This window comes from Amycolatopsis sp. NPDC104863, assembly GCF_055582965.1.
In genome coordinates, this window is the sequence record NZ_JBVJOW010000002.1 from 57,672 (window position 1) to 169,061 (window position 111,390).

Genomic DNA, 111,390 nt, shown 5'->3' on the forward strand with positions numbered 1-111,390 from the left:
GCCGAGCCAGGCGTGCACCGCGAGCAGCCCGATGGCGAGGTAGCCGAGCTGGTGGAACCGCAGCCAGCGGCCTTCGCGGGCGCCGCGGCGCAGCCCGGCGGTGACCGACACGGCGATCACGAGCTCGAGCCCGGCGATGCCGAGCGCGTGCCGCGGGGTGCCGTCGTAGAAGGGCACGAGCAGGTCGGTGACGCCGAACGGGTCGTCCTCCAGGAAGAGGAACGTCAGCCCGTGCAGGGTGCCGGTGGCGAGGGTGAACGCCGAGAGCAGGACGTGCCCGGCGCGCAGGGCGTCGCGGCCGCCGAGGCGGCGGACCCAGCCGGTGGCGGCGAGCACGCCCCAGCACAGCGCGAGGCACATGCAGAGGTAGGTGAGGCGGCCGGACAGCGCGGCGGCCTCGGCGATCCCGGTGTCGTGCGGCGACACCGGGACCAGCGCGGCGGATGGGGACATGGGCGGGCTTACCTCCGGGTGCGCGGCTGGGTCCTGCCGGGGGTTCCGAGCAGGCGGAGCAGGCCGAACGTGGCGATTGCGGCGAAAGCCACGAACACGGCCCCGAGCGCGAGGTCGCCGCCGCCGAGGCTGTTGTCCTCGGTGGCGGAGACGAGCAGGGACGTCGTCTCGGCGAGCCCGGTGCTCTCGAGGAGCGTCAGGTGGCCGAGTGCGGTGTCGACGGCGGTCTGGGCGAACGCGCGGACGTCGTCGTCGCGGGTGCCGGCGCGGACGTCGGAGGCGAGTGCGAAGAGGCTGCCGTACTCGGCGCGGACCCGGTTGACGTAGGCGCGGTCGAAGTCGTCGCCGGAGTCCGCGGCGAGCTCGTCCGCCCACGCGCGCTCCTGTCCGGTCGGCTCGGTGGGCAGCGCGTAGGCGAGCCGGTCGGCGACCGCGCGCAGGGCGACGTCGAGGCGGGCCTGGTCGTCGGCGATGCGGCCCGCGACGGCCTGCACCCGCCGGTTGGTGGCCCGCTCGGCGGCGAGCCTGCTGGCCGGCCCGGCCCAGAGCGTGTGCTGCTTCAGCCGGGTCAGCAGGGTCCGGTCGGACTGCTGCAGCTCGCCGGCGGCGGCCGGGAAGGCCAGGCCGAGCACGAGCGCGGTCGTGGCGGTGAGCAAAGCCACGAATCGGAGCGGCATCCCCGTTGTCCCTTCGCGAAGTAGTCCTCACCGGGAGCTACGGGGAGAAGGTGTGATCCGGTTCTCACCGTCACCTTTTAGTGACTGTGACGTGCATCACAAGACACAATTTGAACCCGCCTTCCATGGTCACCGTAGCCACCGCGCCCAATTGGGCAGGGAAACTAATGCATATGGCCTATTAAGTGTTTTTGCGCTACGCTCCGATGGCCCCACGGTCCGCCAGTCAGGTGAGGTTGCGAGCTTTATGGAAGCACTGGGCAGAGAAAGTCGCGGCCATGTCGGCTACGCCCCGTCCACCACCGCGGTCGACGTCGCCCCCAGCTCTGCGGATGATCTGGTTCCGTTGCTGTACAAGGACTTCCGCGCCACGCTGTTCGCACAGGTGTTGTCCCTGACCAACTATGACCGGCAGTGGACCGAGGATGTGGTGCAGGAGACCATGATCCGCGCGTGGCAGCACTCCGGAACGCTCGAACGCGAGCCCGGAATGCTGCGCGGCTGGCTGCTCACCGTGGCCCGCCGGATCGTCATCGACGGCTGGCGAAACCGCCGGGTCCGCCCGCAGGAGGTCGCTCTGGAGATCCCGGAAAATGCCGAGTCCGCTGATCGCGCGGACAGTTCGTTAGCCGCACTAACGATTACTCAGGCATTGGTGGAACTCGACGAGAAATACCAGTCCGTCATCACCGAGACCTACCTCGCCGGAAACACCGTCCGGCAGGCGGCAACAATTCTGGGAATTCCCGAGGGAACCGTGAAATCGCGGTTGTACACGGCGATGCGGCAATTGCGGAAGGCGCTCGGGGAAGTGACGGTGCGATGAGGGGGCGGCACGCCGACGCCGCGGCTTACGAGCTCGGTGTCCTCGACGATCCGGCGGAGTTCGAAGAACACCTGCGGGACTGCGTCCGGTGCCGGGAGCTGCGCACCGGACTCGCGCCGGTGTCGGCGGCGCTGGCGGAGGCGGTCCGGCTCGGCTACCTGCCGCTCGGCGGCGCCCCGCCGGGCTCCGGCGGCTCCCGGGCCTTCGGTGGCGACCCGGCGCCCGGTGAGTCCCCCGGCGGCGGCTACCCGTCGCCGAGCGACGGCGCCGCCCGGCGGCGGAAGCCCTGCGTCTTCGCCGGCCGCCGCGGCTCTACGGCCGGGGTGCTCCTGCTACTGGTCGCGGTGGCCCTGACGGCCCTCTGCGCGGTCCGGCCGGCCGGCGGGAAGATCCGGTTCGCATCGGCTGCGTGCATCGTCTCCCCTGCTCAGGTCGTGGCCGGCACCGGCGTTGACCTGCGAGATCTCCCGCAGTCGGCCGGTTTCCAGTAGTCTGCCCCAACCCAACATGAAAGTCCTTACGGTGGATACCGAAGTAAATTCCGAGCACCCCGTCAGCGGGGCTTCGGTACCGAAGCGTCCCGCTCCGCGGCTCCCCGGCCGCGAGCCCGAGCTCAGCCGCCTGACCAGCCTGTTCCCGGTCGCACTCGGCGGCACGGCCGCCAGCGCCGTGCTGGTCGGCGAGTTCGGCATGGGCAAGAGCGCCACGCTGCACGCCGCCGCGGCGCTGGCCGCGGACGCCGGCTTCACCGTCGCGACCGCCACCGGGTCCCGGCTGGAGAGCCACCTGCCCGGCGGGCTCGCCCGTCAGCTGGCCGGCGCGCTGGACGAACCCGGCGCACCCCGCCCGGCCTTCACCGAGCAGTGCGGCCCGGCCGGCGAGAGCGAAGCGCTCGAGCACTTCTTCCGCCTCGTCCGCGACGCGACCGACCGGGGCCCGCTGCTGCTCGGCATCGACAACGTGCACCTCGCCGACGCCTGGTCCATGCGGTGCCTGGCCTACATCCGCAACCGCGTCCTCGACCTGCCGGTGTTGATCATACTCACGTCCCTGACCGGCCACCCGCCGCACCGGGACGTCGCGCTGCTGGAGATGGCGGGCTGCACGCCGGCCACCATCACCCTCCACGGCCTCGGCGACGCGGCCGCGGCGGAAGTCCTCGGCCTGGCCCCCGGCGAGCTCGCCACCGCCTGCCGCGAGTCGACCGGCGGCAACCCGTACCTGCTCAACGCGCTGCGCCCGCGGCTGCTGCCCGGCGCGGACCCGCGGGAGCTGGGCTCGTCGCTGATCGGGCAGGTGCTGCACACGCGGATGAAGGAGTTCCCGCACGCGCCGGCCATCCTGCACGCGGCCGCGATCCTCGGTGAGGACGCGGGCTTCGACCTGCTGGCCCAGCTCGCCGGGGTCGACGAGTTCGACGCGGTGCAGGCGATCGACACGATGGTCCGGCTGCACCTGCTGCACAACAGCAGCCGCCCGGCGCTGACCCTGCCGTTCGTGCGCAACTCCGTGCTGCGGGACATGCCGAAGACGACGCGGGCGGTGAACCACGCGCGGGCGGCGAAGCTGCTCTCCGAGGCGGGCGCGCCGACCGAGCGCGTCGCCGCGCACCTGCTGGAAGCGACGTCGATCCGGATCCCGTGGGGCGTGGACGTGCTGCGGATGAGTGCGCGGATCGCGGTGTTCTCGGGCCGGCCGGAGCTGGCCACGCGGCACCTGCGGCGCGCGCTGGAGGAGCGGCTGACGTCCGGGCGCCGGGTCGCCGTGCTGCTGCAGCTGGCCCACGCCGAGTTCCAGCTCGACCCGCCGGCCGCGGCCAAGCGGGTGCGGGAGGCCGTCGACACGATCGGCAACCGCGACACGGCCGCGTTCATCGCCACCGCGATGCTGCTGTCGCTCTGCGGCGGCCAAGACGCCCGGCTCGCGATCAGCGCGGCCGGCCAGATCGCCGCGCGGCTCGACGCGGGCGGGCCGGACGCCGTCTGGCCGCTGCTGTGCATGACCTACCTCGCCGAGGCCGGCAGCCGGCTCGGCCCGCCGCCGGAGTTCCGCGACTTCGAGGAGCAGTGGGCGCCGCTGACCGACGCGGCGGCGCAGCGCAGCCGCTCGGCGTTGCTGGCGCTCGACGCCGTCCGCAGCGGCGAGTCGGCCCAGGACGCCGTCGGGCACTTCGCCGGCGCGCTCACCGGAGACGACGGCGACCTCTTCGAGCAGCACTACTTCTTCACCCTGGCCACGGCGGTGCTCGCGGACGAGCCGGCGCACGTCGACCGGCTGTGCCGGGTCCTCGACGTCGAGCGCGAGCCGTGGGACGTGCACGTGCCGCACGGCGCGTTGCCCACCCTGGCGCGCGGGATCGCGCTGCAGGCCAGCGGCGACCTGCAGCGCGCGAGCGTCCACTTCGAGTCGCTGCTGCGCCGGTTCGACGAGCGCGGCGGGACGACGACCTGCCCGGTCGGCGTGCTGTGCGCGGCGAAGCTCATCGAGTGCTGGGTCGACCTGGGCCGGTTCGAGGCGGCGACGTCGCTGCTGGACCGGATGGACTTCGTCGCCAGCCAGGGCCTGTTCACCCACACCTACCTGCTGTACGCGCGAGGCCGTCTGCGCGTCGCGACCGGCTACACGCGCTTCGGGTTCGAGGACCTGCTCAGCTGCGGCCGCCGGCTCGCCCACCACGGCATGCGGTTCCCGGGGTTCGTGCCGTGGCGCGCGCACGCCGCCCGCGCGGCGCTGGCGCTCGGCCAGGCCGACGACGCGGCCCGGCTGGCCGAAGAGGACATGAACGCGTCGGCCCGCTGGGGCGCGGCGCGCCCGCTGGGCACGGCGCTGACGACGATCGGCCTGGTCCGCGAAGACGACGAAGCCGAGCGGGCGCTGACCAAGGCGATCACGACGCTGCGCTCGTCGCCGGCGCGTCTGCAGCTGGCGACGGCGCTGACCGAGCTCGGCACGCTGCAGTCGCGGCACGGCCAGTCCGAGAAGGCCATCGAGACGCTGCGGCAGGCCGTCGAACTGAGCGAGCACTGCGGAGCGCGTCCGCTCGCGCGGCGGGCGGCCGAGGAGCTGCGCTCGTCCCGGCGGGCGCTCACCCCGGCGAAGGACAACGAGCACGGCCTGACGCGGCAGGAGAACCGCATCGCCGTGATGGCCGCGCAGGGCCTGACCAACCGCGAGATCGCGACGGCGCTGCACCTGACCCGGCGGACGGTGGAGCTGCACCTGTCCGGCGCGTACCGCAAGCTCGGCATCCCCGGCCGCGCGGAGCTCGGTGGCGCGCTGGCGAAGTCTTCTCAGCGCTTGGACGCGCGTTGACCCCTCCCGGGGTCGTTGCTCTACTCGGGGCATGTCGCTCGAAGAGCCGTTGAAATTCGCCTACTGGGTCCCGAACGTGAGCGGTGGCCTGGTCACGTCCGACATCGAACAGCGGACGGACTGGGGCTACGAGTACAACAGAGACCTCGCGGTGCTCGCCGAGAACAACGGCTTCGAGTACGCGCTCTCGCAGGTGCGCTACACCGCCAGCTACGGCGCCGCCTACCAGCACGAGTCGACCGGGTTCAGCCTCGCGCTGCTGCTCGCGACGCAGCGGCTGAAGGTGATCGCGGCCGTCCACCCCGGACTGTGGCACCCGGGTGTGCTGGCCAAGTTCATCGCCAGCGCCGACGTCATCTCCGGCGGGCGCGCCGCGGTGAACGTGGTGAGCGGCTGGTTCAAGGACGAGTTCACCGGCCTCGGCGAGGCGTGGCTGGAGCACGACGAGCGTTATCGCCGGACGGAGGAGTTCATCCGCGTGCTGCGGGAGCTCTGGACGAACGACCACGCCGAGTTCCGCGGTGACTTCTACCGGATCCACGACTTCGACATCAAGCCGAAGCCGGTCGCCGCGCCGCACCCGGAGATCTTCCAGGGCGGCAACTCCACGGCCGCGCGCAAGCTCGCCGGCCGCGTCTCGGACTGGTACTTCAGCAACGGCAAGGACTTCGACGGTTTCAGCGAGCAGGTCTCCGAGGTGCGCGGGTACGCGGCGGAGAACGACCACACCGTCCGATTCGGACTGAACGGCTTCCTCATCGCCCGGGAGACCGAGAGTGAAGCCAAGGACGTGCTGCGCGAGATCGTCGAGAAGGCGAACAAGGACGCGGTAGAAGGCTTCCGCAATGCCGTGAAGCAGGCCGGGAAGTCCACTTCGGACACCAAGGGTATGTGGGCCGACTCGGAGTTCGAGGACCTCGTCCAGTACAACGACGGCTTCCGCACGAAGCTGATCGGCACGCCGGAGCAGATCGCCGACCGGGCGATCGAGTACAAGAAGCGGGGCGCCTCGCTGTTGCTGCTCGGGTTCCTGCACTACCTCGAGGACGTCGAGCACTTCGGCAAGCACGTGCTGCCGGTGATCCGCGAGAAGGAGAAGGATCTGGCGCGGGGCGCTGCTACGCCGGAGCCGCTGGGCGTCTGAGCCCGGGGCCCGCGGGGGCGCCCCCCGTCTTCCACGCTACCCGAGTGCACCGACAGAACCGGGGGCCGATTAGCGTGAGCTGGTGAACTTCTGGGCCGGGGCCGGCAGCCTGGCGCTGCTGGCCGGCGTGCTGGTCTTCGCGATCGTGCGGCCGCGGGGCTGGCCCGAGGCCGTGGCCGCGGTGCCGGCCGCGGGGGTCGCGTTGCTGCTGGGCTGGGTCTCGCCCGCCGCGGCCGGGGCGCGGGCCGTCGAGATCCTCCCGACCTTGGGCTTTTTGGCCGCGATCCTGCTGTTGTCCTTTTTGGCCAGTGTCGACGGCGTGTTCACCTGGCTCGGCAACCGCCTGGCGGAGGCGTGCCACGGCAAGCCGCGCCGGCTGCTGGTGCTGACCTTCGCCGCGGCGGCCGGCGTGACGGCGGTCCTCAGCCTGGACGCCACGGTCGTCCTGCTCACCCCGGTCGTCCTGGCGACGGCGACGAGCCTGCGCCTGCCCGCGCGTCCGCACGTCTACGCGTGCGCGCACCTGGCGAACTCGGCGTCGACGCTGCTGCCGGTGTCCAACCTGACGAACCTGCTGGCCTTCGCGGCGTCGGGACTGACGTTCGCCGGGTTCACGGCGCTGATGGCGCTGCCGTGGCTGGTCACCATCGGCATCGAGCTGCTGGTGTTCCTGCGGTTCTTCTCGCTGGACCTGCGTCCGCGCGAGACGGCGTCCCCTTCGCAGCATCTGGAGACACCGGTGTTCGCGCTGGTCGTCCTCGCGCTGACGCTGGTGGGGTTCGCGCTGGGGCCGCTGGGGCACGTCGAGCCGGTGTGGATCGCGACGCTGGCGGCGGTGATCCTCGGCGTCCGGGCGCTGGCCTCGGGCAAGATCAAGCCGTGGCAGCTGGTGACGGAGGCGGCGCCGCAGCTGTGCCTGTTCGTGCTGGGCCTGGCGGTGGTGGTGGAGGCGGTCTCTGAGCACCTGCTCGGCGGCCTGCTGCGGTCCCTGCTGCCGACGTCGACGGGCCTGGCCGAGCTCCTGCTGGCGGCCGGTGTGGCGGCGTTGCTGGCCAACCTGGTCAACAACCTCCCGGCGACGCTGATCCTGCTGTCGGTTCTGGGCTCTCACCCGGCGCCCGGTGTGCTGCTGGCGGTGCTTCTGGGGGTCAACATCGGGCCGAACGCGAGTTACCTGGGTTCGTTGGCGACGCTGTTGTGGCGCCGGACGCTGCCCGCGCCTCCGTCGGCGAAGACGTTCCACGCGCTCGGGTTCATCACGACGCCCCTGTGCCTGGCCGCGGCGACCGTGGCGTTGTGGCTCGGCTTGGGCGTGCTGACGTGACGGAGTCGCGCACCCTCGAGCAGATCGAAGGCGACGCCTGGGGTGATCCGCCCGCGGACCTGCGTGTGCTGGTGCTCCAGCAGGTCGGTCTCGATGTGCTGGTGCCCGTCGCGCTGACCCACCTCGAGCGGGACCCGCTTGCCGAAGGCGACTTCTACCCCGGCGAGCTCGGCCGGGCGTCCCGGCTGGTCGACGGCCTCGGCACCGCGGCCGAGGCCGTCCGGCGGCAGATCGCCGCCTTCCGGGGCGCGACCGGCCGCTGACTCAGCCGGGCATCCTGATCGTCTGGCCCGGCTTCATCGTCGCCCCGCAGTCGTCCAGCGGTCCGCCGAAGCGGTCCGCCGCCACCTCCGGGATCGTCTTCGCCGCGTACTCCTGCGCCGCCTTCAGCTTTGCCGGGTCCGTCGCCGCGTCGCGGCGTACCCAGTCGCCGTTGCGCAAGCCCTCGATCGGCGACGAATAGATCAGCACGTAGTCGCGGTCCAGGCGGGGGTCCAGCGCGATGCCGTTGCCCGCGGCCCACGGACCCCACGAGTGGATGAACGTCGGCTTCACCGTGTCGAACACGTAGTCGCGCAGGCCCGCCAGGTTGTTGTCGTGGACCAGGTCGGCGATCGGCTTGTTGACCAGGCCCGCCATGTCCACCAGCTCCAGGCGGCTGGTCATCGACGAGCCGCCGAGGTCCGGCAGCAGCAGGGACGCCTTCTGGATGCCCAGGATGTCCGCGTAGGTGTTGAAACCGCGGCCGAAACGGTCCGCCACCAGGCACGCCGTGATGTTCGGGTTCTTCGCGAACTTGTCCGCGGCCTGCGCGAACCCGACGGCCGACGGCACGAACGCGCCCACCAGGACCACGACGATCCCGACCCGCAGCAGCGCACGGCGGTGCTTGAGCAGCTCACCCGCCGACAGCGTGCCCGCGATGACCGCCAGCGCCCAGATCGGGCTGGCGAACCGGTGCTGGTACATCCAGTCGGCGACCATCACGCCGTACGCCACGACGCCGAGCCCCAGCGGCACCAGCAGCGCGATCAGCGAACGCCGCCACGGCGCCTTGACCAGCGCGAACACCACCACCAGCACCAGCAGGACCACACCGGCCCAGCCGGCGTACTCGACCAGCTCGAACGGCCGCTTGACCGCGTCGAAGCCGGGCAGGCCCTGCTGCTTCGCCACCGACGGGTTGGCCAGCAGCCGGCCGAACTCGGCGTGCCGCCAGACGACGTACGCGCCGAACGGCACGGCGAACGCCGCCACCGACAGCAGCGCCAGGCGGAAGCTCTTCCAGAACAGGCCGCCGCGCAGCAGGAACAGCGCCACCAGCGGGTACGCGCCCGCGTAGATCAGGCCTTCCGGGCGGGTCAGCGCGGCGAACGCCACCAGCACCCCGGCCCACAGCGCCACCTTCGGCGTCAGCAGCTTGTCCCGCTTCACCGAGACGAACAGCGTCACGCCCAGCGTCACGACCACAAACGCGAACAGCGAGTTCTCCAGGCCGGACACGACCCAGATGACGAACGACGGGATCGTCGCCAGCGTGAGACCCGCGACCAGCGTGACCAGCCACGCGAAGCGCGTGAAGACCTGCTTCGCGGCGATGTAGCAGGCCGTCAGGATGCCGCCGGTGAACAGCAGGCCCAGCGCCTTCGGGAACAGCACGTAGTCGGGCAGGCCGAACAGCAGGCCGTGATCGAAGAGGCCGACGAGCTTGCCGACGCCGAGCAGCACCATCCACGTCGGGTCGGAGAAGCCCTCGACCGGCGGCGCGCCCGGCTGCAGCACCGGGCCGAGGCCGTCGGCGAAGCTGCGCGCGTAGGAGAAGGTGATGGCGGCGTCGTCGACGATCCAGTGGCCGTAGCGGGTGGCGTGGGCGGCGACCGCCGCGACGCCGGCGAGCACGGCCAGCACCGGCGCCAGGCGCGCGCCCCAGCCGCGCGCGGTCGTGGCGGGCGCGGGGTCCTCGGGGACGTCGCTCTGGGAGGTCTCGCTGAGTGCGCTAGCCGTCATTTCCTCGTCACTGTTCCGCCCGCAGGCCTCTGCCGGTGGGATACGCACGAGCTGGCGCCCCATGAAGCGCGCCCGAGGCCGGGCCCGCCACCGCGGCGTCGCGGTCGAGACACTGTAGCCAATACCCCATCGGGGGTCGGCCACGCGTCGGCATTGAGCGTGATCCACCCCACATTTCGGTCGTCAGGCCAGGTGCGAGGTGTCGTTGACCAGCCGGACCGAAGCGTTGCCGTCCGGGTAGAACTCGACGATCGACAGCGACGCCAGATCGAGGTGCAGCCGGAACAGCAGCTGCGGGCCCGCGTCGAGGCCCATCCGGAGCAGCGTCTTGATCGGCGTCACGTGGCTGACCAGCAGCAACGTCTTCCCGCCGTGCTCGGCGATCAGCTCGTCGCGGGCCTTGCGGACGCGCCGGTGGACGACGTCGAAGCTCTCCCCGTTCGGCGGCGGCACCGAGCTGTCGCCCAGCCACGAGCGGTGCAGCTCGGGGTCGCGGTCGGCCGCTTCGGCGAACGTCAGCCCTTCCCAGTCGCCGAAGTCGGTCTCGATGAGGCCGGGGTGGGTCTCGACGCGGCCGCCGAGCGCGTCGGCGACGGCCTGCGCGGTCTGCTTGGTGCGGGTGAGCGGCGAGGCGACGATCGGGACGGCCTCACCGTCGACGACCAGGCCCTCGGTCGCGGCCAGCCGCTTCGCCGCCGCCGCGGCCTGCGCGCGGCCCAGCTCGGTCAGCGGGACGTCGCCGCGGCCGGAGTAGCGGCGCAGCGCCGACATCTCCGTCTGGCCGTGACGCAGCAGGAGCAGCCGGGTCGGCGTGCCCTTCGCACCGGTCCAGGCCACTGTTGCGCGGTCGGGCTTGCGGGTCGGCAGCTTCGGCGTTGCGGCGGGCTTGCCGGTCGCCGCGTCCATGGCTTCGTTGGCCAGCCGGTCGGCGTGGGAGTTCTCCGCGCGCGGGATCCACTCGTAACGGACGCGCGTGAACCCGGCCGCCAGCTCCTTGGCCCGCTCGGCGAGCGGCTGCATGTCCGGGTGCTTGATCTTCCAGCGCCCGGACATCTGCTCCACCACGAGCTTCGAGTCCATCCGGACGTCCACAGTGGACGCTCCGAGCTCGGCCGCGGCGGCCAGCCCGGCGATCAGGCCGTTGTACTCGGCGACGTTGTTGGTGACGACCCCGAGGCCTTCCTTGCGCTCGGCGAGCACCTCGCCGGACGCGGGATCCTTGATCACCGCGCCGTACCCGGCCGGGCCCGGGTTGCCCCGGGAACCGCCGTCGGCCTCCACGACCACATGCGACGTCACAGACCCGACTCCACGGTCCGGACCAGGATCGCGCCGCAGTTCTCGCACTGGATGACTTCGTCCTCGGGCGCGCCCTTGATCTCGTTGACGGTGTTGCGGTCCAGCTCCAGCTGGCAGGCGCCGCAGCGGCGGGCCCGCAGCAGCGCGGCGCCGATGCCCTTGTGCTCGCGGACGCGCTCGTACAGCTTGAGCAGCGGCTCCGGGAAGCGCGGCAGCAGCTTCACGCGGTCTTCGTCGCGGCGCGCGCGGGTGGTGTCGAGGTCCTTGAACGCCTCGTCGCGGCGGACGATCGCGGCCGCGACCTCGGCTTCGGCCTTGTCGACCTCGGCGCCGGTGCGCTGCGCGTCCAGGCCCAGCGCCTCGCGCTGCTCCATCAGCTCCAGCAGGTCGTCCTCGAGGGCGCCCTGCCGGCGTTCGAGGCTCTGCAGCTCGTGCTCGATGTCGGCCATCTGCTTGGCGACGACCGTGCCGGACGCCAGGAGCTTGCGGTCGCGGTCTTCGCGGGCCCGCACCGACTCGATCTCCTTCTCCTGGCGGGCGATCTCGCGGTCGAGGTCGGAGGCGGCGGTCTCCACCGACACGAGCGCGTCACGGCGGTCGCGCGCCGTCTTCTCCCCGGCGTCGATCTCGGCCAGTTCGGGCAGGGTGCGACGGCGGTGCGCGGTGCGCGAGAGTTCGGCGTCCACCTTGGCGAGCTCGAGCAGCTGACGCTGCACGGCGGGTTCGGCCTTCACGGTGCTCCTCTAAATCGATGTGCGCTCGGCGCGGACGTTCCACGGGTCGGTGCACCGCGTGGAGACGTGAACGTCGACGTTACCCGCAAACGCCCGCGCCACGACCGCCGAGGCTTGCCCGCACCAGGGCCATTCGGACGCCCAGTGCGTCAGCCCGACCAGCGCGGGCACCGGGCCGCGGGCCGCGAGGTGCTCACCGGCGGGGTGATGCCGCAGGTCGGCGGTGACGAAGGCGTCGACACCGGCCGCGGTCGCCTGCTTCAGGTAGGAGTCTCCGGCCCCGCCGGACACGGCGACGGTGCGGATCGGGCGGTCGGCGTCACCCGCCCCGAGCACACCGGGCACGGTCGCGGGCAGCGCGTCGGCGACCCGCTGGACGAACATCGCGAACGGCTCGGCCTCGGGCAGCTCACCGAGCCGGCCGATGCCGGTGACGCCGTCTTCGTTCGGCTCGAGCGGGCCGGTCACGCGCAGGCCGATCGCCGCGGCCAGCGCGTCGGAGACGCCGGGGTCGGCGGAGTCGGCGTTGGTGTGCGCGCAGTGGAGGGCGACACCCTCGCGGATCATCCGGTGGACGAGCGCGCCCTTGGCGGTGTCGGCCGGGACGCCGTGCACCCCGCGCAGCAGCAGCGGGTGGTGCGCGACGATCAGCTGCGCGCCGATCTCGAGGGCTTCGTCGACGGTCTCGGTGACGGGGTCGACGCAGAAGAGCACGCTGGTGACGGGTTCGGCCGGGTCGCCGCAGACGAGGCCGACGGCGTCCCACGACTCGGCGAGCGCGGGCGGGTACGCCTGCTCCAGCGCGGTGATGATTTCGGAAAGGGCGGGCACCCGGGGATCTTCGCATGGGCGCAGCGCCGGACTAAGGGCGCTCCGGCGGCGTCGGACCGCCGCCGCCGCGAGCGCCGGGTGGGTTCGTCAGTTGCAGTTGCCGCAGCAGCCGCAGCCCTGACCGGTGCACTTCGAGCAGCATCCGTGCATGATCGCTTTCCTTCCGGTTCGCGTCCTCGCCCGATCGACGCTAAGTGGCGGGGTCGGGCGCCGGGTACCGCCGAGCGAGCGGGTGACCGGGTGAACCCGGTGGTTACGCTGGGGACGTGACGCACCTCGTCTTCGTCTGCTCCGGCAACATCTGCCGCTCCCCGATGGCCGAGCTGGTGTTCCGCGCCCGGCTCGAGGACGCCGGTCTCGGTGACGCCGTCCGGGTGACGAGCGCCGGCACCGGCCCGTGGCACGCCGGGGAGTCCGCCGACAAGCGCGCCCGCGCGACGCTCAAGGCGCACGGCTACCCGACCTCGCACGTCGCCTCCGAGGTGTCGGACGAGGACCTGGCCGCCGACCTGCTGCTGGCCGCGGACGCCGGGCACGCCGAGTTCCTCCGCGCCCGCGTCGACGACCCGGCGAAGGTGCGGCTGCTGCGTTCGTTCGACCCGTCGGCGCCCGAAGGGGCCGAGGTCCCGGACCCGTACTACGGCGGTGACGACGGCTTCGAAGACGTCCTCGGCATGATCGAACGCTCGGTGCCCGGTTTGCTCGATTGGGTGCGTTCGCGGGGGTAGAAGTCACAGGTCGTGGAGGTCGGCGGGCGGCCCGGACCGGGCACGGCCTACCGTGGTGGGGTGCGGTTGCGGTTCCTGCTCAAGCCCGGGTGGCTGGCGCTGACGGTGGTGGTGTTCACCTTCGCCATCTGCTGCTTCACGCTGCTTTCGCCGTGGCAGTTCAGCCGCAACACCGAGCGCGAGCAGCAGAACTCCGCGCTGGAGGCGTCCTTCACCGCCGCCCCGCTGCCGTTCGCGCAGCTGCTGCCGCCGGGCGCCGTGCCCGGCCCGCACACCGAATGGCACCTCGTCACCATCAGCGGCCAGTACCTGGCGGACAAGGAAGTCGTCGCGCGGCTGCGGACCGTCCAGGGTGAGGGCGCCTTCGAGGTGCTGACGCCGTTGCGAACCACCGACGGCACGGTCGTGCTGGTCGACCGGGGGTACGTCCGGCTCGACAGCAAGTCCGGGGCGCTGCCGTACGCGGCCCCGCCGGCCGGGACCGTGCGGGTCACCGCGCGGGTGCGCGCCGACGAGGTCGACCCGAAGAACCGCGACGCCTTCGCCGACGCCTCCACCGGCGGGCAGCTGCAGAGCTACGTCGTCGACTCGAAGGTCGTCGCGCGGGCGGGCAAGCTCGACATCCGGCCGGGGTACTTCCAGCTCGACACCGGCCAGCCGGGGGTGCTGGGCGCGCTGCCGCTGCCGCAGACCGACTCGGGGCCGTTCTTCTCCTACGCGCTGCAGTGGATCGCGTTCGGCGCGATGGCCCTGCTGGGCTGGCTGTACTTCACCGTCCGCGAGCTGAAGCCGGGCGGCGCGCTGACCGAGTCGGCTTCGACGCCGACGCGTCGCAAGTCCGTCGCGGAGATCCTGGCCGAGGACGAGTACGCGGAAAGTGGCCCTCGATGACACTCGGGTCATGCTGATCCACCCCTGGGACGCGGCCGAAGACGCCGAGTGGCGGGCGTGGCTGGCCGGGCACGACTTCGGCCAGCTGATCGCGGGCGGCACGGGCCGCGACCTGCCGACGGTGACCCCGGCGCACTTCGCGTTCGACGGCGACCGGACGATCGTCACGCACCTGGCCCGCCCGAACCCGATCTGGCCACTGCTGGAGGAGCACCCGCGAGCGCTGCTGACGGTGGTCGACGACTACACGTACATCCGCGCGGACTGGAACACCGAAGCCGGCGCGGACCCGGCGTTCGGCGTGCCGACGTCGTACTACGCGACGGTCCAGCTGGAGGGCGACGTGCGGCTGGTCGATGATCCGGTCGCGAAGGCGGCGTTGCTGGACAAGCAGTTGCGCCATTTCGAGACGGACGGGGCCCGGGCGCCGGTAAGCGCTTCCGACGCGCCGGACCGGCGGCTGCTGCCGGGGATCCGGGGGATCGAGTTCACGATCACGGGGGTCCGGGCGAAGTTCAAGTTCGGTGGGAATCGGACTGCGGAGGATCGGGAGCGGATCGGCGGGAAGCTGGCTGAGCGGGGTGGAAGGTTGGACGAAGAAGCCCTGACCCAGCTGAAACGCCGCAGCTGAGCGAGCGAAACCCGCAGCAACCGGACGACCGAGGACCGCGAGCGGATCCGCGGGAAACTGGCCGAACGGGGTGGACGACTCGACGAAGAAGCCTTGACCCAGCTGAAACGCCGCAGCTGAGCGAGTGCGTCGGGCAGGATGAAGGTCATGACCGACCGCTTCGGCACCCGCCCGGCAGGTGATCCGGTGGTGATCCCCCTACTGGACACGGTCGACGTCACGTTCGGGTGGCAGGTCGCCGAAGACACGCACGTCGAGATCGACCTGGACGCCGCCGCGATCGGCTGTGGCGCCGACGGGCGCGCGCTCGGCGACGGTTACCACGTCTTCTTCAACAACCTCCGGAGTCCTTGCGGCGGTATCCGGCAGGAGCGGGAAGACCCGGCCACGAACGCCGACCTGGTCCGGATCTCGTTCCGCGAACTGGCCGCCGGCGTGCAGAAGATCGTGTTCGTTCTGACGATCTACGACGCCGACACCCGTCGCTTGAGCTTCGAGCAGATCGACGAAACGCACGTCCGGATCTCCGGGCCCGACGGCGCCGAACTGGCCGGTCACCGTCCCGGCGGCCTGTCCGACGGGACCGCCGTGGTCCTCGGCTCGCTACGGCGGCACGAGGGCGGCTGGCTCTTCCAGCCGGAGGCGCGCGAGTTCCCGTCCGGGTTGTTCGGGCTGTCGCGCGAGTACGGGCTCAGGTACTGACGGAACGGCGGCGGAACCCCGTCAGCACCGCCAGCACCACCGCGGTCACCCCGGCCAGCCAGCCGACCACCCGGGACAGCTCCACCGCCCGCGTCACGTGCCCCGCGTCCGGGTTGCGGCCGACGCCCAGCACCGGCAGCTCCGCCACCCCGTGCGGGTACACCGTGCGCCCGCCGACGCGGACCTCCAGCGCTCCCGCGAAGGCCGCCTCCACGCGGCCCGCGTTGGGGCTCGGGTGGGCGATCGTGTCGCGGCGCCACGCCCGCCAGGCGCCGCCCGCCGAGCCGCCGACCACCGGGGCCGCCAAGACCGTCAGGGCCGCCGCCACGCGGGTGGGCACCAGGTGGACCAGCTCGTCGAGCCGGTCGATCGCCCAGTGGCCACGACGGCCGTCGCGGGCCCGGCGCAGGAGGCTCACCGCGCGCGCTCCCAGCAGGCCCGGCACGCCCGCCACCGCGCCCCACACCAGGGGGGCCACCACGGCGTCGGAAGTGTTCTCCGCCAACGTTTCCACCGACGCGCGGGACAGCGCGACCGGCCCGAGGCCGTCGGCGACCCGGGGGTCCAGTTCGGACAGTGTCGAGCGCGCCGGCTCGAAGCGGCACTCCTCGAGGTCGCGGGCGAGCTCCGTGCCCTGCAGCGCCAGGCCCGCCGCGCCGAGCACCGCCCACGTTGTCACCGCCGTCGCCGACGCCTGCACCAGGGGACGGCCGCGGCCCGCTCGTTCCAGCAGGACGCCGCCCAGGACCGCCGCGCCGGCGACCAGCGCGCCCGGGACCGGGCGGTGCGCGACGCGGCGGAACGCCGTCACCGGTGGCCGCCGCCGGGCGTCGCCCAGGGCGCCGTCGGCCGCCACACCCAACACCAGTCCGATCGCGCGCGCCGCGCTCACCCGTGCCCCCCGGCGGAAGTAAGTCCAGTTCCCGACGAGGCTACTCGACCAGCGCGGCGATCTCGTCACGCGCCTGGACGACGATGTCGCGCATCGCCCGCTCCGCCCGGTCGGCGTCCCCGGCCGCCACCGCGGCCGCCACCTCCAGGTGCAGCGCCACGGCTTCGGGCTGCGGCTCCGGCGGCATCAGGCCGTGCCCGGTCCGCCCGGTGAGCACCTCCGCGACGACCTCCGACAGCTGCGCGAACATCGGGTTGCCGGACGCGCCGAGCAGCAGGTCGTGGAAGGCGATGTCGAACTCGAGGAACGTCGTGAGGTCGCGCGCGCGGGCCGTCCGCGCCAGGCGTTCCCCCAGCGCGCCGAGGCGGCCGCGCTCCTCCGGCGTCGCGCGCAGGGCCGCGAACCGCGCCGCGCACGGCTCGACCGCGGAGCGCAGCTCGTTCAGGGTCGCGAGCGCCGCCGGCCGCGACGGCCCGTCGAGCTGCCAGCGGATCAGCCGCGGGTCGTAGTGGTTCCACTCCCCCGGCGCGCGCACGATCACCCCGACCCGGCGTTTGCTGCTGGTCAGCTGCATCGTCTCGAGCACGCGGACGACTTCGCGCGCCACCGTCCGCGAAGCGCCGAAGCGCTCCTGCAGCTCTTCGGAACGCAGGACGGTGCCCGGCGGCAGCGCTCCGGTCGCGATCGCCGCGCCGAGGGCGTCCAATACCTGCTCATGCCTCACCCGACCAAGCTAGCCGTCTGACTCGATTAAGTAGTACTTCATCTTGAATAAGTAGTACTTTTGAGTTTCACTCACCTGGGCACAACGAAGTGGAGGTGCGGGATGACCGTCATCGTGGTGATGGGGGTGTCGGGCTCCGGGAAGACGACGATCGGCACGGCGCTCGCCGGCGCGCTCGACGTCGAATACGCCGAAGCGGACACGTTCCACCCGAAGGCCAACATCGCGAAGATGACCGCCGGCCACCCGCTGACGGACGAGGACCGCGCCCCCTGGCTCGAAGCCATCGCCGGCTGGATCCGCGACCACGAGCGCTCCGGCGGTGTCGTGACGTCGTCGGCGCTCAAGCGCCGGTACCGGGACGTGCTGAGAACCGGCGGTGACGTCTGGTTCGCCCACCTGCACGGCGACAGCGCCCTGCTGGCCGAGCGGATGAAGCACCGCTCGGGTCACTTCATGCCGGTGTCGCTGCTGGACTCCCAGCTCGCCGACCTGGAACCCCTCGAGCCGGACGAGCCCGGCGCGATCTTCGACATCGGCGGCACTCCCGAGGAGATCACCGAAGCCGCCCTGACCGCCTTCCGGGAGCGTTCATGACCACCCTCGCCGCCGCCTGGACCGGCCACGACACCCGGCTCATCGTCGCGACGGTCGTCGCGATCGCCGTCATCGTCGTGCTGATCACGAAGGTGAAGCTGCACCCGTTCCTGTCGCTGGTGCTCGGGTCGCTCGTGCTCGGGCTGACCGCCGGGATGCCGGTCGACAAGCTGCTGAAGAGCTTCTCCAGCGGGGTCGGCAGCACGGTCGCGTCCGTTGGCATCCTGATCGCCCTCGGCGCGATGCTCGGCAAGCTGCTGGCCGACTCCGGTGGCGCCGACCAGATCGTCGACACCGTGCTGGGCAAGGCCCGCGGCGCCGCGCTGCCGTGGGCGATGGCGCTGGTCGCGGCGCTGATCGGGCTGCCGATGTTCTTCGAGATCGGGCTCGTCATGCTGATCCCGGTGGTGCTGCTCGCAGTGAAGCGCACCGGGAAGCCGTTGATACTGCTGGGGATTCCGGCCCTCGCCGGGCTTTCGGTGTTGCACGGCCTGGTCCCGCCGCACCCCGGCCCGCTCGCCGCGGCGGGCGCGCTGAACGCGAACGTCGGGATCACGCTGGCGTTCGGCCTGCTCGTCGGCATCCCGACGCTGGTCATCGCGGGCCCGCTGTTCGGCCGGCTCGCGGCCCGGCTGGTGCCGGACGCCGCGCCGCCGGAGCGGCTGATCCCGGAACGCGCGGACACCGACAAACCGCGTCCCAGCTTCGCGGCGACGTTGACCACCGTGCTGCTGCCGGTGGTGCTCATGCTGGCGAAAGCGCTCTCGGACATCCTGCTGGCCAAGGAAAGCCAGGCCCGGAAGATCCTGGACTTCGTCGGCGACCCGCTGATCGCGCTGCTCGCGGCGGTGCTGGTCGGCATGGTCCTGCTGGGCCGCCCGGCCGGGCTGGGGCGGGACAAGCTGTCCACTGTGGTCGGTGACTCGCTGGGCCCGATCGCGGGGATCATCCTGATCGTCGGCGCGGGCGGCGGCTTCAAGCAGACGCTGGTCGACGCGGGTGTCGGCGACGTGATCACGGGCCTGGCCAAGGACGCGAACCTCTCACCGCTGCTGCTCGGCTGGCTGGTGGCGGTGGCGATCCGCCTGGCCACGGGCTCGGCCACGGTCGCGACGGTCTCGGCGGCGGGCATCGTCGCCCCGCTGGCGGCTTCGATGGACCCGTCGCACAGCGCCCTGCTCGTGCTGGCGATCGGCGCCGGGTCGCTGTTCTTCTCGCATGTCAACGACGCCGGGTTCTGGCTGGTCAAGGAGTATTTCGGGCTGTCGGTGGGCCAGACGCTGAAGAGCTGGTCGGTGATGGAGACGCTGATTTCGGTGGTTGCGATCGCCCTGATCCTGCCGCTGTCGCTGGTCGTTTAGGTCGAGCTTGAGGAAGGCCGTCACCCACGCCGGGTGGCGGCCTTCTTCGTGTCGTCGCCCCGATCACGCGTGTCGACCCCTCAATCACGCGTGTCGACCCCTGCGTCACGCCGCGACGCTTCCGAAGCCCCCGCCCCGGGGCCCCGCTCGTGCGCGAACAGCCGACACGCGTGATCAGGGAGTCGACACGCGTGACTGGAGGGTCGACACGAACCGCGTCCGTTGACATGTGACCTTCTGGTCACCTATTCTCGCTGACGTGCCCGACGACGACCTGGTGTTCAAGGCGCTGGCGGATCCGACCCGCCGGTTCCTGCTCGACCTGCTCTTCGAGCGTGACGGCCGCACGCTCACCGAGCTCGAGACCCAGGTGGACATGACCCGCTTCGGCGTCATGAAGCACCTGAAGCTCCTCGAAGAGGCCGGGCTCGTCGTCGCGCGCAAGGAAGGCCGCGAGAAGCGGCACTTCCTCAACCCCGTGCCCATCCGGCAGATCCACGACCGGTGGATCGACAAGTACACCGAACGCCACGTCACCGCGCTGCTCGACCTCAAGAACGAACTGGAAGGCGAAGAACCATGACGACCACCGTGCAGGTCCACCGGGTCTACATCAAGGCCACCCCGGAACGCATCTGGGAAGCCATCACCAAGCCCGAGTGGACGCAGAAGTACGGCTACACCGGCCTCGCCGACTTCGACCTCAAGGTCGGCGGCAAGCACCGCACCCGCGCGACGCAGGAGTTCATCGACGCGGGCTTCACCGGCGACCTCGTCGACGGCGAGGTCCTCGAGGTCGACCCGCCGCGGAAGCTCGTCATCACCTGGAAGCTGCTCATGGGCCCGGACGGCATGGGCGCCGAGCCGTACACCACGCTCACCTACGACATCGAGGCGACGAAGACCGCCGGCACCAGACTGACCGTCACCCACGACCTCACCGGCGCGCCGCTGACCGCCGACATGGTGGCCGGGGTGCACGAGGACGTCAACGCCGGGCCGGGCGAGAACGCCGGTGGGGGCTGGGCCTGGGTGCTGTCGGACCTCAAGTCGCTGCTGGAGACCGGCGAAATCCTGGTCCCCGCGCCGTGAAAGGGTCTGGCGGGACCGGCCTCGCGCCGCTTCGAGGCCGGTCCCGCCAGAGTTCACACGCGCTGGGTCGCCGCCTTCAGCGCCGCCTTCGCGGCCTCTGACGCGCCCAGCGTGTCCAGTCCGAACAGGGCCGCTCCCACCACGGGGTTCACGTCGACGACGCGGACCACCGCGCGCGGCGCCACCTTCAGGCACCGGCGCTCGATCTCCGCGATCACCGGCGCGCCGATCCCGGTCAGCACGCCGCCGCCCAGGACGATCTCCGGCGCTTCCTCGGTCAGGTCCAGGTTCCGGAGGATCACCGCCGCGAAGACGCTGACCTCCTCGACGAACCGCGTCACGATGTCCGCCGCGACCTCGTCGCCGGCCGCCGCGACCTCGAACAGCAGCGGGCAGAGGCCGTGGATCGACGCCGGGTCGATCTCCTCGAAGTGCAGGCCCTGCACGACGTCCAGCAGCGTCGGCTTCTCGAAGTAGGCCGCCACCGCCGGCATCAGCGCGGTCCGCGGGCCGCGGCCGTCCTCGGCGCGCACGGCCCACCACAGGGCCTCCTCGCCGAGCCGGTACCCGCCGCCCCAGTCGCCGGAGATCTTGCCCAGCGCGGGAAAGCGGTGCACCCGCCCGTCCGGGCCGACGCCGGCGCCGTTGATCCCGGCGCCGCACACCACCGCGACACCCACCCCCGCGCTGCCCGCCCGGAGCAGCGCGAGGGTGTCGTTGCCGACGACGAGCGTGTCGCTCCAGCCGCGGACCGCCAGCGCCGCGTGCAGCGCCTCTTCCTCACGCGGGAAGTCGAGCCCGGCGAGGTAGGCCGACGTGTGCACCGCGAACGGCCGCTCGTCCGGCAGGCCCGCCGCGCCCAGCGCTTCGAGGACCAGGTCCTCCAGCGCCGCGACGCACGCCGCGACGCCGATGTTCTGCGGCGACGCGCCCGGGCCGCGCGACTTTCCCAGCACGACGCCCTCGTGCGACACCACGAGGACCTCGGTCTTGCTGTTCCCGCCGTCGATGGCAATGACAGCTGGCCTCATCCGCGCGCCCAGGGCAGGTACTCGCGGTTGATCTGCACGAGCGAGTCCGCCAGGGTGTCGGCCTTCGTGTACTGGCCGACCAGCGGGTGCGCGAGCAGGGCGTCCGCCACGCGGTCGCGGCCGCCCTTGACCGCCGCCTCCAGCGCGAGGAACTCGTACGCCGTCGTCGCCGCGATGAGCCCGGAGAAGTTCGGCTCCACCGGCGGCTGCGGGATCGGCGTCGCACCGTTCGAGTCCACAGTGGACCGTGCCTCGATGACGGCGTCGCCCGGCAGGAACGGGAACGTCCCGTCGTTGCGGACGTTCACCACGTGCTCCTCGGCCGGCCCACCCGCGGTCAGCGCGTGCACCAGCTGCACGGCGGCTTCCGAGTAGTACGCCCCGCCGCGTTTCTCCAGCGACTCCGGCTTGGTGTTCTGCTCCGGGTCGAGGTAGATCTTCAGCAGCTCTTCCTCGACGTCGGACACGACGTCCGCGCGCGGCCGTTCGGTGCGCTGCTTGGTGACCTGCTCGTCGTGCGCGTAGAAGTACTTGAGGTAGTACGACGGCACGACGTTCATCCGCCGCAACCACTTCTCCGGCACACTGACCTCATTGGACAGGTAGTCCAGGTGCTCCTCCAGCAGCTCCGGCAGCCGGTCGACACCGTCGACCAGCGCGCCGCGTTCCCAGCTGAGGTGGTTCAGTCCGGTGTGGACGAGCTTGACGTCGTCCGCGCCGACCCCCAGCAGCTTCCCGAACTGCCGCTGCAGGTTGATCGCGACGTTGCACAGCCCGACCGCGCGGTGCCCCTCGTTGAGCAGCGCGCGCGTCACGATGCCGACCGGGTTGGTGAAATTGACGATCCACGTGTCATCCCCGGCGATCTTGCGGACGCGGTCGGCGATGTCGAGCACCACCGGCACCGTCCGCAACGCCTTCGCCAGGCCGCCCGCGCCGGTCGTCTCCTGCCCGACGCAGCCGCAGGCGTGCGGGAACGTCTCGTCGGAGCGCCGCGCCCGCTGCCCGCCGACGCGCAGCTGGATCAGCACCGCCGACGCGCCGTCGACGCCCTCTTCCAGCGACTGCGTGGTCCGCACCTGCGCGGGGTGACCGGCGTGCGACAGCAGTCTCTGGCTGAACCCGCCGACGGCCTCGACGCGGTAGGCGTCCGGGTCGACCAGCACGATCTCGTCGACGTCCAAAGTGGACCGGCGACCGGCGATCCCGTCGATCAGCTCCGGCGTGTAGGTGGACCCGCCACCGACGACTGCCAGCTTCATCCCTTGACTCCCGTGAATGTGATGCCCTTGACGAACGACTTCTGCGCGAACACGAACAGCACGATCACCGGCGCCATGATCAGCGCGGTGGCGGCCATCGTCAGGTTCCACTCGACGTGGTGCATGCCGCGGAAGGACGCGATCGCCAGCGACAGCGGCCAGTGGTCCTGGTTCTCGCCGGTGTAGAGCAGCGGCCCGAAGTAGTCGTTCCAGGTGAACAGGAAGCAGAACATCGCGGTGGCCGCGATCCCCGGCTTGGCCATCGGGATGAGCACCCGGACCATCGCCTGGAACTCGTTGCAGCCGTCGATCTTCGCCGCCTCGATGTAGTCCTTCGGAATGGTGAGGAAGAACTGGCGGAGCAGGAAGATCGAGAACGCGTCGAAGAAGAAGTACGGCACGATCAGCGGGACCAGCGTGCCGGTGAGCCCCATCCGGACCCACAGGTCGTACAGCGGCACGACGGTGACCTGCGGTGGCAGCAGCATCGCGGCCACGGTGAGCATGAAGAACAGGTTCTGCCCGCGCCACCGCAGCTTCGCCAGCCCGTACGCCGCCGGGATCGCCGACAGCAGCGCCCCCGCCGTCGCCAGCGCCGAGTACAGCAGGCTGTTGCCGAAGTACTCCAGCAGCGGCGCCTTCTTGAACACCTCGACGAAGTTCTCGAAGTGCCATTCGGTCGGCCACAGGCTCGCCGTCATCGCCTGGTCGCTCTTCATCACCGCGGTGAGGAACACGAACAGCAGCGGCAGCACGAAGATCACGCCGAGCGCGATGCCGATCGCGTGCGTCGCGATGTAGGACAGCCGCTTGTCCCAGCTGTGCTTGAACCGCACCTTCGGCGGGACACCCGCCGGTTTCTGCGGCGCTTCGGCCAGTGCGGTCATGCCCCCTCCTCCTGGTGCTGGGACTTCCGGAGCTGCCTGACGAGAATCCAGGTGAAGCCGGACGAGACGATGAACAGCAGCACGGCCATCGCGGCCGCGTAACCCATGTTGAAGTAGCGGAAACCCTGGACGTACAACCAGATCGGATACGTCAGCGTCGAGTTCTGTGGCGCCCCGATGAGTTTCGAGTTGCCGGCGACGTCGGCTGTGCCCGCCGAGGCGGACGCGGCGACGATCGCCTGCGTGAAGAACTGCAGCGCGTAGATGATCGAGTTGACCACGCCGAACAGCAGCACCGGCGAGATCGACGGCAGCGTGACGTGCCAGAACCGCCGGACCGCACCGGCGCCGTCGAGCTCCGCGGCTTCGTACTGCTCGGTCGGGACGTCCAGCAACGCGGCCAGGATGATGATCATCAGTTCGCCGGAGCCCCACAGCGCCAGCAGCGTCAGCGCCGGCTTCGACATCGCCGGGCTGTTGAACCAGAGCCCGCCGTCGATCCCGACGAGCCGCAGGAAGCGGTTGACCGGCCCGAACTCCGGGTTGAAGACGAAGACGAAGGCCAGCGTCGCCGCCGCGGGCGGGGCGAGCGTCGGCAGGTAACACAGGGTGCGGACGAGCCCGACGCCGGACTTGAGCCGCGAGATCACCGACGCGATGCCGAGGGAGAACACCACGCGGCAGACGGTCAGCACGACCACCAGCCACAGCGTGTTGTACGCGGCCGTGCCGACCAGCGGCTCGCTGGTGAACATCCGGACATAGTTGTCGAACCCGATGAACTGCGGCGGGTTGATCAGGTCGTACCGGGTGAAGGAGTAGTAGACCGTGGCGATCAGCGGGTACCCGAAGAAGATCAGGAACCCGACGAACGCCGGGGCCATGAAGAGGAAGACGGTCCGGCGGCGCTTGGCCCGGCGGGCCCCCGTCCGCGCCTTCGCAGGCGCGGACGGGGAACCGTCGGTTTTCGCGGCGAGGGTGGAGGTCATCCGCCCGCGCCCTTCTGCTTCAGTTCGTCGTCGATCTGCGCGTCCACCTTCTTCAGGCCTTCGGTCAGATCGGGGATCGAGCCGGCCTGCCACTTCTCGGCGAAGTCGTTGACCGCCTTGAGGTGCGCGTCACCGATCGGGGTGGTCTGGTTCGACACGAGCTTGCCGCTGTCGTACATGTCGAGGAACGTCTTGAACTGCGGCTGCAGGTCGAGGCGCGGCGACGTCAGCGAGGCCTTCGTGCTGGGCACGTTCTTCAGGCCGTTGGCCATGTCCACCAGGGTGTCGGTGTCCAGGGTGACCTGCTTGATCAGCTCCCACGCGGCGCCGGGGTTCTTGGCGCCCTTGGGGATCGCGATGATCGTGCCGGTGGTGAAGGCACTGCCGTACTTGTCCGCCATGGTGGTGAGCACCGGGGCGGGCGCGGTGGCGTAGTTCAGGGTCGGCGCCTGGTCCTTGATGAACGCGGTGCGGAACTCACCGTCGTAGATCATCGCCAGCTTGCCCTTCTGGAAGCCGTTGTCGGCGGAGTACTCGTCACCGAGACCGGCCTTGAACTGCTCGACCTTGTCGTGGCCGCCGAGCGCGTCGATCAGCTTCTTCTGGAACTCGAACATCGCCTTCCAGCCGGGGTTGGTGGCGAGGTCCGACTTGCCGTCCGGGCCGAGGAACGGCGCGCCGAAGTTCGGCGCCCAGTACTGGGCCTGGTTGGCGTAGAACGGCATCGAGGGCAGGAAGCCCGCGACCTTGATCGAGCCGTCCGCGTTGTACTCGGTCAGCTTCTTGGCGTCCTCGAGCAGCTCGTCCGTGGTCTTCGGCGGCGAGGTGACGCCCTTCGCCGCGAGCATGTCCTTGTTGTAGTAGAAGCCGTAGACGTCGGCGAGCATCGGCATCGCGCACCGCTTGCCCTGGTACTCGGTGTAGTTCCGGACCGCTTCGGGGATTTGGTTCAGGTCGATCTTGTCGCGGTCGATGTAGGGCTTGAGGTCCTGGAAGCTGCCGGTGGAGCACCAGGCGCCCAGGTTGTCGGTGTAGAAGGAGATCGCGACGTCGGGTGGGTTGCCGCCGCGGATCGACTGCGTGAGCTTGTCGTCGTCCTGGTTGCCCTCGTGCTTGATCTCGATGTTCGGGAACTTCGCCTTGAGCTTGTTCAGGCCCGCGGTGACCACGCCGTACTCGCGGTCGGTGAACTTGGAGTACACCGTGATGGTGAGCTTGTCGTCCTTGCCGGGCGCGGCCGCGGCGTCACCCCCGCTCGGGGCGGCGGCGCCGGAACAGGCGCTGGTCAGCAGGACGGACGCCGCGGCGGCGGCCAGCAACAGCGAGCCGCGTCGGGTCCGGGTGGTAGGGGGCATGGCCCTCCTCCTCATCGGTTGGGCTACTCGGTCGGGGACGGGGCGGGACGGGTTCTTCCGGCCTCGGGCCTGCGCGACCCGAGGAGCGTGGGGGTGACGACGCCGAAGACGTCCTCACGGGTGGTGGCGAGCGCCGACTGCAGCGCGCCGGCGCGGACGGCGTTGCCCTGCACCGACGCGCAGCCGACGGGCGTGCGCGGCAGGACCAGCTCGTGCAGCCGGTCCTGCACCAGCGCGGCGAACGCTTCTCCGCCGGCGCGGCTGGTGTCGCCGCAGAGGAGCACGAGCTGCGGGTCGGCGACCGCGACGAGGTTGGCGACGCCGCCGGCGACCCGCCGGGCGAGGTCGTCGAGGAAGGGGTGCCCCGGCTCGGCCTTGGCGACGGCTTCCCAGGCGGTGTTCGCTTCGATGCCGTGGGCGGCGGCGAGCCGGCAGATGGCGGGCGAGTCGACGAGGTTGCCGAACCGGGCGCCGGCCTCGGGCCAGACGTCGCCGGTGTCCACGGTGGCCGCGTCGGGCACGCGCATCCAGTCGATCTCGCCCCCGCCGCCGGTGGCGCCGCGCAGCAGCCGCCGTCCGATGACGACGGCGCCGCCGACCCCTTCGGACAGCCAGACCATGACGAAGTCGTCGACGTCCTGGGCCTGCCCGACGCTCATTTCTTCGACGGCGACCAGGTTGACGTCGTTCTCGATCAGGACGTCGACCCCGAGCTCGTCGGACAGCTTCTGCGGGACGTCGAAGCCGAGCCAGCCGGGGATGTGCGGGGCGGAGGAGAGCAGGCCGGTCCGCGGGTCGAACGCGCCCTGCGCGCCGATCACGACGTGGGCGAGCTCTTCGCGGGTGATCCCGGCCGCCGCGGTGACGTGGTTCAGGGCGTCGCCGAAGGTCCCGACGACGTCGGCGCCTTCGTGGACGGGCAGCGGCACCTGGTACTCGGCGAGCACGATCCCGGCGACGTCGGAGACGACGAAGTCGGCGATGTGCGGGGTGAGGTCGACGGCGGCGACGAAGGCGAGGCCGCCGTTGGCCGCCCAGAGCTGGGCGCGCGGGCCGCGGCCACCGCCCCGGACGCCGGCCTTCACGACGAGGTTGTCGAGCTCGAGCCGGGTGATGAGCTGGGCGGTGGCGGGCTTGGAGAGCCCGATGGCGAGCTCGAGCTCGGCGCGGGTCAGCGGGCCCTCCCGGAGGAGGACCTCGATGGCGGCGCGATCGTTGATCTCGCGCAGCATCCGCGGGCTACCGGCTCGCACTCTTCGTCGCTCCCGACTTAATTAGGATACTTTACAGACGGTTTCGCAGGACTGTAGTGAGCCGGGGCACAGTCGTCAACGGGCTCCGGAAACGGCCAGGTAACGCTTGGCGGCGCGTTGGGCTACCTGGACGCAACACCGGTGAACGAGTTCCGCCGGACCCGCGGGCTTGGGTATTCGCTTGCGCGGGCGGGGACGCTGGAGACATGGAGACGACACCGCCCGAGGACGTGCTCGGCTGCCCGGTGCCGATCGCGCGGTTCGTCGCGCGCACGGACCTGGCCGTGGTCGCGCTGCAGCACGTGGTCGCGTACCCGAGCGGCTGCGGTTTTGTCGTGCACCTGTCGGTGCGTCGAGGATCGTTGTCCCAGCAGGTCTGGGACGGCATCGACAGCAGCCACGCGGGCGGGTTCCCGGGCCCGGACGACGCGGGGCTGCAGTTCCGGGTCGACGTGGGCGCACTGACGGAGGTCGGCGGCGGGGCGAGCAGCGGCGACCGGCACTACCGAGGTGACCGGCAGCTGTGGCTGGCGCCGCTGCCGGCGGGGCCGGTCGAGTTCAGCGTGGAGTGGCGGAAGGTCGGCCTCGAGCGGACGGGGACCGTGATCGACGGCCGGGCGATCGCCGAAGCGGCGGCGAACGCCCAGCCGTACTGGACGTGAGGAGCCGGCAGTGTCCGAAGAGGGTCTCGACCGGTTGGTGTCGACCTTGCACACCCTGGTGGCGGAATGGGAGGACGGCCCGCCGGACTGGGAGAACGACACCCTGCCGCGGTACCTGGAGGCGTTGGCCGGGTGGCTGCAGGACTACCGCGGTTACTACACGAACCAGGGCCGCCGCCCCCCGGTGGACGGCTGGGAGATCCTCCGGGACGCCTTGAACGCGGCGACGGTGTACGAGTAGCGGTTACTCCTCGGCGTCCGCCCAGGCTTTCAGCATCACGCGGGCGATGGATGCGTTGCCGCGACCTCGGCCGACGTCCGATCGAACTGTTTCGCCCACCACTGCTTGGCCTCCTCGGTCACGTATCCCTGGGCGTCGTCGAGCAGCGGCTCGACCGCGTGTTTCCGCACTTCCCCGTGCTTCTCCGGAGCCGGGCAGATGAACACCGCGAGCATCCGGAGGTTCCGCAGCAGCTCCTCGTTGCCGAGGACGCCGAGGAGAGGCGAATGCGCAATCGCGGCAGTTTTGAACGCGTCCCACGCCTTGTCCACGATCATGCTCACCACTTGCTTGGTGAGCAGGCTTCGGACCGGTTGCCTGCTGGAGCGCCGAATCGTCTTGACGATCACCTTCTTGGCCTTGTCGGGAATGGCGTCGAGAGCCTTGCCGAACTTCTCGAGGACGACGACGAAGCCGATGATCAGGTCACACCACCCGTGATCGGCCAGCTGAAGCCGGATCCGCCTGATCTGCTCGGGACTTCCGTCGAGGCTCTCGACGATGTCGTGCCAGATGTCTTCGGTCATCGCCTTGGCGAAGGTATTCAGCTGTTCCAAGGCTTCCGGCCGACCGGAGTCGCGCACCGGGCCGTCCCGCACGCCGCCGAGATCGGGATGCCGATCATCCCCCTCGGCGCCGGGATCGGATTCGTCCACGCGGCGCTGCGTCGGAAACGGTTCCGGTGCGGCACGGGCAGCGTCGCGAGCCAGCCAGCCGGCGTAGTCGAGTCGAATCAAATCCATGCTTGCTTCCTGAGCAGGCTGGTTACGCACCTTCTTGCGCTTCGGCGAGCACCAGTCGGCCAGCCTGTCGATGAGTGCGACGCGCTTGCTCTCCCGGACTTGCTCCGGCTCCCGGGCGAGGCCGACCCAGCCTCCCCATCCGTGTTGTGAGCCACCGCAGTTGCCACATCGGCAGACGTGACCCTTGGCTTTTTCACAATTCGCCGGATGCTTGCCCGTGGACACCATCTGCCGCCCCTCGTTCGACAACCCATCCGCTCGATCTTTCCGAGCCTTCAGGGAGGCGACATACCGCCACGCTGGTAGTCGCGAGTTGCCGTCCGTAGCGAGATTTGGCCCCACAGATCCCTCGCGTCACTCTCGACGCAAGGGCCTCGATCGCCTTGAGCAATCGGGTGAGAAATGCCGTGAAGGCGCGCCTTCACGGCATTTCGGCTACTCCTCGGCGTCCGCCCAGGCCTTCAGCATCACGCGGGCGATGGACGAGTTCCCCGGCAGAATGATCTCCGCCGCCCCGTCCGCAATGGGCGTCGGGCGGGCTCCTTCGTTCCTCAGCTGGCTGTTCGCGAACGCCTCACGCACCTCGGCGCGCGACGCCCACAGCGCCTCTTCGATCTCGCCGTCCGCCGGCACCAGCGGCGCCGCACGATCCGCCCGGGCCGTGAACCCCAGCATGATCGAACGCGGGAACGGCCACGGCTGGCTGCCCAGGTACCGGACGTCCGACACCCGAGCCCCGACCTCTTCGCGGATCTCGCGGAGCACACACGCCTCCAGCGACTCCCCCGCCTCGACGAACCCCGCCAGCACCGAATACCGCCCCGCCGGCCAGATCGGCTGGCGGGCCAGCAGGACGTGCGAGCCGTTCGTGCCCTCCAGCGAGTGGACCAGGCAGATCACCGCCGGGTCCGTGCGCGGGTACTCCTCGCGGCCGTCGTTGGTGCACTTGCTCGCCCAGCCGAACTGGATCAGCTCGGTGGGATGCCCGCAGCGCGTGCAGAACTTCGCTTGGCGGCGCCAGTTCCGCAGCGCCTGCGCCGTGGTGAACAGGCCCGCCGACGTGTCGTCCAGCAGGTCGCCGTAGCCGCGCAGCTCGACCCAGATCTCGCCGTCCGCGCTCGGGACCTCCTCGACGAACCCCCAGCTGCCCGCCATCTTCACCGTGCCGGCCTCGCCCGACGGGCCACCCGGGAGCGACCAGTAGTCGACGTCCTGCCACTCGCCGAGGAACACCGCGTCCGGCGGCGGGGCCGCGCCGAAGTCGATCGCCTTGCGGAACGCCAGCACCGACGAGCCCTCGACGACCGGGGTGCGCCCGGTGTCGTCCAGGAGGACGACCCGGGCGTCGGGCCAGCGTGACAACAGCCGCGAAGGGTTGGTGCGCAAGCCTTCCTGCCTGTCCACAGTGGAGCGGGACAGGGTCGGCAGCGCACCGAGGGTGAACGGGACGGACATCAGGCCGGCTCGCCCACGACGACGTCGCCGAGGGACAGCAGCTTGCGCTCCAGCACCGCCGCGTCGCCGACCACCACGCCGGTGAACCGCTTGGGGGCGAAGTACTTCAGCGCCGCTTCCGCCACGTCCGCGGCGGTCACCGCCGCCACCCGCGCCGGGTGCTCGTTCAGCCACTCCAGGCCGAGCCCGGTCGAGGCCAGCGCCAGCACCTGCCCGGCCAGCCCGGACTGCGACGACGTCGAGGTCAGCAGCGAGCCGATCGCGTACTGCCGCACCGACTCCAGCTCGTCGCCGGCCGGCGGGACCTGGCCGAGGCGGCCCAGCTCGTAGCGGGTCTCCAGCAGCGCCGGGGCCGTCGCGTCGGTCGCGGTGTCCGCGTCGACGTTGACCACCGCCGTGCCGTCGGTGAACTCGAAGCCGGAGTGCGCGGAGTAGGTGTACCCCTTGTTCTCGCGGATGTTCTCGACCAGCCGCGACGAGAAGTACCCGCCGTAGGCCAGGTTCGCCAGCTGCAGCGCCGCGTACCCCGGGTCCGTGCGCGGCACGGTCTGCGCCGAAAGCCGGATCTGCGACTGCACGGCCCCGGCGCGCGGCACCAGCAGCACGTCCGGGCCGGTCAGGTCGGGCAACGGCGGGAGCCGGACGGCCGAGCGGTCCGAAGCCCAGCCGCCGAACACCTTCTCCAGCTCGCCGATGACCGCGGCCGGGTCGATGTCGCCGACCAGCACCAGCACCGAACCGCGGGCCTGCACCGACACCCGGTGCAGCTCGCGCACCTGCTCGGGTGTCACGACCGCGACGTCTTCGGCGCGCGGCACCTCGCGCGTCGCCGGGTGGTCGCCGTAGCGGTGCTTCTGCAGGGCCTCGCGCGCGATCGTGCGCGGCTGGGTGCGGGAGACGGCGATCCGCTCGACCAGCCGCTCCTTCTCGCGGGCGATCTCCTCGTCGGCGTAGGTCGCGCCGGTGAGGACGTCACCCAGCACGTCGAGGAACGTCGGCAGCTTCTCGGCCAGCGCGGACCCGGTCAGCACCAGGCGTTCCGGGTCGACGCCGCAGCCGATGTCGCCGCCGATCAGCGCCAGCTCGGCGTCGATCTCGATGCGGTTGCGGCGCGCGGTGCCGGTCAGGATCGTCTCGGCGAGCACCTCGGCGATCGCCGGGTGCAGGGCGTCGTCGCCGGCGAACGGGATCCACAGCCGCGCCTCGACCATGGGCACGGTCGCCTTGCGCACGGCCAGCACGCGCAGGCCGTTCGCGAGCTCGGTGTCCACATGCGACAGGTCGCCGGCGGCGCGCTGCTCGCCCAGCGGGGGCAGCGGGCGCGGGCCCCGCGCGGTGCGGCCGATCTCCTCGGCCGTGCGGTGCGTTGCAGAAGTCACTGCTCGTTGTTCCCTTCCGAAGCGGGCTTGACCACCAGCACGGCGCGCGCGTCCGGGCGCAGCGCCTTCGCCGCGGCCGACACGGCTTCCGACGTGACGGCGGACATCCGGTCCGCGAGCCGGTAGACCAGCGAAGCGTCGCCGTAGAGCAGTTCGAACGAGCCGAGCGCGAGCGTCCGGCTCACCAGGCGGTCGTGCTCGGAGTGCAGGCTCGCCGTCCAGCGGGCGGTGACCTTGCGCAGCTCCTCCTCGCTCGGCGGGTTCTCGGCGATCTTCTCCAGCTCGTCGTCCAGCGCGGCGAGCACACGCTCGCGCGGGACCTCGTGCGGGTGGATCAGGGTGACGGTGAAGGTGTCCGGGTCGCGGGCCTCGAACGGGCCGAACAGCCCGGCGCCGGCGCCGATGTCGACAACCAGGGGCTCCTTGTGCACCAGCCGCTGCTGCAGCCGGGAGCCGTCGCCGTCGGTCAGCACCCCGGCGAGCACGAGGTAGGCCAGGTAGCCGTCGACGTCGTTGATCGGGTCCGGCATCCGGTAGCCGATGCCGAGCGCGGGCAGCGGGGCGTGCGGGTCTTCGACCTCGCCGCGCAGCTCGGTGGTCGGCAGCGGCTCGGCGAACGAGGGCCGCTGCGGCGCGGGCCGGTGCGGGACGTCGCCGAAGTGCGCCTCGATCAGCTTCTTCGCGTTGTCCACTTCGAAGTCGCCCGCCACGGTCAGCACCGCGTTCGCCGGCGAGTAGTAGGTGTCGAAGAACGCGGCGCAGTCTTCGACCGTGGCGCTCTCGAGGTCTTCGAAGCCGCCGTAGCCGTTGTGCGCGTTGGGGAACGTCGAGTACAGGACCGGCGGCAGGGTGATCCACGGGAACCCGCCGTAGGGCCGGTTCAGCACGTTGAGCCGGATCTCCTCCTTGACGACGTCGATCTGGTTCGCCAGGTTCTCGGCGGTCAGCTTCGGCGCGCGCATCCGGTCGGCTTCGAGGAACAGCGCGCGCTCGAGCGCGGCGCTGGGGAGCACCTCGAAGTAGTCGGTGTAGTCCGGGTGGGTGGACCCGTTGAAGGTGCCGCCGCTGGACTGCACGTGCCGGAAGTGCGCGAGCTTCTCCAGGCTCTCGGAGCCCTGGAACATCAGGTGCTCGAAGAGGTGCGCAAAACCGGTGCGCCCCTCCGGCTCGGAGCGGAAGCCCACGTCGTAGTGCACGCTGACACCGACCACGGGCGCGGTCGCGTCGGGTGCCAGAACCACGCGCAGACCGTTGTCTAGGGTGTATCGGACGAGCTCGGGATCGGCCATGGCCCCACCCTACGACGGGTCGGCACCCGCGTGCGTCCCGACTGGCGAGTGAGAACTGGTGTGCTGCTCGACCGCGTCGAGCAGCCGGGCGCGGCGCGCGGCGGCGAAGGTGCCCGCGAGCGCGTTCGCGAAGGATCCGGCCTGGTCAGGCGTGACGTCGCCGGCGTGCCAGTAGACCGGCGGCGGGTGGTCGAGCGCGCCGAAGGCGGCCACCCACGGGCCCAGTTCGCCCAGAGCTAACGCGTACGGCAGGCCGCGGGAGAACACGAGCTCCCGGTGCGCCTTGCCGAAGTCCTTCGCCCGCACCGAGCCGAGCTCGTCCGCGACACCGCGGAGCCGCCGCGCGACCTCGGCGCCCGCCCGGCGGCGCGCGGGCAGCGCGGCCGACACCGCGACCGCGGCGGCTCCGGTCAGTGCGAGGAGGACGCCGAGCTGGGCGTACCCGACGGTCAGCGCGAGCAGGACGGTCAGGAACACGCCGTAGAAGACGACCCGGGTCCCGGCGCGCCCGAGCCGCCGCGTGGTGAACCAGCCGCGGCGGACGACGTCGGCCCGCAGCGCGTCCGGTGGGACGTCCACGTGCCGCTGCCGCAGTTCGGCGAGTGTCACCGAGTCTTCGGGCAGGACGGCCTCGAAGACGGCGCGCTCGTACGGCGTCAGGTGCTCGTCGGCGGGGTTGCGGCGGGTCAGCCGGGAGTCCTCGGCCACCCAAAGGTAGTTGCGGACGGCGAGATCGAGCACCGTCGCGGCCAGGTCGGCGGGCCCGGCGCGCCCGTGCAGCAGCAGGCCGGTGTGCCCCGGCAGCACCCCGGCCGGCGACGCGAACTCGCCGGCCGCCGAGACCAGCTCGGCCTTGGACGTCGCCCCCGTGGTGGCGTCCCGGCGGCGCGCGAGCAGCACGAACGCGGCCGCGGCCAGCAGCAGCGCGCCGAAGCCGGCCCAGGCCCAGCCGACCGGCGCGGTGACGACGAACGCGCCCGCGAGCGTCTTGGCCGGCACCAGCCGCGCGTTCGCCGGGACGGTGCCCGCCGGCAGCTCGACGGTGGTGGTCATCCGCTGGCCCGCGGCCAGGTTCTGCTGGCTGAACCGGGTCAGCCCGGCGTGGTCGATCTGCGCGGCGCCGCACTGGAAGTCCGAATCCGGCGGCCCGGCGAGGCAGTCCACCGCCGCCGGGATCTTCGGCGTGGCGAAGGACGCGCGGAGGAACTTCAGCTCGGCGCTCCAGCCGCCGGCCAGCTCCCAGGTGACGCGGTCGCCGTCGACCGCACGGTCCACTGTGTACCGGACGATCGAGGTGCCCGCGGTCAGGTGGACGGTGAAGACGTCCTTGTCGACCGACGCCGTCCCGCTGCCTTCGAGGACGACGTCACGGACGCCGTAGACGCGGTCGCGGTGGTGCGGCGCCGCGACGCGCAGCGGGACCCGGCGGTCCATCGTCAGGCCGTTGGGCACCGAGACCGCCTCGGCGACCGACAGCGAGCCGTCGCGCTCCAGCTTGAGCTGGATCTCGGCGCTCTGCGGCAGCGCGGGCAGCGGCGGCTGGTCGACCGGCGCCGCGGTGAGAAACAGCGCCAGTGCCGCCGCCGCGAGCACGGTCAGCGGGACGCGGCGGCGCGGCCGGCCTCGGTGAGCAGCCCGTCGAGCGCGGTCAGGAAGGACGGGAAGCGCGCGCCGAAACGGCGCAGGTCGCTGTCGGCCTCCATGCCGCCGTACCAGTACAGGCCGGCCGAACCGTCCGACGCCGGGTTGAGCGCGGCGAAGGCGCCCAGCCAGCGTTCGGTGTCGCCCAGCACGACCGCGTACGGCAGCGACCGGGAGAACACCAGCTCGCGGTCGGCGGGCGGGATGTCCTCGGCCTTGGCGGTGTGCAGGTAGTCGAGCAGGCCGCGGACCTGACCGGCCAGCACCCGGCCGCGCGCGGTGCGCGACGGCAGCAGCGCGGCGGCCGCGGCCACGGCGAGCCCGGCCAGGGCGACCGCGACGCCGAGCAGCGCGTCGCCGACCGTGAAGGTGAGCACCGCGGTGGTGACCAGGCCGAGCGCGAAGATCCCGGCGCCGAGCCAGGTCAGGCGGCCGCGGGCGGTGTCCGGGCGGCGGGAGAACCAGCGCTTGGTGACGACGTCGGTGTACATCGCGTCGCTGATCCGGCGCAGGTCGAGGCCACCGCGGGCGCGCAGCTGCGACACCAGGACCGTCTCGGTGCCCGGCGGCAGCAGGGTTTCGTAGACGGCGCGTTCGAAGTCGTGGAGGTGCTCGTCCGGCGGGTTGCGGCGGGCGAGCTGCCAGTCCTGGCCCGGCAGCTCGGCAAGCCAGAGGTAGTTGCGGACGGCGAGGTCGACCACGGTAGCGCTGATGTCGACGACGTCGACGGTCTCGTCGACGACCGTGCCGACCTGGCCGGGCAGCACCCCGTCGGGACTGGCGAAGAAAACGCGGTCGCCGTCGCGCAGCAGCACCTCGACCGGGCCGGTGGTGGTGTGCAGCGCGCCCGCGTCCTGCTTTCGGCGGCGCCACACGAAGAGCCCGCCGGCGACGAGGAACAGGAGCAGCACGGCGAAACCGGCGCCGGTCAGCGGGGTCAGCGCGAAGGCGCCTGCCAGCAGGCCGATGTCGGCGAACACGGCGTTGGCGGGTGTGGTGCCCGCGGGCAGCCCGACGAGCAGGTCGACCCGTTCGCCGGGCTGGACGTCGTTCTGCTCCAGGCGCACGACACCGGTGTGGTCGAGCTCGGCGAGGGTGCAGCGCTGGCTCGAGCCGGTCGGGCCGGCGAAACAGTCCACAGGGGACAGCTCCGGCGACGGCGCGAGGAAGGAGGCGGTGAGCTTGGCCAGCGGGGCGTCGAAGCCGCTCGCGACCTGCCAGCGCGCCTGCTGCCGGCCGCTCTGGTCGGCGACGGCGCCGTCGACGAGGTAGGTGACGGTCGAGGAGCCGCCGGTGAAGGTGAGGACGAGCTGGTCACCGGTGAGCTGGCTGGAGGCGGCGCCTTCGGTCTTGACGTCGCGAACGGTGAAGACGCGGTCCTGCTCGTCCCCGGCGGCGACCCGCAGCGGCACGCGCGAGGTGAGCTGCTGCCCGCCCGGCACGGTGACCTTTTCGGTGACGGACAGGGAGCCGTCACGGAGGACTTTGAGGGCGACGTCGGCACTGGTGCCGTCGGGAGCCGGCGGCTGGACCTGGTTGCCGTCGAGCAGCTGCGGCTTCTTGACCAGGTCACTCGGCGGGTTGGGCAGGGTGGGGCCGGCGGACGGCCCGGTCTGCGCGGCGGCGGTCCCCCCGATGGCCAGCAGCCCGGCCACCGCGGCGGCCGTCCCCCATTTCCTCAACACAGCACCACACACTAGAGCACCCGATCTATGCTGACGCCCGGAACGGCGAGATCACCGCAGGTACGCCGCTTTCGACGCGGAGAACGCACGGGGGGTTCCACTCGATGACGCAAGGCCCGCAGGGCCCGGGCCCACACGGCCCGGGTCCCCACGACCCGCGCCGCCCGCTGCCACCAGGGCGAGCGCCGCTGCCGCCGCCGGGGGTGCGGCCGTTGCCGCCGGGCCGGCCGGGGCAGGGTGGGCCGGGGCCGGGTGCGCAGCCGGGCCAGCAAGGCGGGCAGGCGGGCCAGGGTGCGCAGCCTGGCCAGCAAGGCGGGCAGGCGGGGCCAGGTGGGCAACCGCCGCACGGGCCTGGGCAGGGCGGGCAGCCTGGGCAGCAAGGCGGGCAGCCGCCTCACGGGCCTGGCCAGGGCGGCCAGCCCGGGCAGGCGCCGAGTGGTGCGCCGGGCCAGGGGCCCCAAGGCCCTGGCGGCGCGCCGGGCCAAGGGCCGCAAGGCCCCGGCAGCACTCCGGGCCAGCCGCCGCAGCGGCCGGGCGGTGCTCCGGGCCAAGGCGGGCAACCGAACCAGGCGCCGAGTGGTGCTCCGGGCCAGCCACCGCACGGTCCCGGCGGCGCGCCGGGCCAGCCGTCGCAGTGGCCGGGCGGTGCTCCGAACCAAAGCCGACCGCCGCAGGGACCCGGCGGATGGCCACCTCCGCAGGGCATGCCCTCGCAGACCGCGCCCTACCCCCACGGCTACACCGGCCCGCCGACCGGCCCCTTCATGCCACCACCGGGCACTCCCCTTCCGCCGCCGGCTGCCGCAGCGCCGCCCGTCTTCACCCCGGGTTATGCCGGGCCGCCGCCTGGGGCTCCCTTTGGGCCGCGGTTCGCTCCCGGGTACCGGCCCTACGTCGCCAAGAAGTCGAACACCGGCGTCATCGTGGCCGTCGCGATCATCGGGATCGTCGCCGTCGTCGGGGGGCTGATCGCGGCCATCGCGCTCACCGGGGGCAACAAACGGCACGTCGCCGACGCCGGATACTCCAGCACCTACCCGACCGAAACCACCGAAACGTCCGAACGCACCACCGAAACCACCCCCACCACGGAACGGACCACGTCCCGCACCTCCGAACGCGAAACCCCGACGACGTCCCAGACGCCGTCCGGCCCGCGCTCGGTCGCGCGCACCAAGGACAACCCGCTCTTCGAGGACGCCAACTACGGCCTGCAGAACGTCCCCTGCTCGCTGAGCCGCTGGGCGACCGACCAGAACAGCGTCCAGCGGTTCTTCCAGTCCGGCATCACCTGCCTCGACGCGATGTGGTCACGCGTCCTCGGCGCGGCCGGGCTGCCGTTCGAGTCGCCGAAGCTGTCCGTGCCGGGGTCGATCTCCGAATCGTCGACGCCCTGCGGCGGCGGGGGCACCACCACCGGGGTCACGCCGTTCTACTGCCCGAACAACACCACGATCTACATGCCGATGGACCGCATCGAACTGGACGTCTGGGGCAACCACCCCGGCCCGTACCTGTCGATCCTGGCCCACGAATACGGCCACCACGTGCAGAACATGGCCGGCATCAGCGAGGCGTACGGCAACCAGCGCTACGACGCGGGCGCCGACTCGGCCGTCGGGCTGGAGCTGTCCCGGCGGATGGAGCTGGAAGCGCAGTGCTTCTCGGGGATGTTCCTCGGCTCGGCGTCGGTCTCCGGCGGCTCGGTCGACAAGAACATCTACAACGAGGCCTGGAACGCCCAGGACCGCGGCGACGACTACGCCCGCAACGGCAAGCACGACCACGGCAGCGCCCGCCACAACATCTCCTGGTGGCAACACGGCGCGACGACCAACCGCAACCAGCAGTGCAACACGTGGCTCTCGTCGTCCGGGGACGTGTCCTAACTCGGTGGTGTGAAGGGATTTTCGACGGCGGGAGCGCCGGACGGCGGAGTCGGCGGATCCGGCTCGGCGGCCGCCGCCGGGGACCACGGCGCGGCGCCCGGCTGCCCCGCCGCGGCGAAATCGGGCTGACCCGCCGCCACGGCACCCGGCTGCCCGGCGCCTGCGAAATCGGGCTGACCCGCCGCGAAGCCCGGCCGCCCCGCAGCACCCGGCTGCCCGGCGCCTGCGAACCCCGGATGACCCGCCGCGAAGCCCGGCCGCCCCGCGGCACCCGGCTGCCCCGCCGCCGCGAAGCCCGGCCGCCCCGCCTGCCGAGCCGCATACGCCTGGAAGGCCCGAGCCTGGTCCCGCCGCCGCCGTTCCGCGAGCACCGCCGCCAGGAACGCCCACGGCGGCACCCCCGGCGGCATCGGCGTCCCCAAAGCGTTCCCCACCTGCTGCGCCAACCCCCAGCCGAGCGCCTCCGCGGCCTCCGGGCGCAGCTGACTGAAGCGCGCCAAGAACTGCCGGCTCGCCAACGCGAGATCGTCCGGCAGACGCGTCAGGTCGAGCTGCGCCGCCCAGCCCTCCAGGCCCGGCGGCATGCCGATCGCCGGGTAACCCGCGCTTTCCGGCACCCGCTCGCGGACCACCAGCGTCCCGGCTAGAAAGTCGCCGACGCGGCGGCCGTCGGAGGAGCACAGCGACACGATCACCGCGACCGCGCCGAACAGCCCGAGCATCCAGAAGTCCACGATGAACCCGGCGAGCCCACGCACCAGCGCGTGCCGGAACCGGATCGGGCCGCCGTCGACGCGCACCACGCGCAGGCCCACCGCCAGCTTGCCCAGCGAGCGGCCGCGCGAGAGCGTCTCGAACAGCACCGGGTACCCGACCATGATCAGCACCAGGAACACCAGGATCAGGGTCAGCGCGAGCGCTTCGTCCGCGTCCGGCACCACGACCGTCAGCAGCAGGATCGCGCCCAGCAGCAGCACGAACTGCACGAGGACGTCCAGCGCCATCGCCAGGGCGCGGCTGGCGAGCTTGGCCACCCGCAGGTCCAGGACGACGGCTTCGCCGGTGACCAGCTCGGATTCCTCGTGCACGGGGCCCAGCGTAACGACGGATAGGGTGGGCGCGTGGATGTGGACGTGTTCGTCGCGGCGCACACGGCGGAGTGGAACCGGCTCGGTGAGCTGACCCGCCGGGGCGGAAAGCTGTCCGGGCCCGAGGCCGACGAGCTGGTGACGCTCTACCAGCGGACCGCGACGCACCTGTCGATCGTCCGGTCGGTCGCGCCCGACCCGGCGCTGGTCGGGCGGCTGTCCGGGCTGGTCGCACGCGGCCGCAGCGCGATCTCGGGGTCGCACAACCCCGCGTGGCGCGAGGTCGCCCTGTTCTTCACGCGCCGGTTCCCGGCCGCGGTCTACCTGTCGCGGCGCTGGTGGATCCCGGCCGCGCTGGTGTCGATCGCGGTGATGGCGGTGATCGCGGTCTGGGTCGCGCACGACCCGAACGTCCGGGCGGCGATCGACTCCCCGGACGGGTTGAACGAGCTGACCAGGCCCGGCGGCGAGGCCGAGAGCTACTACTCGACCGGGCCGGCGGGCTCGTTCGCGGCGAGGGTGTGGACGAACAACGCCTGGGTGGCGGCGACGTCGCTGTTCCTCGGCGTCGCGCTCGGCCTGCCGGTGATCGGCGGGCTCTGGCTGAACGCGCTCAACGCCGGCGTGATCATCGGCGCGATGAGCGCGGCGGGCCGCCTCGACGTGATGATCGGCCTGCTGCTCCCCCACGGCCTCCTGGAGCTGACGGCGGTGTTCGTCGCGGCGGGCACCGGCCTGAAGCTCGGCTGGACGGTGATCGACCCGGGCCGCCGTTCGCGGTCGCAGGCGCTGGCCGAGCAGGGCCGCTCGGTGGTGGTGATGGCGCTCGGGCTGGCGTGCGTGCTGTTCGTGACGGGGATCATCGAAGCGTTCGTGACACCGTCGGGCTGGCCGACTTGGGTCCGCGTGGGCATCGGTGTGCTGGTCGAGGTGGCGTTCCTCGTTTACGTCTTCACGCTCGGAAGGCGGGCGGCGAAGGAAGGCGAAGTCGGCGATCTCGAAGCCCGGGACATCGGCGACGCCCTGCCCGAGTCAGCATAGGCACGAGCCCTCGAAGGCGATCGACGATCCGTCCTCCAACCCCGCCGTCCCCACGAACCGGGCCTCGAACTCCCCCACCTCCGTCAACACCAGCTTCGGGCTCGACGCCGAACCGTCCGCACCCGTCTTCACCGTCACCGTCTCACTGCCACCCTCGAAAACCAAAGCATTCTTCGGACGCGCCGCCCGGACGAAGAACGTCACCGGGACGTCGGCCGCCGGCTGGCCGTTTTCGCCGATCACGCGGACCACGAATGGCACTCCCGGGTCCTTCGTCGCCAGGCGCTGGCCGTTGCCGGACAGGATTGCCAGTGTCCGGCCGCCCGCTGCCCACGTGTTCGGGATACCCGTCAGGGAACAGACTTCCTGGTACAGGCGGGCGCCCGCGACCGCGCCTTCCGCGGTCAGACAACGCGCCGTCGCGACGTTCGCGATCTCCACCAGGCCCGGCAGGCCCGCCACGCGCCGCCACGCCTGGTGCTTGTCCTTGTCGTCGCAGGCCGCCAGCTTCACCGCGACGCCGTCGACCGGGCTCGCCGCGGCCAGGCACTGTCCGCTCTGGACGTTCGTGAAGTGCTGCCCGGCGTAGGTCCACTTGGCGCCCGGGTCGGCCGCGTCGGCCAGGACCGGCTGCCCGGACACCACCGCGAGCGACAGCTTGCCGCCGCCGTCGGCCAAGTAGACGGGAGCGCCGTCAGCCGTGGGCGCCGAAGAGATCGCCAGGGCCACCGCCATGAGCTTCCACATGCTTCGGGCTTAACAGTCCGGCCGGACGCCCACCACCGGAGTCACCCGTCAGAGCCGCCCGGCCGCCTTCAACGCCAGGTACCGGTCCGCCAACGCCGGCGGCAGCTCCTCCGGCACCGCGTCCACCACACTCACGCCGTGCCGCGCCAGCCGTTCGGTGACGCGCTGCCGCTCGGCCACCACCCGCGACGCCGCCGCCGCGTCGTACACGGCTTCCGCGTCACCGCGGCCGGTCAGCATCTCCGCCACCCTCGGGTCCGCCACCGACGCGATCACCAGCTCGTGCCGCGTGGTCAGCGAGCCCAGCACCGGGAACAGGCCCTCCTCCAGCGGCGCCGCGTCCAGGCCGGTCAGCAGCACGACCAGCGAACGACGGCGGGTCCGCTGAAGCACCTCGGCGATCATCCCGCGCGCGTCCGTCTCCACCAGGGACGGTTCCAGCGGAGCCATCGCGTTCACCAGCGAAGTCAGCAGCGCCGCCCCGGACGACCCCTGCACCGCGGCCCGCAGCCGGCGGTCGTAGGCCAGCAGGTCGACGCGGTCACCGGCGCGGGAAGCCAGTGCCGCCAACAACAACGCCGCGTCCATCGCCGCGTCGAGGCGCGGGGCGTCGCCCACCCGGCCGGCCGAGACGCGGCCCGTGTCGAGCACCAGCACCACGTGCCGGTCGCGTTCCGGGCGCCAGGTCCGGACCATCACGTCGGCCGCGCGGGCCGTCGCGCGCCAGTCGATCGAGCGGACGTCGTCGCCGATCACGTACTCGCGCAGGGAGTCGAACTCCGTGCCCTGGCCGCGGATCAGCACCGCGTTGCGGCCGTCGAGCTGCTGCAGCCGCGCCAGCCGCGACGGCAGGTGCTTGCGGCTGTGGAACGGTGGCAGCACGCGGACCGTCCACGGCACCTCGTGCGAACCCTGCCGAGCCGCCAACCCCAACGGCCCCACCGACCGGACCGTCACCCGCGCCGCCGTCCGATCACCGCGCCGCGACGGCTTCAAGGACGTCACCACCGTCCGCCGCTCCCCCGGCGGCACGCGCACCGAATGCCGGTCCGAAGCGCCGGCCGAAGGTGGCCACGCGTCGCGCAGCAGCCCCCGCACAGTTCGCCCGCCGGGGTTCGCGACGACCAGCGTCACCTCGCACGGCTCGCCGAGCCGCACCGAAGTGTCGCCGGACCGCCGGAAGGTCAACGGCCGCACGCTCCCGGCCAGCACGAGGTCGACGACCACGAGCAGCAGGAGCACCCCGCCGACCGCCAGGATCCCGGTGTCCGACGGCGCGAGCAGCCCGACCACCAGCGCGCCGAACAGCGCCAGCAGCCCGAGCCTTCCGGTGACGGCCATGTCAGCGCGGCACGGGCACGGACGCGAGGACGCGGTCCAGCACCCCGTCCGCGGTGACGCCTTCGAGCTCCGCCTCCGGCCGCACGTCCAGGCGGTGCCGCAAAGCGGGCCGCGCCAGCGCCTTGACGTCGTCAGGGGTCGCGTAGTCGCGCCCGGCCAGCCACGCCCACGCGCGCGTCACCGCGAGCAAAGCCGTGGCGCCACGCGGAGAAACGCCGATCCGCACCGACGGCAGAGACCGCGTCGCGCGGCACAGGTCGACGACGTACCCGATCACCTCGGGCCCGATCGTCACGCGCGCGACGGCTTCGCGCGCGGCCGCCAGTTCCGCGGCCCCGGCGACCGACTTGAGGCCCGCCGCCGCGAGGTTGCGCGGGTCGAAGCCCTGCGCGTGCCGCCAGAGGATCCCGATCTCGTCCTCGCGCGACGGCGTCGGCATGGTCAGCTTCAGCAGGAACCGGTCCAGCTGCGCCTCCGGCAGCGGGTAGGTGCCCTCGTACTCCACCGGGTTCTGGGTGGCGATCACGATGAACGGGTCGGGCAGCGGCCGCGACTTCCCGTCGAGCGAGACCTGCCGCTCCTCCATCGCCTCCAGCAGCGACGACTGCGTCTTCGGCGGCGTCCGGTTGATCTCGTCGGCGAGCAGCAGGTTCGTGAACACCGGCCCCTCGCGGAAGGAGAACTCGCCGCTGTGCGCGTCGTAGACGATCGAGCCGGTGACGTCGCCGGGCATCAGGTCCGGCGTGAACTGCACCCGCGTCGTCTCCAGGTCCAGCGCCGCCGCGAGTGCCCGCACCAGCAGCGTCTTCGCCACCCCCGGGACGCCTTCGAGCAGCACGTGCCCCCGGCAGAGCAGGGCCAGGATCAGCCCGGTGACGGCGGCGTCGTTCCCGACGACGGCCTTGCCGACCTCGGCGCGCAGCGCGATCAGCGCGTCCCGGGCCCCGGTCGGATTCTCGCTGGTCAAGTTCGCCCTGCCTCTCGTTCCACCCTGTCCAGTTCGCCGGCCAGCCGGACCAGCGCGGGGTCGTCCGGCACCGGTGGGCCGTAGAGGACCGCGCCGACGTCGGCGGCCTGCCGTCCGGTCCGTTCGCTCACCGAGCTCACCAGCGCCGCCGCGTCGGCGTCGCGGGGCAGCCCCAGCGCGGTCCGCAGCCGGGCCCGCGCCGCTTCCCGCAGTGTCTCGCCCGCGTGGCCCGCGGCTTTCGCCCGCCGGTACAGCCGGGCGCGGCCCTCGGCGGTTTCGGCCGCGCGCACGACGATCGGCAGCGGCTCGGTGACGACCGGGCCGAGCCGGCGGGCGCGCCACAACGCCAGCAGCGCCACGGCGATGAACGCCTGCGCGGCGCCGAAGTACCAGCCGTCCGGGATCAGCTCGAAGATCGATTTCCGGCTGGCGTCCAGCGCCGGGTCGGTCACCGACGGCAGGTACCAGACGAGCGTCGGGTGCGCCCCGAGCAGGTGCAGCGACAGCGCCGCGTTGCCCTGGTCACCGAGCTTCGCGTTGGTCAGCGGCGCCGACGAGCCGAGCAGCGTCGTCGTGCCGCCGTTGTCGGCGAACTGCAGCAGCGTGCCGCCGCCGTCTTCGGCGGGGTAACACGAGCGTGCGCCGGGTGCGGCGTACCCGACCCCGCCGAGCGTGACGTCGCCGGCCGCGACGGCCGCGGCCACCGTGCACTGCGGGCTCAGGGTTTCCTGGCCGCTCTGGCCGACTGGCCGCACCAGCGGCAGCGAATCGCGCAGCGTCGGCGCGCCCGGTGTCACCAGGACGACGTCGGCGGCGCGCTCGCGCAGCGCGTCGAGCCGCTTCGCGGGGACCAGGTCCGGCTGGGTGACCAGCAGTGTCGCGTTTTCGCCGATCTCGCTGTCGGCTTCCCCCATGGTGTGCGCGGTGCGGACGTCCACACCTTGGTCGCGCAGCAGCTGCGCCAGCGCGTGCGCGCCGCCGGGTTCGTAGGAGCCGGGTTCGAGCATGCCGTGCGTCTGCTCGCCGCGGCCGAGCAGGAGCAGCGCGCCCGCGGCGAAGATCAGCGCGACGAGGGCGAGGGGGATCCGCACGCCGCGCCAGATCCGGCGCAGGTCCGGGGAAACCGAAGTGGTCACGGGCCCGCCAAGGCGACCGGGCGTTCACGGCGGCAGCGCTCGTCCAGCTCGGTCAGCGTCCGGTACGCCGTTTCGGTGCCTTCGCGGCCGCCGTAGTGGACGTCGTCGAAGAGCCGCGCGCCCTGCCGCAGCGCTTCCGCGACGTTCGGCAGCAGCACCCCGGCCTCGATGGCGGCCTCGTCGGCCGTTCGGCCGGAGCGGGCCTCGAGCAGCGCGCGTTCCTCCAGCGCCCGCACGACGGCGCGGAAGCGGTCGCGCACGGCGTCGTCGAACCGGCCGGCGGCCGCGGCTTCGGCCGCCGAGCGGCGGTAGTCGGCGGCGCTCCGGCGCGCCCCGCCGAAGACGGCGCGCTCGGCACGGGCCGTGCGGGCGATCTTGCCGGTGCGCAGCCGGACGACCACCACGAGCACGATCAGCAGCACGAGGACCAGCACCAGCCCGAAGATCCCGCCCGGGACCACCGACGACAGCCCGTCCAGCAGCTTCTGCAGCTGCTCGCCGAGCCACTGCCCGACCTGCTGGAGGATGTTCGGCTTCGCGTCGCGGTACTTCGGGTCCGACAGCTCTTCGGCGGCAGCGCGCCGCGCAGTGTCCCGGTCGATGTCGACCGGGACGTCGGTGAGCAGCAGCGTCACCATGCCTGCGGCGGCTGCTGCACTCCGGCCGCGCGGGCCAGCTCGATGTCCATGCCCTCGTGGCGCATCCGCTGGTCGAGGTAGACGATCACGGTGACCAGCGTGACGAAGGGGATCGCGATGGTGCCGGAGACGATCTGCCCGGCCGCCTGCAGCAGCAGGTCGCCGGTGCCGGGCACGACGACCTTGCCCGGGTTCAGGATCCCGGAGAACACGCCGGACCCGAGGCTGAACGGCACCTGGATGATGTTCTCGAAGAACGACTCGATGATCCGCGCCAGTACGAGGATGCCGAGCACCCGCCAGAAGGCGGCCTTGACGAGCGTGACCGACCGCGAGAACGCCTGCCGGAAGCTGCCGCGTTCGAGGACCAGCGCCGGCGCCGCCAGCGCCCAGAACACCCAGGCCACCACACCCGGGATGATGCAGAGCATCAGGCCGATGGTCGAGACCAGCGAGTAGACGAACGCGACACCGAGCAGCGGCAGCAGCCGCGGCTGCACCTCGGCCCAGGCGACGCCGAAGGTGACCTCGCGGCCGAGCGCGGCCCGGCCCATCACCGCGGCCATCAGGCCGGTGGTGACGGTCATCAGCAACGTCGAGATCAGCGCGGCCGGGATGGCGACCAGGAAGAGGTCGCCGAACGTGCCGAAGAGCGCGTCGCGCAGCTCCGCCTCGGTCGCGCCCGGCCCGAGCTGGGCCGTGTTCGCGAGGCTCTCGAGGTCGGTGAGCACGAACTTCTGCACGACGAACGTGACGGCCGCGGCGATCACCGCCACCACCGCGCCGATGCCCAGGGTCAGCAGCGGGAGCCGGCGGATCGTGGTGATCGCGCCGTCGAGGACGTCGCCGATGTTGAGCGGCCGCAGCGCGATCACGCCGGGCTTGCCGAGGCCGTGCGGGTTCCACCGCGGCGGCTGGCCCGGGTACTGCGGCATGCCGTAGGACGCAGTCGGCGGGGCCGGCGGGCCGGGGGCCTGCCAACCGGGTGGCGGGGTGGGCTGCGAATCCGGCGCCTGCCACCCGCGCGGCGGCGTCGCCGGTGACGCCGTGTGACCTTCCGGCGGCTTCGGTTCACCCGATCCAGGGGCGGGAGCCTGGGGGATCCCCTGGCTCGGTGTCGGCGTGTCGGCGCCCTCTCCGCCGGGCGCGCCACCGGTGTCTGTCATCGAAGCCCCTCGCCTGCAGTACGTGCTTGCCGCCACTCTTTCAGAGCCGGTCACACCCGGCCAGACCTGGGGTGACGTCGGTGCGTCGTGACCGCTCGCGCACAGACGGGTGCGAGAGGGCCCGTTCCCCCGATATGCTGAACGGCGGGATCGGGTACCCCCGGTCCGTACCGAGACCCTTCGGGACTGCCTAGTGACGCAACCGCCCCACGGCCAGGTACCGCCTCGCGGAACCGTCCAGCCGCCGCCGGTGCCGGATGCGCAACCGGCTCCCCCGTGGCTGGGTCACCCGCACACCGTCTCCGCCCCGAAGCGCCGCTCACCGGCCGCGATCATCGGGGTGTGCCTCGGCGCGGTGGCCGTGCTGGTGCTCGGGCTGGTCGCGATCGTGGCCCTCAACCGCGACCAGGCCCCGCTGGCGAACGCGAACTACCGCGACACGCCGACGTCGCAGGACGTCCCCTCGCAGCTGCCGCCCGGCGGCGCGGGCGCCCCGGCCTCGGCGTCCCCCGGCCCGTCGACCGAGGTGCAGACCCCCAGCGCGACCGGCCCGCAGAAGATCCTCAAGCTGGCCGACCACCCGATCCTGCAGGACCCGAACGCCGGCCTGCAGAACCGCGTCTGCACGCTGCCGGCCTGGCAGAGCACCCAGGCGGGCGCGGAAGCGTTCTTCACGGCCGCCAGCAAGTGCCTCGACGCGGCGTGGGGCCCGTTCCTCGAGGCCTACCACCTGCCGTTCACCTCGCCGGCCCTGCACTTCCCGACCGGCGCGAGCTTCGAGACCGAGTGCGGCACCATCCAGGTCGGCATCGCGACCGCCGCGTACTACTGCGAGAACAACCTGTACGTCCCGTTCCGCGGGCTGCAGACCGACCAGTACGGCAACAACCCCGGCGTCTACCTGGCCCTGTTCGCCCACGAGTACGGCCACCACGTCCAGGAGGTCGCCGGGCTGATGGACGCGGCCTGGCAGAAGATCTACGAAGCCGGCCAGAACAGCCCGGCCGGGCTCGAGATGTCCCGGCGCAAGGAGCTGCAGGCCCAGTGCTTCTCGGGCATGTTCCTCGGCGCGCACGTCGACCAGGGCGGCACGATCGGCCGCGACATGTACAACAAGGCCTGGAACGACCAGGAGACCCGCGGCGACAACACCTCCCGCAGCCACGACCACGGGACGAACGCGCACTACGCGTCCTGGTGGCGGGCGGGCGCGACGAGCAACCGGATCGCCGACTGCAACACCTTCGCGGCGCCGTCGTCCGAGGTCAGCTAGCGGTTTTGGGCCTGGCTGTTTTGGGGCGCAGCGGGATGCTCAGCCACAGGTAGACGAACATCCCGCCGGAGAAGCACGCGAACACCAGCAGGAACAGGCCGATCGGGCGGCGCGCGTCCGAGGCGCCGGCCGAGGTGTCCGCGGCGCGGACGGTGACCGTGCCCTGGTCCGGCAGGACCTCCGGGACACCGACGTCGATGCGCTCGCCCTGGCCGTGGCCGCAGCCGTTCAGCGTGCCTTCGTGCGTCTTGCCCGCGACGGTGAACTTCACAGTCTCGACCGCGTCCGCCCCGTCGCACGGCGCCGGCTTCGTGACCTCGGCCTGCACGGGTGCGCCCACGTCGTCGTTGGTGATGCCCAGCAGGCCCGGCCCGGCGAGCCAGGCCAGCAGCACGACGAGCAGGCCCGCCGCGGCGGGGATCGCCACCGTGGGCCACTTCAGGGCGAGGGGTCGCGGGGGCACCCGGCCATGGTTCCAGATCCGGCGGGCAAAACCCAGGCGGCCCGGTCCCGCTCAGTGCCGAAGCGGACCTATCGCTCGATCTTCTCCGCCTGCGTGACCTTCTTGACGTAGAGCAGCTTGTCGCCGGGTTCGATGGCGTCGGCCTGCGGGGCGTCGACGCGGTAGAGGACACCGTCGCGGACCACGCCGAGCACGAGGTCGGGCAGGTGCCGCGGCGACCCGCCCTCCTCCGACGGCTCGACCGGCCGCTCGGCGATCGCCAGGCCGGACTCCGGCGTGAGCAGGTCCTCCATGATGTCGACGACCAGCGGCGTCGACGTCGCCATGCCGAGCAGCCGCCCGGCCGTCTCGCTGGAGACGACGACCTGGTCGGCGCCGGACTGCTTCAGCAGGTGGACGTTCTCCGCCTCCCGCACCGACGCGACGATGTGCGCCTTGGGCGCCAGCTCGCGGGCGGTGAGCGTGACGAGCACCGCCGTGTCGTCGCGGTTCGGGGCGACGACCACCGCGCGGGCGTGCTGCACCGCGGCGACGCGCAGGACGTCCGAGCGGGTGGCCGAGCCGTGCACGGCGACGAGGCCGAGCGCGCTGGCCGCGTCGAGGGCCTGCTGGTCGGTGTCCACGACGACGATCTGGCCCGGGGCGACGTTGTCGTCGCCGAGCAGCGCGTTAACGGCGGACCGGCCCTTGGTGCCGAACCCGACGACGACCGTGTGGTCGCGCACCTTCGTCCTCCACTTCTGGATCTTGAACGCCTGCCGGGAGCGCTCGGTGAGCACTTCCAGGGTCGTGCCGACCAGGACGATGAGGAAGAGCACCCGCAGCGGGGTGATCACCAGCACGTTCACCAGCCGGGCGGACGACGTCGCGGGCGCGATGTCGCCGTAACCGGTGGTCGAGAGCGAGACGGTGGCGTAGTACAGGCTGTCCAGCAGGGACAGGCCGTCGCCGTTCGCGTCGCGGTAGCCGTCGCGGTCGACGTAGACGATGACCACGGTCAGCAGCAGGGCGAGGGTCGCGCCGATGACCCGCTTGAGGATGGAGCGCAGGGGGCTGACCGTCAGCTCGGGCATCCGCAGGACGCCGACGAGCTCGTGGTCCGGGCGATCGGTGAGGCTGCCGAGCGGCAGCCGCCTCAGCGCCTTCATGCACCCGCTCCGGGCGGCCGGTGTCGAGCGTCACTCACGCCCGGAGGATAGCCGAACCGCGGGAACCGCCGCCGCGTGGAACGATCGGCCGATGGCTACCTCGCAACGGCCCGCGCACGTCCTGGCGGGGGCGCTGGGCTTCATGGGCGTCCTGCACTTCGCCGTCCCGAAGCCGTTCGACGGCCTGATCCCGCGGTCCCTCCCGGGTTCCCGGCGCGCGTGGACGTACGGCTCGGGTGCCGCGGAGCTGGCGGTGGCGGCGGCCGTGGCCACTCCGCGGACCCGTCGGTTGGGTGGGCTGGCGGCGGCGCTGCTGTTCGTCGGCGTCTTCCCGGGCAACGTCAAGATGGCGGTGGACGCGCGCCGGGCGCCGTTGCCGCAGCGCGCGATCGCTTTCGGCCGGCTGCCGCTGCAGTGGCCGCTGGTGGCGTGGGCGCTGAAGGTCCGCGACGCCGCCTGATCGTCGGCCCCTTAGGCCGGGGCCTCCCGCCGTTGCCCTCCTTAGTGTCGTGCCGACAAGTCCGGCACTTTCAGGGGAGGGCCCATGTCCGTTCGCCGAATCGCGCTGTGGAGCGCCGCCGTGGTCACCGCCTGCGCGGCGGCCGCGGGAGTCGTCAGCTCGTTGCCCGCTTCCGCCGCGGGCACCACTCAGGACGTCTTCGCCCGGTCTCGTGCGACGACGGAACTTTCGGCGTCCGCGGGGATCTACGTCGGGGTGAGCACCGCGAGCATCACCGGCGGCACCGGGAACTGGGTGGTCCAGGCCACGGCGACGGTGGTCAACTGGGGCCTGAGCGACTACTACCGCTGCCGGCTCTCCGACGCCGACGGCGTTGTCCTCAACACCTCGACCGCGCTGGTCGGCACGAGCGCCGCGCCGGGCAGCGCGGGCGACGGCGCCATCGTCGCCACGATCACGGTGGCGGGCGTGGTGAACAGCACCGCCAACGGCAACTGGGTGGCCCTCCTCTGCGGCCACGACGCCGGCAACCGCCCCAGCCGCGTCGACCCGGGCGCGACCGTCTGGGCCCACCGCAGCTCCGAACTGCAAGTCCAGTAGCGAAGCACCCGTGACTGAAGGGTCGACACGCGTGACTGAAGGGTCAACTCGCGTGACTGAAGGGTCAACACGGCTTCCGGGGTCCTGGATCGCCGTGTCGACCTCTCAATCACGCGTGTCGACCCTCTGATCACGCGTGTTGACCCTCTGATCACGCGTGTTGACCCTTCAGTCACGCCTCGGGGATGTCGCGGAGCAGGCGGCGCAGGGCTTCCGGGTCCAGGAGGTCCGCCGGGCGGATCGTGCGGTTCGCGCGGACGTAGTGGAACGCCGCGCGGACCTCCGTCACCGGGACGTCCTTCAGTGCCGCCCACGCCATCCGGTACGCCGCGAGCTGGACCGACAGCACCGGGAGCCGGGACTCCGGGGGCACCGAGCCCGTCTTCCAGTCCACCACTTCCCAGTACCCGTCCGGGTGGCGGAACACGGCGTCCATGCGGCCACGCAGGGTGATGCCCTCGACGTCGGCCGAGAACGTCACCTCGACCGCGTGCGGCACCCGCGACGCCCATTCGCTCTGCTCGAACGCCGTCCGGAGGTCTTCGAAGTCCGCGTCGGGGACCTCGCCGAAGTCGGCCGCGCCGGGGAGGTCGTCGATCTCGATCAGCTGGTCGCCGGCGAAGCGGCGCTCCAGCCAGCCGTGGAACTCCGTGCCGCGGCGGGCGAAGCTGTTGGGCTCCACCGGGAGCGGCCGGCCGAGGTCGGTCGCGAGGCGGTCGGCGTCGTCGGCGAGCGCGACCAGCTGGCTCACCGAAAGCTTCGACGGCAGCGGGACCCGCCGGACGCGGTCGTCCTTGCGCGCCCACTCCTCCAGCAGGACGTCGGTGTCGGTCGTCCAGCCGTCCGGGTCGTCCTCTTCGGACTCTTCCTCGTCCGAAGTGGACAGTGCTTCGAACACGAGGTCCACGCCGGTCTGCACGCCGGTGCGGCGGTCGGCCAGGGGGTCGAGCGGCCAGCGGGCCGTCCGGGAGTCCGACACCAGCGGGTTCTCGTCCTCGGCGGCCGGCTCCGGCGCCCACTCGGCGAGCTGCCCGACGCCGCTCTCGCGCACCACGCCGGCGATCTCCGTCAGGAACTCCGACGGCCCCTTCGACCGGCTGCTGCTTTCGTTCCACCAGTGCCCGGACACGATCAGCGCGTGCTCGGAGCGGGTCAGCGCGACGTAACAAAGCCGCCGCTCCTCCGACTGCTCCCGCTCGACGAACCCGGCTTCGTGCAGCTCCAGTCCTTCTTGGACTTCCTTGCGGTCGTACCCCTCGGCGATCCGCAGCTCCGGCAGGTCCTCGGCGTCACCGCGCAGCACCGCGGGCAGCGACGTCGCGGTCCGCAGCCACGACGACGACCGCCGCCGGCCGGGGAAGACGTCCTGCACCAGGTGCGGGACGGCGACGACCTCCCACTCCAGGCCCTTCGCCGAGTGCACGGTGAGCACCTGCACGCGGTCCGGCACCACCTCGACCTCGCCGGGAGTGAGCCCGTCTTCGGCGTGTGCGGCCGTGTTCAGGTAGTCCACAAAGGACAGCAGGGTGGCCGTCGGCGCCGTCTCGGCGTAGTCGGTGACGACCTCGGCGAACGCGTCCAGGTGCGCCCGCCCGGCGGATCCCGGGCGGGCCAGCGACTCCACGTCCAGGAGCATCGTGCGCTCGACGTCGGCGACCAGCTCCGGCAGCGACTGGTCGAGCCGTCGCCGCAACGCGGAAAGCTCACGGCTGACGCGTTTCACGCGCTGGTAGCCCTCCGGCGAGTACCGCTCCGGCGCGCCCGGCTCGTCGACGGCGTCGATCAGCCCGGCCTGCTCGACGCGGTCGACGACCAGCTCCGGGCCCTCGGTCTTTTCGGGGCTCGACAGCTCCCCCGCGCGCCGCCACAGCGCGGCGACGTCGGCGGCCGCGAGCCGCCAGCGGGCGCCGGTCAGCAGCCGGGCCGCGGCGCTGCCCGACAGCGGGTCCGCGAGCACTTTCAGCGTCGAAACGAGGTCGGCGACCTCGGGCTCGTCCAGCAGGCCGCCGAGCCCGACGACCTCGACCGGCAGCCCGCGCGCCCGCAGCTCGGCGGCGATCGGGGCCATGTCGGCGCGGCGCCGCACCAGCACCGCGGCACTCGGCGGCTTGCCGGTCTCCTCGCGCACGGTGTGCCAGCGCCGGGCCAGCGCGTCGGCGACCCACTCGCGTTCGGCGCGGATGTCCGGCAGCAGCGCGCACGCGATGTCCCCGGACCCGGCGCCTTCGCGCGCCCGCAGCCGTTCGACGCCGAGGCCGCGCGCCCGCAGCGGTTCGGCGATGGCGTTGGCGAGGTCGAGGATCTCCGGCGGGTTGCGGAAGCTCGTCAGCAGCCCGAAGTCGTGGGCGGGCACGAGCCGTTCGCCGTCGAAGCGGGGGAAGTCGGTGGTGAACCGCGGGAGGTTGGCCGCGCTGGCGCCGCGCCAGCCGTAGATCGCCTGGGCGGGGTCGCCGACCGCGGTGACCGGCATCGGCGGGTTTTCGACGCCGCCGAACAGCGCCCGCAGCAGCACGCGCTGAGCGTGTCCGGTGTCCTGGTACTCGTCGAGCAGCACGGCGCCGAACCGCTCGCGTTCCCCGCGGACGACGGACGGGTACCCGCTCGCGAGCTGGGCGGCCAGCGACATCTGGTCGGCGAAGTCGAGGGCGCCTTCGTTGCGCTTGCGGCGGTGGTACTCCTCGACGAGCGGCAGCAGCGCGAGCCGGAAGTGCTGCGCGGCCATGATTTCGGTGAGCTTCTGCGGCAGCGCGGCGCGCTGGCCCTTGGCGCGCGGCGCGTTCTCGATGACGCGGCACATCCAGGTGGTGTACTCGGCGAGCTGGTCGGTCGAGATGAGGTGCTCGCCGAGTTCGCCGGCGAGCTGCAGCACGTCCGCGGTGACGGTCGGCGGCACGCGGTCGGTGTCCAGCTCGTTGTCCCAAGTGGACACAACCCGGTGCGCGATCTGCCACGACGAGGTCTCGGACAGCAGCCGCACGCCGGGTTGCACGGGCAGGCGCAGGCCGTGTTCGGAGAGCAGGCGCCCGGCGTAGGCGTGGTAGGTGAGGACGGTCGGCTCGCCGGCGACCACAGTGGACCGCAGCCCGCCGGTGGGATCGAGCCGGTCGAGCAGCCCGGACCCGGCGAGCCGCCGCAGCCGAGCGCGGACGCGTTCCCCGAGCTGGCGCGCGGCTTTGCGGGTGAAGGTGAGGCCGAGGACGCGGTCCGGGCTGACGATCCCGTTGGCCACCAGCCAGACGACCCGCGCGGCCATGGTTTCGGTCTTCCCGGCCCCGGCCCCGGCAACGACGAGCGAGGGTTCGACGGGCGCGGCGATGACGGTGGCCTGCTCGGGCGTCGGCCGGTGCAGCCCGAGCGCATCGGCGAGTTCCGCGGGCTCGACGGGGTTGGCGATGACAAGGGGACTCATGCGCGCCCTCCCGCGCCGGGCCGGGCGGAGCTTTCACGTGAAAGCTCCGCTTTGCGCGGCAGAGTGGAGCTTTCACGTGAAAGCTCCACGGCAGCAGCCGCGGCACCCGAGCTTGCTCCGGCAACCGCGGCGGCGCCCAAGCCCGCGTCGCGGCGAGCCCCGGGAGCCCCAGCCTCACTCGCCTCGCTCACGGGCCGGGCACCTGCCTGCCCTCCGGCCGCAGCGGGCAGCAGCCCCGCGCCGGGCAGCGGTCGCAGTCCGGGTTCTCCTGGGCCTGGTAATCCGGGCCCGCCGCCGAGGCCGCCGCCGTCTGGACCAGCTCCAGCCACTGCTTGCCGCCCACCTCGTCCAGCGGTGGCTGGGACCGCTCCGTCGCGCCCGTCTTGTTGTTCGCCTTCGCCACGTACACCAGCCGCGCGCCGCCGGGCTCGTTGCTGCCCTTGATCGCTCCCAGCAGCACCGCCAGCTGGTACGCCGCCAGCTGCGGGTGCTCCTCGGCGTCCTTCCCCGACACCGGGACCTTGCCCGTCTTGATGTCGACGATCACCGGGCGGCCCTCGGCGTCCAGCTCGACCCGGTCGACGCGCCCGCGCAGCAGCACCCGTGGCTCGTCGGAACCGCCCGCCGGCAGCTCGACCTCGATGTCCTGCTCGACACCCGCTTCCTTGAGCTCGGCCCGGCTGCGCTCCAGCCACGTGACGAAGTTCTGCAGCATCCCCTCGACCCGCCGCCGCTCACGCCGCGAGAACCACGGCGCGCCCGCGTCGACGCGCACCCACGCGTCGTCCAGTGCGGCCTGCAGCTCCGCGTCGGTGCTGCCGGACGCCACCGCCTGCGCGAGCCCGTGCACCAGTGTCCCGGTGACGGCGGCCAGCTGCGCCGGGTCGCTGCCGCCGTGGCGCTCGATCATCCAGCGCAGCGGGCACTTCGTCAGGATTTCCACTGTGGACGGTGAGATCCGGATCAGGTCGCCGGCCGCGTGCACCGGCGCGTCGGTCGACGCCGGGAGCAGGCCGTACCACGTCGACGGGTGCGCGCCGGGCACCTTCGCCTCGGCCAGGCGCGCGAGCTGCTTCGCCGCGCGACGCCGGCGTGCCGGGTCGGCCTTGTCGTCGCAGACGACCTCACGCAGCTCGCCCACCAGCTCGGCGAGCACCAGCGACCGGCCGGGCGGCTTCATCCGCGAGTCCAGGCCGCCGTCGTCGGCGCCGTTCTCCTCGAGGTCGTCGAGGAACCGCGACGGCTGCTCGTCTTCACCCGAAACCGCCGTGACGAGCAGCGTCTGCTTCGCGCGGCTCATCGCGAGGTAGAACAGGCGCCGCTCCTCGGCGAGGATCGGCGCGGTCTGCGACACGGCGTCGTCGTCGACCCCGGCCATCAGGTCCTTGAGCCGTTCCACCCCGAGCACGGACCCGCGCAGCCGCAGGTCCGGCCACGCGCCTTCCTGGACCCCGGCGACGGCGACGACCGTCCACTCGCGACCGGCGGCGGCGTGCGCGGTGAGCAGCGAAACACCGTCGGACGGGACCGCGGCCGGGGCGAGCGTGTCGCCCGCGATCCGTTGTGCGCCCAGGTAATCCGCGAAGGACGAGACGCTCGAACGCGGCAGCCGGTCGACGTACCGGCCGGCCGCGTCGAACAGCGCGACCACGGCGTCGAGGTCCCGGTCGGCCTGCGCGCCCAGCGAGCCGCCGCGCTCGACCTGCTTCAGCAGCTTGTCCTGGAAGCCGCTTTCGGTCCACAGCTGCCACAGCACCTGCTCGACGCCGTCCCCGCGCAGGACGGCCTGGTGCGTGAGTCGCAGCAGGCCGCCGACGCGGCGCACGGGCTCGGCTTCGGCGTCGGCCAGCCCGGCGAGAATGTCGCCGCCGCGCAACGCTTCCACGAGCAGCTCGTCACTCGACCGCTGCCCGCCGCCGGCCAGCTCGAGCCGGCGCAGGCCGCGCCGCAGCCGGCGCAACGCCAGCGGGTCCGCGCCGCCGAGCGCCGACGACAGCAGCATTTCGGCGAGGTCGACGTCGAGCAGCTCCGGTGACGGCGCGAGCTTCAGCACGGCCAGCAGGGGCCGCACGGCGGGCTGTTTCGCCAGCGGCAGCTCTTCGGTCGCCGACCCGATCGGGACGCCCGCGGCGCGCAAAGCGCGTTGCAGCACCAGGAAAGTCCGCGCCGGTGACCGGACGAGCACCGCGATCTCCGACCACGGCACGCCGTCGACGAGGTGCGCGCGGCGGAGCTGGTCGGCGATCCAGCTCGCTTCGGCGGCCGGGGTCGGCATCACGCGGACCCGGACATTGCCGCCGACCGCCCCCTCCGGCGCGACGATCTTGCGGTGCGCCGACGCGCCGGGCAGCGTCCGGCCGATCTTCGCGACCGCCACGCGCACGGCCGGGGCGAGCCGGTGCGCCGTCGTGAGCGTGACCGTCCGGCTGCCGTCCGGGTCGGCGTCGGCGAACAGGTGCGCGTCCGCGCCGCGGAAGGAGAACACGTTCTGGTCGGGGTCACCGGCCACGACGAACTCGGCCGCGGTGTGCCCGATCATCCGGACCAGGCTGGTCTGCAGCGGGTCGAGGTGGTGGGCGTCGTCGACGAACAGGTGCCGCACGCGCGTGCGCTCGCGTTCGCGCAGCTCGTCGTCGTCCTCCAGGGCGAGCAGCGCGGAGGTGACGAGCTCGGCGGCGTCCAGCGCGGGCGCGCTCGCGACCCCCAGCGCGTTGCCGCCCGCGCCCTGCAGCTGCGTGACTTCTTCGTACTGCGCCCAGAACTGCCCGGCGGCGACCCACTCTTCACGGCCGCGGCGGCGGCCCAGCTCGGCGAGGTCTTCCGGGCCGAGCCCGCGTTCGGCCGCGCGCATCAGCAGGTCGCGCAGCTCCTCGGCGAACCCCGGGACCATCAGGGCCGGCCGCAGCTGCTCCGGCCAGTACTCGGCCTCTTCGTCGAGGTCACCGGCCAGCAGCTCGCGGACGACGACGTCCTGCTCGGCGCCGGCGAGCAGCCGGGGCGGCGGGAGCTCTTCGGCGTTCGCCTCCAGCCGCAGCAGCGAGTAGGCGTAGGAGTGGACGGTCCGGACGAGCGGCTCGCGGACCGTCCGCGGCAGCGGCCGCGCCTGGTCGGGATCGGCGGTGAGCCGCCGGGTGATGTCGGCGCGCAGCGCGTCGGCGGCCTTGCGGGACGTGGTGAGCACCAGCACGCTCTCCGGGTCGGCGCCCTCGGCGATGCGGCGGGTGGCGGCCGAGGCCAGCAGCGACGTCTTGCCGGTGCCCGGGCCGCCGAGCACGCGGCGGAACCCCTCGGGTGCGGAGAGCAGGCGCCGGGCCGCGGAGTCCCAGGTGAACGTGGGTGCGTCGGCGATCGGCGGGCGGACCAGCCGCGCGTCCGCCTGCGCCGTTCGCCTCGCGTTCACCCAGCGATGGAACCACGACCGGAGTAACCGGCGTGGCACCGGCACGCCTTAACGGCGGCGCGTTCGGTGAAGGTGCCGGAGCGTGCGACGGGCGGCTACGAATTGTGTCGTACCCGTGCGGCAGAGTGGGGGTATGGACGACGTTCTGCACGAGCGCGTGCGGGAGATCATCGAGTCGGTGCCGGCCGGCACGGTGGCGACGTACGGCGACATCGCGGCGCTCGCGGGCGCCCCCTCACCGCGGATGGTCGGCGCGATCCTCGCCGAGGACGGGCACGACCTGCCGTGGCACCGGATCCTGCGCGCGAACGGCACCCCGGCGCCGCACCTGGTCCACGACCAGCTGGAGCGGCTGCGCGCGGAGGGCGTGCTGGCCGACGGCCAGCGCGTCAACCTGCGCAAATACCGCTGGCAGCCGGACGAGGAAGAGGAGGGCCTGTTCTGAGCCCTGGTTTTTAGGTTAGCCTACCCTAATGACGACGCAGGTGGAGCGCCCGGCCCTGACCTACCACCGCGCGCGGGTGGCCGTGGTCCGGCCGGTCACGCCGCACACGGTGCGCGTGACGTTCGAGGCGGCGAGCTTCCGCGAGGTGCCGCCCGGGGCGCCCGACCAGTACGTCAAGGTCTTCTTCCCGCTGCCGGGCCAGGAGGCGCCGGTGCTGCCGGAGACCGGCTCCGACGTCCTGTCGTGGTACCGCACGTACCTCGCGATGCCCGACGGCACCCGGCCGCCGATGCGGACCTACACCGTGCGCGCGCACCGGCCGGCGGCGGCGGAGATCGACGTCGACTTCGTGCTGCACGGGGACGACGGCCCGGCTTCGGTGTGGGCGTCGCGGGTCACGCCGGGCGACCGCGTGGCGTTCCTGGGCCCGCACGGCCTCTACGACGTCCCGGCCGGCACCGACTGGCAGCTCCTGGTCGGCGACGAGACGGCGCTGCCCGCGATCGGCGCGATCATCGAGCGGCTCCCGGCCGGTACGCGCGCTTCGGTCTACGTCGAGGTCTCGGAGCGCGAAGAGCGTCAGACGTTCGAGACGCGCGGAGCGGTCGAAGTCCACTGGATCGTCCGCGGCTCGCGACCGCTGGGCGAGCCGTTGCTGGACGCGGTGCGCGGAGCGACCTTTCCGGGCGGAGCGCCGTACGCGTGGGTGTCCGGCGAAGCGGGCGTCGTGAAGCTGGTGCGGCGACACCTCGTGCGGGAGCGAGAAGTCGACAAGCGGCGGATCTGCTTCACCGGGTACTGGCGGCGCGGGCTCAGCGAAGAAGCCGCCAGCCGCGAAGCCGTCCGCGCGGCCGAAGCGGGCGAAGTCCCGGCTGACGAGGACTAACTGCGCCGCACCACCCAGCCGTGCCCGGAGAGCTGGTCCGCGGCCAGCGTGTCGTAGCTGCGCGTCAGGCGGTCGACGCCACGACCCGTCGTCCAGCACAGCTCGCCGGGGCTGATCTCCTGGTCGCCGCAGTAAACCGGGCCCAGCGACACACCGAGCACGAACACCGCGCCGCCGAGGGCGACCGCGAGGTAGCTGGGACCGCGTTCCGTCATGCGTTCGCCTCCGGCGGTCTCAGTGGAGTCGGTGCGCGCGGACGCGCCGGGAGATTTCGGCCGGGTCGAACAGGGTGCCGAACGGGATTCCGCGGCACTGGCGGCACAGCGTCGCGCACGCCACGCGCACCCCGGCCGGAGGACCACCGACCGCACAGTCCTCGATGACGGCGAACAGCCGTTCCGGGCGCGAACCGCAGTTCTCGCACCGGTCCCCGACCAGGCACAGGCTCGAGATCGGCGCCGACCGGGCCGCCAGGTCGACACGATGGAGCTCGACCGCCTCGCGGCGCTCCAGCTCCCGGTTCAGCGCGGCCAGCGCCGGATCCAGCGCTCGCAGGTAGTTGACGCGCGGGGCCTGGAACGGCCGGCGCCACCACGGCGCGAGCAGCCCCAGCGCCACCCGGCGGCCTTCCAGGAAGGCGTTCCCCAGCTGGCGGTCGTGCCCGGTCTTCAGCAGGCTCACCGCGTGCGCCAGGCTTCGGCACAGCTCTTCCAGCCCCGGCGCGTCACGCGGCCAGGCGGGGGCGGCCCGGAGCACCACCGGCTCCGCCACCGGCTTCCGCGCCGGCAGTTCCTCGGGGGGAGCGACCCGCTTCGGCTCTTTCGGCTGGGTGCGGTGCCGTGCCTTCTTGGGCTTCCGGTGCTGGGACCGCGGCATACCCGGGTTTGTACTGCACCGGCGCCGGGACCGGTCCCCGAAGTGCAACCCGCGGGTTGCGCCACTGCCTTTCATGTGCAACTCTGGTGTTGCACATGAAAGGAGTCCGACATGATCATCGAACGCGAGACCCTGATCGCCGCGGCGCCGGAGAAGGTCTGGGCCCTGGTGGCCGAGCCCGCTTTCTGGGCGACCGACGACGAGACCGTCCGGGGCACGCTGGCCGAGGAAGGCCAGACCCTGGTGGTCATGCACTCGGAGCACGGCGAGTTCCCGATGCGCGTCGAGAAGGTCGATCCGCCGAACTACCTGGCCTACCGCTGGGTGAGCGCGTTCCCCGGCGAGGAGCTGCGCGAAGACAACTCGACGCTCGTCGAGTTCACCCTGACCCCCGAAGGCGCCGGCACCCGGCTGCGCGTCGTCGAGAGCGGGTTCACCGAGCTGCCGACGTCCGACGAGAACCGCCGCAACGTCGTGAAGGACCACACCGCGGGCTGGGAGCAGTGCTTCGCCGCACTCGCCGCTCGCGCCGCGTGATGTCCTCCGACGTCGTCGACGGTGTCCTGGCCGCACTGGCCGACCCGACCCGCCGGCAAGTGCTCGACCTGCTCGCCGCCCACGGCCAGGCCACCGCGACCACTCTCGCCGGCGGCCTCCCCGTCTCGCGGCAGGCGATCGTCAAACACCTCACCGTCCTGGAAACGGCCCAGCTGGTCGACAGCGTGAAGGTCGGCCGCGAGGTCCGGTACGCGGTGCGGTCCGAAGCCCTGGACGCGACGGCCCGCTGGATGTCCGGGCTCGCGGCCGACTGGGACCGCCGCCTGGCCAAGATCAAGCGCCTCGCCGAGCAGGACTGACTCCCCGGTTGGAGAAACCCGTGTCCCTTGTCGCGCTACCCCCTGCCCGTTTCACGCCGAGACAGCGCGCGGTGCTGGCCGTGCTGCTCGGCGCCGGTTTCCTGCTGTCGATCGACTTCTCGATCCTGAACGTCGCGTTGCCGCAGGTCGGCGCGGGTGTCGGGCTCGGTCTGACGGCGTTGCCGTGGGTCAGCACGGCGTTCGTGCTGCCCGCGGCCGGCTTCACCCTGGTGTGCGGGCGCCTCGCGGACCTCGTCGGGCGCCGCCGGATGTTCCGGTCCGGCATGGCCTTGCTGGCCGCGGCGTCGCTGCTGGGTGGTTTCGCCACGAACCCCGAACTGCTGCTGACGGCCCGCGCGTTGCAGGGCTTCGCCACCGCGATGACGCTGCCCGCGGCGCTCTCGCTGCTGACCACGACGTTCACCGAAGGCCGGGCGCGCGACCGCGTCCTCGGCCTCAACGGCGCCCTGCTCTCCGGCGGCTTCACCGTCGGCGCCCTGGTCGGCGGCGCGCTGGTCGGCCTGCTGAGCTGGCGCGCGGCGTTCTTCGTGAACGTCCCGGTGGCCGTCGCGATCTTGCTCGCTTCGCGAGTCGTGGCGGAGTCGACGCGGCCCGGGCGGACGCGGCCGGACCTGCCGGGCGCGGTGACGGTCAGCGGCGGCCTGCTGGCGCTCGTCTACGCGGTCATCACGTCGAGCCTCGTGGCCGCGGCCGCCGCGGCCGTGCTGCTGGTGGCGTTCGTGGTGGTCGAACGGCGTGCGCCGGCCCCGCTGGTGCCGCCGCGGATCCTGGGCCGCCGCACGGTGCAGTGGGGCAACTTCGGCGGCCTGGTCCTGTTCGCCGTGGAGCCCGCGGTGATCTACCTGACCACGCTCTACCTGCAGCGGGTCCTGGGCCTGTCGCCGCTGGTCACCGGCCTCGTCTTCGGGCTGCCGGGCCTGGCCTCGGTGGCCGCGGGCGTGCTCGCCGGGCGGGCCATCGGCCGCTTCGGCAGCCGGGTGCTGCTGGCCGCCGGGCTCGTCGTGCAGGCGCTGGCCACGCTGCCCCTGGTGTTCCTCGGCCCGGACCGCACGGCGCTGCTGATCCTGGTCCCGGCCCTGTTCATCGGGTTCTTCGGGCACGTTTCCGCGATCGTGGCGTTCACCGTGACCGCGACGTCCGGGCTGCCCGACGAAGACCAAGGCCTGGCCACCGGGCTGACGTCGATGACCCAGCAGGTCGGGATCACCGTCGGCATCCCGGTCCTGGGCGCGGTCGCCGTGCTCGGTGGCACTCCCCTCGCGCTCGGTGTCGCCGTGGCCGTGACGCTCACCAGCGCCGTCCTGATCACCGTCAACCTGAAGGAGAAGTGATGGACATCGTCGACCGGACCACCTTCCAAGCCGAGCTGGATCGCTTGCGCGGCAGGGAAAAGGCCCACACCCACGAAGGCGACGCCATCGCCGCCGCCCGGCGCCGGCTGCCGGTGGTCGAGGTGGACGCCACGCTCGAGCTGCTCGGCCCGGACGGCCCGGTCACCCTGCTCGACGCGTTCGAAGGCCGCCGTCAGCTCATCGCGTACTACTTCATGTGGAACCCGGGCCGCCCGGCGGCCGAGCAGTGCGAAGGCTGCACGTTCTACGCCAACCAGGTCGCCGAGCTCGCCAACCTGCACTCGCGGGACATCACGTACGCGGTGTTCTCGCAGGGCCGCAACGTCTCGGTCGAACCGGCCGACGCGCGGACGTCGTACGAGGAAAGCCTGCGGTACCGGGCTTTCATGGACTGGCAGATGCCCTGGTACTCGGCGCAGCCGTCACTGGACACGCTGCTCGTCGGGCGCGAGATCGGGCTGTTCCACCTGGTCTGCTACCGGCGTGAGGGCGACCGCGTCTTCGAGACGTACTGGACGAAACGCCGTGGTGTGGAAGCGATGGACTACAGCTACGCGCTGATGGACCTGACGCCGTTCGGCCGCCAGGAGTCCTGGGAGGACTCCCCCGAAGGTTCACCGCAGGCGTGCACCAACGTCCGGACCGAAACGGGTGCGCCCGAGTGGACCCCGCTCACGAGCTGGCCGGGCGGGCGGCCCATCGCCCAGTGGCCGCGCCTCGCTGCCGGCCGTGACGACGACCTCGGCCCTACGACCGGCTCTGCACAGCACCACCGGTGCCACTGAGCGTCGTGACCAGCAGTTTCACCAGGGCGCCGAGGCGCTGCCGGTCCGGTTGCAGCGTGCGCACCCCTGCTTCCTCCAGCGGCGCCGCTGTCACCGGGCCGACGCACGCGCACACCACCGGCCCGCGCAACGCCGCCAGCAGCTCGGCGTAGCGGCCGTGGTCCCGGGCCAGCGTCAGGAAGTTCGCCGCCGCCGGGGCGCTGGTGAACGCGAGTGCGGCCAGCTCACCGGCCACGGCCGCGTCGATCAGGTCGTGCACCGGCGTCACGTCCGGCGGCGAGTACCACCGGTACGGCTGCACCTGAAGCAGCTTGGCCCCGGCTCGCACCAGCGGCTCCGTGTGCTCCGGGAGCGGCGTGCCGTGCAGCTGGACCAGCACCCGCGCGCCGTCGACACCGGCGGCGACCAGGGCTCCGAACAGCTCCGCGTTGCTCTCCGACGCAGCCGAATAGGACTCGCGCAGGCCGCCGCCGCGCACCGCGCCGACGGCCTTCGGGCCGCGCGCGTAGATCCGGGACTCCCCCAGCGCCTGCACGAGCCGGTCGTGCAGGCCCCAGTCCCCGGCCGCCGCCAGCCAGCCGCGGAACCCGGCACCGGTCGTGATCACCGTGAAGTCCACCCGGCCGGCCAGCGCGGCTTCGGTGGCCGCGCGCAGCTCGGGGTCGCTGCCCAAGGGCACGATGGTGATCGTCGGGGCGTGCCGGACCTCCGCGCCGTGGCGTTCGAGGGCGTCGATGAACTCCTCGGCCCGGCGTTCGGCCGTGACGCCGATCGTGACGCCGCTCAGCTCACCCATAGGTCGCGCCCATCTCCTTGATCGCCTCCGCCAGCTCGGCCCGCAGGTCCGCCGGGGCGAGGACCTCCAGGTGCGGCCCGAAGCGCAGCAGCTCGCCGATGGCCGGCTCCCCCGGTTCCACCGGCAGCTCGACGGTGAGCCAGCCGTCCGCGTCCGGTTCGTTCGGGCAGTCCCGCAGCGCGCGGGCGCCGACCGAGCCCGCGTAGAACGGTACGAGAGCCTGCGCCCGCGGGGACAGGCGCACCACGGCGACGCGCGGGTACATCCGGCGTTCGAACTGCTCGGACCACTCCTGCCAGTACGTCGCGAGGTCGAACCCGGCGGGCCGCTCGAACTGCTCACCCAGGTCCGTCAGCTCCAGCACGCGGGAGATCCGGTAGGTGCGGTCGGTGCCGTCGCAGCGGGCGGCGAGGTACCAGTTGCCCGCCTTGAGGATCAGCCCGAGCGGCTCGACGTCGCGTTCGACGACCCGCTGGCCCCAGCGTTCGTAGCGGATCCGGATCCGGTGGGACGACCACACGGCGTCGGCGATCGCGGACAGCGCCGGCAGGCTTTCGATGCCCCGGTGCCAGCCGGGGACGTCCAGGTAGAAGCGCTCGGCGACGCGGCCGGCGCGGTCTCGCAGCTCCGACGGCAGCGCGGCGTACAGCTTGAGCTGGGCCGCCGCGAGGACCGTGCCGAGGCCCAGCTCGGCCGCGGCCACCGGCAGCCCGGCCAGCGACAGCGACTGGGCCTCCTCCTCGGTCATCCCGGTCAGGCGGGTGCGATAGCCGTCGACCAGGCGATACCCGCCGGTCCGGCCGCGGTCGGCGTACACCGGGACACCGGACGCCGACAGCGCGTCGATGTCCCGGTAGACCGTGCGGACCGAGACCTCGAGCTCCTCGGCCAGCTCTTCGGCCGTCATCCGGCCGCGGTTCTGCAGCAGCAGGAGGACGGACAGGAGCCGGCTGGCGCGCATGTTTTCCAGTCTGGCAGAAATACCTGACACAAGCTGACAGGTAAACCCGGCAGGGTGGTCCCCATGAACGCTTTCACCATGAAGAACTGGGAAGAGAACATCGTCAGCGGGACCGAAGGAGGCCCCCGGGTCGCGTACGCGCACGCCGCGATGGCCTACGACGGCGTCATCGAGGGGGAATCGGTCTGCGACCTGCTGCTCTACTACGCGGGCGAGGGCTACGAGAGCGGCACGACGACGTCGCCGAGCTTCGAGCGCTTCGAGGGCAAGGTCGGCGGTCGTGAAGGGACGTTCGTCGTGAAGCACGAGTTCACGTTCGACGCCCAGGGCATCGCGTCGACGTTCGAAGTCGTCCCCGGCTCGGGCACCGGCCAGCTGGCGGGACTCGCCGGCACCGGCACCGTCGGCGGCGCGATGGGTGAGGAGAAAATGGGGTACACCTTCGAGTACACGATCTAGGAGCCGCAGGTGGACCGTCGCCAGGTACTCGCCTACCGCATCGCCGAACACGGGCTGCACCGCACGGCGCGGGATGTCGCCGACCTCGCCGTCGTACAGGCCGGGCTGCAGGACAGCATGCGTGACACCGCGCTGCTCGCCCTGGTGGCCCGGCTCGACGGTGAAGTGTCCCTTGTGGACGACCCGCGGCTCGTGCTCGCCTGGACGCTGCGGGGCGCGCCGCACTACCACCTGGACCTCGCCGAGGTGACCCGCGCTCTGGTGCCGCTGGACGACGCGGACGCGCTGGCCCGGATGCTGTGGCAGCGCAAGGAACTGGCCGCGACCGGCCTGGCGGCGTCCGAAGTGGTCTTCACGGCGGCCGAGGCCCTCCGTGCGGTGGTCAAGGAACCGATGACCAAGGGCGCGGTCAGCACGGCGGTGACGAAGAAGCTGCCCCCGGCGTTCTCGCGCTGGTGTCGCGGCTGCGACGCGACGCACATCCACGAGCAGCTGATGCGCATCGCGGCGCCGCACGCGGGGGTCCGCCTGGTGGCGGGCGCGGCCCCGGCGACCCTGGCGCCGCTGAAGGGCCGCGGCCGGATGCGGAAGACCCCGGACGTCGCGGCGGCGACCTCGGTCGTCGAGTCGTACCTGCGGCTCAACGGCCCGGCCTCCCCCGGCGACGCGGCGGAGTTCGTCGGGACGGCCCGGGCGGTCGTGGACCGGACGTGGCCGTCGGACCTGGCCCCGGTGGACGTCGAGGGCAAGACCCGGTACCTGCCCGCCGACCGGCTGGCGGCGCTGGAGAACCCGCCGGAGCCGGACGTGGTGCGGCTGCTGCCGCCGTTCGACCCGTTCGTCCAGGCGCGGGACAAGGCCCTGCTGGTCCCGGATCCGGCGCGGCGCAAGGAAGTCTGGAAGATGCTGGGCAACCCGGGCGTCCTGCTGGCCGACGGCGACATCGCGGGTACGTGGCGGACCAAGGGCAGCGGCGCCAAGCTGGCGTTCACCGTGACGGCGTTCGCCCCGCTGCGCCCGGCGGTGCGCGAGGAGGCGGAGGCGGAAGCCGCGCGAGTGGCGGCGGCGCGAGGGTTCGAGAAGCACGACGTCACTTTTGCGGGTTAACGCGCGGCCCCGGGACCCTAGGCTGGCGGCGTGAACTTCTTCCGCAGGCTCATGCTCGGGACCGGCCGGCTGCCGGAGCCTATGCGCGTCGGCCTGACCGCCGAAGGGATCGTCTACCTGGCCGAGGGGTTGTCCGGTTCGGTGCGCTACCACGCGTACCGCGCCCCCGGCGTACGCCGCTTCGGTGCGGTCGACGCGACGACCGGCGCGCTGGTGGTGACGCGGCAGCGGCTGGTGGTGTGGCTCGCGGCGGGCGAACAGAAGGGCAAGCACATCGACGTCCCCCTGCGGGACGGCCGCCCGGCGGGGATCGAGGTCCGCGCGGAGGAGGGCCGGGTGATCCTCGGCTACGATCCGTCGGCGTTCCACCCGGACCGCTCCGGGCACGTCGAAGTGCACCTCAAGACCCCGGACGCCCCGAGGATCGCCACCCTCCTGCACGCGACTTAGGCGTCCACCGCGAGCCGGTACCCGCGCTTCACCACGGTCTGCACCACCCGGCCGCCACCGAGGGACGTCCGCAGCCGGCCGATCGCCGTCTCGACCGCGTGTTCCTCGCCGCCTCCCGGTAACGCCGAAATCAGCTCGCGGCGGGAAACCACCCGCCCCGGCGACACCGCCAGCGCTCGCAGCAGCGACATCGGCGCCGGGGCCACCTCGCGCCACTCGCCGTCGACCACCGCCGCCTGGCCGCGGAGCTCGATCGACAGCCCGCCCGCCGAAAACCGCGGCGACCGCGACAGCAGCGTCTCCGAAACCGTCCGGGCCAGCGCGCCGATCCGGGCCCGGTGCGGCTGGACCGTCGGCACGCCCAACGCCGCCAGCGGGCCCGCCGTGATCGGGCCGACGCACGCCGCCACCACCGGGCCGGACAGGGCCGAAACCAAGCCCGGCAGCCGGCCCGTCCGGCGGGCCAGCGCCAGCAGTGACGCCACCGCGGGCGCGCTCGTGAACGGCAACGCGTGGATCGACCCGTCGAGGACGCCGTCCAGCAGGCGGTCCACCGGGCCCGGGTCGACCGGGCCGACCCAGCGGTACACCGAAATCTCGATCACCTCGGCCCCGGCCGCGCGCAGCGCCTCGACGAAGTACGGCAGCGGCTCGCCGTGCAGCTGCACCGCGATCCGCCGGCCCGCGACCCCCGACGCGAGCAGGTGCTGCAGCAGCTCCGCGTTGCTCTCCGACGCCGGCGAGTACGCCTCCGAGAGCCCCGCCGCGCGGATCGCCCCCGTCACCTTCGGGCCGCGCGCCAGCAGCTCGGACGTCGAAAGCCGGGCGACCAGCGCGTCACCCAGGCCCCAGCCCTCGGCGGCTTCGAGCCAGCCGCGGAAGCCGATGCCGGTGGTCGCGACCACCGCGTCCACATGCGACTCCAGCAACGCCGCCGTCGCCGCGCGCAGCTCGGTGTCGTCCGTCAGCGGCACGATCCGGATCGCCGGGCCGTACCGGACCCCCGCCCCCTTGCGCACCAGCAGCGCGCCGAGCTCGTCGGCCCGGCGCGCCGCGGTGATGCCGATGACAAAACCGGCCAGCGGGAGCACTTCCGTCACGGTGACTCCACTTCGACCACGCCTTCCCGCACGCGCACTTCGTACACCGCGACGGAGACCCCCTCGGCGTCCAGGCACCGGCCGCTGTCGAGCGCGAACCGTTCTTTGTAGACCGGTGAGGCCACCACGGGCACCCCGCCCGCGTCACCGACGATGCCGCGGGAAAGCACCGCCGCACCGCTGCACGGGTCCCAGTTGGACAGTGCGTACCACCGGCCCGGCAGCCGGAAGATCGCCACCTGGACACCGTCGTCGAGCAACGCCGCGACCCCCGTGAACTCCGGGACCGCGGACGCCGGGCACACCGCCGTCCAGGTTCGTTCGATCGACGTCGTCATCGGCGCACCTCCGGGACACCCAGCATGACCGGCACTTTCTGCGCACGCTCCGACCGGAACGAGATCGCCGGGTCGGGTGTGCCCGGCGCGTTGACGAACGAGGTGAACCGGGCCAGCTTCTCCGGGTCCTCCAGCACGCCCTTCCACTCGTCGGCGTAGTTGTCGACGTGCTTGGCCATCGCCGCGTCGAGGTCTTCGCAGATGCCGAGCGAGTCGTCGACGATCACCGCCCGCAGGTGGTCGAGCCCGCCGTCCAGCTCCTCGATCCACGGCGCGGTCCGCTGCAGCCGGTCGGCCGTGCGGACGTAGAACATCAGGAACCGGTCGATCGTGCGGATCAGGGTGGCGGTGTCCACATCGGACACGAGCAGCTCGGCGTGCCGCGGGGTCGTGCCGCCGTTGCCGCCGACGTAGAGGTTCCAGCCGTTCTCCGTGGCGATGATGCCGAAGTCCTTGCTCCGCGCCTCCGCGCATTCCCGCGCACACCCGGACACCGCCGACTTGAGCTTGTGCGGCGACCGCAGCCCGCGGTACCGCAGCTCCAGCTCGATCGCGAGCCCGACGCTGTCCTGCACGCCGTAGCGGCACCACGTCGACCCGACACACGACTTCACCGTGCGCAGTGCCTTGCCGTAGGCGTGCCCGGACTCGAACCCGGCGTCGACGAGCCGCCGCCAGATCAGCGGCAGCTGGTCCACCGTGGCGCCGAACAGGTCGATCCGCTGACCGCCGGTGATCTTGGTGTACAGCCCGAAGTCCTGCGCCACCTGGCCGATGACGATCAGCTTCTCCGGCGTGATCTCCCCGCCGGGAATGCGCGGCACGACCGAGTACGTGCCGTTGCGCTGCAGGTTCGCCAGGTACCGGTCGTTGGTGTCCTGCAACGTCAGCTGCTCCCCGGCGAGCACGTGCCCGTTGCCGAGCGTGGCCAGGATCGACGCGACCGCGGGCTTGCAGACCGCGCAGCCGCTGCCCGAGCCGTAGCGGCTGATCAGCTCGCTGAACGTCGTGATCCGCGTGGCCTGGACGATCTCGAACAGCTCCGCGCGCGACTGCGGGAAGTGCTCGCACACGGCCTTCGACTGCTCGACCCCGCACGCCGTCAGCAGCTTGCCCAGCAACGGGACGCACGAGCCGCACGCGGTCCCGGCCCGGGTGCAGGCCTTGAGCTTCGGCACGGAGTCACAGCCGTCTTCGTGGATCGCGCGGGTGAGCGCACCCTTGGACACCGCGTTGCACGAGCAGATCTGCGCCGCGTCCGGCAACGCGTCGACACCGACGGCCGCGCCGCCGCCCGCCGGGGCGAGGATCGCACCCGGCTCGGCCGGCAGCGGACGCCCGACCAGCGCACGCAGGGTGTTGTACTCCGTCGCGTCGCCGACGAGGACACCGCCGAGCAGCGTCTTGCCGTCGTCGGTGACCACGAGCTTCTTGTACGTCCCGGCGACCGCGTCGTTGACCGCGACTTCCAGCGCGCCTTCCGCCCGGGCGTGCGCGTCCCCGAACGACGCGACGTCGACCCCCATCAGCTTCAGTTTCGTGGAGGTGTCCGGCTCCGGGAACGTCCCGGACCCGCCGGTCAGCTGCGCGGCGACGATCTCCGCCATCGCGTAGCCGGGCGCCACGATGCCGTACACCTTGCCGTCGACGGCCGCGCACTCACCGATCGCGTACACCGCCGGATCGCTGGTGCGGCAGGAGGAATCGACCAGGACACCGCCGCGCGGGCCGACGTCCAAACCGGACTGGCGGGCGAGGTCGTCCCGCGGCCGCACCCCGGCGGAGAACACGACGAGGTCGACGTCCAGCTCGGTCCCGTTGCCCAGGCGGGCCACCAGCCGGGAGCCGTCGGCCTCGATGGCGTCGGTCGACGTTCCCGTGTGGACGGTCACGTCCAGCGCGGTGATGAGCCGCCGCAGCAGCGCGCCGCCGCCCTCGTCGACCTGCAGCGGCATCAGCCGCGGCGCCATCTCGACGACGTGCGGGGAAAGTCCCATGTCCCGCAACGCCTTCGCGGCCTCCAGGCCGAGCAGGCCACCGCCGATGACTACGGCCGAGCGCCGCCCGCGGCCCGGCTTGTCGACGGCCGCCGCGCGGATCGCGTCGAGGTCCTCGATGGTCCGGTAGACGAAACAGCCGGGCAGGTCGTGGCCGGGCACCGGCGGCACGAACGGCCGTGAGCCGGTGGCCAGGACCAGCGCGTCGTAGGAGACCACGGCGCCGGACGCGGTGGTCACCGTGTGCGCGGCCCGGTCCACCGACGTGACCAGCTCGCCGAGCCGCAGGTCGACCGCGGGATCGTTCGCGTAGTCCGAGCCCGGCAGCGCCAGGGAAGCCGGGTCCCAGGTGTCCACATAGGACGTCAGCGCCACCCGGTCGTACGCCGGGCGCGGCTCCTCGGACAGGACGACGACGTGCCAGGAGCCGGCGGGGTCTTCCGCCCGCACCGCCTCGACGAGCCGGTGCGCGACCATGCCGTGTCCGGCGACGACCAGGGTGGGCATCTCAGACCTCCGCTCCCGCGAGCGCCAGACCGCGCTCACCCGTCGGCTGTTCGGCGGGTTTGCGCAGGTAGACCACCCACGTGACGGCGAAGCACAGCCCGTAGAAGACCAGGAACCCGATGAACGCGGGAACCCCGCTGCGAGCGTCGGCGAACGACTGCCGGAACGCGAGGTTGATGAACAGGCCGCCCTCGGCGCCGATCGCGCCGGCCAGGCCGATCAGCGCGCCGGACAGCCGCCGCGCCTTGAGCAGCTCGGCCGCCTCGTCGGCGCCGTTCGCGATCGCCGTCCGCGCCTTCGCCCGGAAGATCGCCGGGATCATCTTGTACGTCGAGCCGTTGCCGACGCCGGCGAGCACGAACAGCACGATGAACGCGACCGTGAACAGCACCAGGGACTTCGACGTCGACGCGAGGATGAGCACGACCGTCGCCAGCGCCATCCCGGCGAACGTGGCGACGGTGATCTTGCCGCCGCCGATCCGGTCGGCGAGCCAGCCGCCGGCCGGGCGCGAGAGCGAGCCGAGCAGCGGGCCGAGGAACGTCACCGCGGCCGCCTGCAGCGGCGTGCGGCCGAACTGGTTCTGCAGCACCAGCCCGAACGCGAAGCTGTACCCGATGAACGAGCCGAACGTGCCGACGTAGAGCAGCGACATCACCCAGGTGTGCGCGTCCTTGACGACCTCGCGCATCGCCTTCGTGTCGCCCTTCACCGTGGCGAGGTTGTCCATGTAGAAGTACGCGCACACCGCGGCGACCACGATCAGCGGGATGTAGACGTAGAGCACGAGCCGCGGCGCGGTCGCGCCCGCCGTGCCGATCACCAGGAGCCCGACGAGCTGGATCGCCGCGACGCCGAGGTTGCCGCCCCCGGCGTTGAGGCCGAGGGCCCAGCCCTTGTGCTTCTCCGGGTAGAAGGTGTTGATGTTCGTCATCGACGACGCGAAGTTGCCGCCGCCGACCCCGCCGAGGGCCGCGACCAGCAGGAACGTGCCGAGTGACGTGCCGGGGTGCAGCACGGCCGCGGCCAGCACCGTCGGGACGAGCAGCAGCAGCGCGGACACGACCGTCCAGTTGCGGCCGCCGAACTTCGCCACGGCGAAGGTGTAGGGCAGCCGCATCAGGCCGCCGACCAGCGTCGGCGTCGAGACGAGCAGGAACTTGTCGGCCGCGGAGAAGCCGTAGTCCTTGCCCATGAACAGGACGATGACCGACCACAGTGTCCAGACCGAGAAGCCGATGTGCTCGGCCAGCACCGAGAACCACAGGTTGCGGCGGGCGACCCGCTTGCCGGTCGACGCCCAGAACTGCTCGTTCTCCGGTTCCCAGTGCTCGATCCAGTGCTTTCCTTGGTGCGCCACGGCGTTCTCTCCTCGGCGTCTCGGGGACAGGCCCTGACGCTAAGGAGGCCGTGTTACTCGGAATCGACCGAATGTTTCAGGCAGTTGACATTGCGGCGGACCTCACGCCGCCCCGGCGGTGAGGTGCACGCGCTCACAGGACACCGCTGACCTCGCGGGCCGCCGCGCGGAGGCCGTCCAGCGCGGCGTGCGTGGACCGCGGGTTCAGGGCGTGCGCCGCGAGCCGGAACAGCACCGCACGCAGCAGCAGCTGCGGCCACTCCGGCAGGTGCGCCCAGCGTTCGAGCAGGTCACGGGTCGCGTCGCCCCAGGCGAGGGCGTCGACCGCGACGATCGCCGCGCCGTACTCGCCCGGGCGGTAGTACGGGACGAAGTCGACGACACCCGGGGCGGCGTCGCCGTCGAACAGCAGGCCCGCGAGCAGCTCGCCGTGCGCCACCTGCGACGGCAGCCGGATCGGGCGGCGGGCGCCGGCGAGGACCTCGAACCAGCGGCCGCCCTTCGTCTCCTCGAGCGGGACCTCCAGCTCTTCCCACGCGACGCGGTCGGCGACGGCGTCGACGTCCTTGCGGCCGGCGATGAAGTCCGGCCGCGGCAGGCCCATGGTCGCGCGGTGCAGCTTCACCGCGGCCAGCACGGAGGCGTCACCGCGGTGTTCCGGCGCGCCCGCGACGAACCGGGACGCCGTCCAGCCGCCGACGATCCAGCGGCCGTCGGAGGAGCGGACCGGCTTCGCCACGCGCAGGCCCGGCTCGTCGACGTAGTCGAGCGCGCGGGCCGTCCAGAGCGTTTCCGCCTTGTCGGTGACCGGCTTGAGCACGAGGTCGCCGCAGCGCCACGCCGCCGAGTCCGGCATCGGCTCGCTGCCGTCGTCCAGGCCGCCGAAGGCCGCGCAGACGTGCGCCGGGGGACGTTCGAGGGTTGACCGCACAACTGGTGACGGTACCCGGCAGAGCCCGCCACGATCGAGAAGACGCGCTGGTCACGCAGTGTTTTGGAACGTGCGGGACGACTCGGGCGAAACGCCGTGAAGGCCGCCTCCGAAGCCGGAGGCGGCCTTCACGGGAGCCACTGTCAGTAGGTCGGCAGGCTCGGGTCGATCTGCTTCGCCCAGGCCAGGACACCGCCGCCGAGGTGCGTCGCGTCCTTGAAGCCGGCCGCGTGCAGCGCGGCGAGCGCCTCCGCGGACCGGGCGCCGGACTTGCAGTGCAGCACGATCGGCTTGTCCTGCGGCAGCTCGGCCAGCGCCTCGCCGGACAGGATCCGGTCCTTCGGGATCAGCGTCGCGCCCTTGATGTTGACGATCTCGTACTCGTGCGGCTCGCGGACGTCGATGAGGGCGAAGTTGTCGCCGTTGTCGAACTTGGCCTTGAGCTCCGCGGGCGTGATGGTGCTCCCCGTCGCGGCCTTCGCGGCCTCGTCGGAAACCACGCCGCAGAACGCCTCGTAGTCGATCAGCTCGGTGATCTGCGGGGTCTCCGGGTCCTTGCGGATCTTGACCTCGCGGTACTTCATCTCCAGCGCGTCGTAGCTGATGAGCCGCCCGAGCAGCGTCTCGCCGATGCCGGTGATGAGCTTGATCGCCTCGGTCACCATGATCGAGCCGATGGACGCGCAGAGCACGCCCAGCACGCCACCCTCGGCGCAGGAGGGGACCATGCCCGGGGGCGGCGGCTCCGGGTAGAGGTCGCGGTAGTTGAGGCCCTTGCCGTTCGGCGCGTCTTCCCAGAAGACGCTGACCTGGCCCTCGAAGCGGAAGATCGAGCCCCAGACGTACGGCTTGCCGAGCAGCACCGCGGCGTCGTTCACCAGGTAACGCGTGGCGAAGTTGTCGGTGCCGTCGACGATCAGGTCGTACTGCTCGAAGATCTCCAGGGCGTTCGACGAGTCCAGCCGGTCGGTGTGCAGGTGCACCTTGACCAGCGGGTTGATCTTGGCGATCGACTCCTGCGCGGAGGCGGCCTTGAGCTTGTCGATGTCCGACTGGCCGTGGATGACCTGGCGCTGCAGGTTCGACTCGTCCACGACGTCGAAGTCGACGATGCCGAGCGTGCCGACCCCGGCCGCGGCCAGGTACAGCAGCGCCGGGCTGCCGAGGCCGCCGGCGCCGATGACCAGGACCTTCGCGTTCTTCAGCCGCTTCTGCCCGGTCACCCCGACGTCCGGGATGATCAGGTGACGGCTGTACCGCGCCACCTCTTCCTTGGTGAGCTCGGCAGCCGGCTCGACGAGCGGCGGCAGTGCTGACATCGGGTCCTCCATCTCGCGGGTGCGTCCATCCCACTATGCACAACACCCGCTGGCAAAAAGACCTTCCCGGATGCCCAGATGCTGGGATCAGCTTTTGGGAGTGGGATTCGGCCAGGCGTTGGGGACGCAGATGCGGCCGTCCTTGGCCACCTTGCCCTTGTCGCCGCCGGGGATGTCGTTGAGCATCGCGACGTAGTCGTCGTTCACGCCGAAGGACTGCTGCATCATCACCGGCGCGGGCTGGCCGTTGCCACCGCAGCCGACGTGCTGGTTGCCCAGCGCGTGCCCGACCTCGTGGTTGATGGCGTACTGCCGGTAGCCGGTCATGTCGGCGCCGAACGCCTTCGCGCCGCGCACCCAGCGGGCCAGGTTGATCAGCACGCGCCCCATGCTCTTGCGGTAGCAGGACGCCTCGAAGGTGATCTGGAACCCGCAGGCGTCCGCCCGGTGCGTCGTCTCCGGCGTGGTGAGGCTCACCCTGAACGACGGGTTGGGGAAGTTCTGGTCGACGCGCTGAAGGGCGATCTTGCCGTCCCACGTCCAGCTCTTGGGATCCGACAGCGTGCCTTGCACGGCCGCGGCGAAAGCGTCGTCCCCGGCGTAGCTCGCCGGGTCGATGCCGTCCTCGACGTCGACGGTGTAGGTGTAGGGCTTCCCGTTGCCGATCTTCGGCCCGCTGCCCGGAACCGTGTGCCACTGACCGGTGCCGGCCTGGGTGAACGGGCTGCCGGTCGGCAGGTCCGCCGTCGGGACCTTGAGGTCGACCGGGGTGGCGGGGTTCTCCGGGATGCCCTGGTCGCCGTTGCCGTCGATGGCGCCGCCGGAGGTGTCGCCGCCCGCCGACTCGACGCCGGCGGGCGCGCCCTGCTCGGCGATCGGCTCGGCCGGGCTGTTCGCGGTGTTGACCACGACGAGCACGGTCAGCACCACGAGGATCGGCAGGGCGTAGACGCGCCAGCCGTAGGTCCTGGTGAGCTTGTGCAGCGCCGACTTGGGCGGGTCGGCCTCCGCCTTCGCCTCCCGGGCCTCCTTGTGCGGCTTCCAGGAGGCGCTCAGCGGCTCGGCGGTGGTCCGGCGGCCACCCGGGCGGTAGCGGTCTTCGGCGACGCGCTCGGCCGGCGCCCTCGACGGGCGGTACTGCCCGGTGCGCGGGGGGTCCTCGGGCTCCGGGGCGCCGTGCGGCGCACGGCGGGCCGACGCGCGGTGGGGAGACCGCCGATCTTCGCCTCGCGCGTCCTGCTTCACCCGGTCCACCGCACCAGGGTGCCACAGCGCCGAGCCGCCGCCCTCGGCGACTGGCGGGTCGCCCGGCGATCAGTTGTCGCCCGATCGGGTTACCAGGTTCCGGCGTCGACGTGCTCCCACATGCCCAGAACGGCCTTCGCCACGGCGATCGGGCGTTCCATCTGCGCCACGTGGCCGGTGCGCGGGAGCACGAGGAGCCGGGCCTTCGGCAACGCGCGCGCGGTCCGGACGGCGCGTCGCACGGAGATCACGCGGTCGTCGCGGCCCCAGACGACCAGAGTCGGCGCCTGGACCCGGGGCGCGGCGGCCCAGAGGGACGCCTTCCCGAGCGTCGACCAGGCCCGGAAGATGGCGAAGGTGCTGCGGGCCATCGCGGGCGCGGCCCAGGTGAACCCGGCGCGGGCGCCGTGCTCCTCGGTCAGCTCGTCGAGCCGGCTCTCGGGGAACCTCGACGGGTCGGCGAAGCACAGCTTGATGACCTGCGCGGCGCGTTCCCGCGGGCCGAGCGCGGCCAGCTGCGCCCGCACGCGCCCGCCGACCAGCGGCAGGTAGGCCAGCGCCATCCGCGGGTCGGACAGCCGTCGCGGGTCGGGCCGGCGATCAGGCATCGCCGGCGAGATGAGCGTCAGCGTCTTGACCAGCTCCGGCCGCCGTTCGGCGATGAGCAGCGCGATCGCGCCGCCCATCGAGTTGCCGAGCAGGTGCACCGGCGCGCCGACGGCCTCGATGTGCCGCGCGACGACGTCCGCGTGCGCCTGGAGGCTGAAGTCGAAGCCCGCTTCGGGCTCCGAATAGCCGAATCCGGGCAGGTCGGGGGCGGTGCCGCCGGCGACCGGCGCGAGCAGCGCGGCCAGGTCGGTCCAGTTCGTCGAGGAGCCGCCGAGGCCGTGCACGTAGACCGCGGGGACGCCGTCCGGGCCCGGGGTGCGGCGGACGTGGAGGCGGGCTGGGCCGGTTTCTTCGAAGGTCGCCGGCCAGGGCGGGAGGATCGGCTCCAGGGGTGGAAGTTCCCTGGTCGACATGGGCACGTGGGTCAGCGGCGCCCGCGTGGTCGCGGCGGTGTTCACGAATCCAGGATGCCCGACACTTGGCAAGGCATACATACCGGCGAGTAATCTTCAGGGCGACTTCACGCGGTGGCGACCCCGCCCGTCGAAGGGTGTGAAGACGGGAGGAAGAGCATGACGGAGATGACACGGCTGCAGCAACGTGGGGTGCGGCTGCCCCGGACCGAGCGCCGGGCCCAGCTCCTCGCCGCGGCGCAGCGGGTCTTCGCCGAGAACGGCTACCACGCCGCCGCGATGGACGAGATCGCCGAAGTGGCCGGTGTCAGCAAGCCGGTGCTCTACCAGCACTTCCCCGGCAAGCTCGACCTGTACATCGCGCTGCTGGAAAGCCACGTCGACGAACTGGTCAAGCGCGTCCAGAACGCGTTGAACTCGACGACCGAGAACAAGCAGCGCGTCCCGGCGACGGTCGGCGCGTTCTTCGACTTCGTCAGCAACGACGCGGGCGCGTTCCGGATGGTCTTCGAGTCCGACCTGCGCGGCGAGCCGGCGGTCCAGGAGGCGGTCGACCGCGCGACGTCGGCGAGCGTCGACGCGATCACGGACACGATCACCGCGGACGCCGGTCTCGACGAGGACAAGGCGCGGCTGCTGGCCGTCGGGCTGGTGGGGATGAGCCAGGTCAGCGCCCGGTTCTGGCTGCAGCACCACCAGTCGATGAGCCGCGAGGAGGCGGTGGCCCTGACGGCCAACCTGGCCTGGCGCGGCATCGGCGGCGGCTTCCCCCTCAAGGACTCCTGAGGAGGGGTCAGCGGGTGGCGGTCCGGACCAGCGCCGAGATGCGACGGGCGACCTCGGACGGGCGCTCCTGCGGGAGCATGTGCCCGGCCCCGGGGTAACGGACGAACTCCGCGTGCGGCAGCTCGTCCGCGATCACCTTCGCGTGCGCCAGCGGGCAGAGCCGGTCCCGCTCCCCCGCCAGCACCACCGACGGCACGTCGCACAGCGCGCCCAGGCCCCCGACGCCGCGGTGGGCCGCGATCGCGTCCAGGAACAGCCCGGCGCTCGCCGGGTGCGCGGTCAGCAGCTGCTCGACGACGCTGTCCACCTGCGCCCGCCCCGGCCGCGCGCCGAACACCAGCCGGCGCGCGCCCGAGCGGACCATCCCCGGGCGCAGCCGCAGCGTGTCCGACCGCAGCCGCGCGAGCAGGCGGGCCACTCGCGGCTCGAAGCGCGTCACGCCCCGCCCGACCAGCCCGGGGAACCCGAGCGTGAGCTTGTCCATGTCCCCGGACGACGTCGCCACGAACGCCGCCCCCGCGAGCCGCTCCCGGACGAGCTGCGGATGCCGCTCGGCAAGCACCATGAGCGTCATGCCGCCCATCGAGTGCCCGGCGAGCACGAGCGGGCCGTTCGGGACGCGGTCGGCGATCAGCTCGGCGAGGTCGTCCGCCAGCCGCGAGATCGACGCCGACCCGGGTCGCGCGTGCGCCGAGCCGCCGTGGCCGCGCAGGTCGTACCGCAGCACGCGCACGCCCGGGTCCAGGTGCGGCAGCACGAAGTCCCACGTCCGGTGGTCCTGCGTCCAGCCGTGCACGAGCACCAGCGTCACCGCCGAGTCGGCCGGCCCGGACTGCTCGACGTGCAGCGCGGCGCCGTCGCTCGCGACGAACCGGTGCCCGAGCGACGGGTCGCGCAGCCGCGCCGCGGTGGTCATCGGCCCGCCGGGAGCAGGAAGGACTTGCGCCAGAAGTACTTCCCGGGCAGCCCGACCAGGCCGGACTCCTGCAGGAACGGCATGATCTTCTCCCCGGCCCAGGCGATTGTTCCCTGCCAGTGCGGGTTGTTCAGCGCCGCCTCGACGCCGTCGCGCGGCCGGATGCCGACCGCCTTGTAGACGTTCGGGTTGATGAACGCGCGCGTCACGAAGTACGAGATGACCGCGATGATGAACTGCTGGTAGGCGATTTCGGCCTTCGAGAGCTTCGCCATCCCGCGCGTGACTTCTTCGCGGGCGAAGGTGACATGCCGGGCCTCTTCGAGCACGTGGATCCGGTTGACCATCCGGACCAGCGGCTGGACGCCGTCGTCGTTCATCTGCTCGCGCTGCAGCCGGTCGAGGACCTCCTCGGCGACCAGGATCGCGCCGTAGCGCGCCGGGCCGTAGGAGATCGTCGGCATCAGCTTCGCGAGGCGCCGCAGCCACGGCACCGGGCCGTAGGCGGGGCAGCCGATCCGCGACGCCATCCGCGCGAACATCGTCGAATGGCGGCATTCGTCGGCGATCTCGGTGAGCGCGAACTGCGCGTGCGCGGACGTCGGGTCCTGCTCGTAGACCTCCTTGAGCAGCATCTGCATCAGGAGGATCTCGAACCACAGCCCGGTCGTCGCGACACTCGCGACCTCGTGCTTGCCCAGCTCGATGCGCTGCTCCGGGGTCAGCTCGTCCCAGAGTTCGGTGCCGTACAGCGAGGAGCGTTCGTCCAGGATGAAGCGTTTGCCTTCGACGAGCGGCGCCGCCCAGTCGATGTCGACGTCGGGGTCGTAGAACTTGTTCGCCGACGACTTCAGCAGGCGCTCCGCCGTCTTCTCGCGATCCGGTTCCTTCAGCGTCCGCGTCATCGCCGACACCCCTTCCGCAATGTGTAACTTGAGGTAACAGTTACCTGTGCGTAGCATGAGCCCCGTGATCGAACGTGTCAAGCGCTCCGGCAAGCCGTCCAAGCCCTCGTCGCGCGACGGGGAGGCGACCGGCGACGCCCGGCGCGACCGCTGGCGCAAGCACCGGATCGCGCGGCGCAAGGAGTTCGTCGAAGCCGCGCTGCGGGCGCTCGACACGCACGGCCCCGACCTCGGCATGGAGGACGTCGCCGCGGAGGCCGGCGTCACGAAACCCGTGCTGTACCGGCACTTCGACGACAAGGCCGATCTGTATGTGGCCCTCGGCCAGCGCGGCACGGAGATCCTCTTCGAGCGCCTGATCCCGGCGATCAACGCCGAGCTCGCGCCGGTGCCGCGGATCCGGATGGCCCTCGACGCGTTCTTCACGGTGATCGAGGAGCACCCGAACCTGTACCGGCTGCTCGCGCACGGCCGCCCGGAGAAGCCGGTGTCGTCCGACGTCGTGGCCGAGGACAAGGAGCTGATCGCGTCGGCTTTGACGGCGCTCCTCGGCGACTACATGCGGATGTTCAACATGGACTCCGGCGCGGCCGAGCCGTGGGCGCACGGCATCGTCGGAATGGTCCAGAACACCGGCGAGTGGTGGCTCGACCGCCGTTCGATGAGCCGCGACGCGGTGGTGGAGTACCTGACGCAGATCATCTGGGCGGCGATCGACGGCCTGACCCGCCAGAACGGCGTGGTCATCGACCCGAACCAGCCCCTGGAAGCCAACAAGGTGGTCCAGCTGGGCCGCGCCGAGCCTTTGGAGGAGACGTCATGAGCGACCACGACGAAGACGGCTACAGCGGCGAAGCGACCCTGGTGGTCGACGGCGTCTCGCTGACGACGACGGTGGAGCTGCGCGGCTACTTCCAGCCGATCGACGGGTTCTACCGCTGGTACGGCCGGGTGGCGGTGAACGAAGAGCTGACGAAGCTGGCGGGTGGAAAGAAGAAGCCGGTGTCCATCCAGGCCGGCGCGTATTCGGCGACCGGGGAGCTGTCGGACCCGGACCCGTGGGGCCGATACCGGATCATGGGGACCAGCACCCCGCCGTTCACCGTGCCGACGACGCTGGAAGAGCTCAACGCCTGAACGCCGGCGACCTCGGGCCAGCCGGACGATCCCGGCCGCGAGCACCGCATCCACTCAACGCCTGAACGCCGTGAAGGCCCCCTCGGCCGAGGGGGCCTTCACGGACTTCAGAACCGGTTCGGCCAACCCGCGCGGTGGCCGACCCGGCCGGGTTCAGGGCTGCCGCGGGCCGGGCAGCTCGCGGCCGGGCAGCCAGCCGTTCGGGATGTCCGTCGCGCGCCACTTGCGGATGCTCAGGCGGACCGCCGTGACCGGCGCCTCGAGGAACGGCGCCGCCTCCGGCACCTTGGCCACCAGCAGTGAGCGCACCAGCGCGTCGTCCTCGGCCGGTACGACCTCGGCGAGGGCCTGGGCCTGCAGGAACGGCTGCATCGGCGAGCCCGTCGAGACGACCACCGACACGACCGGGTTCTCCCGGACCGCGGCCAGCGTGCGCCCCCGGTCTTCGAGGACCAGGTTGAGCGTGAACGGCCCCGTCTCGGCGAAGTAGACCCCGCCCACCCAGGGGCCGTCGCTGCCCGAGGTCGCGAGGAACATCGACTTGTGCGCGCACAGGGTGTCCCGCACGAGGTCCGCCACGGCGCCGGCCAACGGCTCGACAGTGGTCATGCTTGCTACTCCCGGAAGGTCTCCTCCGGCGCCCCGTGGCACCGGATCGCCAGCCGAAGTTAGGCGGCGGCTTCGCGACACTCCAAGGAAAACGCACCGATCCGGTGAAAGCGCGAAGGCCACCCCAGGACGTCCTGGAGTGGCCTTCGCGGGCTCAGAGGCTGTCAGTCGCCGACGCCGAAGCCGACCTTGCGCACGTCGGACGGCGCGATCTCGACGTAGGCGATGCGGTCGGAGGGGACGATGTACTTGCGCCCCTTCTCGTCGCTGATGCGGAAGAGCCCGTCACCGGCCGTCAGGGCCTCGGCGACCAGCTTCTCCACCTCGTCGGGAGACTGGCCACTGGACACCACCAGCTCGCGCGGGGTGTCCTTGATGCCGATCTTGACCTCCACGTGGGACCTCCGCTGGAAATTCGAAAGGGATGTGCCCGGCAAGGCTAACCGAACCGGGTCGTTGCGGTGCCGCATGTCCGCGCCCGGCCACTTCGTCGTGTCTCGGAACTCCATCGGGATCAGCCCAGGCCGAGCGCCTGCATGCGCTTCGTGTGCCCCTGTTGCAACCGCCGGAACAGCGCCGCAATTCCGGAGAGGTCGCCCGACCCGCTGATGATGAGCTCGGCCAGGCCGTCGCGCTCGGCGACGACGTACTGGGCCTGCGTGAGGGCCTCGCCGAGCAGGCGGCGCCCCCACAGCGCGAGCTTGTCGCGGGTCTTGGGGTCGGCTTCGATCCCGGCCGCCACCTCGCGCTCGGCGAAGGCGGAGTGTCCGGTGTCGGCCAGCACGGTGAGCACCAGATCCTTGGTCTCGGGGTCCAGCCAGCTGGCGATCTCCCGGTAGAGGTCGGCGGCGAGCCCGTCGCCGACGTAGGCCTTGACCAGCGACTCCAGCCACGACTTCGGCGGGGTCGAAGCGTGCCAGTCGTCGATGTGGTTCACGAACGGCGCCATCGCGTCTTCGATCTTGACGCCGTTGCCGGCCAGGTGGTCCGACAGCAGGCCGTAGTGACCGATCTCGGCGGCCGCCATGGTCGCCAGCGCGGCGCGCCCGGCCAGCGTGGGAGCACTGCGCGCGTCCTCCGCCAGCCGGTCGAAGGCGGACAGTTCGAGATAGGCGATCACACCCAGAAGGTCGACGACGCCTTCGCTGATCTCTTTCGGCTCGGTCACGGCGGCCAGGGTATCGCCGAAGCACCCGGGCGTGTCGGGACGAGACCGATCCCACTGGCTCCGGCGCGCCGGGTACTGTTGAAAAACTGCTGACCAGGTACACTGGCATTCGATATCGAAGCTTCCGTACGCCATACCGGCGTCGGGAAACAGGCGGGCCACGAGGTCGGCCGACGTACTGCAATGTGCGTGCACGCCTCTTCCGGCATTCCCGGGACGGACCGGTTCCGCGCTTCAGACCAGCGCCAGGGACCAGGGTTTCTCCCGGTCGAGTGTCGAAACGGGACCCAGGGTTGTGCGCGCTGGTCACGAGAGAGGCGATCACCCTGACCGCAGAAATCCCCACAACCGAACAGCCCCCCGCCGTCGCGCTGGAACACAGCGAGACCGGCCCCGCCGCGCTCGACACGTCGCACCCGCTCCAGGCGGGCGTCGAGGTCGAGCCGGAGGCCCCGACCTTCGCGTCCTTCGGCGTCAAGCCGGAGATCGTCAAGGCCCTCGGCGAGGCCGGCATCGAGCGCACCTTCGCGATCCAGGCGCTCACCCTCCCGCTGGCGATGGCCGGCGACGACCTCATCGGCCAGGCCCGCACCGGCATGGGCAAGACGCTGGGCTTCGGCGTCCCGCTGCTGCACCGCGTGCAGGTCCCCGGCGACGGCACCCCGCAGGTGCTGGTCGTCGTGCCGACCCGCGAGCTGTGCATCCAGGTCGCGAACGACCTCAAGGGCGCCGGCAAGCACCTCGGCATCCGCACCCTGGCCATCTACGGCGGCCGCCCGTACGAGCCGCAGATCGAGGCGCTCCGCAAGGGCGTCGACGTCGTGATCGGCACCCCGGGCCGGCTGCTCGACCTGGCCGAGCAGCAGCACCTGGTGCTGGGCAAGGTCCGCGGCCTCGTGCTGGACGAGGCCGACGAGATGCTCGACCTGGGCTTCCTGCCCGACATCGAGCGCATCCTGCGGATGGTGCCGGACGAGCGGCAGACCATGCTGTTCTCGGCCACCATGCCCGGCCCGATCATCACGCTGGCCCGCACGTTCCTGCGCCAGCCGACGCACATCCGCGCCGAAGAGAACGACGCGAGCGCGATCCACGAGCGCACCACCCAGTTCGTCTACCGGGCGCACTCGATGGACAAGCCCGAGGTCATCGCCCGCGTGCTGCAGGCCGAGGGCCGCGGCCTCACGATGATCTTCAGCCGCACCAAGCGCACCGCGCAGAAGGTGGCCGACGACCTGGTCGAGCGCGGCTTCGCCGCCGCGGCCGTGCACGGTGACCTGGGCCAGGGCGCCCGCGAGCAGGCGTTGCGCGCGTTCCGCTCCGGCAAGGTCGACGTGCTGGTCGCGACCGACGTCGCCGCCCGCGGCATCGACATCGACGACGTCACCCACGTGATCAACTACCAGTGCCCGGACGACGAGAAGACCTACGTCCACCGCATCGGCCGCACCGGCCGCGCGGGCCGGACCGGCGTCGCCGTCACGCTGGTGGACTGGGACGAAGAGCCGCGCTGGAAGCTGATCTCCGACACCCTGGGCCTCGACAAGCCCGAGCCGGTGGAGACGTACTCGTCGTCGAAGCACCTGTACGAGGACCTGGGCATCCCGGCGGGCACCACTGGTCGGCTGCCGCTGGCCAACCGCACGCGGGCCGGCCTGGCCGCCGAAGAGGAAGAGGACCTGGGCGGCAAGCGCCGCGGGCCGCGTGGCCGTGGCCGCGGTGGCGACGCGCCGTCCTCGGCTTCTCCGGAGGAGACGCCGCGCAAGCGCTCCCGGGCGCCGCGCAAGCGCACCCGCGGTGGTTCGCGCGCGGCCGAGGCCGTGGAGGCCGCCGACAAGGCTGCCGCCGCTTCGGACGGGGACGCTCCCGCGTCGTCGGAGGGCCGCACCCGGGCGCGTCGCCGCACCCGCGGCACGGCTCCGGAGACGACCGGTCCGGCGGTCGAGAAGGAGGCCGGCGAGAACGCCGAGCGTCCGGCTCGGCGCCGCCGCCGTCGCCGCCCCGCCGCGACGTCTGATACACCTGCGTCGGCAGACTGAACCTGAGCGGCGGGGGTCCGGGTACGTGAGCGACGTCGAGAAGACGCCTGAAGAGGAACCGGCGCCGGCTTCCGAGGCCCCCGGATACGGCTCCGAAGACGTCCTCGACGACGTCGAAGTCACCCCGCCCGCCCCGCGGGTCAAGGCGCGCCGGTCGCCGTGGAACCGCGGGCGGGACCGGGTGCTCGCCGCGGTGATCGCGGTGGTCGTGGTGGCGGTCGCGCTGGTCGTCGGCATGACGAGCGACAGCGCGGCCACCGACCGGACCGAGGCGGACCCGCCGCCGCCGTTGCCCGCGGCGCCGGAGAAGGTGCCCGGTTCGCTGGCCGAGCTGTGGAGCGCCGCGAGCGCGTCGACCCCGGTGCCGCTGGTGGCCGGCGACTCGGTGGCCACCGCGGATGGCGGCGAGGTCGCCGCGCGCGACCCGCTGTCCGGGCAGATCCGCTGGCACTACACGCGTGACCTGCCGTTGTGCACGGTGAACGAGACGTGGGGGCGGCTGAACGCCGTGTACCACAAGAGTCTCAACTGCAGCGAGGTCACGCAGCTCGACCCGGGCACGGGCCGGATCACGGCCCAGCGAAACGGCAACGCCGAGCTGGGCACACAGCTGGTCAGCGACGGCTCCCACGTGACGGCGACGGGCAAGAAGCTCCTCGACACCTGGCGCGACGACCTGGTGAAGAGCGCCGAGTACGGCCAGGTCCCGGCGCTGGTCAACGCGGGCAAGCAGCCCCGCTCGGGCTGCACGTACGGCACGGTGGCGGCGGCGTCGGGCAAGGTCGGTGTGATCGAGCGCTGCCCGGGCGACCCGGCCGACCGCCTGACGGTCTACAAGGCGGCGCCCGAGAAGGACGACGAGCCGCAGGTCTCGTTCAGCAGCGTGCTGGCGGGCAAGCGCGCCCGGGTGATCGCGATGTCCGGCGAGCTGACGGCGGTGGTGTTGCCGGACCAGAAGCTGATGGTGGTCTACAACGGCGACGGTTCCCAGCGCGCGGCGTACCCGCTGGACGTGCCCGCGGCCGACCTGGCGACGGACCCACCCGGCGGCGTCGAGGCGACCACCCAGACGCCGACGAACGTGTACTGGTTCAGCGGCTCGAAGACGATGGCCCTGTCCCGCGACGACCTGTCGCCGCGCTGGACGCTGAGCAGCGCGATGGGGCCGGGGATCATCTTCGCGTCGCAGCTGGTGGTCCCGATCAAGGGCGGCCTGGCGGTGCTGAACGAAAACGACGGTTCGACGATCCGCACGGTAGGGGTGGACAGGCGCGGGTACGCGGGCGTGGTCCGGCTGGGCGCGGCGGGTCCGGTCCTGCTGGAAGAGCGCGGCACGACCCTGACGGCCCTGAAGTAGGTCCCGGCCCGTGATGCCCTTCCGATCACGGCTGATGCCCCGCTGATCACGCGAGAAGCCCGCCGGATCACGCGAGTTCCGCCCCCACTCACGCCAGTTCCGGCCCCGATCACGCGAGTTCCGGCCCCAGTCACGCGAGTTCCGGCCCGAGGTCGCGAGTTCCGGCCTCAATCACGCCAGTCACGGGCCCAATCACGCGAGTTCCGGCTCGGATCACGCGAGGTCGGCCAGGCTGCGAGCTCGGCTCGCTCAGGCGAGTTCCGGCACCACGCACGCCAGTTCCGGGTCCAATGACGCGAGGGCAGGACCGAGGTCGCGAGTTCCGGACCCAATCACGCCGGTTCCGGACCCAATCACGCGGGCACAGCCTCCCGCACGCCAGTTCCGGCCGCAATCACGCGAGTTCCGCCCCCACGCACGCGAGTTCCGGGCCCAATCACGCCAGTTCCGGCCCGGATCACGCGAAACCCGGCGATCCGAGCGGTCAGGTGAGCCAGAACAGAGTCAGCGCCGACACCGTGAACAGCACAACCGCGGCTCCCGCTCCCACCGCCGTCACCCCATTCCGCCGGTCCGCGACCCGCTGCGCCAGCAGAGCCAACACGGCCGCCACCGGGTGACCGATCAGCATCGCCGCCCCCGGCCCCGGGGCGCCCGTATACAGGCTGATCGCCCCCACCGCCAGCACGCCTACCGCCAGGACCGCGAGACCCGCCGCCAGCGAGCCCGTGAAGCCGCGCCACCAGCGTCCACGCTCCTTCGCCGGAGCGACGGGTGCGACAGGTTCGACGGGCGCGACAGGTTCGACAGCCTCCGACGCCGCCGAAACCGGCACCGTCTCGGCATCAGGTGCGCTCGCTGGCAACGGGACCGGCACGGTTGCCAGTTCGTCGGTGTCCGGTGAGGCCACTTACCCTCCTGTTCAGGGCGCGAGCAGGTCCCACGGCTGCGCCTGCGGGGCCGTTTCCTGGCCCACCGCGCAGCTCGGCCTGAAGTCGCACCAGGCGCAACGGCGGTCCGGGCGGGGTGGGAACAGCACGTCGCCGTCGCCGCCCGCGTCCAGGGTATCCGTGGCCAGCCTGAGGTCCGCGGCGGTCTCCTCCGCGCGCTGCAGGTGCCGCGCGAGACTCTCCGGCGTGTGCTCCGCCGCCGCGATCGTGCCGCTCGGGAGGTGGTGCAGCTCGACCGTCTTGCACGGCATCCGCAGCGTCCGCGCCGCCGCCACCGCGTACAGCGCCAGTGCCTGCGACGCCCGCGCTTCGTACTCGTCCGGCGGACGGCGACCCGTCTTGTAGTCGACGATCACCAGCTCCCCCTCGCGCGAGTCGATGCGGTCCGCGCGGCCCTCGATGATCATCGACGGCCGCTCCCCCGGCTTCGAGTTCACCGGCGCCGACACCCACCGCTCGAGCCCGGCCGGGTCGTGGGTGACGTCGTTGTCCTCGACGTACTCGGCCACCCACCCCTTGGCCCGCGCGCGGTACCGCGCCGCCTGTTCGGCGTCCTCGAACCCCGCGTCCTTCCAGAACTCCGCCACCAGCGCCACGGCCCGCTGCGGCACCCGCTTGAGCACCGGCAGGTCGAACAACGCCCGCAGCGCGTTGTGCACCACCGCGCCGAGCGTGCTGTGCGCCCACGGCCCGGTGCGCTGCGGTGTCGGCCTCGTCAGGTACGACAGCCGGTACCGGCGCGGGCAGTCGTCGAAGGTCGCCAGCCGCGCCGGGGACACCTTCGTGAGCCGCACCGGTTGCGCGACGCCGAAATCGAAGCCCATCTGCTCCTTCACGATTCCCCACGCTACGCACCACCACCGACACTTTCCGCGCGGGGCGGGCCACCCCGCGCGGAAAATGCCTGCTACCGCACCACCAGCACCGTGTGCGTCCCGCCGCCGACGGACAACGACCCGCCCCGCACCGCATGGCCGTCCAGCAGCACGACCCGCCCGGCCGGCACCACCAGCGAGCCGGACGTCCCGCGCGGCGCCGTCACGGTCAACGAGAACACCGGACCGAGCTGAGACCACGAAGCGGACAACGCGCCCTTCGGCGTCGGCACCGCTCCGCGCGCCCAGGAGACCAAGCCCGGCTTCGGCGCAACCTGCCACGTCGCGAAGCCGGGCGACGTCGGCGAGACGCCCAGCAGCTCGTTCGTCAGCGCCGGGACCACGCCCGTCGACCAGCCGTGCGCGGCCGACGTGTACCCCTGCTCGTAGTGCGAGCCGCCGTCGCCGATGCCTTCCCACGCCGTGGTGCCCGGGTCGTGCGTCGCCATCCAGCCGTACATCCGCTTGATCTGGTCGATCGCCGACGCCGTCTGCCCGGTCCGGAACCGCGCCTGCAGCTCCGGGAACGACGTGAACGCGTACACGCGCTTCGTGCCGTCGGAGACCAGAGTGTCGTTGTCCATGAACGGATTCCCGTACGGCAGCGCCCCGGCCGCCAGCCGCGCCAGCGAGGATGACGCCTGCGCCGGCGACGCGATGCCGGCCAGGATCGCCTGGCTGTTGCCGTCCTGGCCGTGGCGCACCGCGCCGGTCCCCGAGTCGAGGTACGCCCCAGCCGCCGGGTCCCACAGGTACTGGTTCACCGCCGCCGCGACGCCGGAAGCCCGCGAAAGCCACCGGTCCGCGTCGGCGGCGTGTCCCGTCGCGCGTGCCAGGCCTGCTGCGCCTTGAAGCGCGCGGACGTACAACGCGTTGTAGTACGTCACTTCGCCCGTACGCGGCAGGAACGCGTAGTCGCCGTAGCCGCTTGTGCCGTTAAGGCCCTTCGAGAGCAACCCGCGCGAATCGGTGACCGACGGGTACCACGCGTCGAGCGTCTTCACGAGGTTCGAGTAGTACGAAGACGCGTACGCGGTGTCGCCCGTGTAGAGGACGTAGTCCCAGCTGGAAGTCACCCACCAGAGCGGATAGTCGAACAGCGGCAGTGTGTAGTTGTTGATCGACGCGGGCGGGATCCAGCCGTCGGCGCGCTGGTGGTCGGCCAGATCGGCCAGGACGTTCTTCGCCGCCGTGCCGTCCTGGTGCGTCAGGTACTGGGTCAGCCCGGACACGGCGACGTCGCCGACGTACGGGTCGCGGTCGCGCTTCGCGCCGTCGTGCAGCACCAGCTTTCCGTCCAGCGACGGCGAAAACGCGCCGCGCGGGTCCACATCGGACTCGCGGAAGGTGTCCATGCCCAGCTCGTTGGTGTACGAAGCGGCGTACCAGTACTGGTTGAGCTGCTCGTCCGACGACTCGAACCAGCCGCGGTAGGTGTCCGGCGTGCCGAGGAACGGCGTGAAGTCGAGCGAGACGCCGTTGATCCGCACCTCGCCGGACGGCTGCGTGAGCGGCGCGTCCGACGCGAGCGCGTCGAGGCTGATCCGCAGGTAGCGGAAGCCGCGCAGGCCGTCCGCGCACACCTGGGTCCCGGCGGCGCAGCCCTTCGTGTCACGCCAGACGGTCGGCGTCGTGGGCACGGCGATCTGGTCGCTGCCCGGCCCGCCGGAGAAGTCCGAGCGGCTGAAGTCGGAGCGTTCGCCCAAGTACTGCTGGGTTTCCGAGGTCGACACGCGGACGCCGGGATGGTTCGCCGACGCGCCCGCGAAGGAGATCTTCGGGTACCCGGCGACGACCTTGCCGAAGTCGAGCACCGCGACCGGCACCGGCGGGTCGGCGACCAGGCCCGGCCAGACCTCGGTGACCCGGCTGAACTCGCCCGACGGCGTCGCCTGGTCCTTCGTCACGGTGATCCGGACCTGCGCGGTGGTCACCGCGCGGTCGAACGCCACCGCGCGCTGCACCGCGGTGTTGCCGGTCACCGTGGCCGCGGTCCGCCACGCGCCGCCGTCGAGCACGTCGACCGTGAAGTCCTGCGGCACACCGTCCACACTGGACAGAACCGTGACGCCGGGCAGCGCGACCGGCGCGCCCGCGGTGATCGTCAGGACGTCCGGGTAGGCGCCGATCGTGTCGTCGTTCCAGAAGGTGTCGGTGTTGCCGTCGACGGCGTTGCCGGGCTCGTAGGTCCGCGGCTGGCCGTTCCCGCCGTTGTTCGGCGCGTGGAACGACGACGCGGCCGCCGTCGTCCCGCCGGGCCAGGCCGGCTTCGGCGGCGGCGCCTGCCGCTTGAACGTCGTGACACCGCGGCCGAGCAGGCCGTTCGGGTTCGTGACGTCACCGGTGGTGGACAGCACGCGCACCGGCCGGACGTTCCGGCTCGACGGCGCGACGACGTACTTCTGCCAGCCGGGCGCCGCGTCGGCGGGTGTCGCGACCACGCCGCTCGCCACCAGGACCGCCACCGGCAGGAAAACTCTGAGCCACTTCATCGAGGCCTCCGCAAGGCGCTTGAATCGTTTCAACCGCTGAGTTGGGATTCAGGCTGCGGGAGGCGTGCCAACGATGTCAACGCGCCGGGCGGATCCTGTCCGGCAGGACAACCCGAGTGGCGGGGTCAGCTGCCGCCGGCGATGAAGCCGCGCACGGAGTTCGCGACGAGCTCCACGGCGATGGCCGCGAGCAGCAGGCCGGCCACCTTGGCCAGCAGCGTGATGCCGCTTTCCTTGATCAGCCGGATGACCACGCCGGAGTAGCGCATGCAGATGTAGATGATGAAGTGCGTCATGACGATCGCCAGCGCCAGCGCGATGTACGCGCCGACGTGGCCGTCGGCCTGGCGGACGAACACGATGGTCGCGGCGATCGCGCCGGGCCCGGCCAGCAACGGGGTGCCGAGCGGCACGAGGGCGACGTTGACGTCCTCCGCGGCCGCCTCGGGTTCGTGCCCGCTGCCGGTGAGCAGCTGCAGCGCGATCAGCAGGAGCAGCAGCCCGCCGGCGCCCTGCAGCGCGGGGATGCCGATGCCGAGGTAGGCCAGGATCGCCTGGCCCGCGACCGCGAACAGGCTGATCACGAGCAGTGACACGAGCACGGCCTGCCGGGCGGCGCGGGCGCGCGTCGCGAGCGGCTTGCGGCCGACGAGGCTGAGGAACACCGGCACGGTGCCGGGCGGGTCCATGATGACGACCAGGGTGATCGTCGCGCTCATGAAGAGCTTGGCGTCGAAGAAGTCGGCGATCGCCATTTCAGCCCTTCACGACCTGGAACCCGGTCGCGCGCGCCACCAGCTCTTCCAGCTGCCCGGGGTCGGTGGTGCATTCGCCGAGCGCGATGGTCTTGTTCGTGCCGTGGTAGTCACTCGAACCGGTGACCAGCAGGCCGAGCTCACCGGCGAGCTCCCGCGTGCGGGCGCGCGTCGCCGGGTCGTGGTTCGGGTGGTCGGCCTCAACCCCGGTGAGCCCGCGCGCGGCCAGGCCGGCGAGGGTGTCTTCGCTGATCGTGGCGCCGCGACTGAAGGCGAAGGGGTGCGCGATGACCGTGACGCCGCCGGCGGCGCCGATCATGTCGATGGCCTCTTCGACGGGCGTGTCGCGCCGGGCGACGTAGTACCCGCGGCGCGGGCTCAGGTAGTCGGCGAAGGCCTCGTCGACGCTCTTGACCAGCCCGGCCCGGACCAGCGCCTGCGCGAGGTGCGGGCGCCCGGGCGGCGAGTCCTCGGGGAGGAGGCCGAAGATCTCGTCGGCGTCGATCGGGAGGCCGTCGGCGGCCATCCGCTCGGCCATCCGGCGCAGCCGTGTCCGGCGCTCGACCCGCAGCCGGGTCTGCTCGGTGACCACGGCCTCGGACGTCGGGTCGAAGAGGTAGGCCAGCAGGTGGACGCTGATCTGGCGGCCGGTCTCGGGATCGGTCGACACCGTGGAGAGCTCGGCGCCGGGGACCAGCGTCAGGCCCGGCGGGATGGCCGCGGTGGCCGGGGCCCAGCCCGCGGTGGTGTCGTGGTCGGTGATCGCGACGACGTCGAGCCCGGCGTCAGCGGCCGCGGCGACGAGCCCGGCCGGCGTGTCGGTGCCGTCGGAAGCGGTGGAGTGGGCGTGCAGGTCGATGCGCATCGGGTCCATTGTCGACGATGCGCTGCGTCACACCCGCGGCGGGACTCTCAGCCGACGGGCTTCTTGCCGCGGGCGGCGCGCTGGGCCTTGATCATCGAGAAGCGTTCGGCCTGCTTCTGCTTGTCGCCGAAGACCAGCTCGGAGATCGTGTCGTAGAACTCTTCCGGCCGCGGCAGGAAGTCGATCTTGTTCAGCGCCTGGATCTGACCGGCCGACTCGACGACCATCGTCCCGTAGCCCATCATGCGGCCGGTGGCGGTGCGCACGTAGCTGAGGTCGGTGACCTTGCTGATCGGCATCATCAGCACCTTGGTCGTGAAGACGCCGGTGGTCATGACGAACCGCTTGTCGGTGACCACCAGCCGTTCGACCCACCACTCCATGACCACGTACGCGAACCGCAGGACCACCAGCAGCGCGACGTACCAGAGGATGTTCTGGCCGATGTACAGCGCCGGTGGCAGCAGGTAGGACACCAGGACGCAGATGGCCAGGAGTGCGGCCGCCTCGAAGGTGTCCCAGAGCAGCACCGCCCAGTGGCGGCGGATCCGGATGACCCGCCGCTCGGTGTCGAGGAGGTACTCGTCGGGGTCGCGTGGCGCGAACATGGGTCCAGGTTAGCCCCGATCGGTCAGCTGAAGACGTTACTGACGAAGGTGATCACCGATTCGGCCGAGCTGCGCAGGAAGTCGATGATGTTGCCGACGAGGCCAGCGGCCTGCCCCGGCTGCGCAATGACGAAGAACAGCACCAACGCGATACCGGCGAGGCCCGCAATCTTCTTCACGTTCACCGCGATCAAATCCCGTCTCTTACGGTGACACCGGACAAGAGCAAATCCTGACTTTTTACGTTGTACCGCACTGGGCGGGCACGGGGGAGGGAAGTCCCGCGCTTGGGTCAGCACGCGGTCCGAAGTGTACCGTACGGCTACTCTCCGTGTACAGGACATCCGTTTTCAGTTCGGTCACGTCTACCGTCGGGGACATGGAAGCACCCCGGACAGCCACTATCCGCTGCGTAGGCGGCATCGCCTTCGACCGGAACGGCCGATTGCTGCTCATCCGCCGCGCCAACGACCCCGGTTCGGGCCTGTGGTCCCTGCCCGGCGGGCGTGTCGAACCGGACGAATCCGACGAAACGGCCGTGATCCGGGAGCTTCGGGAGGAAACGGGACTCGACGTGATTCCGGGCACATTGGTCGGGAAGGTGACCCGCGGGCCGTTCGAGATCTTCGACTACGCCTGTTCGGTGACGGGAGGGATTCTCACTGCGGGTGACGACGCTTCGGAGGCCCGTTGGTCTGATTCGGCGGACCTTTCGGCTCTGGAGGAGGGCGGGGAGCTGGTGGATCTCCTGTATGTGACGCTGCGTGAGTGGGGTGTTTTGCCGAGAGCTTGAGCGGGGTTGCGGGCGGGCATCGCCGCGGGCCGGGCACGCCCCGCCCTTCCCTTGGGGGGCCGGTCCCGCTTCCAGCGTATCGGGGCCGGCCGACAAAACGGCCCGGAAGCCGCCGTGGGCGCTGGTTCATCCACATCACGGGCACCCTGTGGACTACCAGGCTGAAGGCCGTGAGCGCGGGCCGGAGCCGGGCGCGGGCCGGAGCCGGGCGCGGGCCGGAGCCGGGCGCGGGCCGGAGCTGGGCGCGCGGTCGGAGCCGTGAGTGGGGAGTCCTGCCGAGGGCTTGAGCGGCGCCTAGGGCGTGATTGAAGGGTCGACACGCGTGATTCAGGGGTCAACTCGCGTGCTTGAGGGGTCGACACACCTTCCAAGCTCGTGTCGACCCCTCAAGCACGCGTGTTGACCCTCCAGACACGCGTGTCGACCCTTCAGGCACGGGTGTCGCAACTCCGGCACGCAGGCCGAAGCCCGGGTCAGAGTGGTAGCCAGGTCATGCGCTGCCCATGCGGGGCAGTCCGAGCCAAAGCATGAGCCTCAGCCTTCCCACCCTCCCACCGCACAACACCCAAAGTCGCCAACCCATCCGCCCCGGCCAGATCCGCCCGCCCGGGCAGCACGACTTCCAACCCAGCCCCGTAGAACTCCTCCGAAACCCACCAAACCGGCCGCGAAGCCGCCAACGACGCCAGCTCCCCCACAAACGCCTCCCGCCGCCCAGCCGGCAGATACGCCAGAACATGGCTGGTCAGCACCACCAACGGTCCCTCCAACGTCCCAGCCGCCGATGCCAGGTCGTCGACCGCGTCGCCGGTGATGAGCGAAGGACGGTGTTTCGCCTGTTCCGCCGCCGCCGTCCGCAGGAGGCGGATGCGGTCCGGCTGGTCGGCCCAGACGCACGCCTCCAGCCAGGCCAGCTCGTCCTCGTCCGACAGGTCCACCGGGGCTCGGTCCAGCCCCGCCCGGTCGAGCACCGCGAGCTTCTTCGGCAGCTTCGGCGCCACCGCGCCGGGCGCCAGGTCGAGCGCGCAGTGGAGGCCGACCGCGGACTTCGCCGGGCCCGCCGTCAGCTGCTCGCCGCCGTCGCACTGGTAGCGGTAGCCGAAGCGGTCCAGGCCCAGGAGCAACCCCGCGCTGCAGCCGACCTCCAGCAGCGAGACCTTCCCGCCCGCTTCGCGAGCCGCCCGGGCCACGCCCGGGTACAGCAGCGCTGCCCGCCTGACCTCGTTCGTCTGCGTGTACCGCTCGGCGATCAGCGCGCGGGCCTTCTCCGCCCGCTCCAGCAGGAACGAGCGGAACAGCGGCCACGTCTCGGAGTCGACGCCGTCGAAGCCGCCCAGCGACGGGTAGTACCGGGACAGCGGGTGGATCGGGTCGGCCTGCACGAGCCGGTGCGCCGTCGCCATCAGCAGGGTCGCGCGCACCTCGCCGTCGCGGGCCGACGCCAGCAGCCCCGCGACGTCGTCGTCGTCGGCCGCCTGCAGGGCCAGGTGCTCGTAGAGCGGCGAAACCCCGCGCGCCTCGACTTCCGCGAACTTGCGCAGTACGCCCTTGATGCGGTCCAAGTCCATCAGAGCCTCATTCGTGCGGCACCGGCCGGCCCGGCTGCTCCCCGCCCCGAGTTTCCCCGTACGAGCGCTTGGGCACCATCACCTTCCGCCGGAAGGTGCACACGATCAGGCCGTCCTGCTTGTACCCGCGGGTCTCGACGTAGACGACCCCGCGGTCGTCCTTCGACTTCGACGGCGTCTTGTCCAGCACCTCGGTCTCGCCGTAGATGGTGTCGCCGTGGAAGGTCGGCTTGACGTGCTTGAGCGACTCGACCTCGAGGTTCGCGATGGCCTTGCCGGAGACGTCGGGCACGGACATCCCGAGCAGCAGCGAGTAGACGTAGTTCCCGACCACGACGTTCTTGCCGAAGTCGGTCGTCTCCTCCGCGTAGTGCGCGTCCAGGTGCAGCGGGTGGTGGTTCATGGTGATCAGGCAGAACAGGTGGTCGTCGTACTCGGTGACCGTTTTGCCCGGCCAGTGCTTGTAGACCGCACCGACCTCGAACTCCTCGTAGTACCGCCCGAACTGCACTCGTCATCTCCTGTCCGCGTAACACCGCGTGAGCCTGGTACGACACGCATCCGTAGTGAGGAGTACCCTCAACCATCGGTGTTCGCGCGTCAACGCGAGCCCCACCACTCTGGACCGGCCCGAAGGAGGTGAGGAACCCCGATGAGTAGTGGCGATAGTCCGCTCCCTAGTACTCCCAGCGTTCCCACCACACCGGCCGGCCGGCTCATCTCCTGGTAGGCGCCCTCCCCGGGAACGCTGGTGTCGCCGGGCGGACTCTTCCGCCCCTGGTCAGTCGTCTCGCACGACCACGCACGACGCCCAGGAGGTCCCATGCCTGCCATTCCGTCGCTCGGCGGCCTTCGCGGCCGCGGCGGCAGCCGCGCCAAAGGCGTGCCCGTGCGCCCCGTCCCGGTGCCGCTGTCCGCGTACGTCGTCGACTGCGCGGTGTACGTCGGCGGTGAGCGCCTGCCCGGCCGCTGGACGCACATCGAAGCGATCAAAGAGGTCCGGAAGCGGCACGAGGGGTTCGTCTGGATCGGGCTGCACGAGCCGGACTCCCAGCAGATCCAGGGCATCGCGGAGACCTTCGGGCTGCACGAGCTGGCGGTCGAGGACGCGCTCGAAGCGCACCAGCGGCCGAAGCTGGAGCGCTACGACGACACGCTGTTCCTCGTGGTGAAAACCGTCCGGTACGTCGAACACGAGTCACCCACAACGGCGAACGAGATCGTCGAAACGGGCGAACTCATGGTGTTCCTCGGCCGCGACTTCGTCATCACGGTGCGGCACGGGAACCACTCCGGTCTGGCGCGGCTGCGCCGTGAGCTCGACGAAGACCCGGAGCGGCTGAAGCTCGGGCCGTCCGCGGTCGTGCACGCGATCGCCGACCACGTCGTCGACCACTACCTCGACGTCACGGGCCGGATCGAGAACGACATCGACGTGATGGAGGCGCAGGTCTTCGCGCCCCGGTCGCAGATCAGCGCCGAGCAGATCTACCTGATGAAGCGGGAGGTCCTCGAGCTGCGCCGCGCGGTGATGCCGCTCGCGACGCCGGTCCAGCGCCTGGCCGAGGGCTACACGCGGCTGGTGCCGGACGAGGTCCGCTCGTACTTCCGCGACGTCGCCGACCACCTCACGACCGTGTCCGAACGGGTGGCGGCGTTCGACGAGCTGCTGTCCACCCTGGTCGACGCGACCGTCGCGAAGATCTCGCTGCAGCAGAACACCGACATGCGCAAGATCACGTCGTGGGCGGCGATCATCACCGTGCCGACGATGATCGCGGGCATCTACGGGATGAACTTCGACTACCTGCCCGAGCTGCACTGGAAGTTCGGGTACCCGCTGGTGATCACCGTGATCCTGGCGATCTGCCTGTTGCTGTACCGAATATTCCGGAAGAACGGCTGGCTCTAGGTCCCCTTTCTTTTCCCACCGGATTCGGAGAATTCGCCATGTCCCGGATGCTGTCCAACCTGAAGTTCTGGGCGCTCGCGCTCAGCGTGCTGTGGATCGTCGTCATCACTTTTGTCATCGTCGCCGACCCGGGGTTCGCGCACGGAATGAAGTGACGCCGCGGCGTCGTACCCTGGGCGTATGCCGAAAGCGCTGGTGGTCGCCGACGAGGTGGACGAGCGGTTGTGGACCGACGCGGTCCGCTCCTGCGCCGTCGACCTCGTCATCGGCGCCGGCGACCTCCCCTACGACTACCTCGCGTTCCTGGCCAGCGCGCTCGACGCGCCGTGCGTGTTCGTGCCCGGGAACCACGACCCGGACCTGAGCGGCTACACGCGCTACGGCGGGCTGTCCATGAAGGACGGTTTCCCGACGGTCTGGCCGGGCCCGGCCGGCGGCATCAACGCCGACGGCCGGGTCGTCGACGTCGCCGGCATCCGGTTCGCCGGCCTCGGCGGCTCGATCCGCTACAACGACGGGCCGAACCAGTGGACGCAGCGCCAGCAGGCGCGGCGGGCCCGCGGGCTGGTGCGCCGCGCTCGCTGGCGTCGCCGTCGTGACGGCCGCGACGTCGACATCCTGCTGACGCATTCGCCGCCGCTGGACCTCGGCGACCGTGCGGACCCGCCGCACCGCGGGTTCGCGTGCCTGCACCGGACGATCGAGGTGCTGCGGCCGAAGTGGCTGCTGCACGGGCACATCCACCCCCACGGCGAGCGAGTGCCGGACCGCGTCGTCGGCGAAACCCGCGTCCGCAACGTGGTGGGCCACCGGATCATGGAGTTCTCATGAAAGAGACGGGCTTCCCCCGCGCCGACGCGGAAAACGACTTCCTCCGCGCGCGCCGGGGCCAGGTGCTCTCGCGGCTTTCGACGTGGCTGCGCCGCGAACCCGACGACGTCAACATCATGCTGCCGTTCCACGAGGTCGTGGAGGCGCTGGGCTACCTCGGCGAGAGCCGGATCGGGCTGCGGGTGATCAAGCTGGACTCGATCGTCGGCACGGTCGACCGCAGCCGCGACTTCGACCGCCGCTTCCGCCCGACGTCGGCCCGCGTCCGCGAACGCTGGGAGCGGCTGGCGCTGGCGTCCCGGCGTGGTGAGGAGATCCCGCCGATCGAGGTCTACCGCGTCGGCGAGCTGCACTTCATCATCGACGGCCACCACCGGGTCTCGGTCGCGCACGCGCAGGGACTGTCCACAATAGAGGCATCGGTGACGGTGGTCCGGACCAAACTGGACCCGAGCGGCATCCGCCACCGCGGCGACCTGATCGTCAAGGACTACCGGCGGCTGTTCCTGGAGCGAGTGCCGCTGACCGGCCACGCGCGGGCGTCGGTGATCGTGTCGGACCCGTGGGACTACGCGAAGCTGGGCGAGCACGTGGAGGCGTGGGGCTTCCGGCTGATGCAGGACGAGGGCAAGTTCTGCGACCGGACGAGCATCGCGCAGCGCTGGTTCGACGAGGAGTTCGTGCCGGTGGTGTCGATGCTCAGCCAGGCGGGCATGGTCGGCGACCGCACGGAGGCCGAGGCGTACATGTGGGTGGCGGCGGAGCGGTACCGGCTGATCCGGACGCATCGGTGGGACGACGAGGTCATCGAGACTTTGCGTTCCCGCGGCACGATGTCGTGAGTGGTAATTAGGGTTCTAACCCGAATTACCACTCACGACAAGCTGCGGCAGACCTCAGAAGGCGAGCTCCGGGGTCAACGCCAGCTGCCGCACCTGCTCCAGCGTCAGCGTCGGCTCCGGGCGCTGCTCCGGCAGCCGGACGTCCTTCTGTTCCAGCACCCCGCTGCTGGTCGACCAGAACTGCACCTGCGCGGTCGAGCCTGCGAGCGACGCGCGGTTCTTCAGCGCGTCGCCCGTGTGCAGCGTCGACAACCACAGGACGCCCTGGGGGGTCGGCTCCGTGCCGCAGGTGATCTCGCCGGGTGCGCCGCACGGTGGGCCGCCGCGGCCGCCGGGCACGATCAGCACGTACACCGAGCCCGTTCCGCGCTCGTCCGTCACCCGGACCCCCATGTGGAACAACGCCTGCGCGGGTGCCGGGCCGATCTCGTCGGCGACGAGGTGGAACGGGTCCTCCGGCGGCGTCTCCCCCGGGATCGTCAGCCGCGTGATCCGCGCGTCCGGGTCGAGCATCGACCGGACGGCGTTGCCGATCAGGCAGCTCAGCCGATCGACCAGAGCAGAGCGCGTGCCCGTGGCCGTGGGGCACGGGCGGTTCGCGACTTCGGCGCGGTGCGGGAGCACCACCACCGCCAGTCCCAGCGCGAGCACCACCACGGCGATCGCCACCGCTCCGGTGAGCAGGTGCTGCCGCCGCGACCGGCGGGCCGACGCCAGGACCTCGGCCGCCGAAAGGCCCAGGGGCGGTTCGCCCTCGGTCACGTAAGCCGTCAATGCGGACCGGACGTCTTCCATCACCACTCCTCCGCCGTCGGCGCGGGCAGGACCGCGCGCAGGGCTTCGACACCGCGGGCCGTCTGGGACTTGACCGTGCCCTCGGCGACGCCGAGCAGCGAAGCAACCTCCGCCACCGGGAGGTCTTCGAGGAACCGCAGGACGACCATCGCGCGCTGCCGCGGCGTGAGGCCGGCGAGGGCGCGCTCGACGTCGAGGCGCACGGGGGTGTCGCGGCCCGGTGGTGACTCCTGGTCCGGCGGGGACGAAGTCACGTACTCGCGGACCAGCCCACGACGGCCGGCCAGGAAGAGGTTCAGCAGGATGCGGCGGGCGTACCCGTCGACCGTGGCCGGGCGGACGCGCCGCCAGTGCCGGTACAGCTGCACGAACATGCCCTGGACCAGGTCCTCGGCCGCGTGCCAGTCACCGCAGAGCGCAAACGCGACCCGCCGGAAGCGCTGCACGCGCGCGGCGAAGTAGTCGCTGAAATCGAGGTCTCTCGACGCCCCCACCCGGCCCTCCTTCGCACGTTTCAGTGTTACTAGTGCGCGGAGGGCCGGGAAGGTTCAAGCGAGACTCACATGTGCACGGCGCCGGGAGCGGCTTCGCCCTTCGGGACGCCGGACTGCAGCAGCAGGCCGCTGATCAGCGCGCCCGCCGCGAAGATCACGGCCGCCCAGGTGAACGCCGTCGTGTAGCTCTCGATCGCCGCCTCGGCCGCCAGCTGCGGCGTCGGGACCTTGCCCGCGAGGTACGACGTCGCCGCGTTGCCGGCCAGCGTCGACAGCAGGGCCGTGCCGATCGAGCCGCCGACCTGCTGCATCGTGTTGACCGCCGCCGACGCGACACCGGCGTCGTGCGCCTCGACGCCGAACGTCGCGACGCTCATCGCCGGCGCCATCGCCAGCCCGATACCGAAGCCCATCACCAGCAGCGGGCCGAGCACACCGGACGCGTACGTGCTGTCCAGGCCGATGCCGCTCAGCCAGAACAGGCCGACCGCCGCGATCGCCATGCCGGTCGGGACCAGCGGACGCGGGCCGAAGCGCGGCAGCAGGACGGCCGTCGCGGTGGTGGCGGCCAGCATCAGCGTCGCGACCATCGGCAGGAAGCCGACGCCGCTCTCGATGGGGGTGAAGCGAAGGTTCTGCTGCACGTAGAACGTCAGGAACAGGAAGATCGCGAACATGCCGATGGCCAGCAGGAACATCGCCAGGTACGAGCCGCCGCGGTTGCGGTCGAGCAGCACGCGCAGCGGCAGCAGCGGGTGCGAGACGCGCTGCTGCAGCCAGACGAACACGCCCAGCAGCACCACACCGGCGGCGAGGAAGCCCCACACCGAGACCGACGACCACGAGTCCGACTCCGCGTTCGCGAAGCCGTAGACCAGCGCGAACAGGCCGGCCGACGCGGTGACCGTGCCCGGCAGGTCGAGCTTCGGGCGCGGGCCGTCGTCACGCTGGTTGCGCAGCAGGATCGAGCCGCCGACAAACGCGACGACCGCGAAGATGATGTTCACGAACATGCACCAGCGCCAGTCGAGGTACTCGGTCAGCACGCCGCCGAGCAGCAGCCCGACCGCCGCGCCGCCACCGCCGATGGCCCCGAACACGCCGAACGCGCGGCCGCGTTCCTTCGGGTCGGTGAACGTCGTGGTGAGCAGCGAAAGCGCGGCCGGCGCGAGCAGCGCACCGAAGACACCCTGGGCCGCGCGGGCGATCAGCAGCATTTCGATGTTGCTCGCCGCGCCGCCGAGCGCGGACACCGCGGCGAACCCGGCGAGGCCGACGAGCAGGGCGTTCTTGCGGCCGAAGACGTCGGCCAGGCGGCCGCCGAGCAGCAGCAGGCTGCCGAACGCGAGCGCGTACGCCGTGACGACCCACTGCCGCGCGTCGTTGGAGAAGCCCAGGTCGACCTGGGCCGAGGGCAGCGCGATGTTCACGACGGTCGCGTCCAGCACCACCATCAGCTGCGCGATGCCGATCATCACCAGGATCAGCCAGCGCCTGGCGTGATGCGGGTTCTCGACGGCGCGCGCGTCCCCCGGCGGCGCGACCGCGAGAGTGGATTCGGACATGGGTGTCCCCTCACTGGGAGTGATCAAGACGGTATGTGGAGTAGGTATCTCCCCTTACGCGACCCAAGGTACACACAAACCGGAGAAGGTGCCTCTACTTGACGCGTTAGACTGGACGGCATGGCACGGGACGCTGGTCCCGCCGCACCGGCGCGGCCGCTGCGACGTGACGCTGAACTCAACCGCCGTCGCATCCTCGCGTCGGCCCGCGAAGTGTTCGGCCAGCGCGGGCTGGAAGCCACGCTGGACGACATCGCCCACCACGCCGGCCTCGGCGTCGGCACGGTCTACCGCCGGTTCCCCAGCAAGGAACACCTGGTCGAGGCCATGTTCGCCGAGCGGATGGAAGAAATCGGCGACCTCGCCGAAACCGCGCTGAAGGCCGAAGACGCGTGGGAAGCCTTCGTCGACTTCACGTGGAAAGCGGCCGAGCTGCACTCCACGGACCGCGGGCTGCGCGAGATCATGCTGTCGAACAAGTTCGGCCACGAGCACGTCGCCGAAGAGAAAGCCCGCATGGTGCCGTTGATCACACAGCTCGTCGAGCGGGCGCAGGACGCCGGTGGGCTGCGGGCGGACTTCGCTCCGTCGGACATGGCGCTCGTGCACATGATGGTCGGCTCGGTGGTCGAGTTCACGTGCGCGGTCGACCCGGACCTGTGGCGCCGCAGCCTCGGCATGCTGCTCGACGGGCTCCGCGCCGAGCCCGGCAAGCCCTCGCAGCTGACCCGCCCGCCGCTCGACGAGCAGGAGATCGACCGCGCGATGTCCTGCTGGCGCCCCTGATGGGGTGATCGGCGCGGGATCCCGGCGCCGCCCTCCCGCCCGGACACTGCACCCCGCGCGATCATGGCGACGGGGAGGTGCGGGTGGCGTACTACAGCGTTCCGGCGATTCGACGGCTCCAGCTCGGACGGGAGCTGAAGGCCTGGCGCGAGAAGGCCGGGCTGACGCTGGAACAGGCGGGCGGCGACCTCGACCTGTCGAAGAGCACGCTGTCGCGGATGGAGAAGGGCCAGGGGCCGATTCATCCGCTGCACGCGCGGGCGATGGCGGAGCTGTACCGGGTGCCTGAAGACGACCTGGTCGAGCTGGTCGACATCGCCCGCGAGGCCCGGCGGCCCAACCAGAACCGCATCGAGGGTGTTTCGGTAGGCAGCTACCCGGCCTTGGAGGCGGAATCGGTCTCAGTGCGCAACTTCGAGTTGGCGTGGGTTCCCGGCTTGCTGCAGACCGAAGCCTTCACTCGCGCCCTCTACGCCGACAGCGGTACCCGCGAGCGCAATCACATGCTGCACGTGCGAATGCGCCGCTGCGAGCGGTTGAAAGGCGACGACCCGCTGCAGTTGCACGCGATCGTCGACGAGACCGCGCTCGTGCGGAAGGTCGCGGAACCGCACGTGCTGGTAGCGCAGATGCTGCACATCATCGAGCTGACCGAACTGCCCAACGTGAAAGTGCAGATCATCCCGGCCGGCGCCGGAACGTACGTGGGCCTGCGTGGCGCCTTCACCATCCTGAGCTTCCCACCGGACACGATCACCCCCCTCGGCTATGTCGACCACGCCGCGGGCAACCTGCAGTTGGTCAAGCTGACCCAGATCTCCGAGCTGGCAAGGCGCTTCACCGCCCTTGGTAAGCTCGCGCTGAGCGAGAAGGAATCCTGCGAGCTGCTACTCCGGCTCGCGGACCAGCTGAGCGCATAGGGGTGGGCTGTGGAACAGGCTTGGCGGAAGAGCAGCTACAGCGGCGGCGAGCAAACCGCATGCGTGGAAGTTGCGCTCGCATGGCGGAAGAGCAGCTACAGCGGCAACGAGCAAACCGCGTGTGTCGAAGTTGCGTTCGTTCCCACTGCCGTGGCGGTGCGGGACTCGAAGGATCCCTCCGGCCCGCACTTCGCCGTCGACGCTTCCGCCTGGCGCGGCTTCCTCACCGCCGTCACTCGGACGGGATGACCGCCCACAGGATCAGGTAAGCCACGAACTGCGGCCCGGGCAGCAGGCAGCTCAGCACGGCCAGCAGCCGCACGGTGCCGGTCTTCATGCCCCACCGCTGGGCGAGACCGGCGCAGACGCCGCCGATCATGCGGCCGTGGCGCGGGCGGGACAGCCGTCGTGTGACCGGTGCGCTCATCGTCTTTTCCCTTTCCTCGAACTTCCTCTTATCCCCACTTCACCACCGGAGCACCCGGTTCCGCATCGCTCGTGGGAAGGATCGCTCCCTTAGGGGACGGTAAAGGCGAAAGACGTTCAGGCACTGCGGATTCCGCCGTCGCCGGGCCGGGAAACCGGTGACCTGCGCGTTCTCCGCGCGCGATGCGGAAAATACTGAGAGATGTCCCCGTCAGGGCTGTTTTTTCGCCCCGATGTGGTGATACTTACGCCCCGTGTACCCGCGTTGGAAAAGCTTGGCCGTCGTAATGCTCTGCGCCCTCCTCGCGGCGGGCTGCGCCTCCACGCAGGCCGCGCCCGAGCAGACGTCCGGCCCCACGCCGCTGACCGCGGGCGGCGCGCTCGGCGACTTCGGCACCGTCGACTACTGCAGCCTGCTCGACGTGCCCGAGGTCGCGCCCGGCGCCGTCGCCACCCCGACGTTCGAAAGCTGCCTGGCCCAGGCCGGCCCGCGCACGATCCTCGTCGGGCCGCTGGCCTTCGACTCCGACCCGAACATCAAGCCCTACGCCTACGCGGGCCCGGTGCCCGACGGCGTCGCGATCCAGCAGTCGATGTTCAACGACCGCAGCGCCTGCACCCGCGCGATCACCTTCGCCGACGGCAACCGGCTCGACCTCTCGGTGACCGACGAGGGCGGCAACCAGGCCGAACGCTGCGGGGTCGCGGACGCGACCGTCGGCTCGGCGCTCACGGCCATCACCGGCAACAAGGTCAAGCGGCTGACGTTCCCCGAGAAGTCGTGGGGCCTGGTGCTGCCGTGCGCGATGCTCGACAGCCACGAGCTCGACGCCGTCTCGGGCGCCGGCACCCGGCCGACGACCGGGCTGTCCGGGCACAGCTGCTTCCGCGGCAAGGTCAGCTTCAAGCTGACGGTGGAGACGATCGAACCGCAGATGCCGGCCGTCTCGGACGAGCAGATCGGCGGCCGCGAGGCCCGGCTGCGTCAGTCCGGCGCGTTCTGCCTGGTCGACACCAGCCAGCCGGCCCCGGGCCTGCCCGGCCACCGCGAACTGGCGGAGATCAGCGTGGTCGAGACCGCGGGCACGGCGAACGACGCCACCTGCGGCGTGGCCCGCACCGCCGCCGCGGTCCTGCTCCCGAAGCTGCCCCGGGCCTGACCGCCGTCGTGAGTGGTAATTAGGGTTAGAACCCCAATTACCACTCACGACGAGGTGCGGCAGGGTCAGTCCTCGTAGGTGAGGTTCTTGCCGTTGGCCGGGTCGAACAGCTTGATCTTGTCCGCGTCGAACCAGACCTCGAGGTCCGAGTTCTCCTTCGCCGACGACTCCGCCGAGAGCCGCGCGACGATCTGGGACTCCGAGCCCGGCACGTCGGCCGAACCGCTGTCCGCGGCCAGTTCCGCGAGCTCCGCGGACGTCGCCACGTCACCTTCGAGCGTGAAGTGGGCGAACTTCTCCGAGCCCATCGACTCGAGCACGTCGATGTGCGCGGTGAACGTGCCGCCGCCCGCCTTCTGGCCCGCTTCGACCAGCGCCGCGTCCTCGAAGTGCTCCGGCCGGATGCCGACCAGCACCTCGCGGGGCGCGTTCGCCTTCTCCACCAGCTGCCGGACCCGGTCGGTGAGCGGCGTGGTGCCCAGCGGGCTGCGCAGCTCGTTGTTCTCCAGCGTCGCCGGGACGAAGTTCATCGACGGCGAGCCGATGAACCCCGCGACGAAGAGGTTCGCCGGGTTGTCGTAGAGGAACTGCGGCGCGCCGATCTGCTGCACGTACCCGCCGCGCAGCACCACGACCCGGTCGCCCAGGGTCATGGCCTCGGTCTGGTCGTGCGTGACGTACAGCGTCGTCGTGCCGAGCTGCTTCTGGATCTTCGACACCGACGTCCGCATCTGGCCGCGGAGCTTGGCGTCCAGGTTGGACAGTGGCTCGTCCATCAGGAACGCCTTCGGGTTCCGGACGATCGCCCGCCCCATCGCGACGCGCTGGCGCTGGCCACCGGAGAGGTTGGCCGGCTTGCGGTCCAGGTGCGCGGTCAGGTCGAGGATCGTCGCCGCCTCCTCGACCTTCGCCCGCACGGTCTTGTCGTCGACCTTCGCCAGCCGCAGCGGGAACGCCATGTTCTCCCGCACGCTCATGTGCGGGTAGAGCGCGTAGGACTGGAACACCATCGCGATGTCGCGGTCCTTCGGGGCCTTCTCGTTGACGCGCGCACCGTCGATGCGCAGCTCACCGGAGGAGATGTCCTCCAGGCCGGCCACCATGTTCAGCGTGGTCGACTTCCCGCAGCCGGACGGGCCGACCAGGATGATGAACTCGCCGTCGGCGATGGTGATGTCCACTTCGGACACCGCGAGCGCGCCGTCGGGGTACTTCTTCGACACCTTGTCGAGGACGATTTCAGCCATGACTACCCCTTCACCGCACCGGAGGTCAGCCCCGCCACGATGCGACGCTGGAAGAACAACACGAACACAATGATCGGGATGGTGATGACGACCGCGGCCGCGCTCACCTGACCCGTCGGGTCCTCGAACTGCGAGGACCCGGTGAAGAACGACAGCGCCGCCGGCACCGTGCGCGACGCCGTGGTCGACGTCAGCGAGATGGCGAACAGGAAGTCGTTCCAGCAGAAGATGAACACCAGGATCGCGGTGGTGAACACCCCCGGCGCGGCCAGCGGCGCGATCACCCTCCGGAACGCCTGGGCCGGCGTCGCGCCGTCCATCTTCGCCGCTTTCTCCAGCTCCCACGGGATTTCCCGGAAGAACGCCGACAGCGTGTAGATCGACAGCGGCAGGGCGAACGTGATGTAGGGCAGGATCAGCCCCGGCCAGGTGTCGAACAGCGCCAGGTTCCGCTCGATGTTGAACAGCGGGGTCACCAGCGACACCTGCGGGAACATCGCGATCAGCAGCGAGAGCCCGACGAGCAGCTGCTTGCCGGGGAACTCCAGCCGCGCGATCGCGTAGGCGGCCATCGTGCCCAGCACCACCGCGATCACCGTGGAGATGATCGCGATGCCGATCGAGTTCACCAGCGCCAGCAGGAACTCCGACGTCTGGAAGATGTCCGCGTAGTTCTGCCAGGTCCACGACTGCGGGATGAAGAACCCGTCGGTCAGCGTGTCCTTGGTCTTGAACGACAGCGAAACGACCCAGAGCACCGGCACCAGCGCGAACACCAGCACGAGGATGTCGACCAGGCCCCAGCGAACTTTGCGGCCCGTCGTGACGGTTCCCATCACCATCAGCGCTTACCCCCCGTGTCCGAACCCGGTGCGGCCGTGCCGAACACCTTGATGAAGATGAACGCGATGATCGCCACCGTGATGAAGATCAGCACGGCCATCGTCGACCCGATCCCGAGGTTGAGGCCCTTGACCAGGTTGTCGTAGGTCTGCATGGACACCGAGCCGGTGTCCTGCGCGCCGCCGGTGAGGACGTAGATGTTGTCGAAGATCCGGAACGCGTCGAGCGTGCGGAACAGCAGGGCCACCAGGATCGCCGGCTTCATCACCGGCAGCATCACCTTGGTGAACCGCTGCCACGCGCTCGCGCCGTCCATCGCCGCGGCCTTGAGCAGGTCGTCCGGCACCAGCGCCAGGCCGGCCATCAGCAGCAGCGCCATGAACGGCGTGGTCTTCCACACCTCGGCGCCGATGATGATGAACAGCGACGGCCACTGGTCGGTGAGCGGCGCGCCGTCCGCGGCGAGCCAGTTCGCCAGGTAGCCGGTCTTCGGCGTCCACGCGTAGTACCACGAGAACGCCGCGACGACCGTGACGATGCCGTACGGGATCAGCGCGACCGTGCGGACGAGCCCGCGCCCGACGAGCGTCCGGTGCATCACCAGCGCCAGCGCCATGCCGAGGACGAACTCGATCGCCACCGACACGACGGTCAGGAACATGGTCGTCCCGAACGCCGTCCACCAGTACGAGTTGGACAGCACGGCGCCGTAGTTGGCGAAGCCGACGAACTCCTGCTGCGCCGGGAACCGCAGGTCGTACCGCTGCAGCGACAGCCAGATCGAGTAGACGATCGGGTAGCCGGTGACGGCGATCATCACGACGAACGCGGGCGCGCACAGCCACAGCCCGAGCTTCCGCTCGGCCTTCTTCCCTTCGGAGAGCGCGGGTTTGCCCTTCCTGCCCGACGTCGCCTCCCCGGCGACCGTGGCCCCGGCGGTGTCGGCCGGGGTCGAGTCCTGAACGGTCACGGGATCACTCCCTTCGACTGGAGCGCGTCGTTGAGCTGCTCGCGCAGCTTGTCCGCGGTGGCCTTCGGGTCGATTTCGGCCGGCGGTGAAAGGACCTTCGACATCACCGTCGACATGTTCTGGTAGGCCGGGGTCAGCGGCCGCACGGCGGCGTCCTTCAGCGCGTCCAGGATGGAGTCGCGCATCGGGTACTTGATCGCCATGTTCGGGTTGTCGTCACCGGCCGGCTTCGACGGGTCGAGCGGGGTGTCGTTGTGGTACACCGATTCGATGGTCGGCGGCACACCGTCGTTGATCGCCGAGAACTTCTGGTTCTCCGCGCTGCGCAGGCACAACGCCGCTTCGTACGCCTCGGGCTTGTGCGCCGACAGCGAGCTGACCGCGAGGTCGTACCCGCCGATGGTGGTCTTGGCCGGGGTCCCGGCCTGCGCCTCGGGGTAGACGGCCCACTTGAAGTGCGAGACGTCGGACGCCTTGTCCTTCGCGTAGGAGGCGTAGACGAACGGCCAGTTCAGCTCGAACGCGGCGTCCCCGCGCTGGAACGTCTGCCGGACGTCGTCCTCCTTCGAGTTGGTCAGCGACGCGTCGGTGATCCCGGACGCGGTGATCTGCTTCAGCAGCGCGAGCGCCTTCACCGCGCCTTCGTCCATCACGACGGACTTGCCGTCGTCGGACAGGATGTGCCCGCCCATGGACTCGACGAGCGTGTTGTAGAAGACGACGAGGCCTTCGTACTGCGCGCCGGTGAAGACGATGCTGTACGGCTTGCCCTGCGCCTTGAGCTCCTGCGACTTCTGGATCATCTCGTCCCACGTCTTGGGCGCGGACGGGGTGATCCGGTCGTCGTACCAGAGCAGCTGGATGTTCGTGTTCTTCGGGGCCGCGTAGAGCTTCCCGTTGTAGGTCGCCGTTTCCAGCGGGCCCTGCAGGACTCCCTGGGACGCCGCGGTCTTGTTCTGGTCCTTCCACTCCTCGATCCACCCGGCTTCGGCGAACTCCGAAACCCAGGTCACGTCGAGGCCGAGGACGTCCATCGCGGTGTCGCCCGCGGCGAGCCGCCTGGCCATTTGCAGGCGCTGGTCGTCCGACCCGCGCTGCAGTTTGTTGTAGACGATCTCGTAGCGGCCGCCCGCTGCCTGGTTGCAGTTGTCGACGACTTTCTGAAAGCTGTCTTCGGGCGCGTAGTAGACGTTGATCTTCAACCCGCCACCCGAACCGCAACCGGCCAGCATGCCGGTCACCAAAGCCCCTGCCCCCAGCAGGACCGCGGTGCGGCCGGGCGAACGTCCCCGTTTGCCCGCGCCGATCCTCTTCCCCATCAGGCCTCCTCACCCGCGTGCACGCCGGTTACCGCGGCGCCCGGTGGGCACCACGACGCGATGAGGCGAACCGCGCCAGCACCCCGACGTGCTAGTGCTCGGGCGGCCGCGCTGGTTGGGCGAGGCCGCCCGACTGGTGTCGGACAACTTATGCCGGGCGATCACACCCCGCAAGCAGTATCGGTAACGATTCAGCCCACTGCAGACTGAACTGTGATTTTTCCCTGCTAGGGGTGGGGTTTCCTAGGGGTGGGCAGGGGGCGGCTTGAGCGCCAGCTTCGCGAGCAGCTCGCGCGCCTGCTCCGCCGAGCGCGGCTGGCACAGGACGTCGTAGCGGCCGGCGACCAGCTGGCTCGCCGAGGAGAAGTCCCGCCGCCCCCGCGACATGCTGTACCCGATCGCGGCGAACATCAGGCCGGAGAGCACGCCCAGCACGAGCCCGGTGAGCAGCTGCAGCGCGAAGCCCTGGTTGACGAACAGGCCGAGCAGCAGGCCGGCGAACAGGCCGAACCAGGCGCCGGAAACCGCGCCGGTGCCGAGCACGCGTCCCCAGGACAGCTTCCCGATGACGCGTTCGACGAGCATGAGGTCGACCCCGACGATGGTCACGTCGCTGACGGAGAACTCGCTGTCCGCGAGGAAGTCGACCGCCTGCTGCGCCTCGCCGTAGGTCGCGTACGAGCCGATCGGCCAGCCGGTCGGCGGGGTCGGCAAGCGCGGCAGGCCTTGGGGCGCCCGGCCTCCGCCGAAGGGACTACTCACCATCATCACCTGCGCACTCGTGGGTCCTGGGCGTCCATCTTGTCAAGAACGCCCGGACCGTGCGAGCCGCTTACCCCGAAAGGCCGGACGCCGAATTGTCGACACAGCGACAATCCGGCGTCGAGGCCTCAGGACCGGGACTTGTACTCCCGCAGCAACCCCCGGCTGATGATCGTCTTCTGGATCTCGCTCGTGCCCTCGCCGATCAGCAGGAACGGCGCCTCGCGCATCAGCCGCTCGATCTCGTACTCCTTCGAGTACCCGTAACCGCCGTGGATGCGGAACGAGTCCTGCGTGACCTCCGCGCAGTATTCCGACGCGATCAGCTTGGCCATCCCCGCTTCGACGTCGTTGCGCTCGCCCGAGTCCTTGAGCCGGGCCGCGTTCACCATCATCAGGTGGGCCGCCTCGACCTTGGTCGCCATCTCGGCCAGCTTGAACCCGATCGCTTGATGCTCGGCGATCGGTTTGCCGAACGTCTTGCGCTGCTGGGCGTACTCCACCGCCAGCTCGAACGCCCGGATCGCGATGCCGCACGCGCGCGCCGCGACGTTCACGCGGCCGACCTCGACACCGTCCATCATGTACGCGAACCCGCGGCCCGGCGCCTCGCCGAGGACCATGTCCCCGCCGATCTTGTAGCCGTCGAACACCGCTTCCGTGGTGTCGACGCCCTTGTACCCCATCTTGTCGATCTTGCCGGGGATGGTGAGCCCGGGCGCCACCTCGCCGAAGCCCTCCGGCTTCTCGACGAGGAACGTCGTCAGGTTCTGGTGGGCCTTCTCGGCGCCTTCGTCGGTCTTGACGAGCAGCGCGATCAGGTTGGACGAACCGCCGTTCGTCAGCCACATCTTCGAACCGTCGATGACGTAACCGTCGCCTTCGCGGCGAGCGCGCGTCTTGATCGCGGCGACGTCCGAGCCGAGGTCCGGCTCCGACATCGAGAACGAGCCGCGGACCTCGCCGGTGGCCATCCGCGGGAGGAAGTGCTGCTTCTGCGCCTCCGTGCCGTGGCGGGTGATCATGTGCGCCACGATGAAGTGCGTGTTGATCACGCCGGACACGCTCATCCAGCCGCGCGCGATCTCCTCGACGACCAGCGCGTAGGTCAGCAGCGACTCGCCGAGCCCGCCGTACTCCTCCGGGATGGTGATCCCGAACAGGCCCATCTCCTTCATGCCCTCGACGATGTCCGCCGGGTAGGTGTCGGAGTGCTCGAGCTCCTGCGCGTGCGGGATGACCTCCTTGTCCACGAACGAGCGGACGGTCGCGAGGATCTCCGACTGCACGTCGGACAGGCCGGCGGTCTGGGCGAGGCGGGCCATCACGGCTCCCTTCCTGGAGACGCGCGCCGGCTCCCGGCGCTGGGTTACCGGTGAGTATGACCCGGTTCGCGCGTCGCTGCTATGAGGGCGCTCACGCTCCGCCGGGTGGATCTCCCGCCGACGGCCCGACCCGAACGGCTAACGTTGGAGCCCTGCACGAAGCGAGGGGACCCGTCATGACCGACCCGTCCGGGGACAAGGACCGTCCGGCCGCCGATCCGACCGTGTCGTACGAGCCGCCGCCGCCCGCGGAGGCGCCGTCCTACACACCGGAGAGCTACGACCCGCCGTCCACCGCCGAGCCGGACACGGCCACGGCCGACACCACGGTCTCCGACACCACCGTCGCGGACCCGGGCGCCGGCGACACCACCGTCGCCGAGCAGCCCGCCCCGCTGCCGCCGGGCTCGTTCGAGACGCCCGCCGCGCACATCCCCGGCACGCCGTACGCCGCCCCGGGCCAGCCGCAGCCGGTGTACCCGCAGCCCACCTACCCGCAGCAGCCGACGTACCCGCAGCAGACCTACCAGCAGCCGTACCCGTCCCCGTACGGCGGCCCGGCGTACGGGCCGCCGGCGCCCTTCGGCCAGCCCGGGTACGGCCTCCAGGCGCGCAAGCAGGACAACGCGCTCGCGATCGGCGCGCTGGTCTGCTCGATCCTCGGCTTCTGCTCCGGCATCACCGCGCTCGCCGGGCTGATCATGGGCCACATCGCGCTGAGCAAGACCAACCGCGGCGAAGCGGGCGGCCGCGGGCTCGCCACGGCCGCCGTGATCGTCGGTTACGTCGTCATCGCGCTGTGGGTCGGCTTCTTCACCACCATCATCATCCTGGGCGCGAACGGGCAGCTCGACAGCTAGTCGGCGGCCGGCAGCGCCGCGTCGCCCGGGCTGCGCGGCGCCGGCGCCGCGTGGCCGTTCGCCTCCGGTTTCGCCTCCACCGCTTCGGGTTCCGGCTGGGGCTCGGGCTCGGGCTTGGGTGCCGGCTTCGGCGCGGCGGCTTCGGCGGCGTCGGCCGCGGACACTCCGCGTCGCGTGTTCGAGTCCAGGAAGCGCAGCAGCTCCACCGGGAACGGCAGCACCAGCGTCGAGTTCTTCTCGGCGGAGACCTGCACGACCGTCTCCAGCAGCCGCAGCTGCAGCGCCGCGGGCGTGTCGGCCATCGTCGCCGCGGCCTGCGCGAGCTTGTGCGACGCCTGCAGCTCACCGTCGGCGGAGATGACGCGCGCGCGCCGTTCCCGCTCCGCCTCGGCCTGCCGCGACATCGAGCGCTTCATCGCCTCCGGCAGCGCGACGTCCTTGATCTCGACGCGGTCGATGTGGATGCCCCAGTCCAGCGCGGGGCTGTCGATCATCAGCTCGAGGCCTTCGTTGAGCCGCTCCCGGTTGGAGAGCAGGTCGTCGAGGTCGCTCTTGCCGATGATCGAGCGCAGCGACGTCTGGGCGACCTGGCCGACCGCGGACCGGTAGTCCTGCACGTTGACCGCCGCGATCACCGGGTCGATGACCTTGAAGTAGACCACCGCGTCGACCCGGACGGTGACGTTGTCCCGGGTGATGCCGTCCTGGGCGGGCACCGGCAGGGTCACGATCTGCATGTTGACCTTCTGCAGCCGGTCGGCGAACGGGACCAGCATCGCCAGGCCGGGCTCGCG

General features: G+C 71.5%; 112 protein-coding genes (2 of these 112 running past the window's edge). 44 read left to right on the top strand and 68 right to left on the bottom strand.

Going from position 1 to position 111,390, the window contains the following annotated elements:
* Together ACZ63J_RS09505 and ACZ63J_RS09510 are read right to left on the bottom strand one after the other, a co-directional pair.
* On the bottom strand, positions 1-453 hold the 5' portion of the coding sequence (locus ACZ63J_RS09505) for a ferredoxin (RefSeq protein ID WP_465403775.1). 354 nt of this gene lie to the left of the window's left edge; only the first 453 of its 807 coding nucleotides appear in the window; it begins with the start codon at positions 451-453; its stop codon lies beyond the left edge, outside the window.
* A gap of 8 nt (positions 454-461) precedes the next feature.
* Positions 462-1,130 carry a DUF4142 domain-containing protein gene (locus ACZ63J_RS09510; RefSeq protein WP_465403777.1) on the bottom strand — a complete coding sequence of 223 codons (669 nt, stop codon included), beginning with the start codon at positions 1,128-1,130 and terminating at the stop codon, positions 462-464.
* Positions 1,131-1,377: 247 nt separating this feature from the next.
* On the opposite strand from ACZ63J_RS09510, the gene ACZ63J_RS09515 reads away from it, so the two are divergent.
* From ACZ63J_RS09515 to ACZ63J_RS09540, 6 genes are all read left to right on the top strand, one after another.
* Positions 1,378-1,956, top strand: a complete 579-nt coding sequence (locus ACZ63J_RS09515; protein ID WP_465403779.1) for a sigma-70 family RNA polymerase sigma factor — start codon at positions 1,378-1,380, stop codon at positions 1,954-1,956.
* Positions 1,953-2,447: a hypothetical protein gene (locus tag ACZ63J_RS09520; protein ID WP_465403781.1), complete on the top strand. Its 495-nt coding sequence runs from the start codon at positions 1,953-1,955 to the stop codon at positions 2,445-2,447. The genes ACZ63J_RS09515 and ACZ63J_RS09520 overlap by 4 nt, the downstream gene beginning before the upstream one ends.
* 31 nt (positions 2,448-2,478) lie before the next feature.
* Positions 2,479-5,268: an AAA family ATPase gene (locus ACZ63J_RS09525; protein WP_465403783.1), complete on the top strand. Its 2,790-nt coding sequence runs from the start codon at positions 2,479-2,481 to the stop codon at positions 5,266-5,268.
* Positions 5,269-5,299: 31 nt separating this feature from the next.
* Positions 5,300-6,412 carry a dimethylsulfone monooxygenase SfnG gene (sfnG, locus tag ACZ63J_RS09530; RefSeq protein WP_465403785.1) on the top strand — a complete coding sequence of 371 codons (1,113 nt, stop codon included), beginning with the start codon at positions 5,300-5,302 and terminating at the stop codon, positions 6,410-6,412.
* 82 nt (positions 6,413-6,494) lie between these two features.
* On the top strand, positions 6,495-7,736 hold the full coding sequence (locus ACZ63J_RS09535) for an SLC13 family permease (RefSeq protein WP_465403787.1): 1,242 nt from the start codon (positions 6,495-6,497) through the stop codon (positions 7,734-7,736).
* Entirely contained in the window at positions 7,733-7,999 is a 267-nt protein-coding gene (locus ACZ63J_RS09540; RefSeq protein WP_465403788.1) for a contact-dependent growth inhibition system immunity protein, read from the top strand. The genes ACZ63J_RS09535 and ACZ63J_RS09540 overlap by 4 nt, the downstream gene beginning before the upstream one ends.
* A 1-nt stretch (position 8,000) precedes the next feature.
* On the opposite strand, the gene ACZ63J_RS09545 is transcribed toward ACZ63J_RS09540, so the two are convergent.
* The 4 genes from ACZ63J_RS09545 to ACZ63J_RS09560 all read right to left on the bottom strand — a co-directional run bounded on the left by ACZ63J_RS09545 (position 8,001) and on the right by ACZ63J_RS09560 (position 12,607).
* Complete coding sequence (locus tag ACZ63J_RS09545; RefSeq protein ID WP_465403790.1) at positions 8,001-9,743, bottom strand: hypothetical protein; 1,743 nt, start codon at positions 9,741-9,743, stop codon at positions 8,001-8,003.
* A 183-nt stretch (positions 9,744-9,926) separates the two neighbouring features.
* Positions 9,927-11,042 (bottom strand): bifunctional RNase H/acid phosphatase, encoded by a 1,116-nt coding sequence (locus tag ACZ63J_RS09550; RefSeq protein WP_465403791.1) that lies wholly within the window; start codon positions 11,040-11,042, stop codon positions 9,927-9,929.
* Positions 11,039-11,776, bottom strand: coding sequence for a zinc ribbon domain-containing protein (locus ACZ63J_RS09555; protein WP_465403793.1), 738 nt, complete (start codon positions 11,774-11,776; stop codon positions 11,039-11,041). Before ACZ63J_RS09555 ends, ACZ63J_RS09550 begins: the two co-directional genes overlap by 4 nt.
* 9 nt (positions 11,777-11,785) lie before the next feature.
* A complete protein-coding gene (locus tag ACZ63J_RS09560; RefSeq protein ID WP_465403795.1) occupies positions 11,786-12,607 on the bottom strand; it encodes a Nif3-like dinuclear metal center hexameric protein in 822 nt (273 codons plus the stop codon).
* Positions 12,608-12,873: 266 nt separating this feature from the next.
* Between ACZ63J_RS09560 and ACZ63J_RS09565 the strand changes: the two genes are divergently transcribed.
* The 4 genes from ACZ63J_RS09565 to ACZ63J_RS09580 all read left to right on the top strand — a co-directional run bounded on the left by ACZ63J_RS09565 (position 12,874) and on the right by ACZ63J_RS09580 (position 15,559).
* Positions 12,874-13,335 (top strand): low molecular weight protein-tyrosine-phosphatase, encoded by a 462-nt coding sequence (locus ACZ63J_RS09565; protein ID WP_465335573.1) that lies wholly within the window; start codon positions 12,874-12,876, stop codon positions 13,333-13,335.
* 60 nt (positions 13,336-13,395) lie between these two features.
* The gene (locus ACZ63J_RS09570) at positions 13,396-14,226 is read left to right on the top strand and encodes an SURF1 family cytochrome oxidase biogenesis protein (protein ID WP_465403796.1); all 831 of its coding nucleotides are present in this window, start codon (positions 13,396-13,398) and stop codon (positions 14,224-14,226) included.
* Between the two features lie 10 nt (positions 14,227-14,236).
* The gene (locus ACZ63J_RS09575; protein WP_465403798.1) at positions 14,237-14,857 is read left to right on the top strand and encodes an FMN-binding negative transcriptional regulator; all 621 of its coding nucleotides are present in this window, start codon (positions 14,237-14,239) and stop codon (positions 14,855-14,857) included.
* 147 nt (positions 14,858-15,004) lie between these two features.
* Positions 15,005-15,559, top strand: coding sequence for a TerD family protein (locus ACZ63J_RS09580; protein WP_465403800.1), 555 nt, complete (start codon positions 15,005-15,007; stop codon positions 15,557-15,559).
* On the opposite strand, the gene ACZ63J_RS09585 is transcribed toward ACZ63J_RS09580, so the two are convergent.
* The gene (locus tag ACZ63J_RS09585) at positions 15,549-16,451 is read right to left on the bottom strand and encodes a cobalamin biosynthesis protein CobD/CbiB (protein ID WP_465403801.1); all 903 of its coding nucleotides are present in this window, start codon (positions 16,449-16,451) and stop codon (positions 15,549-15,551) included. The two genes, ACZ63J_RS09580 and ACZ63J_RS09585, sit on opposite strands and share 11 nt — an antisense overlap.
* A gap of 40 nt (positions 16,452-16,491) precedes the next feature.
* The gene (locus tag ACZ63J_RS09590; protein ID WP_465335577.1) at positions 16,492-17,175 is read right to left on the bottom strand and encodes a FadR/GntR family transcriptional regulator; all 684 of its coding nucleotides are present in this window, start codon (positions 17,173-17,175) and stop codon (positions 16,492-16,494) included.
* 102 nt (positions 17,176-17,277) lie between these two features.
* On the opposite strand from ACZ63J_RS09590, the gene ACZ63J_RS09595 reads away from it, so the two are divergent.
* The 4 genes from ACZ63J_RS09595 to ACZ63J_RS09610 all read left to right on the top strand — a co-directional run bounded on the left by ACZ63J_RS09595 (position 17,278) and on the right by ACZ63J_RS09610 (position 20,225).
* Positions 17,278-17,772, top strand: a complete 495-nt coding sequence (locus ACZ63J_RS09595; RefSeq protein WP_465302910.1) for a gluconokinase — start codon at positions 17,278-17,280, stop codon at positions 17,770-17,772.
* On the top strand, positions 17,769-19,133 hold the full coding sequence (locus tag ACZ63J_RS09600; protein WP_465403803.1) for a GntT/GntP/DsdX family permease: 1,365 nt from the start codon (positions 17,769-17,771) through the stop codon (positions 19,131-19,133). The genes ACZ63J_RS09595 and ACZ63J_RS09600 overlap by 4 nt, the downstream gene beginning before the upstream one ends.
* A 259-nt stretch (positions 19,134-19,392) precedes the next feature.
* The gene (locus ACZ63J_RS09605; protein WP_285482766.1) at positions 19,393-19,716 is read left to right on the top strand and encodes an ArsR/SmtB family transcription factor; all 324 of its coding nucleotides are present in this window, start codon (positions 19,393-19,395) and stop codon (positions 19,714-19,716) included.
* Positions 19,713-20,225, top strand: coding sequence for an SRPBCC domain-containing protein (locus tag ACZ63J_RS09610; RefSeq protein ID WP_465335580.1), 513 nt, complete (start codon positions 19,713-19,715; stop codon positions 20,223-20,225). The genes ACZ63J_RS09605 and ACZ63J_RS09610 overlap by 4 nt, the downstream gene beginning before the upstream one ends.
* A gap of 53 nt (positions 20,226-20,278) precedes the next feature.
* Here the strand turns inward: ACZ63J_RS09610 and ACZ63J_RS09615 are convergent, their stop codons facing one another.
* The 6 genes from ACZ63J_RS09615 to ACZ63J_RS09640 are packed head-to-tail and all read right to left on the bottom strand — an operon-like array spanning position 20,279 to position 26,981.
* On the bottom strand, positions 20,279-21,256 hold the full coding sequence (locus tag ACZ63J_RS09615; RefSeq protein ID WP_465403805.1) for an N-acetylglucosamine kinase: 978 nt from the start codon (positions 21,254-21,256) through the stop codon (positions 20,279-20,281).
* Positions 21,253-22,518 carry a 6-phospho-beta-glucosidase gene (locus ACZ63J_RS09620; RefSeq protein ID WP_465403807.1) on the bottom strand — a complete coding sequence of 422 codons (1,266 nt, stop codon included), beginning with the start codon at positions 22,516-22,518 and terminating at the stop codon, positions 21,253-21,255. Before ACZ63J_RS09620 ends, ACZ63J_RS09615 begins: the two co-directional genes overlap by 4 nt.
* Positions 22,515-23,405, bottom strand: a complete 891-nt coding sequence (locus ACZ63J_RS09625) for a carbohydrate ABC transporter permease (protein WP_465403809.1) — start codon at positions 23,403-23,405, stop codon at positions 22,515-22,517. The genes ACZ63J_RS09620 and ACZ63J_RS09625 overlap by 4 nt, the downstream gene beginning before the upstream one ends.
* Positions 23,402-24,394, bottom strand: a complete 993-nt coding sequence (locus tag ACZ63J_RS09630) for a carbohydrate ABC transporter permease (RefSeq protein WP_465403811.1) — start codon at positions 24,392-24,394, stop codon at positions 23,402-23,404. Before ACZ63J_RS09630 ends, ACZ63J_RS09625 begins: the two co-directional genes overlap by 4 nt.
* Positions 24,391-25,749, bottom strand: coding sequence for an extracellular solute-binding protein (locus tag ACZ63J_RS09635; RefSeq protein WP_465403813.1), 1,359 nt, complete (start codon positions 25,747-25,749; stop codon positions 24,391-24,393). The genes ACZ63J_RS09630 and ACZ63J_RS09635 overlap by 4 nt, the downstream gene beginning before the upstream one ends.
* A gap of 23 nt (positions 25,750-25,772) precedes the next feature.
* Positions 25,773-26,981, bottom strand: a complete 1,209-nt coding sequence (locus ACZ63J_RS09640; protein ID WP_465403987.1) for an ROK family transcriptional regulator — start codon at positions 26,979-26,981, stop codon at positions 25,773-25,775.
* 227 nt (positions 26,982-27,208) lie between these two features.
* Between ACZ63J_RS09640 and ACZ63J_RS09645 the strand changes: the two genes are divergently transcribed.
* Positions 27,209-27,664, top strand: coding sequence for a hypothetical protein (locus tag ACZ63J_RS09645; RefSeq protein ID WP_465403815.1), 456 nt, complete (start codon positions 27,209-27,211; stop codon positions 27,662-27,664).
* Between the two features lie 10 nt (positions 27,665-27,674).
* Entirely contained in the window at positions 27,675-27,905 is a 231-nt protein-coding gene (locus ACZ63J_RS09650) for a DUF7660 family protein (protein WP_465403817.1), read from the top strand.
* Between the two features lie 35 nt (positions 27,906-27,940).
* On the opposite strand, the gene ACZ63J_RS09655 is transcribed toward ACZ63J_RS09650, so the two are convergent.
* The 6 genes from ACZ63J_RS09655 to ACZ63J_RS09680 all read right to left on the bottom strand — a co-directional run bounded on the left by ACZ63J_RS09655 (position 27,941) and on the right by ACZ63J_RS09680 (position 36,136).
* On the bottom strand, positions 27,941-28,915 hold the full coding sequence (locus ACZ63J_RS09655; protein WP_465403819.1) for a hypothetical protein: 975 nt from the start codon (positions 28,913-28,915) through the stop codon (positions 27,941-27,943).
* A 207-nt stretch (positions 28,916-29,122) separates the two neighbouring features.
* A complete protein-coding gene (nudC, locus tag ACZ63J_RS09660; protein WP_465403821.1) occupies positions 29,123-30,142 on the bottom strand; it encodes an NAD(+) diphosphatase in 1,020 nt (339 codons plus the stop codon).
* Positions 30,142-31,521: a M16 family metallopeptidase gene (locus ACZ63J_RS09665; RefSeq protein WP_465302933.1), complete on the bottom strand. Its 1,380-nt coding sequence runs from the start codon at positions 31,519-31,521 to the stop codon at positions 30,142-30,144. The genes nudC and ACZ63J_RS09665 overlap by 1 nt, the downstream gene beginning before the upstream one ends.
* Entirely contained in the window at positions 31,518-32,810 is a 1,293-nt protein-coding gene (locus ACZ63J_RS09670; RefSeq protein ID WP_465335589.1) for a M16 family metallopeptidase, read from the bottom strand. Before ACZ63J_RS09670 ends, ACZ63J_RS09665 begins: the two co-directional genes overlap by 4 nt.
* Positions 32,811-32,819: 9 nt before the next feature.
* Positions 32,820-34,403: a DUF2207 family protein gene (locus tag ACZ63J_RS09675; RefSeq protein WP_465403823.1), complete on the bottom strand. Its 1,584-nt coding sequence runs from the start codon at positions 34,401-34,403 to the stop codon at positions 32,820-32,822.
* A gap of 2 nt (positions 34,404-34,405) precedes the next feature.
* Positions 34,406-36,136 carry a DUF2207 family protein gene (locus tag ACZ63J_RS09680; RefSeq protein ID WP_465403825.1) on the bottom strand — a complete coding sequence of 577 codons (1,731 nt, stop codon included), beginning with the start codon at positions 36,134-36,136 and terminating at the stop codon, positions 34,406-34,408.
* Between the two features lie 704 nt (positions 36,137-36,840).
* On the opposite strand from ACZ63J_RS09680, the gene ACZ63J_RS09685 reads away from it, so the two are divergent.
* Complete coding sequence (locus ACZ63J_RS09685; protein WP_465403826.1) at positions 36,841-38,025, top strand: neutral zinc metallopeptidase; 1,185 nt, start codon at positions 36,841-36,843, stop codon at positions 38,023-38,025.
* On the opposite strand, the gene ACZ63J_RS09690 is transcribed toward ACZ63J_RS09685, so the two are convergent.
* Positions 38,022-39,113, bottom strand: coding sequence for an RDD family protein (locus tag ACZ63J_RS09690; RefSeq protein ID WP_465403828.1), 1,092 nt, complete (start codon positions 39,111-39,113; stop codon positions 38,022-38,024). The genes ACZ63J_RS09685 and ACZ63J_RS09690 overlap by 4 nt on opposite strands.
* Before the next feature lie 33 nt (positions 39,114-39,146).
* Between ACZ63J_RS09690 and ACZ63J_RS09695 the strand changes: the two genes are divergently transcribed.
* Positions 39,147-40,154, top strand: a complete 1,008-nt coding sequence (locus tag ACZ63J_RS09695; protein ID WP_465302944.1) for a stage II sporulation protein M — start codon at positions 39,147-39,149, stop codon at positions 40,152-40,154.
* Here ACZ63J_RS09695 and ACZ63J_RS09700 read toward each other — a convergent pair.
* Genes ACZ63J_RS09700 through ACZ63J_RS09725 form a run of 6 tightly spaced genes read right to left on the bottom strand, consistent with a single transcriptional unit; the run spans position 40,146 to position 46,149 of the window.
* Positions 40,146-40,901, bottom strand: coding sequence for an RICIN domain-containing protein (locus tag ACZ63J_RS09700; RefSeq protein ID WP_465403830.1), 756 nt, complete (start codon positions 40,899-40,901; stop codon positions 40,146-40,148). The genes ACZ63J_RS09695 and ACZ63J_RS09700 overlap by 9 nt on opposite strands.
* Positions 40,902-40,949: 48 nt before the next feature.
* Entirely contained in the window at positions 40,950-42,242 is a 1,293-nt protein-coding gene (locus tag ACZ63J_RS09705; protein WP_465403832.1) for a DUF58 domain-containing protein, read from the bottom strand.
* 1 nt (position 42,243) lies between these two features.
* On the bottom strand, positions 42,244-43,209 hold the full coding sequence (locus tag ACZ63J_RS09710) for an AAA family ATPase (RefSeq protein ID WP_465302950.1): 966 nt from the start codon (positions 43,207-43,209) through the stop codon (positions 42,244-42,246).
* On the bottom strand, positions 43,206-44,345 hold the full coding sequence (locus tag ACZ63J_RS09715) for a DUF4350 domain-containing protein (protein WP_465403834.1): 1,140 nt from the start codon (positions 44,343-44,345) through the stop codon (positions 43,206-43,208). The genes ACZ63J_RS09710 and ACZ63J_RS09715 overlap by 4 nt, the downstream gene beginning before the upstream one ends.
* Positions 44,342-44,983: a DUF4129 domain-containing protein gene (locus ACZ63J_RS09720; RefSeq protein WP_465403836.1), complete on the bottom strand. Its 642-nt coding sequence runs from the start codon at positions 44,981-44,983 to the stop codon at positions 44,342-44,344. Before ACZ63J_RS09720 ends, ACZ63J_RS09715 begins: the two co-directional genes overlap by 4 nt.
* Entirely contained in the window at positions 44,977-46,149 is a 1,173-nt protein-coding gene (locus tag ACZ63J_RS09725; protein WP_465403838.1) for a proline-rich domain-containing protein, read from the bottom strand. The genes ACZ63J_RS09720 and ACZ63J_RS09725 overlap by 7 nt, the downstream gene beginning before the upstream one ends.
* Positions 46,150-46,399: 250 nt before the next feature.
* On the opposite strand from ACZ63J_RS09725, the gene ACZ63J_RS09730 reads away from it, so the two are divergent.
* On the top strand, positions 46,400-47,422 hold the full coding sequence (locus tag ACZ63J_RS09730) for a neutral zinc metallopeptidase (RefSeq protein WP_465403840.1): 1,023 nt from the start codon (positions 46,400-46,402) through the stop codon (positions 47,420-47,422).
* On the opposite strand, the gene ACZ63J_RS09735 is transcribed toward ACZ63J_RS09730, so the two are convergent.
* On the bottom strand, positions 47,415-47,849 hold the full coding sequence (locus ACZ63J_RS09735) for a hypothetical protein (RefSeq protein ID WP_465403989.1): 435 nt from the start codon (positions 47,847-47,849) through the stop codon (positions 47,415-47,417). The two genes, ACZ63J_RS09730 and ACZ63J_RS09735, sit on opposite strands and share 8 nt — an antisense overlap.
* 104 nt (positions 47,850-47,953) lie before the next feature.
* A complete protein-coding gene (locus ACZ63J_RS09740) occupies positions 47,954-49,033 on the bottom strand; it encodes a potassium channel family protein (RefSeq protein WP_465403842.1) in 1,080 nt (359 codons plus the stop codon).
* Between the two features lie 91 nt (positions 49,034-49,124).
* On the opposite strand from ACZ63J_RS09740, the gene ACZ63J_RS09745 reads away from it, so the two are divergent.
* Positions 49,125-49,493 carry a DoxX family protein gene (locus ACZ63J_RS09745; protein ID WP_465403844.1) on the top strand — a complete coding sequence of 123 codons (369 nt, stop codon included), beginning with the start codon at positions 49,125-49,127 and terminating at the stop codon, positions 49,491-49,493.
* Positions 49,494-49,577: 84 nt separating this feature from the next.
* A complete protein-coding gene (locus ACZ63J_RS09750; RefSeq protein ID WP_465403845.1) occupies positions 49,578-50,093 on the top strand; it encodes a hypothetical protein in 516 nt (171 codons plus the stop codon).
* A gap of 172 nt (positions 50,094-50,265) precedes the next feature.
* On the opposite strand, the gene ACZ63J_RS09755 is transcribed toward ACZ63J_RS09750, so the two are convergent.
* Positions 50,266-53,502 carry an ATP-dependent helicase gene (locus ACZ63J_RS09755; RefSeq protein ID WP_465403847.1) on the bottom strand — a complete coding sequence of 1,079 codons (3,237 nt, stop codon included), beginning with the start codon at positions 53,500-53,502 and terminating at the stop codon, positions 50,266-50,268.
* A 187-nt stretch (positions 53,503-53,689) separates the two neighbouring features.
* Positions 53,690-56,902, bottom strand: a complete 3,213-nt coding sequence (locus tag ACZ63J_RS09760; protein ID WP_465403849.1) for an ATP-dependent helicase — start codon at positions 56,900-56,902, stop codon at positions 53,690-53,692.
* Positions 56,903-57,035: 133 nt separating this feature from the next.
* On the opposite strand from ACZ63J_RS09760, the gene ACZ63J_RS09765 reads away from it, so the two are divergent.
* The gene (locus ACZ63J_RS09765; RefSeq protein ID WP_465302968.1) at positions 57,036-57,347 is read left to right on the top strand and encodes an MGMT family protein; all 312 of its coding nucleotides are present in this window, start codon (positions 57,036-57,038) and stop codon (positions 57,345-57,347) included.
* 28 nt (positions 57,348-57,375) lie between these two features.
* On the top strand, positions 57,376-58,233 hold the full coding sequence (locus tag ACZ63J_RS09770; RefSeq protein WP_465403851.1) for a siderophore-interacting protein: 858 nt from the start codon (positions 57,376-57,378) through the stop codon (positions 58,231-58,233).
* Here ACZ63J_RS09770 and ACZ63J_RS09775 read toward each other — a convergent pair.
* On the bottom strand, positions 58,230-58,448 hold the full coding sequence (locus ACZ63J_RS09775) for a hypothetical protein (RefSeq protein WP_465403853.1): 219 nt from the start codon (positions 58,446-58,448) through the stop codon (positions 58,230-58,232). The two genes, ACZ63J_RS09770 and ACZ63J_RS09775, sit on opposite strands and share 4 nt — an antisense overlap.
* Positions 58,449-58,467: 19 nt before the next feature.
* Positions 58,468-59,109 carry a hypothetical protein gene (locus ACZ63J_RS09780; protein ID WP_465403854.1) on the bottom strand — a complete coding sequence of 214 codons (642 nt, stop codon included), beginning with the start codon at positions 59,107-59,109 and terminating at the stop codon, positions 58,468-58,470.
* A gap of 111 nt (positions 59,110-59,220) precedes the next feature.
* Between ACZ63J_RS09780 and ACZ63J_RS09785 the strand changes: the two genes are divergently transcribed.
* Genes ACZ63J_RS09785 through ACZ63J_RS09800 form a run of 4 tightly spaced genes read left to right on the top strand, consistent with a single transcriptional unit; the run spans position 59,221 to position 62,124 of the window.
* Positions 59,221-59,646 (top strand): SRPBCC domain-containing protein, encoded by a 426-nt coding sequence (locus ACZ63J_RS09785; protein WP_465403856.1) that lies wholly within the window; start codon positions 59,221-59,223, stop codon positions 59,644-59,646.
* Positions 59,646-59,966: an ArsR/SmtB family transcription factor gene (locus ACZ63J_RS09790; RefSeq protein WP_465335610.1), complete on the top strand. Its 321-nt coding sequence runs from the start codon at positions 59,646-59,648 to the stop codon at positions 59,964-59,966. The genes ACZ63J_RS09785 and ACZ63J_RS09790 overlap by 1 nt, the downstream gene beginning before the upstream one ends.
* A gap of 20 nt (positions 59,967-59,986) precedes the next feature.
* Positions 59,987-61,318, top strand: coding sequence for an MFS transporter (locus ACZ63J_RS09795; protein WP_465403858.1), 1,332 nt, complete (start codon positions 59,987-59,989; stop codon positions 61,316-61,318).
* Positions 61,318-62,124 carry a DUF899 family protein gene (locus ACZ63J_RS09800; protein WP_465403860.1) on the top strand — a complete coding sequence of 269 codons (807 nt, stop codon included), beginning with the start codon at positions 61,318-61,320 and terminating at the stop codon, positions 62,122-62,124. Before ACZ63J_RS09795 ends, ACZ63J_RS09800 begins: the two co-directional genes overlap by 1 nt.
* On the opposite strand, the gene ACZ63J_RS09805 is transcribed toward ACZ63J_RS09800, so the two are convergent.
* Positions 62,087-62,920, bottom strand: coding sequence for a uroporphyrinogen-III synthase (locus ACZ63J_RS09805; protein ID WP_465403862.1), 834 nt, complete (start codon positions 62,918-62,920; stop codon positions 62,087-62,089). The genes ACZ63J_RS09800 and ACZ63J_RS09805 overlap by 38 nt on opposite strands.
* On the bottom strand, positions 62,913-63,881 hold the full coding sequence (locus tag ACZ63J_RS09810; protein WP_465335614.1) for a helix-turn-helix transcriptional regulator: 969 nt from the start codon (positions 63,879-63,881) through the stop codon (positions 62,913-62,915). The genes ACZ63J_RS09805 and ACZ63J_RS09810 overlap by 8 nt, the downstream gene beginning before the upstream one ends.
* A 63-nt stretch (positions 63,882-63,944) precedes the next feature.
* Between ACZ63J_RS09810 and ACZ63J_RS09815 the strand changes: the two genes are divergently transcribed.
* Genes ACZ63J_RS09815 through ACZ63J_RS09825 form a run of 3 tightly spaced genes read left to right on the top strand, consistent with a single transcriptional unit; the run spans position 63,945 to position 65,897 of the window.
* Positions 63,945-64,340, top strand: a complete 396-nt coding sequence (locus ACZ63J_RS09815) for a DUF3224 domain-containing protein (protein ID WP_465403864.1) — start codon at positions 63,945-63,947, stop codon at positions 64,338-64,340.
* A 9-nt stretch (positions 64,341-64,349) separates the two neighbouring features.
* Positions 64,350-65,447, top strand: coding sequence for a DNA glycosylase AlkZ-like family protein (locus ACZ63J_RS09820; protein WP_465403866.1), 1,098 nt, complete (start codon positions 64,350-64,352; stop codon positions 65,445-65,447).
* Positions 65,448-65,477: 30 nt separating this feature from the next.
* Entirely contained in the window at positions 65,478-65,897 is a 420-nt protein-coding gene (locus tag ACZ63J_RS09825) for a hypothetical protein (RefSeq protein WP_465403868.1), read from the top strand.
* Here ACZ63J_RS09825 and ACZ63J_RS09830 read toward each other — a convergent pair.
* The 8 genes from ACZ63J_RS09830 to ACZ63J_RS09865 form a co-directional block, all read right to left on the bottom strand.
* On the bottom strand, positions 65,894-66,997 hold the full coding sequence (locus tag ACZ63J_RS09830) for a uroporphyrinogen-III synthase (RefSeq protein ID WP_465403870.1): 1,104 nt from the start codon (positions 66,995-66,997) through the stop codon (positions 65,894-65,896). The two genes, ACZ63J_RS09825 and ACZ63J_RS09830, sit on opposite strands and share 4 nt — an antisense overlap.
* Positions 66,994-67,335: a nitrite reductase small subunit NirD gene (gene nirD / locus ACZ63J_RS09835; protein ID WP_465403872.1), complete on the bottom strand. Its 342-nt coding sequence runs from the start codon at positions 67,333-67,335 to the stop codon at positions 66,994-66,996. Before nirD ends, ACZ63J_RS09830 begins: the two co-directional genes overlap by 4 nt.
* Positions 67,332-69,839: a nitrite reductase large subunit NirB gene (gene nirB / locus ACZ63J_RS09840; protein WP_465439402.1), complete on the bottom strand. Its 2,508-nt coding sequence runs from the start codon at positions 69,837-69,839 to the stop codon at positions 67,332-67,334. Before nirB ends, nirD begins: the two co-directional genes overlap by 4 nt.
* Position 69,840: 1 nt before the next feature.
* Positions 69,841-71,199, bottom strand: a complete 1,359-nt coding sequence (locus ACZ63J_RS09845) for a nitrate/nitrite transporter (RefSeq protein ID WP_465335621.1) — start codon at positions 71,197-71,199, stop codon at positions 69,841-69,843.
* A 133-nt stretch (positions 71,200-71,332) separates the two neighbouring features.
* Positions 71,333-72,130, bottom strand: coding sequence for a TIGR02569 family protein (locus ACZ63J_RS09850; protein WP_465335622.1), 798 nt, complete (start codon positions 72,128-72,130; stop codon positions 71,333-71,335).
* 143 nt (positions 72,131-72,273) lie between these two features.
* Positions 72,274-73,449 carry an adenylyltransferase/sulfurtransferase MoeZ gene (gene moeZ / locus ACZ63J_RS09855; protein ID WP_465439404.1) on the bottom strand — a complete coding sequence of 392 codons (1,176 nt, stop codon included), beginning with the start codon at positions 73,447-73,449 and terminating at the stop codon, positions 72,274-72,276.
* Positions 73,450-73,536: 87 nt separating this feature from the next.
* Positions 73,537-74,703, bottom strand: coding sequence for a DUF3152 domain-containing protein (locus ACZ63J_RS09860; RefSeq protein ID WP_465403878.1), 1,167 nt, complete (start codon positions 74,701-74,703; stop codon positions 73,537-73,539).
* Between the two features lie 80 nt (positions 74,704-74,783).
* On the bottom strand, positions 74,784-75,716 hold the full coding sequence (locus ACZ63J_RS09865; protein WP_465336089.1) for an alpha/beta fold hydrolase: 933 nt from the start codon (positions 75,714-75,716) through the stop codon (positions 74,784-74,786).
* Positions 75,717-75,875: 159 nt separating this feature from the next.
* Between ACZ63J_RS09865 and ACZ63J_RS09870 the strand changes: the two genes are divergently transcribed.
* Positions 75,876-76,502, top strand: a complete 627-nt coding sequence (locus tag ACZ63J_RS09870; protein ID WP_465303004.1) for a TetR/AcrR family transcriptional regulator — start codon at positions 75,876-75,878, stop codon at positions 76,500-76,502.
* Between the two features lie 7 nt (positions 76,503-76,509).
* Here the strand turns inward: ACZ63J_RS09870 and ACZ63J_RS09875 are convergent, their stop codons facing one another.
* Together ACZ63J_RS09875 and ACZ63J_RS09880 are read right to left on the bottom strand one after the other, a co-directional pair.
* Complete coding sequence (locus tag ACZ63J_RS09875; RefSeq protein WP_465403880.1) at positions 76,510-77,418, bottom strand: alpha/beta fold hydrolase; 909 nt, start codon at positions 77,416-77,418, stop codon at positions 76,510-76,512.
* Positions 77,415-78,323, bottom strand: a complete 909-nt coding sequence (locus ACZ63J_RS09880; protein WP_465403882.1) for an AurF N-oxygenase family protein — start codon at positions 78,321-78,323, stop codon at positions 77,415-77,417. The genes ACZ63J_RS09875 and ACZ63J_RS09880 overlap by 4 nt, the downstream gene beginning before the upstream one ends.
* Before the next feature lie 55 nt (positions 78,324-78,378).
* Here ACZ63J_RS09880 and ACZ63J_RS09885 point away from each other — a divergent pair, with 55 nt between their 5' ends.
* On the top strand, positions 78,379-79,146 hold the full coding sequence (locus tag ACZ63J_RS09885) for a TetR/AcrR family transcriptional regulator (RefSeq protein WP_465335627.1): 768 nt from the start codon (positions 78,379-78,381) through the stop codon (positions 79,144-79,146).
* Complete coding sequence (locus tag ACZ63J_RS09890) at positions 79,143-79,460, top strand: DUF4873 domain-containing protein (RefSeq protein ID WP_465335628.1); 318 nt, start codon at positions 79,143-79,145, stop codon at positions 79,458-79,460. Before ACZ63J_RS09885 ends, ACZ63J_RS09890 begins: the two co-directional genes overlap by 4 nt.
* A gap of 153 nt (positions 79,461-79,613) precedes the next feature.
* Here the strand turns inward: ACZ63J_RS09890 and ACZ63J_RS09895 are convergent, their stop codons facing one another.
* The 3 genes from ACZ63J_RS09895 to ACZ63J_RS09905 form a co-directional block, all read right to left on the bottom strand.
* Entirely contained in the window at positions 79,614-80,069 is a 456-nt protein-coding gene (locus ACZ63J_RS09895) for a pyridoxamine 5'-phosphate oxidase family protein (protein WP_465403884.1), read from the bottom strand.
* A gap of 164 nt (positions 80,070-80,233) precedes the next feature.
* Complete coding sequence (locus ACZ63J_RS09900) at positions 80,234-80,464, bottom strand: DUF3107 domain-containing protein (protein ID WP_284747446.1); 231 nt, start codon at positions 80,462-80,464, stop codon at positions 80,234-80,236.
* 119 nt (positions 80,465-80,583) lie between these two features.
* Entirely contained in the window at positions 80,584-81,237 is a 654-nt protein-coding gene (locus ACZ63J_RS09905; RefSeq protein ID WP_465403886.1) for a ferritin-like fold-containing protein, read from the bottom strand.
* A 320-nt stretch (positions 81,238-81,557) separates the two neighbouring features.
* On the opposite strand from ACZ63J_RS09905, the gene ACZ63J_RS09910 reads away from it, so the two are divergent.
* Both ACZ63J_RS09910 and ACZ63J_RS09915 read left to right on the top strand, forming a co-directional pair.
* Positions 81,558-83,276, top strand: coding sequence for a DEAD/DEAH box helicase (locus ACZ63J_RS09910; RefSeq protein ID WP_465403991.1), 1,719 nt, complete (start codon positions 81,558-81,560; stop codon positions 83,274-83,276).
* A 25-nt stretch (positions 83,277-83,301) separates the two neighbouring features.
* A complete protein-coding gene (locus tag ACZ63J_RS09915; RefSeq protein WP_465403887.1) occupies positions 83,302-84,633 on the top strand; it encodes an Rv3212 family protein in 1,332 nt (443 codons plus the stop codon).
* A gap of 484 nt (positions 84,634-85,117) precedes the next feature.
* Here ACZ63J_RS09915 and ACZ63J_RS09920 read toward each other — a convergent pair whose 3' ends face one another.
* From ACZ63J_RS09920 to ACZ63J_RS09950, 7 genes are all read right to left on the bottom strand, one after another.
* Positions 85,118-85,543, bottom strand: coding sequence for a hypothetical protein (locus tag ACZ63J_RS09920; protein ID WP_465403888.1), 426 nt, complete (start codon positions 85,541-85,543; stop codon positions 85,118-85,120).
* Between the two features lie 12 nt (positions 85,544-85,555).
* On the bottom strand, positions 85,556-86,407 hold the full coding sequence (locus ACZ63J_RS09925; RefSeq protein WP_465336091.1) for a RecB family exonuclease: 852 nt from the start codon (positions 86,405-86,407) through the stop codon (positions 85,556-85,558).
* A gap of 83 nt (positions 86,408-86,490) precedes the next feature.
* Positions 86,491-88,950, bottom strand: a complete 2,460-nt coding sequence (locus ACZ63J_RS09930) for an alpha-L-rhamnosidase-related protein (protein ID WP_465403889.1) — start codon at positions 88,948-88,950, stop codon at positions 86,491-86,493.
* 125 nt (positions 88,951-89,075) lie between these two features.
* On the bottom strand, positions 89,076-89,705 hold the full coding sequence (locus tag ACZ63J_RS09935; protein ID WP_465303024.1) for a MarC family protein: 630 nt from the start codon (positions 89,703-89,705) through the stop codon (positions 89,076-89,078).
* Between the two features lies 1 nt (position 89,706).
* Positions 89,707-90,570 (bottom strand): PHP domain-containing protein, encoded by an 864-nt coding sequence (locus ACZ63J_RS09940; protein ID WP_465303026.1) that lies wholly within the window; start codon positions 90,568-90,570, stop codon positions 89,707-89,709.
* 47 nt (positions 90,571-90,617) lie between these two features.
* Positions 90,618-91,178, bottom strand: coding sequence for a PH domain-containing protein (locus ACZ63J_RS09945; RefSeq protein WP_125307077.1), 561 nt, complete (start codon positions 91,176-91,178; stop codon positions 90,618-90,620).
* 23 nt (positions 91,179-91,201) lie between these two features.
* Positions 91,202-91,363, bottom strand: a complete 162-nt coding sequence (locus tag ACZ63J_RS09950) for a hypothetical protein (RefSeq protein ID WP_285455759.1) — start codon at positions 91,361-91,363, stop codon at positions 91,202-91,204.
* A 194-nt stretch (positions 91,364-91,557) separates the two neighbouring features.
* Here ACZ63J_RS09950 and ACZ63J_RS09955 point away from each other — a divergent pair, with 194 nt between their 5' ends.
* Entirely contained in the window at positions 91,558-91,971 is a 414-nt protein-coding gene (locus ACZ63J_RS09955) for an NUDIX hydrolase (protein WP_465403891.1), read from the top strand.
* A 473-nt stretch (positions 91,972-92,444) separates the two neighbouring features.
* Here ACZ63J_RS09955 and ACZ63J_RS09960 read toward each other — a convergent pair whose 3' ends face one another.
* Both ACZ63J_RS09960 and ACZ63J_RS09965 read right to left on the bottom strand, forming a co-directional pair.
* Positions 92,445-93,539: a DUF2332 domain-containing protein gene (locus ACZ63J_RS09960; RefSeq protein WP_465403893.1), complete on the bottom strand. Its 1,095-nt coding sequence runs from the start codon at positions 93,537-93,539 to the stop codon at positions 92,445-92,447.
* A 7-nt stretch (positions 93,540-93,546) separates the two neighbouring features.
* A complete protein-coding gene (locus ACZ63J_RS09965) occupies positions 93,547-94,050 on the bottom strand; it encodes a MaoC family dehydratase (protein WP_013223004.1) in 504 nt (167 codons plus the stop codon).
* A 312-nt stretch (positions 94,051-94,362) separates the two neighbouring features.
* Here ACZ63J_RS09965 and corA point away from each other — a divergent pair, with 312 nt between their 5' ends.
* The 3 genes from corA to ACZ63J_RS09980 all read left to right on the top strand — a co-directional run bounded on the left by corA (position 94,363) and on the right by ACZ63J_RS09980 (position 97,124).
* A complete protein-coding gene (gene corA / locus ACZ63J_RS09970) occupies positions 94,363-95,451 on the top strand; it encodes a magnesium/cobalt transporter CorA (RefSeq protein WP_465403895.1) in 1,089 nt (362 codons plus the stop codon).
* 180 nt (positions 95,452-95,631) lie between these two features.
* Positions 95,632-96,282 carry a metallophosphoesterase family protein gene (locus ACZ63J_RS09975; protein ID WP_465403897.1) on the top strand — a complete coding sequence of 217 codons (651 nt, stop codon included), beginning with the start codon at positions 95,632-95,634 and terminating at the stop codon, positions 96,280-96,282.
* A complete protein-coding gene (locus ACZ63J_RS09980) occupies positions 96,279-97,124 on the top strand; it encodes a chromosome partitioning protein ParB (RefSeq protein ID WP_465403898.1) in 846 nt (281 codons plus the stop codon). The genes ACZ63J_RS09975 and ACZ63J_RS09980 overlap by 4 nt, the downstream gene beginning before the upstream one ends.
* 54 nt (positions 97,125-97,178) lie before the next feature.
* On the opposite strand, the gene ACZ63J_RS09985 is transcribed toward ACZ63J_RS09980, so the two are convergent.
* The 3 genes from ACZ63J_RS09985 to ACZ63J_RS09995 all read right to left on the bottom strand — a co-directional run bounded on the left by ACZ63J_RS09985 (position 97,179) and on the right by ACZ63J_RS09995 (position 99,978).
* A complete protein-coding gene (locus tag ACZ63J_RS09985) occupies positions 97,179-97,919 on the bottom strand; it encodes a hypothetical protein (protein ID WP_465403900.1) in 741 nt (246 codons plus the stop codon).
* Complete coding sequence (locus ACZ63J_RS09990) at positions 97,919-98,413, bottom strand: SigE family RNA polymerase sigma factor (RefSeq protein ID WP_465403901.1); 495 nt, start codon at positions 98,411-98,413, stop codon at positions 97,919-97,921. Before ACZ63J_RS09990 ends, ACZ63J_RS09985 begins: the two co-directional genes overlap by 1 nt.
* A 65-nt stretch (positions 98,414-98,478) precedes the next feature.
* The gene (locus tag ACZ63J_RS09995; protein ID WP_465403903.1) at positions 98,479-99,978 is read right to left on the bottom strand and encodes an MFS transporter; all 1,500 of its coding nucleotides are present in this window, start codon (positions 99,976-99,978) and stop codon (positions 98,479-98,481) included.
* A gap of 120 nt (positions 99,979-100,098) precedes the next feature.
* On the opposite strand from ACZ63J_RS09995, the gene ACZ63J_RS10000 reads away from it, so the two are divergent.
* The 3 genes from ACZ63J_RS10000 (at position 100,099) to ACZ63J_RS10010 (ending at position 101,933) form a co-directional block, all read left to right on the top strand.
* On the top strand, positions 100,099-100,764 hold the full coding sequence (locus ACZ63J_RS10000; protein ID WP_465335643.1) for a TetR/AcrR family transcriptional regulator: 666 nt from the start codon (positions 100,099-100,101) through the stop codon (positions 100,762-100,764).
* An 83-nt stretch (positions 100,765-100,847) separates the two neighbouring features.
* Positions 100,848-101,684, top strand: a complete 837-nt coding sequence (locus ACZ63J_RS10005; protein WP_465403905.1) for a helix-turn-helix domain-containing protein — start codon at positions 100,848-100,850, stop codon at positions 101,682-101,684.
* A gap of 9 nt (positions 101,685-101,693) precedes the next feature.
* On the top strand, positions 101,694-101,933 hold the full coding sequence (locus ACZ63J_RS10010) for a DUF397 domain-containing protein (protein ID WP_465403906.1): 240 nt from the start codon (positions 101,694-101,696) through the stop codon (positions 101,931-101,933).
* Here ACZ63J_RS10010 and ACZ63J_RS10015 read toward each other — a convergent pair.
* Positions 101,917-102,111 carry a PspC domain-containing protein gene (locus ACZ63J_RS10015; RefSeq protein ID WP_465309383.1) on the bottom strand — a complete coding sequence of 65 codons (195 nt, stop codon included), beginning with the start codon at positions 102,109-102,111 and terminating at the stop codon, positions 101,917-101,919. The two genes, ACZ63J_RS10010 and ACZ63J_RS10015, sit on opposite strands and share 17 nt — an antisense overlap.
* A 286-nt stretch (positions 102,112-102,397) precedes the next feature.
* On the opposite strand from ACZ63J_RS10015, the gene ACZ63J_RS10020 reads away from it, so the two are divergent.
* Positions 102,398-103,270 carry a hypothetical protein gene (locus ACZ63J_RS10020; RefSeq protein WP_465403907.1) on the top strand — a complete coding sequence of 291 codons (873 nt, stop codon included), beginning with the start codon at positions 102,398-102,400 and terminating at the stop codon, positions 103,268-103,270.
* A 65-nt stretch (positions 103,271-103,335) separates the two neighbouring features.
* Here the strand turns inward: ACZ63J_RS10020 and ACZ63J_RS10025 are convergent, their stop codons facing one another.
* From ACZ63J_RS10025 to ACZ63J_RS10050, 6 genes are all read right to left on the bottom strand, one after another.
* Positions 103,336-104,517, bottom strand: coding sequence for an ABC transporter ATP-binding protein (locus tag ACZ63J_RS10025; protein ID WP_465403908.1), 1,182 nt, complete (start codon positions 104,515-104,517; stop codon positions 103,336-103,338).
* 2 nt (positions 104,518-104,519) lie between these two features.
* Entirely contained in the window at positions 104,520-105,359 is an 840-nt protein-coding gene (locus tag ACZ63J_RS10030; RefSeq protein ID WP_465403909.1) for a carbohydrate ABC transporter permease, read from the bottom strand.
* Positions 105,359-106,330: a carbohydrate ABC transporter permease gene (locus ACZ63J_RS10035; protein ID WP_465403917.1), complete on the bottom strand. Its 972-nt coding sequence runs from the start codon at positions 106,328-106,330 to the stop codon at positions 105,359-105,361. Before ACZ63J_RS10035 ends, ACZ63J_RS10030 begins: the two co-directional genes overlap by 1 nt.
* Positions 106,327-107,649: an ABC transporter substrate-binding protein gene (locus ACZ63J_RS10040; protein ID WP_465403919.1), complete on the bottom strand. Its 1,323-nt coding sequence runs from the start codon at positions 107,647-107,649 to the stop codon at positions 106,327-106,329. Before ACZ63J_RS10040 ends, ACZ63J_RS10035 begins: the two co-directional genes overlap by 4 nt.
* A gap of 243 nt (positions 107,650-107,892) precedes the next feature.
* The gene (locus ACZ63J_RS10045) at positions 107,893-108,417 is read right to left on the bottom strand and encodes a YflT domain-containing protein (protein ID WP_465309454.1); all 525 of its coding nucleotides are present in this window, start codon (positions 108,415-108,417) and stop codon (positions 107,893-107,895) included.
* Between the two features lie 122 nt (positions 108,418-108,539).
* Positions 108,540-109,736, bottom strand: a complete 1,197-nt coding sequence (locus ACZ63J_RS10050; protein WP_465403921.1) for an acyl-CoA dehydrogenase family protein — start codon at positions 109,734-109,736, stop codon at positions 108,540-108,542.
* Positions 109,737-109,912: 176 nt separating this feature from the next.
* Here ACZ63J_RS10050 and ACZ63J_RS10055 point away from each other — a divergent pair, with 176 nt between their 5' ends.
* Positions 109,913-110,596 carry a DUF4190 domain-containing protein gene (locus tag ACZ63J_RS10055; RefSeq protein WP_465403923.1) on the top strand — a complete coding sequence of 228 codons (684 nt, stop codon included), beginning with the start codon at positions 109,913-109,915 and terminating at the stop codon, positions 110,594-110,596.
* On the opposite strand, the gene ACZ63J_RS10060 is transcribed toward ACZ63J_RS10055, so the two are convergent.
* Positions 110,593-111,390, bottom strand: the 3' portion of a protein-coding gene (locus ACZ63J_RS10060) for a slipin family protein (RefSeq protein ID WP_465403925.1). Its footprint extends 126 nt past the window's final position; only the last 798 of its 924 coding nucleotides appear in the window; its start codon lies off the right edge, out of view; the stop codon is at positions 110,593-110,595. The genes ACZ63J_RS10055 and ACZ63J_RS10060 overlap by 4 nt on opposite strands.

Bases quoted from the DNA above. Each gene is read 5' to 3' on its own strand.
- ACZ63J_RS09725 (WP_465403838.1), bottom strand. From the start codon at position 46,149: ATGACAGACACCGGTGGCGCGCCCGGCGGAGAGGGCGCCGACACGCCG.
- ACZ63J_RS09930 (WP_465403889.1), bottom strand. From the start codon at position 88,950: ATGAAGTGGCTCAGAGTTTTCCTGCCGGTGGCGGTCCTGGTGGCGAGC.
- ACZ63J_RS09980 (WP_465403898.1), top strand. From the start codon at position 96,279: ATGAAAGAGACGGGCTTCCCCCGCGCCGACGCGGAAAACGACTTCCTC.
- ACZ63J_RS09770 (WP_465403851.1), top strand. From the start codon at position 57,376: ATGACGACGCAGGTGGAGCGCCCGGCCCTGACCTACCACCGCGCGCGG.
- ACZ63J_RS09575 (WP_465403798.1), top strand. From the start codon at position 14,237: ATGCTGATCCACCCCTGGGACGCGGCCGAAGACGCCGAGTGGCGGGCG.
- ACZ63J_RS09775 (WP_465403853.1), bottom strand. From the start codon at position 58,448: ATGACGGAACGCGGTCCCAGCTACCTCGCGGTCGCCCTCGGCGGCGCG.
- ACZ63J_RS09790 (WP_465335610.1), top strand. From the start codon at position 59,646: ATGTCCTCCGACGTCGTCGACGGTGTCCTGGCCGCACTGGCCGACCCG.
- ACZ63J_RS09610 (WP_465335580.1), top strand. From the start codon at position 19,713: ATGACGACCACCGTGCAGGTCCACCGGGTCTACATCAAGGCCACCCCG.
- ACZ63J_RS10015 (WP_465309383.1), bottom strand. From the start codon at position 102,111: ATGAGCGCACCGGTCACACGACGGCTGTCCCGCCCGCGCCACGGCCGC.
- ACZ63J_RS09635 (WP_465403813.1), bottom strand. From the start codon at position 25,749: ATGCCCCCTACCACCCGGACCCGACGCGGCTCGCTGTTGCTGGCCGCC.
- nirD (WP_465403872.1), bottom strand. From the start codon at position 67,335: ATGACGACGTCGATCGAACGAACCTGGACGGCGGTGTGCCCGGCGTCC.
- ACZ63J_RS09800 (WP_465403860.1), top strand. From the start codon at position 61,318: ATGGACATCGTCGACCGGACCACCTTCCAAGCCGAGCTGGATCGCTTG.
- ACZ63J_RS09685 (WP_465403826.1), top strand. From the start codon at position 36,841: ATGCCCTCGCAGACCGCGCCCTACCCCCACGGCTACACCGGCCCGCCG.
- ACZ63J_RS09620 (WP_465403807.1), bottom strand. From the start codon at position 22,518: ATGAAGCTGGCAGTCGTCGGTGGCGGGTCCACCTACACGCCGGAGCTG.
- ACZ63J_RS09615 (WP_465403805.1), bottom strand. From the start codon at position 21,256: ATGAGGCCAGCTGTCATTGCCATCGACGGCGGGAACAGCAAGACCGAG.
- ACZ63J_RS09545 (WP_465403790.1), bottom strand. From the start codon at position 9,743: ATGACGGCTAGCGCACTCAGCGAGACCTCCCAGAGCGACGTCCCCGAG.
- ACZ63J_RS09815 (WP_465403864.1), top strand. From the start codon at position 63,945: ATGAACGCTTTCACCATGAAGAACTGGGAAGAGAACATCGTCAGCGGG.
- ACZ63J_RS09640 (WP_465403987.1), bottom strand. From the start codon at position 26,981: ATGCTGCGCGAGATCAACGATCGCGCCGCCATCGAGGTCCTCCTCCGG.
- ACZ63J_RS09700 (WP_465403830.1), bottom strand. From the start codon at position 40,901: ATGTGGAAGCTCATGGCGGTGGCCCTGGCGATCTCTTCGGCGCCCACG.
- ACZ63J_RS09870 (WP_465303004.1), top strand. From the start codon at position 75,876: ATGACGGAGATGACACGGCTGCAGCAACGTGGGGTGCGGCTGCCCCGG.
- ACZ63J_RS09630 (WP_465403811.1), bottom strand. From the start codon at position 24,394: ATGACCTCCACCCTCGCCGCGAAAACCGACGGTTCCCCGTCCGCGCCT.
- ACZ63J_RS10025 (WP_465403908.1), bottom strand. From the start codon at position 104,517: ATGGCTGAAATCGTCCTCGACAAGGTGTCGAAGAAGTACCCCGACGGC.
- ACZ63J_RS10000 (WP_465335643.1), top strand. From the start codon at position 100,099: ATGGCACGGGACGCTGGTCCCGCCGCACCGGCGCGGCCGCTGCGACGT.
- ACZ63J_RS09940 (WP_465303026.1), bottom strand. From the start codon at position 90,570: ATGCGCATCGACCTGCACGCCCACTCCACCGCTTCCGACGGCACCGAC.
- ACZ63J_RS09720 (WP_465403836.1), bottom strand. From the start codon at position 44,983: ATGGTGACGCTGCTGCTCACCGACGTCCCGGTCGACATCGACCGGGAC.
- ACZ63J_RS09875 (WP_465403880.1), bottom strand. From the start codon at position 77,418: ATGACCACCGCGGCGCGGCTGCGCGACCCGTCGCTCGGGCACCGGTTC.
- ACZ63J_RS10020 (WP_465403907.1), top strand. From the start codon at position 102,398: ATGCTCTGCGCCCTCCTCGCGGCGGGCTGCGCCTCCACGCAGGCCGCG.
- sfnG (WP_465403785.1), top strand. From the start codon at position 5,300: ATGTCGCTCGAAGAGCCGTTGAAATTCGCCTACTGGGTCCCGAACGTG.
- ACZ63J_RS09890 (WP_465335628.1), top strand. From the start codon at position 79,143: ATGAGCGACCACGACGAAGACGGCTACAGCGGCGAAGCGACCCTGGTG.
- ACZ63J_RS09780 (WP_465403854.1), bottom strand. From the start codon at position 59,109: ATGCCGCGGTCCCAGCACCGGAAGCCCAAGAAGGCACGGCACCGCACC.
- ACZ63J_RS09520 (WP_465403781.1), top strand. From the start codon at position 1,953: ATGAGGGGGCGGCACGCCGACGCCGCGGCTTACGAGCTCGGTGTCCTC.
- ACZ63J_RS09670 (WP_465335589.1), bottom strand. From the start codon at position 32,810: ATGGCCGATCCCGAGCTCGTCCGATACACCCTAGACAACGGTCTGCGC.
- ACZ63J_RS09995 (WP_465403903.1), bottom strand. From the start codon at position 99,978: ATGTCCGAATCCACTCTCGCGGTCGCGCCGCCGGGGGACGCGCGCGCC.
- ACZ63J_RS09955 (WP_465403891.1), top strand. From the start codon at position 91,558: ATGGAAGCACCCCGGACAGCCACTATCCGCTGCGTAGGCGGCATCGCC.
- ACZ63J_RS10055 (WP_465403923.1), top strand. From the start codon at position 109,913: ATGACCGACCCGTCCGGGGACAAGGACCGTCCGGCCGCCGATCCGACC.
- ACZ63J_RS09925 (WP_465336091.1), bottom strand. From the start codon at position 86,407: ATGGGCTTCGATTTCGGCGTCGCGCAACCGGTGCGGCTCACGAAGGTG.
- ACZ63J_RS09895 (WP_465403884.1), bottom strand. From the start codon at position 80,069: ATGACCACTGTCGAGCCGTTGGCCGGCGCCGTGGCGGACCTCGTGCGG.
- ACZ63J_RS09805 (WP_465403862.1), bottom strand. From the start codon at position 62,920: ATGGGTGAGCTGAGCGGCGTCACGATCGGCGTCACGGCCGAACGCCGG.
- ACZ63J_RS09740 (WP_465403842.1), bottom strand. From the start codon at position 49,033: ATGAAGGCGCTGAGGCGGCTGCCGCTCGGCAGCCTCACCGATCGCCCG.
- ACZ63J_RS09985 (WP_465403900.1), bottom strand. From the start codon at position 97,919: ATGGAAGACGTCCGGTCCGCATTGACGGCTTACGTGACCGAGGGCGAA.
- ACZ63J_RS09935 (WP_465303024.1), bottom strand. From the start codon at position 89,705: ATGGCGATCGCCGACTTCTTCGACGCCAAGCTCTTCATGAGCGCGACG.
- ACZ63J_RS09755 (WP_465403847.1), bottom strand. From the start codon at position 53,502: ATGAGTCCCCTTGTCATCGCCAACCCCGTCGAGCCCGCGGAACTCGCC.
- nirB (WP_465439402.1), bottom strand. From the start codon at position 69,839: ATGCCCACCCTGGTCGTCGCCGGACACGGCATGGTCGCGCACCGGCTC.
- ACZ63J_RS09580 (WP_465403800.1), top strand. From the start codon at position 15,005: ATGACCGACCGCTTCGGCACCCGCCCGGCAGGTGATCCGGTGGTGATC.
- ACZ63J_RS10050 (WP_465403921.1), bottom strand. From the start codon at position 109,736: ATGGCCCGCCTCGCCCAGACCGCCGGCCTGTCCGACGTGCAGTCGGAG.
- ACZ63J_RS09655 (WP_465403819.1), bottom strand. From the start codon at position 28,915: ATGGTGTCCACGGGCAAGCATCCGGCGAATTGTGAAAAAGCCAAGGGT.
- ACZ63J_RS09515 (WP_465403779.1), top strand. From the start codon at position 1,378: ATGGAAGCACTGGGCAGAGAAAGTCGCGGCCATGTCGGCTACGCCCCG.
- ACZ63J_RS09880 (WP_465403882.1), bottom strand. From the start codon at position 78,323: ATGACGCGGACGCTGAAGGAACCGGATCGCGAGAAGACGGCGGAGCGC.
- ACZ63J_RS09745 (WP_465403844.1), top strand. From the start codon at position 49,125: ATGGCTACCTCGCAACGGCCCGCGCACGTCCTGGCGGGGGCGCTGGGC.
- ACZ63J_RS10030 (WP_465403909.1), bottom strand. From the start codon at position 105,359: ATGGTGATGGGAACCGTCACGACGGGCCGCAAAGTTCGCTGGGGCCTG.
- ACZ63J_RS09785 (WP_465403856.1), top strand. From the start codon at position 59,221: ATGATCATCGAACGCGAGACCCTGATCGCCGCGGCGCCGGAGAAGGTC.
- ACZ63J_RS09865 (WP_465336089.1), bottom strand. From the start codon at position 75,716: ATGTCGACCAGGGAACTTCCACCCCTGGAGCCGATCCTCCCGCCCTGG.
- ACZ63J_RS09625 (WP_465403809.1), bottom strand. From the start codon at position 23,405: ATGACCGCACTGGCCGAAGCGCCGCAGAAACCGGCGGGTGTCCCGCCG.
- ACZ63J_RS09595 (WP_465302910.1), top strand. From the start codon at position 17,278: ATGACCGTCATCGTGGTGATGGGGGTGTCGGGCTCCGGGAAGACGACG.
- ACZ63J_RS09945 (WP_125307077.1), bottom strand. From the start codon at position 91,178: ATGTTCGCGCCACGCGACCCCGACGAGTACCTCCTCGACACCGAGCGG.
- ACZ63J_RS10040 (WP_465403919.1), bottom strand. From the start codon at position 107,649: ATGGGGAAGAGGATCGGCGCGGGCAAACGGGGACGTTCGCCCGGCCGC.
- nudC (WP_465403821.1), bottom strand. From the start codon at position 30,142: ATGTCCGTCCCGTTCACCCTCGGTGCGCTGCCGACCCTGTCCCGCTCC.
- corA (WP_465403895.1), top strand. From the start codon at position 94,363: ATGCCTGCCATTCCGTCGCTCGGCGGCCTTCGCGGCCGCGGCGGCAGC.
- ACZ63J_RS09705 (WP_465403832.1), bottom strand. From the start codon at position 42,242: ATGGCCGTCACCGGAAGGCTCGGGCTGCTGGCGCTGTTCGGCGCGCTG.
- ACZ63J_RS10045 (WP_465309454.1), bottom strand. From the start codon at position 108,417: ATGATGGTGAGTAGTCCCTTCGGCGGAGGCCGGGCGCCCCAAGGCCTG.
- ACZ63J_RS09510 (WP_465403777.1), bottom strand. From the start codon at position 1,130: ATGCCGCTCCGATTCGTGGCTTTGCTCACCGCCACGACCGCGCTCGTG.
- ACZ63J_RS09975 (WP_465403897.1), top strand. From the start codon at position 95,632: ATGCCGAAAGCGCTGGTGGTCGCCGACGAGGTGGACGAGCGGTTGTGG.
- ACZ63J_RS09810 (WP_465335614.1), bottom strand. From the start codon at position 63,881: ATGCGCGCCAGCCGGCTCCTGTCCGTCCTCCTGCTGCTGCAGAACCGC.
- ACZ63J_RS09885 (WP_465335627.1), top strand. From the start codon at position 78,379: ATGAGCCCCGTGATCGAACGTGTCAAGCGCTCCGGCAAGCCGTCCAAG.
- moeZ (WP_465439404.1), bottom strand. From the start codon at position 73,449: ATGTCAGCACTGCCGCCGCTCGTCGAGCCGGCTGCCGAGCTCACCAAG.
- ACZ63J_RS09960 (WP_465403893.1), bottom strand. From the start codon at position 93,539: ATGGACTTGGACCGCATCAAGGGCGTACTGCGCAAGTTCGCGGAAGTC.
- ACZ63J_RS09600 (WP_465403803.1), top strand. From the start codon at position 17,769: ATGACCACCCTCGCCGCCGCCTGGACCGGCCACGACACCCGGCTCATC.
- ACZ63J_RS09765 (WP_465302968.1), top strand. From the start codon at position 57,036: ATGGACGACGTTCTGCACGAGCGCGTGCGGGAGATCATCGAGTCGGTG.
- ACZ63J_RS09645 (WP_465403815.1), top strand. From the start codon at position 27,209: ATGGAGACGACACCGCCCGAGGACGTGCTCGGCTGCCCGGTGCCGATC.
- ACZ63J_RS09750 (WP_465403845.1), top strand. From the start codon at position 49,578: ATGTCCGTTCGCCGAATCGCGCTGTGGAGCGCCGCCGTGGTCACCGCC.